Origin of the sequence: Chitinophaga sp. W3I9, assembly GCF_050434025.1 — a bacterium.
Taxonomy (GTDB): Bacteria; Bacteroidota; Bacteroidia; order Chitinophagales; family Chitinophagaceae; genus Chitinophaga.
In genome coordinates this window covers 425820-541162 of the sequence record NZ_JBNPWC010000001.1, presented here as the reverse complement: position 1 = coordinate 541162, position 115343 = coordinate 425820, and the positions used below count along the sequence as shown (strand labels likewise).

Below are 115343 nucleotides of genomic sequence, written 5' to 3'. Positions count from 1 at the left end.
CACTGGGCATCCTGTATCCTGTCGGCAATGGACTGCGCGCTGAAACCCCCGAATACTACGGAGTGAACGGCGCCGATACGGGCGCAAGCCAGGATGGCGATAGCCAGTTCCGGGATCATGCCCATGTAAATACATACACGGTCGCCTTTTTTAACGCCGTTGTTCTTGAGCACATTCGCAAACTGGCAAACCTTGTTGTATAAGTCGCGGTACGTGATAATGCGGTGGTGTTCTTCCGGGTCATTGGGTTCCCAGATGATGGCGGGAGTATTGCCCAGCGTGCCCAGGTGGCGATCCAGGCAGTTTTCTGTAATGTTCAGTTTAGCGCCGGTAAACCATTTGATTTCCGGGTCTTTGAAGTTCCAGTCCAATACCTTGTCCCATTTGCGACGCCAGTAAAAATGGTCTGCTACATTGGCCCAGAAGCCTTCCGGGTCAATCACACTCTGTTGATAAGCCTGCTGATAATCTTCGATACTCTTGATCTGGTATGGGTACGACATAGCACCGTAATTGTTTATTGGTTAAGTACAAGCATTTTCCTAACGGGCTTTAAATTTAAGAAAAACCAGATGGTTTGGTAGAGATAATCTAAAAAATCATATTAAAAGCAGATTATTTTTCAACATATGAGCGGAGGTATTTGTAAATATCTGCTTCCTGGGGATTAGCAGGGTTGCCTAGTTGCAGGTAGCGTTTATAGTAGCGGGTAGCCAGTGGTTTGTTGCGGAGATGTACCTCGTAGATGCGGCCAATACTGTATTGGTGCAGGGGTTGGTGAAAAAGGTAGTAGGCGGTATCCAGGTTGGCGACGGCTGATTTGTATTGGCGGAGGCCTTCGTAGTTCACCGACTTCCCGCTGTAGTAGCTGTTCAGGCTTTTCGAGGTAGCCATGTCGATGCAAGTTTGCAGCAGTTCATTGCTGGCCGTATAGTTTTTTAATGCGGTATAGGCAAGGGCTGCGTAATACGTAATGGTTTCAGACTGCCCTTTATTGGCCTGCACATATTCATATACGTTGATGCATTGCTGGTATTGTTTGAGTGTGTACCAGGCAGCAGAAACGATGCTGAAGGTGTTAGGCGACAGGATATTCATGCGCATCAGTTGCGTGCCGAGATCGGTACAGCGGGTATAATTTTTCAGAAACCAGGCGGACCTGATGGCGGTCATGATAACGGTGGGCTGGAGCGAGTCTGTTTTCAGAAAGGTTCGCAGAATGCTGTCTGCCAGCGGATATTGCTGCTTTTCGATCAGTTCTTCCCCGAGACGTGCGGTTACTTTTGGATCTGCCGGATTGAGCGCATATGCTTTTTGCAGGTAGAAAAATGCCGTATCCGGCTGTTGCGCTGCGAAGCAGGCGAAGCTGAGTTGTTTGTATGCCGTGGCATTGGCGGGTTGTAGGCGGACAATTTGCCGGTAGTGAAAAATGGCGGGGAGCGGGCTTTCCAGCTGCATGCTGATGCTGGCCAGGTATTGATGTGCCGGTACATTGTTGCTGTCCAGTGCCAGTACCTTTTCATAATGGGTCATGGCATCTTTTATTTTTCCCGAGAGGTAGTACGTATATGCCAGGAGGGAAAGCTGCCCGATATTATTTTCCTGTACGCGGGGCTGCAGGTAGCCGATGGCAGCATCATATTGCTGGCTCTGGAGGTATTCCATCAATTGCGTACGGTCGATAGATTCCTGTGCCAGGGCCACGGTAGTGATATTTATAAGTAGCAGCAGGCTGATAAACCACTGGGCTATCCGATATATAATCCGGTTCATAGACATTGTATTTATCTTTAAAACTAAGGATTTAGTTTTAAAAAGAAAAACTTAGTTGATCGGGAGCCAGAAGTTAAAATCCCGAAAAATATCTCAGTGAAATCAGTATAACAACGTAATCAGGCAAAAAGACAAAAATCCGCAGCTAAAAGTAAAGCCTTGTTTACCCGGGGTGGGGAACAAGGCTTTACGGAGCATGATTACTTTTACGTAAGATGTTTTTACAAACGGCGGATGAAAGGCAACAGTGGTCATTTGGAAGGTTTCCGGTATTTTGCCAGGTCATCTTCACCGGATGCAAATACTTCTTCCATAATTTCAATGATTCGTTGCTTTTCCGCATTACTGAGTGCAGGAATGATTTTTCCTTTCTCATTTGGATTCGGCTTATCTCTTCCGCGCATTTTGCGATAAAATGTGGGTGTGCTCCAGTTACATTCTTCACATACTTTCTCCCTGAACAGCACAGGAAGACTGGAAAGTTTGGTATGAATGTCAAGTAGCACATTTATTGGTTCTTTGCTCATAGTGGGTATTATTTTCAGAATGATTGGATATGGTTAACAAATGAATTGTCGGAATAGTAGAACATGTTTTAAAGTTACTTTAAGGTGTAAGCAAATATATTTATAATCATGCAATTTATAATTATAAAACTTTACTTTCTTTAAAAAAAATATGTAATGATGTAACCGTTTGCAGTAGCGCGTTTGAGAGAATTATTATGCTTTTGTTTATGATTCGTTAATCTATAAATGATGTGTATCGTTTACACAATAATCCTGTTTGTTATCATTCTGATTTCATCGTTATTAAATCGATAAATATTTCTTGTTATTTTTTTGCGTATACCCTTTATAGTTAGTACGGATATTTGTTGCCAGGGCTGGTTACGGACTTATATTTTTTTCGTTAAATTGATATTTTTATTTACAGAATGAAATATTAATTGTTAAATTATACGATAATACGACAGGTCATCCTGTATGTAGCATTATAATTTAAAATGAAAAGGGATGCAGTCGAGCCTGATACACATGGGACACCGGTTGAAACAGATCTTGAAGCAAAAAAAAATAAAGATTGTTGATTTCGCCACTATGGCCGGTTTTACAAACCAGATCGCTCATTATCACTTGCGGAAAAGTGACATGAAACGCGCTACGATGGAGCGCTTTTGCGCGCTTATTGGTATTACCCCGGAAGAATTTATGAGATGGAATGGTGCGATGCAGCTAACGAATGGTAAAAGTATACATCACGGAGAACGCTTACAGCATATCATTGCAGAGAAAGGGTTGAATAAAAGCAAACTGGCCGGCCGTTTGGATATGAGCCGCCGTACCATGTATAACTTATTTGAGAAAGAAAGCTTTTCGCCGGACGAACTGGACAGGGTGGCGAAAGGATTGGATATGAGCGTGGATGCCTTTCTTAACCCCGGTACCGTGCAGGAAGCCCGTAATACGGATAGCGAAGAAATGATGTTGCTTAGGGAAAAATATTATAAGCAGCTGGAAGAATATACGCAGTTGCTGAAAAGTCATGCTGCACTGAAAGATGAGTTGCTGCAGATAAAGAAAGAACTGGCGGCTTTCCGCAAACAAAATAGTTAAAATAGCATCCAGTTTGTTATAATGATATTTGTTGATAGTTTTAGCCAGTGTGCTTTAAAATTCAAGAGAACAACCGCTGTTTTGAGAATATAAAAGTATTATATTTGTATACACACCCCATTCTTCACCAAAACAGGAATCGTATAAATGTCAGTTCCATATTATGTTCATGCAGGCGCCAGGTTGCGGCGTATACTGAGGCAAAAGGAAATTGTGATCCTGCATTATGCTAAGAAAGTTAAATTAACCCCGCAAGGCCTGTATCGTTATTTTTCGCAGGCAGCTATTAAAAAGGAAAAGCTGGATATATTGCTGGAAGCTGTTCCCGTTACGCTGGAGGATTTTTACCACTGGAACTCACTGGAAGGAAATACCTGCCATCAGGGTGAACTGCTGCAATTATATCTTGCGAAGCAAAAAATAACAGATGAGCAACTGGCGGCTCAACTGCACATATCGTTAAATAATATGCATGAATGGCTGGATACTGCGGTATTTAGCGACAAGCAGTTGGAGCTGTTGCAGGAACATCTGCAATTATCGCCCGGTTACTTTACCGGTCCACCTGCCATAAAGCAGGAGGTTAACTGGGTAGAAGCCTACCTGGACAAATGTATGGAGGTACAACAGTACGTCCGCAAGGTAAGCACCCTCGAAAAAAGGATCAGTACCCTGGAATCCAGGTAAGCCGGGATCAATCCGGTGTTAGCTCACAGCCAGCAAATGGTTTTCATTTTTTACAGCACTCAATTCAAAATATTCAGCTACTTCTTCCCAGTTGTTTACCCGTTTGTAATCGGTAAGAGGCAAATTGTGCGGTGCTGTAAACAGGAGTGGCGTTCCTTTAAAAGCAGACAGGTTTTTATCGTGGTCGTCAATCATGTAATCCGCTTCCACAATGGTTTTGGACCCGCAGAATACTATATTTTTCCAGCTGATAAAAGGAAAATGTTCACTCAGCCATGCGTGTTTTTCCGCCAGTGACAATGGAAATTCCATGGCCGCGGATACTACAAAAACTTCGTGTTGGTCTGCCAGTGCCTTTACTACTTCCTGGCTGCCCGCCATTACCGGTATCCCCCTGAAAAATCCCGGGGAACTCAGTATTTTCATGGCTACACCTTCAGGGAATGCGCTGCCTTCGGGGATGTTGTTCAAACGCTCCGGATCTATTATTTCGCCATATTCTTTTGCGTATACATCCAGCAGATGTTGGGTAAGGTCTGCCATTACATTGTCCATGTCGATTGCTATTCTTGCCATATTTTGCTATTTTATGCAAAGTTATGCGATATTCTGCAAATTATTGCATAATCTTTCATAATATTGCATAAAATAGCACGACCCATGTTGAGAGAGGAAAGATTGGATTATATCCTCAAAAAGCTGCAAACAGATCATAAAGTGCTGCAAACAGAGCTTAGCAGCGATTTGCAGGTATCGGAAGACACCGTGCGCAGGGACCTTGAATCGCTGGCGCAAAACGGGCAGCTGATCAAAGTACGGGGAGGAGCGATCCCGCATTCACCGAATCCTTATTCTTTTAAGGAGCGTATTGTATATCATGAAGATGATAAGAAACATATTGCCACCAAAGCCCTGGCGTATCTGCATAATGGTCAAACTATTATTCTTGACGGGGGGACTTCTACTTTAATGCTGGCAAAACTGTTTCCTGCTAATCTTCATATCACCGTTATTACGAACAGTGTACCGATAGTGGCGCAACTAATAGAGCACCCCGTCATTGAGGTGATTTTCACGGGTGGGCTGATTGGTAAAGATTCTCAAACGGCAGGTGGCATGGATACGATCCGTATGCTGGAAAAAATGCGGGCGGATATCTGCTTCCTGGGCATCTGCAGTTTGCATCCGGATGCGGGTGTAACAGGCCTGGATCTTGGGGAAGCAGATGTGAAAAGTGTAATGGTGGGATCTGCCAATAAAACCATTGCACTGGCTACCAGCGATAAAATGGGTACAGCGGAACCGTTTAAAGTATGCGATATCACTGGCCTGGATACGATTATTACAGATAATCCGGACCTGCCATCACTAAAACCTTATATTAACCTGGGAATACAGGTGATCTGATCAATTCAACTTTTATCTGACCGAAGATGTTACACGATCTATCGATGGTAATGATTAATAAAAGAGCCACGCGTATTGCGGTGAGCGCCTTGTTTTTTTTAACCGGACTATGCTTTTCCAGCTGGGCTTCCCGCATTCCGGATATTCAGCTGGCATTAAAATTAAATGATGCCGGGCTGGGAAGCGTACTGCTGGCGCTGCCGGTAGGTTCCATTATTTCCCTTCCGGTGGCCGGCATACTGGTATCGAAATATGGCAGCCGCCAGGTATTGCTGATTGCGGCGGTAGCATACGCCGCAGTGCTGCCGGTGCTCGGACTGGCGCATACTTCCCTGGAGCTGAGTGCATTCCTGGTATTTTTTGGCTTTTTCGGTAACCTTGCCAACATTGCGGTGAACACACAGGCAGTAGGCGTGGAGGCCATGTATGGCCGTTCTATTATGGCTTCGTTTCACGGATTGTGGAGTGTAGCGGGTTTTACCGGGGCGGCTTTTGGTACCTGGATGACAGGTTTGCACCTGGCGCCGGTATATCACTTTTTAATTGTTACCGCGGTTTCCTGGATCCTCATCGTCATCACAATGAACCGGCTGGTGGTTCGTGTAACCAATGAAAATAATGCACCTTCTTTATTTGGCAGGCCGGATGCTTTCCTGTTTACGCTGGGAATTATCGCCATGTGCTCTATGATTTGCGAGGGCACTATGTTTGACTGGAGCGGGGTTTATTTCCGCAGGGTGATACAGGTAAGGGAGGGATGGTCCGGCGCGGGTTATGCAGCCTTTATGAGCACCATGGCATCCGGACGCTTCATAGCAGATTACCTGACTACACGGCTGGGTGTTAAAAAGATGCTGCTGATAAGCGGCGGACTTACTGCCAGTGGTTTGCTGGTAGCGGTTATCTTCCCTTACTTTGTTCCGGCCATGCTGGGCTTTATGCTGGTGGGCGCGGGCGTATCGGCAGTAGTGCCGCTGGTATACAGTGCTGCGGGCAGATCCACAAAGCTGCCGCCGGGAATGGCGCTGGCCACGGTATCTACCATTGGTTATTTTGGATTCCTGTTTGGTCCTCCGCTGATTGGGTTTGTAGCGCAGGCTACGAATCTTGGCGTGGCTTTTACGATGATTGCTGTTATGGGCGCTGCTATAGCCGTGATGTCTTCCAGGATCAAATTATAATCCTGCAACCGCCGCTGCTCCATTTTTGTGGGGCAGCGCGCGGAAAGAAAGTTCTTCTTCCCGGTGGTCGAGCATCAGCCAGTATTCACCGGTATCTTCTTCCCGTTCTGGTAGCTTCATGCCTGCAAGCGCTGTGAGCAAGGGTTCCGGCGGATGATCAAATGGCACCAGCCTGACCAGCGGATGTAAGCTTGTTTCATCGTCACCGGTTTCCATCAGTGATTCCCGCGGTAAAAATTTCAATTCATTCATGGCGAGCTCCATTACTACAATTTCCCGCAGGTAAGGATTCACCATTTCCCCGCTCAATAATTTCTGCAACAGGAATTCCCCAAAGATGTTGATTTCCCTTTTAAACTGCAGATCCGACCGGTTGTCTATGGCCCAAAACGCTTCTATTACCGGCATCAGTTGCCCGCCCAGTAAAAAACAGGTATAAGGAAGCATCGTGTAAATGGGCGTGATCCTGTTTACCCGGTACAGGGTACAACTTACCGACATGCCCTGCTGGTACACTACTGTTTGCAGCCGTCGCTGCTCACGGCCGGTAAGATCGTACCGTGATAATACTGCTGCGGCATCATTCCGCAGCTGCAGGCATAATTGCGGGGAGGCAATCAGGTCCGTCAGTGCTTTCTGAAAAGATAGAAGTGACATAATACTCAGGTATGATAAAGGTTCCAGGCTGCTTTCGCCCTGTTTAGTTCGCGGGTAACACCGTCGAATTGCAGCAGGTGAAAATAAGATTCATGAAACTCGAAGGTAATGCCGCATAAGTTGGGTACTAACGGTAACGTATAATCGAGTAGTTCCCATACTTCCGGCGGACACGGCCCTGCGTGGGAGTCAGTGTACATGCCGGCCATTTCGTTTCCGCCTGCAATATGTATTTCAATGACTTTATCCAGTTCCAGTTGTGCAATAAAAGCTTTTGCATCGAAGTGATGATTTACCGCATTCGTATATACATTGTGGATGTCCAGCAGCAAACCACAGGAAGTATCGCGCGATAACTCATTAAGGAAGGCGGTTTCGCTGAGTTCCTGTTCGGGAAGGTCGATAAAGTATACGTTATTTTCCACCAGGAAAGGTGTGCTGATGGAGCGTTTGATGGCATTGATGCGGCCACCGATCATATCCAGCACTTCATAATCGTACGGTACCGGTACAGCAAGTCCTGCATTGTGTTCTTCCTGTTCTTCGTTATGCACTTTTACAAAAGAAAGGTGATCGCTATGCCATTTAAAGCGATAGCGTTCATGCCATTCTTTCATTTTTTGCAGATAGGCTTTATCGAAGATACCTGCACTGCCGAGGGAGTAGGAGATATTGTGCGAAGTTAGAGGATATTGGGCCGCTATTTTATCCAGCACTTTCATCCAGGATTCAATTTCTTCAAACCGTTGTGGAGTATTGTTTCCGCGATCCGTCCAGAACATATCCGGGATAATCTCCACGTAATCGCAAATGCCGGGGCATGCGTCAAGGTATAGTTCCAGCGCAGGATTGTAGAGGAGGCCTACGCCCAGTTGTGGAATAGTTTGCTGATAAAGACGGCCCACCCTGGCTGTTGATAATACTTGTGACATGGTGAGGAGGTTTAAGAACCGTCCCGGCAAGGCCGGGACGGTATCCGCATTAATGTTGTTGTTTGATAGCAATGTCTTTGATGACCGCCATTTTATCCAGGTCAACTTTAATCACTTCTTCCAGCTTTTCCCGGATGTTAAAGTGAACACCGGATAAGCAGGCCTGGCATCCGCGGGGATTGATTTGTTTGATCACCATGGATTGCAGTTTGGCGATGTCTTCCATTTTGGTGCCTTTGGGAACGGCAACATCTACGTGACCATTGTCGCCGTAATGAATTTCAGCTGTGCGCATGACGTTTAATTTTTGGGGTGTTTAAATAAAAAATAAAAGAAGGATTCCCTGCGGGCAGGGCTGTCGTAGAATTTAGTGCCAGTCTTTTTGGGGTTGCAGCGCAGTATATTTTTAACTGCGGATGATAAAGTTAGGAGAATAAGATGAAATCATGATAAGTATTTATACGGGAAAATGAGGAACGGGGTAATTCCCGGAAGATCATGATCAGGGGATCATTGATTTGTGTTTCAGGGATTTCTTGCACGTTGTTTATTTCTACCAAATAACGGATTTATTCTATATAAATTCAGCTACATTCATCCATCTCCGCAAAAAATCTTCTCCCAAAACAAAATTTATTTCTGTTTATAAATTTCAAATCCCGTAACTTTGCACGATTTTTTTGTTCCCTCACACGGCGGAAAAATCAATTTGGTTTTTCATTTTCAATAGATTACACAAATGCCAAAAGACTCATCTATCAAATCTGTACTCATTATCGGTTCTGGACCCATTATTATTGGTCAGGCTTGCGAATTTGATTATTCCGGTTCCCAGGCAGCACGTTCGCTGCGGGAAGAAGGAATTAAAGTGATTTTGATTAATTCCAATCCGGCTACCATCATGACGGATCCTATGATGGCCGATAAGGTTTATTTGCTGCCGCTGACCGTGGAAAGCATTGAGCAGATTCTGGAAGAAAACCAGATAGATGCCGTATTACCCACTATGGGCGGCCAAACTGCGCTGAACCTTTGTAAAGAAGTAGACGAACTGGGAATATGGGAAAAAAATAACGTTCGCCTGATTGGAGTAGACATCAAAGCCATTGATAAGGCGGAAGATCGCGAACAGTTCCGGCAGTGGATGATCCGGCTGGGAATACCCGTAGCGCCTGCCAGAACAGCGAACTCCTACCTGGAAGGTAAAGAGTTTGCCCAGGAAATAGGATTTCCGCTGGTAATCCGTCCTTCTTTCACACTGGGTGGTACCGGTGGTGGTTTTGTGCATAGCAAAGACGACCTGGATGAAGCACTGGACCGTGGTTTAAAAGCTTCTCCGATCCATGAGGTTCTGGTGGAAAAAGCCGTACTCGGATGGAAAGAATTTGAACTGGAATTGCTGCGTGATAAGAATGATAACGTTGTTATCATTTGTACCGTGGAAAATCTTGATCCCATGGGGATCCATACCGGTGATTCCATTACAGTAGCTCCTGCAATGACCCTGAGCGATACCGCTTTCCAGGACATGCGTAACAAAGCGATGGTGATGATGCGCGACCTCGGCAACTTTGCCGGTGGTTGTAATGTGCAGTTCTCTCTCAACCCTGAAAATGAAGAGCTGATTGCCATTGAAATCAATCCGCGTGTAAGCCGCTCTTCTGCACTGGCTTCCAAAGCAACCGGTTATCCGATTGCAAAAATTGCTGCGAAACTGGCGATTGGTTATACACTGGATGAACTGGAAAACCAGATCACCAAAACTACTTCCGCATTTTTCGAGCCGGCACTGGACTATGTAATCGTTAAAATGCCGCGCTGGAACTTTGATAAATTCAAAGGAGCCGATGATACTTTAGGATTGCAGATGAAGTCAGTAGGAGAGGTAATGTCTATCGGACGTACTTTCCCCGAAGCCCTGCAGAAAGCCTGCCAGAGCCTCGAGAACGATGCGCTGGGATTGGGTTACTATGGTAAATCACTCATGAAGAGCGAGCAACTGATTGAAAAATTAAAGCGTCCAACCTGGGATCGTATCTTCCGTATAAAAGATGCTTTGATGGCGGGCGTATCGGTAAAACATATTCATCAGCTTACCTTTATTGATCGTTGGTTCCTGCACCAGATACAGGATATCGTGAACCTGGAAAAACAATTGCTGGAACTCGACCTGCAGACTGTTTCCGTTGATATGCTGAGAGACGCCAAGAAAATGGGCTTCTCTGACGCGCAACTGGCTATCCTGTTTGGCGATTGTGATGAAGATGAAGTATACGCTAAACGTAAAGAGCTGGGTATCCGCCGCACATTTAAAATGGTAGATACCTGCAGCGCAGAGTTTGAAGCAAAAACGCCTTACTTCTATTCTACTTTTGATACAGAAAACGAAAGTGTTCCTACCGATAAGAAAAAGATCATTGTACTCGGTTCCGGCCCCAACAGGATTGGACAGGGTATTGAGTTCGACTACTGCTGTACGCATGGTTTGCAAGCCATCCAGGATTGCGGATATGAGGCCATCATGGTGAATTGTAACCCTGAAACGGTATCAACCGATTTTGATATGGCGGATAAGCTGTATTTCGAGCCGGTGTTCTGGGAAAACCTTTGGGAAATAATAGAACTGGAAAAACCGGAAGGTGTGATTGTTCAGCTGGGTGGTCAAACTGCGTTGAAACTGGCGAAGCGCCTGGAAGCAAATGGCGTGAAGATCATAGGTACATCCTTTGACAACATGGATATTGCGGAAGACCGCGGCCGTTTCTCCGACATGCTGAAAGAACTTGGTATTCCTTATCCAAAGTACGGTACTGCTTACAACACGGATGACGCTATTGATGTGGCGAAAGAAGTGGGTTACCCGGTGCTGGTGCGTCCTTCCTACGTATTGGGCGGGCAGCGCATGAGGATTGTTATCAATGAAGAAGAACTGGAAGAATCTGTACTGAGCCTGCTCAGACACTTGCCAGGTAATAAAATACTGATTGATCACTTCCTGGATCGTTGTCAGGAGGCGGAAATAGATGGTATTTTTGATGGTACTGATTTCCATGTAATGGGTGTGATGGAACATATTGAACCAGCGGGTATTCACAGTGGCGACAGCCATGCGTTGCTGCCGGCCTTCAACCTGTCGCCAATTGAGGTAACCACTATGGAGTACTATGCAGAAAAGATTGCACGTGCACTTGATATCCGTGGTTTGATCAACATCCAGTTTGCCATTAAAGATGGTAATGTGTTTGTGATCGAAGCCAATCCGCGTGCATCGCGTACTACACCGTTTATTGCGAAAGCTTACCAGGTGCCTTACCTGAACATTGCCACTAAAGTGATGATAGGCGCCAATAAGCTGAAGGACTTTACCATTGTAAAGAATCTTACAGGTTTTGCTATTAAGGAGCCTGTATTTTCTTTCAATAAGTTCCCGGGTGTAAACAAGGAACTCGGACCTGAAATGAAATCTACAGGAGAAGCCATCCGCTTTATCAAGGATCTGCGTGACCCGTATTTCAGACAGCTTTTCAAAGAAAAGAGTATGTATCTGAGCAAGTAGTTTCCTGTTAAGGAACCAAATATTAAAAGCCCTTCCGTTACATCGGAAGGGCTTTTTTATGTATAAATCGTTTTATCTGAAAATGAACAGAGCCTGATAAAAATCAGGCTCCTTCTTTTCCCTCAAAATAACCATTAAAGACACGACTATTGAATCTTGATACAATTCATATAGCGTGACCGGTAATGCAGTTTACAAATAATATTATATTTAAAAGAGATGTTAACTAATCAATAACAGATGCGATAGTGTATAATATGATACTATATGATTATTAATAACTTAAAAAGAAGATGAGCTTTATTAGTTTGCCGGGATTTATTTAGGTAAAGTGAAAGTTTTCAAGATATCATATATAAATATTAGCAGTCAGAAACATCCCCTTTTAACATTTCCAAAACGCTTTTACTACTCAGAAATGCGAGGTTTGTTTACCCGATAAAGTTAACCCTGCATGGAATTTGAATCTGCATTGTTTGTTGTGAAATGGTGGAAGCGTGCACCTTTTCTGCGTATCATCGCACCATTAGTAGCTGGAATTACCCTTCAGCTGTATATACCGGTGAATCCTGTTTGGTACATTACAGCAGCCTGTTGTTGCATGGCAGGTGTATCAGCGTTTCGTTTTTTACCGCTGCAATGGCGTTTTGCCGCGGCCTGGCTACCAGGAATATTATGCTCCCTGTTGATCTGTTGTTGTGGCGGTTTGCTGTTATATAATGCCGATATCCGCCATAGCAAAGATTTTTACGATAGGTACCTGGTCGATACACCATTTTACCTGTTGCGCATAAATGAACCTCCACAGGAAAAGCCCCGTTCCTTTAAAACCACCGCACAGGTAATAGCCGTTTGCAAAGAGGATGAATGGTTGCCTGTTAAAGGCTGTTTATTGCTTTATACGGGCAAGGACAGTCTTTTACCTGCCCTTCACTACGGAGACGAATTAATTGCCAGGAAACGGCCCGAATTCATCAAATTTAGCGGTAACCCCGGGGCGTTTAACTATCAGCAATATATGGTAACACAACAGGTTTACCAGCAGGTGTATCTCGGCCAGGCAGACTTTTACCTGTTACCGTATAATCGTGGGCATCCGGTACGCAGGTTATTGCTGCAGGCAAGGGATTATTGCCTGTATAATCTGAAAAAGTATATTGGTAACGGACCGGAAGCCGGTATGGCAGAAGCATTGCTTATTGGTTACCGCCAGGACCTTGACCGGGATGTGGTGCAGAGCTACAGTAATACCGGGATTGTGCACGTGATTGCCATTTCGGGAATGCATCTTGCCTTGCTGTACAGTACACTGCTATGGTTGCTGCAATGGCTACCAGCCCATTCCTGGATGCATGTAACAAAAGCAGTGATCATCCTCGTTGTGCTGTGGGGATTTGCCTTACTCACCGGTGCATCTGCCTCCGTACTCCGGTCTGCGGTAATGTTTACAGGTATTACTGTCGGACGTTTTGTATTGCACCGGTATAGCAGCATTTACAATACTTTGGCGGCTTCCGCAACCATATTACTATGCTTTAATCCCTACCTGGTAGTGGATGCAGGGTTTCAGTTGTCGTACCTCGCCGTACTCAGCATTCTGCTTTTTTACCAACCTATTTACCGCCTGTTCGAGTGGAAACGCCGGTGGGCAGACTGGCTTTGGCAAATGACGGCGGTGTCGTTGGCGGCACAACTGATCACCACACCGGTGAGCCTATTTTACTTTCACCAGTTTCCCAATTATTTTTTACCGGCTAACCTGATCGCGGTGCCGCTGTCAACCCTAATCATTTACGGAGAAGTAATATTGTTGCTCCTGTCGCCTTTGGGAAAGCCGGCGGTTTGGCTGGGCAGTGCATTGAAATATATGATCTTCGGAATGAATAGCTGCATCAGGTGGATTGGAGAGTTGCCTGGTGCAGTGATCAGGGATATTCACTGTTCGCTGGCGCAAACCGTACTGCTTTATCTGCTGATCGCGGTACTGGCGCTGTGGCTACTGGTAAGGTTCCGGCCTGGATTGTGGATGGGACTTCTTTGTATCTGGGGGTTTCTGATCGCCCGTGTCAGTTGGGTGACCGCCTGCAAGAGACAATGCAGTATTATTATCTATAACGTGCCCGCCTATACGGCCATTGATTGTATTAAAGGTAACCTGGTACAATTTGCCGGTAATGATAGTGTGTGGCAATTACCCGTAGCACAGCAACTCCTGAACACGCGCGCAAACCTGCGCGCGCATGCCGGTACACCCGCTTCTTTTCAGCAATATGGCCGCTTTCTGAGCTTCGAGGGAAAGCGGATACTGATTATAGACAGCGCGTTGCCGGGTCTGGCGCCACCTGAAAAATTTAAGACCAATTATATTTTATTAACACGTAATCCACCAGTGAATATCAGGCAACTGTGCGATTTTTATGCGTTTGATACACTCATTTTTGCGGCTTCAAATAGTGCACGAAGGATTGAGAAATGGAAAAGTGATTGTGATACCTTGGGAATGCAATATTATTCTATTGGAGATCAGGGGGCGTTTATTTTGACATGCAGGTAAAAATGGAATGATAGGTGTCTGAATAGTACAGGAGACAGCTTGCAGTTGGATGATATCGTTTTTCGTTGACCGGCCGCCGCTCATTTTAAAGCCCGCGGCTATCAGCATAATGTATACTGGTGACCACGGGCTGTTATAGTTGAGCAATATATTAGAAGACAAAGGGAACCAGATCCCGGGCCCAAAGCAAAGTCGGCCCGACCGAGATATCATTTAGCGCGATTGTTTAATCTGGCTTTCCAGTTGATCGATTTTCTTTTGCATCCGGATCAAATGCAATGTCATTTCTTCCATTTTTTCCAGCAGCTTTCTGTTTATCTCACCCAGATCCTGGCCGTTTTCCGCAACGTCTTTAGCCGAAGGCATATCTGGTAAATGTTTATGCTCTTTCACAAACTTTTCGGTTTCGTAAAGCGGCATAATAGCATAGTTGTCACCAAACACATAATCCGGCCAGGGATTAGCCTGGGTTACTTTTACCCTTCTGGCGGCAATTGTGCCTTCCACAGCTAACTTGTTACTTTTGGGATCAACGGTACCTATACCTACGTTTCCTCCGCCAACTGCCATGATTATATCACCGGGAGAATTGGAATTTAGATATAATCTTTTATCAGAGCCGGCTGGATTAGATTCCAATACCAGATAACCTTCGCTGCTACCACGGATTCTTCCGCCAACGGCCCCGCCAAACGCAGTCCATTCGTTGTAGGCGTTACCCAGGATCGCCGCTATTTTTTGTCCGGCAATGGTATCCTTTGCTGTAGCAATAACATGTAGCGGAGCCCGGGGTGAATTCAAATTAATCCCCACGCGACCAGAGGGTTGCCATATACCATTGCCCGGTAACATTACTGTACCAGCAAATTTATTTAAATAGGTAATCTCCGTTTGGTTTAATGCACTTGGAGAAATGGCTTCGTCTACTACACTCCATCCCTGGTAGTTAACGGGAATGTCCTGTGGCATGCTCCTGGCAAAGGCCCTGATAGCAAAACGCTGGTAATAATCTTTACTGTTCATGAAAATAACCACTTTGCCCCCTTCATTTGCAAGGTACATTTGTGGCGTATAGGCGCCAAAAGAAGATGCCTGTACATTGGAGAAAGTACCGTTATAGATATAGAAGTTGATGATGAGCCCAATTGGCTGGGTAGATCCGAAATTATAACCTTCAATTATGATTGTGGGCATTTCTGCACCATTGGCATATGGTAAATTGGTTTTGATTTTGGTACCATTTACCGGTGTATTATTTCTGGCAAATGTTACAACCGTATCACAACAACCTGCGCTTTTGCGCTGCCAAGCAGGCAAACCAGGGAAAACAACAAGATAATTCTTTTCATATAGGGATTTAATTTAAGCGGGTAAACAACAGATTAACAATTCGCGAAATAATCGATTTTTATAAATTTAAATAGTTATTTAACAAGTATTTACAGTCTGTTTCGCCCAGTCAAAAACATTCGTTTTTATATTCTCAGGATTGAGAAATGGAAAAGTGATTGTTACGTGTTAACTTTGCGCTTCTTTTCGGTTCCGGACCAGGGAGCCTATGTTATTAATTTCTAATGTTTTCCATTCATGCAAAAGCAAATTAAATCAGCGCTGATCTCCGTTTTCTATAAAGATAACCTGGAGAACATTGTTAAAAAATTAGGTGAACAAGGTGTTACCATCTATTCTACCGGCGGTACCCAAAAATTTATTGAGGACCTGGGTGTGAAATGTGTAGCAGTAGAAGACCTGACTGCTTACCCGTCTATTTTGGGTGGACGTGTTAAAACCCTGCATCCTAAGGTATTTGGTGGTATTCTGGCCCGCCGTGATAATCCACAGGATCTGGAACAACTGAAGGAATACCAGATTCCGGAAATAGACCTGGTAATCGTTGACCTGTATCCGTTTGAGGAAACCGTAAAAAGCACGACGGTAGAACAAACCATCATCGAAAAAATTGATATAGGCGGGGTGTCACTGATCCGCGCAGCCGGCAAGAACTACAAAGATGTGGTGATTGTTGCTTCGAAAGATCAATACGCCGACCTCGAAAAGGTACTGACCGATAACAACGGCGCTACCACCATTGAAGATCGCAGAAGCTTTGCTGCCAAAGCGTTTGAAGTATGCGCTCACTATGATGTGGCGATCTCCCGGTATTTCCTGAATAATGAGCCCGGCGTAAATTTCCAGCTCTCTATTCCGGAAGGACAAGTGAACCGCTATGGCGAAAACCCACATCAGCGTGGTGTTTTCTATGGTAACCTGGATGAAATCTTTAACAAATTACATGGTAAGGAATTATCCTTCAACAACCTGGTGGATGTAGACGCTGCGTGCCAGCTGATCCAGGAATTTGAAGCGACTACCTTCGCTGTGATCAAGCATACGAACGTTTGCGGCATTGCTTCCCGTGGCACACTGAAAGAAGCCTGGGATGCAGCACTGGCAGGCGACAAGGAAAGCGCTTTTGGCGGCGTACTGGTAACCAACAGGGTAATCGACAAAACCACTGCCGAATCCATCAGTGAAATTTTCTTCGAAATCCTCATCGCTCCTGGTTTTGATGCCGATGCACTGACCGTGCTGCAGGCCAAAAAGAACCGCATCCTCCTGGAACAGAAACAACCGGTAAAGAGCAAATACATGTTTAAAAATGTATTGAACGGCGTTTTACTGCAGGACAGCGATAATGGTAACTACAAAGAATGGAACGAAGTAGGCGCCCGTCCTGCTACACCCGCTGAAAAATCTGACCTGGAGTTTGCCAACATCGTTTGCAAACACCTGAAATCCAATGCGATCGCATTAGTAAAAGATCAACAACTGATTGGTAAAGGATGTGGCCAAACCTCCCGTATCGATGCACTGCGCCACGCCATTGAAAAGGCCGGCCAGTTTAGTTTCGATCTGAAAGGTGCAGCAATGGCTTCCGATGCTTTCTTCCCCTTCAATGATTGTGTAAGCATTGCCCACGAACATGGCATTACAGCAGTAATCCAGCCTGGTGGCTCTATGAGGGATAACGACTCCATTGAATTCTGTAAAGAGCATGATATGGTAATGGTAATGACCGGCATGCGCCACTTCAGACACTAATCGTAATTATGGAATTTATAAGAGAAAGCACCGGAATTCCCGGTGCTTTCTTATTTTCATCTTATAATATTCAAAAAAAATAATAGTATTGTCGACTTGTAAATCAATATCATCCTAAAAGCCAAGGCCATAAGCGAATAGCTGCTACAAATGTCTTTTATTCAACAAAATATCATGCAGGATGCAGATGATGCCTGGTTGATCGGGGAGTTTAAAACCACCGGTAAACTGGATTTTCTTGCCGCCCTTTACCAGCGTTACATGAACCTGGCATATGGGGTATGCCTGAGATATTTTGATGAAGAAGCCAGCAAAGATGCCGTAATGCAGATCTTTGAGGAATTAATTATCAAGGTAAAGCAACACGAAGTCCAGAATTTTAAAAGCTGGTTGCATGTGCTTGCCCGTAATCATTGCTTAATGAAGCTGCGGGCAATGAAAAATAAGGAATCCCGGCAGGTATCTATTGATGATCACCTCGTTGTGGAAAACGGTGAAAACGGGCATCATGAAAACGGCGTATCACTGGAAGATAACCTGCAGAGTATGGAAAAATGCCTGGAAACTTTACCGGAAGAACAAAAACGCAGTGTAGACTTGTTTTACCTGAAAGAGAAGAGCTACCGGGAAGTGAGCGTTATTACAGGATATGAAATGAATAAGGTAAAAAGCTACATCCAGAACGGAAAGCGTAACCTGAAAATATGTATGGAACAACAAGATGACTGACAAGCGGCCACATATAAAACCGGAAGAACTCGCCGGGCTCATCCGCCAATACCTGGCGGGAGAGCTAGACGATAAAGCCATGCATGCCCTGGAACGCCAGGCCCTGGACGATCCGTTCCTGGCAGACGCGCTGGAAGGCTATGCACTGCATGCTCCGGAACAAACGGTCCACCAGGAAGATCTTGCCTCCAGGCTGTCGGAAAGGGTCGCGCCCAGAGGCCGCATCCGTCCCATGATTTACCGGGCCGCAGCAGCGGCAGCTATTTTATTGTTGATGTTTTCTGCAGGCTGGTTCCTTTGGAACCAACAGCGAACAGCACCTATTGCCAACGTAAGCACGCCGAAACCATCACCGGAGACGGCACCGGTATACTCCGAACATGGAGACACCGCCCCATCGGCGGTAAGTGCTGATCATCCCGCTAAAAAAATTATGCCTGCAACACCCGTTAAGCCGCTAACAGTTGAGAAGCAAGCAAAGGAAGAACAGGCAGCAGGAGCCTATAAAACAAAGCCCGACTTCAAAAGCGAAGCAGCAGATAAAACAATTTCTCTTGCAAACAAAAGAGTGTCTGACACAGCAGATATGTTTGGTGCTGTACCGGCCGCTCAGGCCGAACGCACGGACCAGCAGCGGAACTTTATTCCTCCTCCTTCTGCCGAAAAAGGGAAACAGATAATGATCAGGGGACGAAGTAAGATGCTGAATATACCGGACAGCCAGCATAACGCATTAAACGACGTAGTAGTAGTGGGTTACGGTGTGCAGAAGAGGAAAAATGTCACAGGGTCGGTGAGTGTGCTCAGACGCGACTCTGTTTTCAACTCCGGTACAGAGACTGTATTAGCCGGAAAAGTGGCTGGGGTAGAAGTCTCGTCCGATGATGCTGATAACACCGATTACCGGGAACCCGCTCCAATAACAGGAGAAACAGCCTTTGAAAACTATCTGAAAACCAAAACAGTTAACCCGGAAAATAAATACAGTGGTACAGTGCGTGTATCCTTCATCGTTATGCCGGATGGTAGCCTGCAAAACTTTAAAGTCATCCGTCATCTGAATGAGGCCTGTGATGCGGAAGCTATACGGGTAATCAAAGAAGGCCCCGCATGGACACCCGCTTCAGACGGAAAGCCCGCTAAAGTAAAGGTGAGGGTAAAGTTTACCGTGCAAAAAGATAAGTAGTTATTTCCGCTCCTTCCACTGCTGGTTAAAGGATTTAGACGCGAATACAGGCAGTTCCCTGTTATCTCCCCAGCTTTTGGCAAAGAATCTTCGCAGCAAGAAATTTTTCATTCTGCCGCTGGCCATGTTCATCATTTTACGGCTGGTACTCCCTTGTTTCCACATAAACCACGCAAATTTTTCTCCACCGGAAGTATAGTTTTCCCCTACGGCTTTCTGACGGTTATGCAGCAGCAGTTCATGCAGGTTAATGCGCACCGGGCATACTTCGGTACAGTTCCCACACAACGATGAGGCAAAACTCAGGTGCATGTAGGAATCCATCCCTTTGAGATGAGGAGTAATGACGGCGCCGATAGGGCCGCTGTAAGTGGCAGCATAAGAGTGCCCACCAATATTTTTATAAACAGGGCAGGCGTTGAGGCAGGAGCCGCAACGGATGCAGTATAAGCTTTCACGTGCAGTAGTATCCTGAAGAATGTTGGTACGGCCATTGTCCATCAGGATGACATACATTTCTTCCGGACCGTCTATTTCACCTTCCTGCCGGGGACCGCTGAAAATACTGTTGTAAGCGGTGATCTGCTGACCGGTACCATAGGTCGCCAATAAAGGCCAGAACAGGCTGAGGTCTGTAATAGAAGGAAGTACTTTTTCAATACCTACCAGTACGATATGCGTTTTGGGGAAAGCAGTGGTTAAACGTGCATTGCCCTCATTTTCCGTAACAGCAATGGAGCCGGTATCTGCTATAATGAAGTTGGCGCCGGTGATACCTATTTCGGCCTGAAGGTATTTGTGGCGAAGTTTTTCGCGGGCAACAAGGGTTAATTGTTCCGGAGTGAGACCGGGATCAGTGCCAAGTTTTTCCGCAAACAAGCGGGCCACATCTTCCTTGCTTTTGTGCATGGCCGGGGTAACGATGTGGTAGGGCGGCTCTCCGTCGAGTTGCTGTATGTATTCGCCGAGGTCAGTTTCTACACATTCGATGCCATTACTTTCCATAAAGGCATTCAGGTGTACTTCTTCGGTGGCCATCGACTTGCTTTTTACAATGCTTTTGCATTGTTTCGCCTGGCATATGGCCAGTATTTCCTGTTGTACCTGTTCCGCAGTTTCAGCCCAGATGACCTTGCCGCCGCGACGGGTAAAGTTTTGCTCAAATTCTTCCAGGTGATTATCCAGGTGCTCAATAGCTCTCCACTTGATATTCTTGGCCCTTTCCCTTGCGCCAGGTAAATCCGTAAACTGTTGTTTACCGGCCTTTACAGCTGTATTGTATTTGCCTATATTGAAGTTGATCGTCTGGCGGTGGCCGAGATCAGACGCTTTCTTTTCACTTTCTTCCAGAAAAGTAGATGCTGTTTGATGCATAAGCAAGCAATATTCCTAATTAAAGATAGTTAAATCCGAAAATGATTTACCCGTGTTCTTTTCTTGCGATGTTATCCAGCACTTCATAAAATTCCGTGCCGTATTTTCTGACCAAAGCATCTTTAAGGAAACGATACACTGGCACTTGAAGGGTTTTACCGTTCTTACACGCGGGTTTGCAAACCTCCCAGCGGTCATAATTTACTGCTTCAAATGTTTCGTACTTTTTAATACGGATAGGGTACAGGTGACAGGAAATCGGTTTTTTAAAATCAACCACACCATCATTGTATGCTTTCTCGATGCCACAACCTACTACGCCGTGATCGTCTATGGTTGCGTATGCACAAATACCTTTATTTACAATCGGGGTAACATATCCATACTCATCGTCGGTAGTATTGGTACCGGTGTGTTCAATTTCTTTGATACCATCTTCCCGCAGGTAAGATTTAATCTTCGGATAAATTTTCTTCAGGGTTTTGACTTCCGTTTTATCCAGCGGAGCCCCACAATCGCCCGCTACGCAACATGCGCCTTTACAGGCGGACAGATTGCATACGAATTGCTCCTCAATTACTTCGTCACTTATGTATTTATCGTCAATGATAATCATCTGGAATGCTCTTTTGCCTGAAATAACAGACAGACAATCTTATTTAAGACCACAAAGTTACAGCATTCAGGGCTTATCTCCAGCGCAGGGTTTCTACCATATGCCACATATCCTGTTCCAGGAACCGGTAAACGGGTGCGAGGGAATCTGCATTGGGTGTAACATCAAAATAAAGGGCGCCGCGCAGGAAGTGTTTTACGGAATCGGTAGCAAAGAATTGCTTTGAAGAGGCGGCATTACCACCTACTTCATAGAAGGTGCCGCTTACGTTATTAGCTGTATGGATCTTGTTTTCGTCGATGTATTCGGCCTTATAGGTATGCTTGTAGGTCATTTTAAAAGCATCGTCTACCAGTTTGCGGAAACTGTTGTTACCGGGGCCGATGATCTTGTAGCTCATATAAATTTTCCCGTTCAGGGAGGGGAAGTCAATATTGATCCAGTACGGGTTTTCCGGTGCTGCGCCAAAAAAGGAGGTGTCTTTGATGATATTGGCGTATGCCGGGTACTCAAATGTATAGGGGTATCCGGGCATATCGAAGGTGCGGTATTTTCTTTCCGGAAATTTCACCTGGAAATAGCCTCTGGGCTTTGGTGTGGGTACGTTTTCACAGGCGGCAAATATACACATCAGCCCCACGAGCAGGGTGAGGGCCTTTCCTTTAATCGCTGGCATTTTACGCTTATTTAGCAGGCAGTTACACTTTATCAGCTGCATCCGGCCTGATGGTTACCTGTACTTTCTGGATCCTCATTTTATTGACTTCCAGTACAGTGAAATCGAAGTTATTGTAGTTAATAACGCTGTTTTCTTCAGGAAATTTTCCGGCCAGTTCCAGTATAAGACCACCGAGAGAGTCACTTTCGCCTTTTACGGTTTCAAATGTTTCAGGGGAGATGTTCATGATGCGGCAAACGTCGTTCAGCATGGTTTTGCCTTCGAATACGTAAGTGAAGTTATCTACTTTGTTGTAGTTAAATTCTTCTTCATCAAATTCGTCTTTAATATCGCCGATTACCTCTTCCATGATATCTTCCAGGGTTACAATACCGGAGGTACCGCCAAATTCATCCACTACTACTGCAAAGTGCATTCGCCGGCTCTGGAATTCAGAAAGGAGGTCTTCGATCAGTTTATGGCCATGTACAAAGAAAGGCTGGCGCATTACTTCGTGCCAATCGAAGGTGTTGCCTTTGTCGAGGTGAGGCAGCAGGTCCTTGGTATGGATAACGCCTACGATGTTATCCAGGTTATCCTTATAAACAGGCAAGCGGGAATAATGCAGGTCGGCTACGCTTTTCACGATATCGCCGAAAGTGCTGTCATATTCCACGCCATTTACGTCCAAACGGCCGCGCATGATCTGTTTTACGGTAATATTGCCAAATTTCAGAATGCCTTTCAGGATATTTTTTTCCTCCTGGGAGGCGGTGGCGTCCACGCTCATTTCGATGGCCTCATCAATTTCGTGGTAATTAACCGGGCCGCTGCCACGGTGAAAGAAACGATCTTCAATGCTGGTGCTGAGGCCCACAAAAAAATCGCTGACCGGTTCCATGGTGGCATGTACACCGCTTACGAACCAGGCGAAATAGGTGGCAAAACGGATATTGTTTTGAGCTGCCCATACCCTGGGGAGTATCTGGCCGAAGAACAATAAGATGAGACAGATCGCGGAAATCCTTACCAGGAGGGATACTACCGGCAGTGTTTGCAGGTCTTCCATCTGGGTAACGAGGTAATTGGTGATCATAATAAAGGCGATCATGAGCAATATACCTGCAATTTGTAAGGAAGCGAGCAGTGATTTAGGTTTTTCCAGCAACCGGGTAATTAGTTTGCCGGAGGCGTTCTGGCGTGTTTTAAGCACATTCAGATCCTTGTGATTAAGGGAAAAGAAAGCTACTTCCGCACCGGAAACAATAAAGGTTAGCAGCAGCAGAATAAAAATAACAAGCAGAAATACCACCACGTTAGGGGCGCCAATTGGTGCGCTGGCTTGTAAAAAATAGGATACGTAGCTTGCCGAAAGGATGCCCAAGATGTTCAACTTTGATGTAATTAATCAAAAAATAGGGGAAAGTAATTCATGGAATTGCTTTCCCTGCACGCAAATATAAGTAATGTCCCTATATGGGATTACGTACATTCAAAACTTAATATTTTTTTGCAACTAAAAAGGCAGATCGTCTGCGGGTTCGTTCAGTGAAGGTGGTATTTCCAGTCCCGGAAAGCTTTCTCCACTGCCTGACCCTGTACTGCTATGGTGAGGTATGGGGTGATCTTGGTTGTTGAGGTCCATGCGTTTATCCAGCATAACCAGGTTATCTCCTACAACTTCGGTGGCAAATTTCTTATTGCCTTCTTTGTCTTCCCAGCTGCGGGTGCGCAAGCGGCCTTCAATATAAACAAGACTGCCTTTGTGCAGGTATTTCTGCGCCAGTTCGGCCAGTCCCCGCCATAGCACCACCGTATGCCACTCTGTTTGTGAAATGAGCTTGCCGGCTCTGTCCTTGAACGTTTCAGTGGTAGCCAGTGAAAATTTGGCTACTGCAATATTCCCTTCCAGAAACTGTACATCCGGATCTCTGCCCAAATTGCCTATCAGGATTACTTTATTAACACCTCTCATAGTTGTAGGTTTTTTTAGTCTATTGTTAAAAAGTTCTTCTTTTAATAAATAAACAACCTTCTTAAAGTTAATATTTTTTTCCAATCGATAGGGAAAAATTTCTTACTGGCAGCAGGTTAAGCCGGATTTTGTTACCAGGCACTATTCCTAAAGTGCCTTAACACTTAATGTATATTTTTATTCTCTATGCGTGTTCACTAGAATAATTGCAGGTGATTACTTTCCAGAAAAGTGGTGATGGTCTTGGGAAAGGCATAGCTATTCAGGCTGTTGCGGGGTACCAGGGTATACCCGGGGATGGCCGGCGCCTTCTTCACGGTGATGCTAATGAACTGGCTGTGAATGGTTTGATGGGTGAGTTGTTGCTTAAATGGAGCAGACACCCGGTCTATTTCGAAAGGCATTTTTCCCAGCAGCGGTTCAAAGGCTCCGGACGATTGCAGCGCGGTGATGTCCGACGGACCAGCTGTTTCAATGAGAACAAACTCATGCAGGTTTTGCCAGATATCGCTATCTGTTCTTTTGCGGATATATATACCTTCCTTATAATGAACTAGGAGATAATTGAAATATCTTTTTTTGATCAGGAGTTTTTTTGTTTTTACCGGGAGAAGTGGAACAAGTTGTTCATGCAGGGCCACGCATTTTTTGCGGAGCACACATTCCCCGCAAAGGGGCTGCTGGGGCTTGCATACCACTGCGCCAAAGTCCATGATACTCTGGTTATATTCAGCAGAGTGGCCTTGCGGCAGCAGTTCCTGGGCAAGCACATCGAACTGCTTCTTTCCCGCGGTGCTGTCGATCGGCGTTTCAATCCCGAAATAGCGGGAGAGGACCCTGAAAACGTTGCCATCCAGCACGGCGTAAGGAAGATTGAAGGCAAAAGAGGCGATGGCTGCGGCCGTATAGGGACCTATTCCTTTAAGCGCTTTAATCTGTTCATACTGGTCGGGGAACTTACCTTGATAGGTAGCCGAAATTTCCCTGGCGGCTGCCAGCATATTTTTACAGCGGGCATAATATCCCAGTCCCTGCCATAAACGGAACACTTCTTCATCCGGTGCGACAGCCAGTTTTTCAACAGTGGGGTAGTTTTGAATAAACCGCTCATAGTATGGCCAGCCTTGTTCTACGCGGGTTTGCTGGAGAATGATTTCAGATAACCAGATCCGGTAGGGATTTTTTTCACCCTTCCAGGGCATGTTGCGGGTATTCGTTTCCCGGTTCCATTCCAGTAATTTTTCGGTAAAAAATTGTCGGGGTGATATCATTTATATATTATTTTAATAAAATTATTTAGTATATTGATATGGCAAATGCTGTACAAAAACCCTATGAGGTATACCGGATACCTATTTCCGGGCCTGCAAATAAATATAATTTATCGCCAATACCAGTTATAAGAAAAAATGATAAAATTTATTTGCTTAAAATTCAGCAATTAGAATTTTTAAATTAACTTTGAGAGTAAAGTAATCCTCTCGCTTTCATATGAGAAAAGCTGATTTAATTAACAACATTGCTGAAAAAACCGGCATCCCCAAAGTTGATGTATTAGTCACACTTGAGGCCATGTTTAAAGAGGTGAAAGAAGCTCTTGCTAACGGAGAACATATTTATATCCGTGGGTTTGGAAGTTTTATCACAAAAAAACGGGCCGCCAAGATTGGGCGTAACATCAAGAAGAACGTAGCTGTGGAGATCCCCGAGCACTTTATTCCGGCATTTAAACCTTCGAAAGAATTTGTTGCTGAAGTAAAGAAGCTCAAAAGTTCTTAGTTTTGCAGCCTAATAATTTAGGCGATGCAAAAATCACAAGTTCTTCTGGTGGGTGCTGCGGTAGCACTATTGGTGATATTATTCGCCTTTGGCCGTACTGTGCCCCGGTCAGAAAAGAAACCTATGTCATCTGCCGCCCCTATGCAGGGTGGACAGGATGTAGCACCTATTGCCTTCTCCGAACTGCTGGAAACAGCTAAAGGGAAAATTCCTGCTGAAAAACTTTTACAGGTAAATACTATTGAAACAAATGTTGTCCGCGGGGATGTGAAAACCCAACAGATAGCCGCGTACCATCAATTGTACAACACCTGGGACAGCCTCAACCAGCTGCCCGTAGCCGCATATTATCTTGGCGAAGCCGCTAAGTTGGAAAATTCCGAAAAAAGCCTCACCTTTGCAGCCAATTTATTTTTGGCCCACTTGCAACATGCAGAAGATCCGCGCGTAGCAAAATGGGAAGCCCAGCAGGCAATCACTTTGTTTGACCAGGCGATACAATTGAATCCGGCAAACGATACGCTGAAAATATCACAGGCCATGGTGTACATGAACACCGGCGAACCTATGACCGGCGTAGCAAAGCTGAGAGAAGTCGTTGCAGCACACCCTGATAATATTGATGCACAGGTTACTTTAGCTAACCTGGCTATTACATCAGGTCAGTACGATAAAGCTATCGAAAGACTGGAAGGCGTTGCGAAGAACCACCCGGATAACGCAAAAGTGTTATTTGTGCTGGCAGAATCGTACAGAAGCAAGGGAGATAAAAAGAAAGCGATTGAACTGTTTGAAAAAAGCAAACAACTCATGACCGATCCGGAACTGAAGAAGGAAGTAGATAGTTATATTAAAAGTATTCAATAATATTATTTTTCAATCATTTAAAAAAGTATCAGCGTATGCCTTGCGGTAAGAAAAGAAAAAGACATAAAATTGCCACTCACAAGCGTAAAAAAAGACTGAGAAAGAACCGGCATAAAAGTAAGAAGAAATAATTACTCCAGTTTCCCGCCATTTATACTAACAAGGTATGCTCCCGGCGCGGTGGTCGGATAAAAATTTTCATATATCCTGCATGATTCTAGCATTTACTTCTTAAATTGCTATAGTCATGCAGGTTGTTTCCATAGATCCCGCAATTGAATTCTCCGGACATTACCTGCAGTGATCGCTGAACCCTTAAGCAATCCATTCATCACGAACGTGAAGAAATACGCTAACTTTATAGGTGAGCTATTGTTTTGGTATGCAGTAAGCTGTTCTTAAATAGCCGTGTGCATAGCATAAAGGTGAAGTTTTAAAGGTTAAAATTTTGGACGCTTGAATAAGGAACTTATTATAAATGCGGCTCCCACAGGGGTGGAAATTGCGTTACTGGAAGATAAGAAGCTAGTGGAGTTACATCACGAAAGTGGCAATCCTAACTTCTCAGTAGGCGATTTGTACCTGGGCAAGGTGAAAAAGCTGATACCCGGCTTAAATGCTGCATTTGTCGACGTAGGCTTTGAAAAAGATGCCTTTTTACATTACACGGATCTCAGCCCCTATATCCGCTCCATTCTTAAATTTACTTCAATGGCCATCAGCGATAAAACGCCCGATGGATTTGATTTTACCAAATTTAAAAATGAACCGGAAATAGTCAAGACCGGTAAAATTACGGATGTACTGGGCGGTAAACCCAATATCCTCGTACAAATTCTGAAAGAACCCATTTCTTCTAAAGGCCCACGCCTTAGCTGCGAAATTTCTTTACCCGGAAGATTTATAGTGTTAACACCCTTTAATGATATTGTTGCGGTTTCTAAAAAAATCCACTCCTCCGAAGAAAGAAAAAGATTGCAGAAAATCGTGGAAGCCATCAAAACGCCCAACTTTGGCGTTATTGTACGCACCGCCGCTGAAGGAAAGAAAACTGCAGAATTACACGAAGATCTGACCACCCTCGTTCAAACCTGGAAAAATATCCAGGCAAATCTCAGTGGAGGCGTAGCCCCGCAAAAGATCCTGAGCGAGCAAACCAAAACCGCCAGCATCCTCCGTGATCTGCTCAATGAGAGCTTTAACCGCATCGTTGTAAACGATAAAAATATCTACACTGACACCAAAACGTATATCCAAAAGATTGCGCCGGAAAAGTCTGATATCGTTAACTATTACAACAACGGTTCTCCCATCTTCGACAACTTCGGGATTACCCGGCAGGTGAAAGCCTCCTTCGGTAAAACCGTGAACCTCGACAGCGGCGTATATCTCATCATTGAAGCCACAGAAGCACTACACGTTGTAGACGTAAACAGCGGATACAAAAGCTCCAGCAACAACCAGGAACAAAATGCCCTCGCATCCAACCTGGAGGCAGCTGCTGAAATAGCCCGGCAATTAAGACTGCGCGATCTGGGCGGTATCATTATCATTGACTTCATTGATATGAAACTGCCGGAAAACAAGAAAGCTATCTTTGAAGCTATGGAGAAATTCATGGCCCAGGACAGAGCTAAACACACCATCCTGCCTATCTCGAAGTTTGGACTCATGCAAATTACCCGCCAACGGGTAAAACCTGAGATCACCATCTCCGTGGCAGAAGATTGCCCTACCTGCAGAGGAACCGGTAAAATCGGTGCATCCATGCTGATCCTCGAAGACATTGAAAAGAACCTGCAATACCTGCTTAATCACCAACACAAAGGCCTCACCATCCGCGTTCACCCCATACTGCATGCTTTCCTTACCAAAGGATTCCTGGCATCCAAACAATGGAAATGGTACTTCCAATATAAAAAATGGATCAAACTCAAAGCTGACTCCAATTACCATCTTACTGAATATCGCTTCTTTGACGCTAACGACGAAGAAATCAAATTATAAAAGAAAAGGTCCTGATACCATCAGGACCTTTTCTTTTTAATATCTGTAATCATCCCGGGCAGGACTGAAACTGTCGATGATCTTACAATCTTCCAACGCCCGCCCGCCATGCGGTGTATCCGGCGGAATCACCAGCGTATCATGCTGTTTCAGCGTATACTTCCGCCCGTCAAGGCTCATCTCAAAAGTACCTTCGGCTATATAAGTGATCTGCTCATGCGGATGCTGATGTACCGGCGATTCAAATCCCGCCTTTATCTCCCAGAAAGCCAATGTACTCTTACTGCCATGCACAAACCGGCCGTAATGCCCGGCAATCGTATTTTTTACAGGAATCGTATCCAGAGGAGCAGGTTTGTTCATTTCTATATCTTTTAGAGATTAAATATAACTGATACAGCAGATTTTAACAACGGTCTGAAGCGATAAGTACATATATTTCATACATTTACCACATAATACCCTTCTGATCCCAACAGTTTGATTGTCATGTTTGTTTTTAAGTAAATATTCAACATCCATTACGCTTATGACTATACGTCTCTATTCCTCATTGGCCTTACTGACACTAATTATTTTTGCTGCCTGTCAGCAGCAGAGCGGCTCCCGGAAAAGAACAAAAGCAAGAGATACTACTCACTATACCAAAGAAGAGTATATTGATCAGGCTCTCGACAGCAATTATGTAAATAATTTCCTGCAGTCACATTCATCGTATGACGCCTACGACGAATATATTCGCAACTTTTATCGCAAACGCGATTACCATTTTGCCTGGATTAATAAAGATGGTCTTACCGAACAGGCAGGCAACTTCATCAACATGATGAAGAACGATGCCGCCTATGGTATAAAAGATAGCAGCCTGATGAACCCTGACCTGCAAAGGCTCACAGATACCCTGCTGGTGAGTGATGTGGGGCTGAAACCCGGCGATACTGCTATTCCCCGCATTGAAATGCTGCTTACGGCGCAATTCTTTGCCTACGGAAATAAAGTATGGGGAGGACTCACCGCCGATTCCGCCAAGGACCTGGAATGGTTTATCCCCCGCAAAAAAATAGATATGGAGAGCCTGCTGGACTCTATGGTGAATAAAAAGAATAATGCTTTTGAAGACGACGAGCCGGTGAACAGGCACTATATCATGCTGCGTCAGCAGCTGAAAAAGCTGGCGCAGATTGAATCTTCCACCAAATGGGATTCTATTCGCACCACGCAGAAGAGCTTTAAAAAAGGAGACTCCTCCGAAGTTATCGCCGCCGTGAAAGAAAGGTTGAAAGCTTATGGCGACCTGAAAGAAGCCGATACCACCCGGCGGTTCACTGTTGCCCTGGACGCTGCAGTGCGTAATTTTCAGCTGAGAATGGGATTGAAAGAAGATGGCCTCATTAACAAAGGGGTACTGGATGCATTGAATACGCCCATACAGGACCGTATTCAAAAGATCCTGCTTAATATGGAACGTTTACGCTGGGTGCCATTAGAGCCCACTACAGATTACATCCTGGTCAATATCCCCCAGTTTAGAATGCATGTATATGATAAGGGAAAATTATCGTGGAGCTGTAACGTGGTAGTGGGCAAACCGGGCGCCAGCACGGTTATCTTCACAAAAGACCTGCGTTATGTAGTGTTCAGTCCTTACTGGAATGTACCTCCGGGTATCCTGGGCGGAGAAGTGCTGCCTGGCCTCAAACGTAGTGGCAGTGCTTATCTTGCCCGTCAGAATATGGAAATAGTGGGCGCCAGCGGTAAAGTTATTTCACCAGGCTCCATTAATTTCGCGAGGTATTCAGGCGCGAATTTCCCTTACATCGTTCGGCAAAAGCCTGGCGGTAAAAACTCACTGGGCAAAGTGAAGTTCCTTTTCCCTAATGAGTACAACATTTATCTTCATGATACGCCTGCACGTTACCTCTTCGGAGAAAACAAGCGTTCCTTCAGCCATGGCTGCATCAGGGTTGCGGAGCCTAAGCACCTCGCGGAATGGCTGCTGCGGGGAGATTCTTCCTGGACAGAAAAGAAAATTGATGAGGCCTTGAATGCAAACAAAGAGAAGTATGTGACGATAAAAGAGAAAGTGCCCGTGTTCATTGTATACTTCACCGCCTTTGTAGATAGCGATGGGCGGCTGAATTTCAGGGATGATGTGTATGGCCACGATAAGAAACTGGCCGCCTCTTTATTTGGTAAATAATAGGAAATGCAGCAGAGGGAACAACTGTTTCCTCTGCTGCATTGCTGTAAAGTTAAGCCCCTACTGCGATTACAGAGATCTCCACGTTTACGCCTTTCGGTAATCCAGACACCTCTACGGTTTCCCTGGCCGGAAAGTCGCTGGTAAAATAACTGCCATATACTTCGTTCACCTGCGGGAAATTTTTCATATCCGTTATAAAGATGGTGGTTTTTACAATGTGCTGGAATCCCAGCCCGGCTGCAGTGAGAACGGCCTGTAAATTCTTCATTACCTGGTGGGTTTCATCCACGATACCTGATTTGATCAGTTCGCCGGAAGCGGGGTCCAGGGCTATCTGACCGGATACATACAAGGTGTTACCTGCCTTCACAGATTGATTATAAGGCCCTATAGGAGCGGGCGCATTGTTGGTATTAATGATTTGCTTTTCCATGAAAACGAAAGTAAATAATAATTGAGAACGCACCAATGTATGGAAAGCAGATGTACTATAATTAATGATTCTTTATTAGGTTTGCCGAAATTTAACGCATGAATATCCTGGTAATAGCAGATGCGCAGCGCTTTGATGAATTGCAGGAGAAGGGAATGGCCAAGCATCATGATGTACAATGGAAAACAAGCCTGGAGGAAGTATTATCTCTTAAGCCTTTTGACCTGGTACTGGATCTTATTTTCGATGACCGGCCGGATCATGCGCAGGTGTATGCGAAAAATCTGGGTATCCCGGTGCTGGCAGGAATAGTGAAAACCTCCCTGACGGAAATCATTGGTCAGTATGCGTTTGAGCAGGGATTCAATATCATGGGCTGTAATTTTTTGACGGGGATGGTGAATATGCCGGTACTGGAAGTATCGGTGCTGGATGAAGGGCAAAAGGAAACATTGGATACCCTCATGTATAAGCTCGGCTGGCAGTACTTGCTGGTAGCGGATGCGGTGGGACTGGTAACACCGCGGGTGATCTGCATGATTATTAACGAGGCTTATCTCACTGCCCAGGAGGGCACTGCAACACCAGAGGATATTGATACATCCATGCGTTTGGGTACCAATTATCCTTACGGACCGTTTGAATGGAGTGAACGGATAGGCATCAAGCAGGTGTATGAAGTATTAAAAGCTATACATGATGCTACCGGAGACGACCGGTACCAGGTGGCCGCCTTACTGCAAACAGCCTACGAAGCGATTTAATTTTTCTTACATGGCACTTATACTGAATATAGATACTGCAACAACAATAGGCTCTGTGAGCCTTTCCCGCGATGGGCAGGTGGTACAAACACTGGTAAATGAAAAGCAGCAGGACCACGCCGCTACTATGATCGTGTTTGTTCAGCAGATATTGAAGGAGCAGGGAATTACTCCTGCGCAGCTGGATGCGGTAGCGGTAAGTGCCGGACCGGGTTCTTACACGGGACTACGTGTAGGCGTGGCCACTGCCAAAGGATTATGTTATGCCTGGAATAAGCCACTGCTGGCCATTTCCACGCTTCAGATGATGGCGCAGGGTTTAATCTCCGAAGTAAAAAATGAGCAGGCATTATATTGTCCTATGCTGGACGCCCGCAGGCAGGAAGTGTTTATGGGCTTGTATGATGCCCGTTTACAGGAGATCATGCCGCCACAGGCAATGATCCTGGAGCCAAACTCTCTTGATGGCCCCCTGGCGGCGCACCAGGTCTACTTTTTCGGTGACGGCAGCCCTAAGTGGCAAGTAATGGTATCTTCACACAAAAACGCTATTTTCACAGAATACGCGATAAGTGCCGCGCATATGGCGCCGCTGTCGACCCAGGCTTATGAAAAAAAGCTATTCGTTGACCTGGCTTATTTCAGTCCGTTTTACCTCAAGCCTTTTTATTCTCCTCAAAAGCCCTGACATATATCTTAGTTTTGTCATGGGAGAGTCAAATTACATCTAATTTGCAAGTATCCGGGGCATATATATGATAATTTAAGGTATGGAAATTTTTTTTATTGTGATAGATATTATATTTTTGTATAAATCGATTACCGCAGTTGTTGTCTAACTGTTTGCGAGTACTGTCCGTTGATCCCTTTCATTTCATCATTTTTTTAAAACTATTATGCGATGGAAAAAACATTATTAACTACCTCTTCTAATACTCTTATTATTTCTAGAGGTACCAATGAAAAAGACCAGATCAAATTGGATTACATTGCCGTAAAGAAGGCTGCTATGGTTTTACGTGCTATCAACCATAAGCTGCGCCAGCAGATGATTAAGCTGCTGGAAGATCACAAGAAAATGACCGTGACGGAGATTTACGTGAAATTGCGTCTGGAACAATCGGTAGCATCGCAACATCTCGCCATATTAAGGCGTGCTGGCATTGTAATTACAGAAAGAGATGGTAAGTTTATTCACTACACCATCAACAAGCAACGTATTGCTGAAGTGGCGAAGTTTGTGGAAGAACTTGTTGGTTAAAAGCATTGATCCGTGTACTACGGAAAAGTATTATATAAAAAAGTAGCCCCAGGGCTACTTTTTTATTTTGGTATAGATTTTATCCATAAGTGTACAGCCTCAGAAGTTGTAAATTTGTAAAAATCAAAAACCATGTACGTAAAACAATTGTACACCAGCTGTTTGTCGGAAGCGGCATACTTCATAGAATCCAACGGGATCGCGGTAGTGATTGACCCGTTGCGTGATATTGAAGTATACCTCGATCTGGCAAAAGAACGCAACGCCACCATTAAATACATCTTTGAAACTCATTTTCACGCTGATTTTGTTTCAGGACACCTGGAACTGGCAGAAGCTACCGGCGCCAAAATCGTATATGGCCCGGATGCAGAAACAAGCTTCGATGCTTATATAGCAAAAGATAATGAAGTATTCGACATCGGCGCAGTAACCTTTAAAGTGCTGCATACACCCGGCCATACGATGGAATCTTCCTGTTACCTGCTATCGGACGAACAGCAACAGCCGTATGCCTTATTTACAGGAGATACCTTATTTGTCGGAGACGTTGGCCGCCCGGATCTTTTCAGCGGCAACCTCACCAAAGAAGAGTTGGCCGGATACCTGTTCGATTCGCTCAACAACCGAATTAAAACACTGCCGGACACCGTAATCGTATACCCGGCACACGGCCCCGGCTCTGCCTGCGGCAAAAACCTGGGACCAAACACCTACAGCACCATTGGTGAGGAAAAAGCCACTAACTACGCGTTGCTGGCTACAGATAAAGATAAATTTATCGAAGAAGTGACCAGTGGCTTAGCTACGCCGCCATCTTACTTTCCTATCAACGCAAAAATAAACAAGGAAGGATACGATGCCCTGAAAGCCGTAATGGAAAAGGCAATGCAGCCGCTTACTCCTGCAGCATTCAAAGCAAAAGGTAAAGCCGGCGCACTGATTCTCGACACCCGTCCCGCTACTGAATTTGGCGACGGATATGTACCCGGCTCCATCAGCATTGGACTGGAAGGACGTTTCGCTGAATGGGCGGGCAGCCTCCTGCCGTTTGACCAGGACATTATCCTGGTTACCCCTGTTGGTAAAGAAGAGGAAACCGTGGTAAGAATGGCCCGCGTAGGTTTTGATAATGTGGTAGGCTACCTCGATGGTGGCTATCCTGCATGGGAAGCCGCCGGTGAAGCAAAAGACCTGATCATCACCGTAGAAGCAGATGAACTGGCAATGGACATCCCGCATGATCCCAACCTGGTGATCATCGACGTTCGTAAGCCTATTGAATTTGCGGATGGCCATATCAAAGGTGCACTCAATATTACCCTCGGTGATATGATGGACCCCGGAAAATTAGCTGACCTGGAAGATAACCACAACCTGTATGTACATTGCCAGGGTGGTTACCGCAGCATCATTGCCTGCTCTATCATGAAAAGAGAAGGCATCCACAATTTGCGTAACATAGAAGGAGGCTTCGCTAAAATGAAGGACCAGAAAGGATTACAGGTTGTGCAGGAAAAAACGGTATTGAACTAATTACCTTCATATTTTTAAACGGGACCGATAAAAAGAAGCACTGGCTTCTTCTTATCGGTCCCGTTTTCTTTTGGCGATTCCCTGCGTATTTGTTAACTTCTTGCTATAAAATTGTTTGGGCATGACGATCAAAACCCTGGCAATAGCCTCGCTGATGTTTATAAACATACTGATGTTTGGTTGTAAACCTTCAGATGAAGAACTAAAGGAAGAAGTAAATGAAAAGCTGAGTCATATTCCCGGCATCACTGCAGACGTGAAAAACGGCGTCGTGATCCTGGGTGGTGAAGTGGGCGACGAAGTGGCCAAATCGGCCGCTGAAGACGCGCTGAAAGGAGTAAAGGGAGTGAAGTCGGTACAGGATAATATCACCGTGAAAACAGCCGTGGTTGCACCGCCACCGCCATCACCCACAACAACAACGCCATCGCCTGCAGGACCTGATCCCGATGTTATTCTCAAACGCTCTCTCGACTCCGTTTACGCTGCCCGCAGGTTTACTAACGTTACCGTTACTGTTTCAGACGGGGAAGTCATCCTCAGCGGAGCCGTTAAAAGGAAAAACGTTCATAATATGCTGCAAATCGCACAAAAGTACTCCACGAAAAAAGTAACGAATAACGTACAGGTCAAGTAAGAAAGCCGGGTGAAAGCCTGAAGCAGCACAGGAGATAATCAGGTATCCATCTCCTGTAAAAAACTATTTTTTAATTCCCTTTATATTCATGTTTCCAGCGCCGGTGGCTCCATACCCACACTTCAGGTTGTTCATGAATATTTTTCTCGAGATATTTTACAAAGGCTTCTGTGATGGCGCCCTCGGGCTCCTGTTGCGGATTTTCAAAGGCCAGCTTCAGTGAAGCATGGTAATAACCTCTTTTTACTTTACGGATATCCACAAACACCACCGGGATATTACTTCTCCTGGCGCCCATTTCCGGGCCTTTGTAGAACGGCGTCATTTTATTGAGGAACGGGTACCAGTAGCAGCTGCGCGGATTACCGGGATTCTGATCTGCCACCAAAGCAATCAGGTATTGTTTGTTGGTCCATGCCCGCATGCTGTTGCCCATATCATTGGCAGGAATGAGAATAGTGCCGAATTTTTCCCTGAAATGACGGAACATCCGGTCGGCCGGCCTGCTCGTAAGCGGCATATATACTACCAGGAAAGGAAATGCCACGCCCTGCATGCAAAACAGGTTAGCCCATTCCCAGTTAAAGTTATGCCCGAGGTGCAGCTGGCAGCTTTTACCCTGTGCGTATAATTCATGCAATACCGTAAGATCGCAGCGGAAGCGTTTTTGCAGCTGCGCTTTACTCATGGTGAGCAGTTTGATGGTTTCCACCATCATATCGGTAAGGTTGTGATAATATTTTTTTGCAAGAAGGGTGAGTTCTTCCTTTGACTTATCCGGAAAGGCCTGGGTCAGGTTCTCCATCACTACTTTCCTGCGATATCCGATCACATGGTACACCAGCGCGTATAATACGTCGCTGATGAAGTAAAGCACCGGAAATGGCAATATGGAAAGGCTATAACAAAAAGCAAGCAGCAGATAATACATATTCCTGATGGTTGTAAATCCAACGCAAAGGTAATGAAAGACAGCCGTTTAGCTTACAGCACAATGTTTTGTACGAGATCGCTCTTAAACGGATAATCGGTATTGAAATGAAGTCCCCTGCTTTCTTTGCGGAAGGCGGCGCCTTTTACGATCAGGTAACCTGCAGTAATCAGGTTGCGCAGTTCACATAATTGCGGCGATACCATTGTTTTTTCGTAGAGGTCTTCCGTTTCTTCGTGCAGGATATCCATCCTGCGGAGGGCGCGTTGTAAACGTACATCGGTCCGTACAATCCCTACGTAATCGCTCATGATCTGCTTCAGCTCTTTCAGGCTTTGCGTGATCAGGATCATTTCTTTGGGGGCGCTGGTGCCGGTGGCGTCCCAGTCAGGCACATTTTCCTTAAACTCCAGCAGGTCTATTTTGCTGGTAGCATCCATAAAACAGCGGTGGGCAAATACCATTGCTTCCAGCAGCGAGTTGGAGGCAAGGCGGTTGGCGCCATGAAGGCCGGTGCTGGCGCATTCGCCGCATGCATATAAATTACGGATAGAGGTGAGTCCCCACTCATTGGTTTTAATACCGCCACAGCTGTAATGTGCGGCGGGCGATACCGGGATCATCTGATGGGCCACATCAATTCCTGCGGCTTTACAGGTTTCATAGATATTGGGGAAATGATGGATAAATTTCTCCAGGTCCATGTGCCGGCAATCGAGGTATACATGTTCTGTACCGGTGATCTTCATTTCGCTGTCGATGGCGCGGGCAACAATATCGCGCGGAGCCAGCGACAGGCGCGGATCGTATTTTTGCATAAAATCCTCTCCGTGGATATTCCGGAGAATACCGCCGTCGCCTCTTACTGCCTCGGTAATGAGGAAGGAAGGGCTTACACCCGGCTGGTAGAGGGCTGTAGGGTGAAACTGGATGAACTCCATGTTTTCGATACGGCCCTTTGCGCGGTACACCATTGCCACGCCATCGCCGGTAGCGATGTTGGGGTTGGTGGTGCTGCGGTATACCTGGCCATTGCCACCGGTAGCCAGCAGGGTTACTTTGGAAAGGATCTTTTCAATTTTATTGGTAGCGAGGTTTAATACATATACCCCGTAGCATTCTATATCAGGTGTGGATTTGGTAACCAGGTAGCCCAGGTGGTGCTGGGTGATGAGGTCTACCACAAAGCAGTGTGTGATCAGTTCTATATTCGGGCGGCGGTGGATGGCGTCCAGCAGCGCGCGTTCAATTTCTTTACCGGTAATATCCTTGTGGTGGATTACCCTGAAAACGGAGTGTCCGCCTTCGCGGCCAAGAGAAAAGTCGCCGTCGGCGTTTTTGTCGAAGTTGGCGCCCCATTCAATGATCTCATTCACTCTTTCCGGCCCTTCGGTCACCACGATCTTTACTATCTGTTCGTTACAGAGTCCGTCGCCCGCGATGAGCGTATCGTCTATATGTTTTTCGAAACTGTCATTCTCCAGGTCATTTACTACCGCTACGCCACCCTGGGCGTATTTGGTATTGGTTTCATCTTCCCGGCTTTTTGTGATGATGGTAATCTTTTTATCCGGACATTGTTGTGATACCTTGAGCGCATAAGTGAGCCCTGCAATTCCTGAACCGATGACAAGAAAGTCTGTTTGCTGCATAGTTAGACAAAAGTAAGAATTACCGGCTAATTTTTACCCGGAAGTACTCCGTACTGCCATACACCAACCCCCATTGTGCAAAACCATAGGTGAGCATCACCAGGATATCGCCGCCGGGAAACGGATGATAGAATTTGCCCACTGCGATCATGGCATCTGAAATGACGAATAGCATTGCGCCCACCAGCGCATACCAGCCCGTAGGTTGCCGCCGGAAATGAAAGGCATGCAGTACGCATTGCACCAGGAAGAAAAGGGTAATTGAATACGCGATAACGGGGATGGCTAAACCGCCCAGATAGGGTAGCAGGAAGAGAATGAACAGGATTATCACTGCAGCGTTCAGGAATATATACGGATACCGGCACAACGGTACCGGTAGGTTGCTGTATCTTATTTTCAGGAAGAAGATACAATACATCACCTGTGCAATGAAAAAGCTGCCGAGGCCCGGCAGGAAAAGATTTTCAAACAACAACAGGTCATCTCCCAGGGAAGAAAAAAATAATGCCAGCAACAAAAAAATACGGAAGGAGCGGGGCATTTTTACATTGGCATACAACACATACACGGCCAGTAAAATCATCAGCAGCGGCTTGGTGGCATACCGGTATTCCTCGCTGCCAAAGGCAATCAACAGGATATCAGCCAATAGTACAAGAAAATAAATGATCAGGTGTTTTGGGCGGAACATGGAAAGGGATTGTACCAGTAATTTACAAATATTCTGTTAAGTATTCAACAGGATATAAAACGTAGTACCGTTACCGTTAATACCCGGACTCATCACTTTTAGCTGCCCGCCATGCATTTGTATGATCTGTTGAGACAAGCTCAGGCCAATGCCGGACCCTTTCTTTTTGGTGGTAAAGAAAGGAATAAAGATTTTGTTCATGGCGTCTTTATCAATGCCAGGGCCATTGTCGGTAATTTCAATACATATCTGCTGGATGTTGTTAAGATACAGCTTCATGCTGATGGTCGCCTCAGGTGTATGTTCCAGGGCATCCATCGCATTTTTAACGAGGTTGATCAACACCATTTGCAACTGCGATATATCCGCGTGGATCTCCATATTTTCGGCGTCCGTTTCTACGGAAAACCGGATGCCTGCCTGCTTCATATCGGCCTGGAACAGGCTGCTCACGGAGTTTACCAGGGTCCTTACATTCACCGTGGTAAACTGTGGTTGCGGAAGGGTAGTATAATCGCGGTATGCATTTACAAAATTCATGATGCCTTTGCTGCGGCTTTCCACGGTTTGCAGCGCCTCGCGCAGGTCGGAAATGCCTTCCTGGTGTTGTGCGCCAGGGGCAATATCCAGGTCCACAATTTCCTGCATGGTACCAATCAGCGACACAATGGGCGTTACGGAATTCATAATTTCATGGCGCAATATTTTGGTGAGGTTTTGCCATGCTTCCAGTTCTTTTTTCTGTAGTTCCGAGTGGATATTCTGGATGGAAATAAGTTTGATGAGCCGGCCCTGTAACCGCACGGTAGCAGCGTGAATAGACAGTTGTTGTTCCTGCCTTGTTGCATACAGTGTTTTATTTCCCGACGACAATTCCATCAGTAATTCGGACAGGCCTGGATGAACCGTTTTCAGTTCGTGAATATTACGCAGCCGGTAGATGCCCATCAGGCGGAAAGCGGCGGGATTAATGAGTTCTATTTTCCCTTCTGCATCAAACGACAATACCCCGATGCTGATATGCTGCACAATGGTGTCGATATACTTCAGGTTAGCTTCTTTTTCTGCGCGGGTTTGCCGAAACGCCTCCAGTACTTCGTTGAACTGGTGATTGAGCATACTGAAGCTTTTGCCGAGCTTATTATCGGCGCTGAAGCGGATAGAAAAATCTTCATAGCGGATTGACTCGAGGAACAGGGTAAGTTTCCGGTTAATCCGGTTGAGATAATGATAAATGCCGTACAGCTGTATAAACACCAGCGGGATCAACAGGAATGTGAGTGGCTGCATACCGTGCATGAACAGCCAGATAGCGGCTGTGAGCGTGGCGGCCAGCAGGATGACCCGGAAGCTGATATTAATGCTGAAACGATTCATTGGAGCGCTTTTAGCTGTTTGGCTTTCAGTGATTATTAACCGCTGAAAGCCAACGGCTATATGTTATATTTTTCCAGTCTTCTGTAAAGTGCGGCCCTGCTAAGTCCCAGCTCTTTGGCGGCTTCGGTGATGTTGCCGTTGCATTTTTTCATGGCCTGGGAAATGATGTTGCGTTCCATTTCTTCCAGGTTATAGCCGGTGTCCATCGCCTGATCTGCGTTGTTATTGTTTTTTACAAATACATCCTTTGGCTGGAGGGTTTTTCCCTGTGATAGGATAACAGCTCTTTCCAGCGCATGTTGCAGTTCGCGGATGTTGCCGGGCCAGTCGTAGCGCTGCAGTTGCGTGATGAGTGATTCGTGCATGCTGTTTACCGGGCGTTTATATTTATCGCGGTACAGCTGCAGGAAGTGTTCTGCCAGCGGGATGATATCTTCCACACGTTCGCGCAGTGGCGGCAGGTGTACTTCAATGGTATTGATACGATAGAGCAGATCCTGTCTGAACAGGTGTTGCGAAGCCATGTGCGAAATGTTGCGATTGGTGGCGCAGATCAGTCTAACGTCGATGGGTATACTTTTATTGGAGCCTACTTTTGTAACTGACCTGTTTTGCAACACGGTAAGCAGTTTTGCCTGGAAGGGGATGGAGATGTTTCCTATTTCATCCAGGAAGATGGTGCCGCCGTTGGCTTCTTCAAAGCGGCCGGCGCGGTCTTCGCGGGCATCAGTGAAGGCGCCTTTTACGTGGCCAAACAGTTCACTTTCAAACAGTGTTTCGCTGATGGCGCCGAGGTCTACGCTTACGAAGGGTTTGCTGCTCCGGTTCGACTGTGCATGTATCTGGCGGGCCAGCATATCCTTACCGGTACCGTTTTCGCCGAGGATGAGGATATTGGCATCCGTGGCAGCTACCCTGGATACGGTATCAAATACGGCCAGCATGCCGGGGCTTTTGCCGATTACCTGGTTGCCCGGATGATGTACGGCAGCGGGAGGTTTATCCTGTTGGGCTGCACGTTTGTTATAGGCAGTTTGAATAGTGGCCAGGAGCTTTTCGTTTTCCCAGGGTTTGAGCACAAAGTCAACCGCACCGGCCTTGATGGCCCTTACCGCCATTTCCACGTCGCCATAAGCAGTGAACAATACAACGGCCGTTTCCGGTTTTATATCCAGGATCCGGTCCAGCCATTCAAAGCCTTCTTTTCCGCTGCTCAGGTCGCGGGTAAAGTTCATATCCAGCAGGATTACATCGTAATCGAAGTTGGATACGAGATAAGGGATTTTTTGCGGATTCTTCTCAAAATCAACCTGTTCGAAATGTCTTTTGAGTAACAGGCGGGCCGCACGTAAAACATCTACATCATCATCAACAATTAAAATCTTTCCTGGTTGCATGGTAGTCATATGCGAATGGTGAATAGGTGACAATATTAAACAAAGATTCTTTCAAACCCACAGCTAATTTCAGGAACTTTTAAAAGTGTCCGATTATGGACACCGCTTGTCCGGCAAAGGACGTTTTTTTAAACCATTTTTCCTTGAAAGTATTGCTGGTAAAAGGTTTTCAGCTTTGGCATGTGGATTGACTTTCTCCGGTCAGCAAACTTTTCGCTAAAGAACATGGATAGAAAATTAGAAAAGAAGTTTTGGAATAAAAAGCGCATCCTGATGATAGGTGGCGGAGCAGTAGTAGTAATGCTGCTGTTGTACACGTTGCTTTTTGCAGATCATAGGGCCACCCTGAATGTAGAAAAAGACAAGATCACTATCTCTACAGTAAAGAAAGGAACCTTTGACGTATATATTGCCGTTACCGCAGTGGTAATGCCCCTGAAAACCATCCGCCTGGATGCCATTGAAGGCGGATATGTAAGCCGCAAGTACCTGGATGGCGGTAGTATGGTAAAGGAAGGCGACTCTATCCTGCGGCTGGACAACCAGCACATGATGATGGACTTCGTAAACCATGAAACAGAGATCTACCGTTTACGCAACGAACTGCAGAATACCCGCCTGAGCATCCGCCAGCAGGAATTTACCATGCAGCAAACCATTTCAGACATTGACGCCAAGATAGCCGCTGCACAGGACCTGTACGACCGGAACAAGCAACTGGTGGAAGAAAAGATCGTGGCCCGCCAGGAATTCAACAAAAACAAGTTTGAACTGGAAGGACTCCTGCGTCAGAAAGATATCCAGCTGCAATCCCAGAAGTACCAGCAGGACAATGCCAAAATGCAGATTACCCAGCTGGAAGGCACCCTGGCCAGAACCCAGCGCAACCTGGACCTGATGCGGGAAAACCTGAACAGCCTGATTGTCCGCGCCCCGGTATCCGGGCAGCTATCTTCCATCGATGTGGAAGTTGGTTCCAGCATCACCGCCGGCCAGAATATTGGCCAGATCGATGACCTGAATGGTTTTAAACTACGCGCCGATATAGACGAACATTATGTTTCCCAGGTATTTGCCGGGTTGAAAGCCACCTTCGAATTCGATGGGAAATCTTACGAAATGCTGGTTACAAAGGTATATCCTGAAGTAAAAAGCGGCCGTTTCCAGGCCGATATGACCTTTCAAAAAGATACGCCGGAAGGTATCCGCCGTGGACAATCCTCTCCTATCCGCCTTGTATTGGGTAAGTCCGCAGAAGCTATCCTTTTACCGCTCGGCGGATTTTTCTCCGACACCGGTGGTAACTGGGTATACGTAGTAGATAAAAGCGGCAACCGCGCAGTAAAACGTAATATTTCGCTGGGCCGTAAAAATCCACTATATTTTGAAGTACTGGAGGGCCTGCAGCCAGGCGACCAGGTAATTACTTCTTCCTATGAGAATTTCGGAAACAAAGATGTTTTATCCTTTTAGTTCATCCATTTTTTTATATAAACTAGCATTTAAAATTAAAAACACATATGATACGCACTGTTAACTTACAGAAGCTGTTTACAACAGAAGAGGTAGAAACCACTGCTCTCAATGGTATTAACATGGAAGTGCAGGATGGAGAATTTGTGGCGATCATGGGGCCCTCCGGTTGCGGCAAATCCACTTTGCTGAACATATTGGGTTTGCTGGATAACCCCAGCGATGGCGAGTATCACTTCTGGGATAAGGAAGTAGCGCGTATGAGTGAAAGACAAAGGGCACAGCTCCGCAAAGGCTCTATTGGTTTCGTGTTCCAGAGCTTTAACCTGATCGATGAGCTCACCGTTTTCGAGAACGTGGAGTTACCCTTACTTTATCTGAAAGTTCCTGCCGCTGAAAGAAAGGTGAAGGTAGAAGAGGTGCTGGAACGCATGAATATTATGCACCGCCGCAACCACTTCCCGCAGCAGCTGTCCGGTGGTCAGCAACAAAGAGTAGCTATTGCCCGCGCCGTGGTGGCCAAACCTAACCTGATATTGGCAGATGAGCCTACAGGTAACCTGGACTCCACCAACGGGGAAGAAGTAATGAAGTTATTGCAGGAGTTGAATAACTCCGGCACCACCCTGATCATGGTAACACACTCCCCATATGATGCAGGGTTTGCACACCGTATTATCAACCTGTTTGATGGACGCGTGGTGACAGAGAATATCAAGGAGCAGTTTCATGTGTGATTTTTTTTCCGCCATTCTAAAACCACATCATGATGTTTCGGAACTATTTCAAAATTGCTGTTCGTCATTTACAGCGTCATAAGTTCATTACGGTGATCAATATCTCCGGGCTGGCTGTAGGCATGGCCTGCTGCATACTGATTACGCTGTATGTGCGCGATGAGCTGGGTTTTGACAGGTTCCACCATAATGCGGACCGTCTCTACCGCGTTACAACTCAAACTACCCGTCCCACAGGTAATACCGAACATGACGCGGCTACCCAGTTTCCTGTTGGCCCCAATCTGAAAAAAGATATCAGCAGCATCAAAGAAGCAGTACGTATTTACGCACCGGGAAATACCCTCTATACTGCAGGAGATAAAAGAATATGGGAAGAAAATACAGGCTTTGCCGATGAACCTTTCTTCCGGTTTTTCAATTATCCGCTGCTGGAAGGAAATCCGGCTACCGTTTTAAAAGAACCATACTCCATCGTATTAACTGCATCTGCTGCAAAAAAATACTTTGGAAATGAATCGCCCATTGGAAAACTGATAAAGGTAGGCAATGGTTACAGCTGCACGGTAACCGGTGTGGCTAAGGACTTTCCATCCAATACAGATCTCCGCATGACCATGATCATATCGTACCCCACCATGCTGAAAGAAGCATTAAAAGCGGGCACCGATATGGAAAAACAGTGGTTCATGTTTGGCAATAATGTTACTTATGTGCAGCTGGCAGACCACGCAGATCCTGCTAAACTTACCAAAGAACTGGCCACTTTTGTATCTACTCATATTGGTCGAATACTGAAAAAGCATAACATACAGTTTGCGCTGGAATTACAACCCATTCAGCATGTACATCTGCACCCGCAGGGCGATAAAGGAATAGATAATTCCCCGTTGATCTGGTTATACATTGCTATCGCGGTTTTCCTGATCCTGATTGCCTGTATCAACTTTATGAATCTCACCACTGCGCGGGCACATGAAAGAGCAAAAGAAGTGGGGCTGCGTAAAGTACTGGGCGCTGAAAGAAAAAGCCTTATCCTGCAATTTCTTACAGAATCACTGGTGATCAGTCTTATCTCTTTTATGCTGGCTATTTTGCTGGTAGGATTGGCGATGCCATTGTTTAATACTATTACCGGCAAACAATTGCTGTTGCTTTCTTCCGCAGATAGTTTTTTATATGCCGGCTTATTATTGCTGGTATTATTGGTGGGCCTGGTGGCCGGTAGCTATCCTGCGCTCTACCTGTCCGGGCTGATACCCGTACGCGTATTGAAAGGGAATTTTGTTACCTCCGGCTCCCGTGTGCTGGTACGCCGTGGATTAGTGGTGGCGCAATTTGCGGTAGCCGTGGCATTGATCATTTCCACGGTGGTGGTATTTTCCCAGCTCCGCTACTGGCAAACAAAAAACCTCGGATTCGATAAAGAACACCTCGTAAATATATACCTCTCCGGCGTGGATGGCGCCAAAGTTGCTTTCCTGAAATCCGCCTTCTTAAACCAATCGGGTGTGCAGCAGGCTTCCATGCATAATTTTTTAATGGGCAGTGGTGTGTTTAATAACAATCCGATAGTACGTGAAGGGGGAGATGATAAAGACGGCTTTGTTGCAGGAATCATTCAATCGGATTTCGACCTGCTCAAAACAACCGGCATCAAACTGGTGGCCGGACGTGATTTTGACCCTGCGCTGGCTACTGATTCTTCCGATGCCTATATCGTTAACCAGGCCGCTGCACGACAGTTAGGCTTTAAGGATGATGCAGTAGGCAAACGGATTGAGTGGCGACCCGGGTATATGGAAAGACATGGTACCATTATAGGAGTGGTAGAAGATTTCAATCTCCGCTCCCTGCAAATGCCGGTAGAGCCTATCGTTTACCTGGTAAGGCAGGATGAAGTAGCGATCATTACCCTGCGGCTTGCAGCAGGCGATCAAAAGACTATATTAAAACGTGTGGAAGCCGCATGGAACAGTATGATTCCCGATGTGCCATTTAATTTCACTTTTGTGGAAGATGATATACAGGCACAGTATGCATCTGAACGTACACTGGGCAAATTATTCGGTATCTTCTCCGGCCTCGCCATCTTTATAGCCTGTATGGGCCTCCTGGGATTGTCTATGCTCATTTCCCGGCAGCGTACAAAAGAAATCGGTATCCGCAAAGTGCTGGGTGCTTCTATTGCCAATATTTCACTGTTGTTATCTAAAGACTTTCTCAAACTGGTTTTGATAGGGATCTGTATCGCTTCTCCCATAGCCTGGTACGGAATGGAAAAATGGCTGCAAAACTTTGCTTTCAGGGTGCACGTGGAATGGTGGGTGTTTTTACTCACCGCTGGAATGGTGGTGCTGATTGCATTGTGTACCGTTAGTTTGCAATCCATAAAAGCGGCGTTAATGAACCCGGTTAAATCACTTAGATCCGAATAAACATGATTAAAAACTATTTCCAAATTGCCTGGAGGAATCTGAAAAGAAGCCAGTTTTTCGCTGCTGTGAATATTGCAGGATTGGCCTTTGGCATGGCGGTGTGCATGTTTATCCTCTGCTGGGTTTTAGACGAATATAGTATTGATAAGTTCCATTCAAATGGCAAGAATATTTACCGGCTGCAGGCGAATGTGGACTGGGGCGGTATACGCACCATGACTGTCACACCAACTGTACTGGCGGATGATCTGAAAAGTAATTTCCCGGAGATCATGGCGAATGTGAAAGTCCGGGTGACCAACAGCAATCTGCTGTTTAAAACAGCGCAGCGATCCGCGCTGGAAAAAAATTACATATTCGCTACCTCTAACCTGCTGGAAGAGATGGACTTCCCGGTAGTAGCAGGAGATAAGCATACCGCATTGACGCAGCCGGAATCTATTGTACTGACGGAATCATTTGCAAAAAAATATTACGGTACCACCGATCTTGTAGGAAAGATCATTAACGTGGAAAAGAACAAAGCGCTGCAGGTAACAGCTATCGTGAAAGATGTGCCCGCTGCATCGTCCATTCAGTTCGACTTTATACTGCCCTTTGCGCTTTCCCTGAAGCAGGATCCCTGGCTGTTGAGGCCGGGCAGCTACAGTATTTCTAATTACATGGTGGTGAAAGCCGGAACAGATATTCCCCGCCTCACCGCAAAGATGCAGCAACATTACGCTAAACTCAACCCTGGTAATAAGAATGAAGTATGGCTGCAACCTTTTGAAGATACCTATCTGCATGAAAAATATGAAAATGGAAAAGTAGCCGGTGGAAGAATTGAATATGTACGTTTGTTTTTCATCACGGCGCTTATTGTACTGGCCATTGCCTGTATCAATTTCATGAACCTTTCCACTGCACAGGCATCTAAAAGAGCCCGTGAAGTAGGCGTGCGTAAATCGATGGGCGCTTCCAGGCTTTCGCTGATGTTGCAGTTTACCGGCGAAGCAATCCTGATGTGCGCTATAGCGGCTGTTGCCGCAGCAGTAGTGGTGTACTTACTGATGCCGGTATTCAATAATTTTACCGGCAAGCATATTACGTTTACGCTGTCTGTTACTGTTAAGTACCTGGTGGGGCTGTTAGGTGTAATATTGATCACTGGCTTGCTGGCAGGCAGCTATCCTGCTTTTGTGTTATCGCGTTTCCTCCCGGTGAAGGTATTGAAAGGTGATTTGAGCAGCGGGAGCGGAGCTTCCCTGTTCCGGAAAAACCTGGTGGTATTGCAGTTTGTGCTCTCTTTCATTTTTATTGTGAGCAGCGTAGTGATCTACAACCAGATGCAGTACATCTACCACCGTAACCTGGGGGTTGACAAGGAAAATGTAATGTATGTGGAATTGGGCGAAGGCTTTGCCGCAAACCAACAGGCGATTGAGCAATCAATGTCGCAGCTGCCGCAGGTGAAGTCATTTACCTACAACAGTTTCCTGCCATTGTCTATTGGCGGCTCAAGTGCCGACCTGAGCTGGGAAGGGAAGCCGGATAAGCTGATTGTAAATACCGCGCCGCAGCAGGTAGGATACGACTATGTTTCCACCATGGGAATGACGATGAAGGAAGGCCGTGATTTCTCCCGGGACTTTGCTTCGGACTCCGCTGCCTATATCATCAATGAAACCGCCGCCCGTGTAATGGGAATGAAGGACCCTGTAGGAAAACAAATCAGTTTCTGGAAGGGGAAAGGCACCATCATCGGCGTGGTAAAAGATTATCATTTTGCCTCTATGAGGGAAAATATTTCGTCGATGGTGATGATGCTGGAGCCGAAAGATAATAATTACATGATGATCCGCCTGGCAAAAGGAGAAGTTTCCAGCCAGGTGGCCGCAGTGGAAAAAGTATTCACTACGCTGAATGCCGGCTACCCGGTAGCCTATCACTTCCTCGATGAAACTTTTGATAACATGTACAGGTCGGAAACGATGCTACGTAAACTGGCGCAGGTATTTGCGGTAGTAGCGGTAATGATTTCCTGCCTGGGGCTGTTCGGACTATCTGTTTTTACTGCGGAACAGCGCAGGAAGGAAATTGGTATCCGGAAAGTATTAGGTGCTTCCGTAATGAACGTTACCCGTTTGCTTTCAAAAGAATTCCTGACCCTGGTGATCATTGGTATCTTACTGGCCACGCCTATCAGCTGGTACATGATGAATAACTGGTTATCCGGATTTGCATATCATACAAATTTATCTGCCTGGATCTTTATCATTGCTGGCTTACTGGCAGTGGTGATAGCCCTGGCAACTGTGAGTTTCCAGTCGGTGAAAGCCGCCATGGCCAACCCTGTAAAGTCTTTAAAAGCCGAATAATTTAACGTATATGTTTAAGCGTTATATCGTCATAACATTCAGAAATCTGCAGCGGCAAAGGTTGTTTACCTTTATCAACATCGCCGGGCTGGCTGTGAGCATGACAGTATGCTTGATCGTATTGATATCTGTCAGGGAAAATTTCAGTTATGATAATTTTCATCCTGCTGCTTCGCGTACCTGGAGAATCACTACCCATGCACAAACGCCGGATGGCAGAAAATATCATATGGCCAGTGTGCCATTACCAATGGGAGCGGCATTAAAAAATAATTATGCTGCCGTTGAAAATGAGGCCACCTTATATGGTGCTTTAAATGGAGACGGGAAAATAGATAAGAAGAAGATCCATATCTATGGTGCATTTGCTACGCCTTCCTTTTTTGAGGTGTTTGGCTTTAAACTGGCTGCGGGCAATCCCCGCACCGCCCTGCTTACGCCCAACAGCATTGTGCTTACCGCAGAAACCGCCCAACGGTTTTTTGGGACCACTGATCCAATGGGAAAGGTAATCCTGTTCGATCGCTTTGGCAGCTTTATCGTTAGTGGCGTAATGGAACCTGCTCCCTCCAAATCCCATATCGATTACGAAGCCTTTGCGGCAATGTCGTCCGTGCCTTTACTGGAACAAAGCAAAGTATTGCCGGATAAGCTGAATAACTGGGACCAGGTACAGAGCAGCTACACCTATGTGGTGCTGCGCCGCGGCGAAAAGGTATCCGCCCTGGAGTCGGCGCTGAAGGACCAGGCCCATCGCTACGACGGGCTGGTGCAGAAAGGGCAGGGCAGCATGGCTTTCGAACCACAGGCACTCGGCAAAATCACACCGTCGCAGGAGCTGATGGACGATATCGGCGGTACACCGCCCTGGGGCAAATTACTCGCGGAAATAGGCGTAGCGCTGGGACTGATTATCTGCGCCTGCTTTAACTATACCAATTTATCTATTGTACGTTCCCTGCAGCGGGCTAAAGAAGTAGGCGTGCGAAAGGTAAACGGTGCCCAGCGCTGGCAGATATTCCTACAGTTTATTACAGAATCTGTGATCATGTGCATATTGTCGCTGATCATGGCGGTTTTACTGCTGATGCTGATGCAGTCCACTCATTTCAGCGGATTACCTGTTCCTGATAACAACCTCCTCGAACCCAGGCTGCTCCTGTTGTTCCTGTTATTTAGCATCGTTATTGGCATAGTAGCCGGGGCTATCCCGGCATGGGCTTTATCCGCCTTTCAGCCGGCTAAGGTGTTAAAGAACCTTATCGACATTAAACTTTTTGGCGGATTGGGATTGCGGAAAACACTTATCGTCATCCAGTTTTCCTTATCGTTAACTGCGATCATCTTCCTGGTCACCGTTTATCGTCAGTTCCATTACAAAGCCATTAAGGACATGGGCTTCTACCGTGAAGATATCCTCAATGTTCCGCTGGCAGATGTGGACTTTCAACGGATGAAGGAACGCATGATGCAATTGAAGGAAGTGACAACGGCAACAGCCAGCTCCGGAACATTAGGCATGCCAAGACATTGTAACTTCTGCGTTATCCGTACCGGCGACAGCAAAGACAGGATGGAGTTTGGCTATTATGCCGGAGATGCGGACTTCCTCAAAGTAATGCACCTGAAACTATTGGCGGGCACTACTTTCCCTGAATCCGCTTCTGCTGAAAAAGAACAATATATTATCGTCAACGAAAAGGCGGTTAGTATAATGGGTATAAAATCACCGGCAGATGCTATCGGAAGAACACTGTTCCTGTCGGATTCCCTTCCCGTAAGCATTGTTGGTGTAGTGAAAGATTTCAACTTCCAGCCGATAGAAGTAAATATCCGCCCGATGGCGATCCGTTTTGCTCCCAACGAATTCCGTCAGCTGCAATTAGCGATGCTGAAAGGAGATAAAGAGCAGCAGGTAGCGGACGTAAAAAAAGTATGGACAGCCATGCATCCCGGAGAAGTATTCACGTCGGAATGGATGGATGAACAACTCCGAAGCCGGAATGGGAGAGAAGTAATTTCCATGCTGGGTTTCCTGGTATTCATTACCACCTTGATAGCTGCATTAGGGTTGCTGGGCATTGTAGCCTACACCTCTTTTACCCGCAGAAAGGAAATTGCTATCCGCAAAGTACTGGGCGCCAGTGCAGCGGGGCTATTAATGCTGTTGTCTAAAAGCTATATAAAATTAATCGTCATAGCAGGCTGTATTGCCCTGCCACTGGGATATATAGGCAGCCTGCTTTTCCTGCAGATATTTGCTTACCGGGTAAGCACGGGCATTTTGGCAATGCTGGGAAGTTTCCTGTTCCTGGTATTCCTGGCACTGATTACCATTTTTTCACAAACCTGGAGAGCTATTGAAGTGAATCCGGCAGATAACCTGAGAAATGATTGACTATGCTGCTATTCAACTACATAAAACTTGCCTGGCGCAATCTTGCAAAAAGAAAGCTGTACAGCTTCATCAATATCGGTGGGCTGGCAGCGGGTTTGTGCGCCTGCATGCTGATTATGTTGTATGTAGTGCATGAGCTGAGCTATGATCGTTTTCATAAAGATAGTTCCAGGATTTATTCACTGTTTGAGAAGATTAAACTGGAGAAAGATACGATGCAGCTGGAGCGTTTTAACGCAACAACGGCAGCCTCTATCCAGCAACAGAACGCGGCCGTGGAGAGTTATATCCGCATGGGCAACCTCGCCAGCGAATCCATTATCATGCAGAGTGTGGCCAATCCCAATATTAAAAGCGAGGAGCGTGACACCTGGTTTACAGACGCCAACTACTTCAGCTTTTTCTCTTTCCCCTTGCTGTTCGGTGATAAGAATGAGGTATTGAAGCAGCCTTTTACAGCGGTAATTTCGGCTTCCATTGCCAGGAAATATTTTGGAAGTACAGATGTAATAGGAAAACAGCTGCGATATAATGGCAAGTACATTTTCCAGGTATCAGGAGTAATGGCCGATGCACCTTCCAATTCCAGTATCCAGGCTAATATACTGTTGTCGTATTCCAGTATGGCCGGCATCGAATCAATGAGGGAAATTATTTCCGGCGAACGTGGATTTGCCGGCGTCTTTTTTAAAGTGTTCCTAAAGCTGGATGATCCCGCTCACGCAGCCGCCGTAGTACAAAATATCGACCGGCTGATAGCTGCTCAGTTGGATCAGGGGAGAGCGGTGATGGTACCCATCACCCGGATGCATACTGATGCTAATTTCAGCCCGGGGTTTAATCTTCGATATCTGAAGTTGTTTCCCCTGGTAGCAGCGCTGATCCTGCTGATGGCATTGATTAACTATATGAGTCTTTCCACCGCCCGGGCAACGATGCGCGCCCGTGAAATAGGGGTGCGGAAATCGCTGGGCGCCGATCATAAAAGCATTGCCAAACAATTTTATGTAGAATCGGCCCTCTATGCTTTCCTGGCATTTTGCCTGGCGCTGTTGTTGTGCCAGTTATTACGCCCCTGGTTCTTCAACCTGCTGCAGCTGAAGGTGGATGTAAGCTTTCTTTACCACCCGGTAGTACTCATGATTTATGTGCTGTTATTGCTGATCACTATTTTACTGGCAGGCAGTTATCCTTCGTTTGTTCTTTCCCGTTATAATCCTGTTTACATTTTGTCGGGGAAGATGAGTCGCGTAAGCGGCGGCGCCTCCGTAAGGAAAGTATTAACGGTATTGCAGTTTGGAACCGCAGCAGTGCTCATCATTTGCAGCATTGTTATTAACCGGCAGCTGTATTTCTTCCGTCATGCTGCAACCGGCATCAATAAAGAGAACGTGGTAATGCTGCCATTTCAGGGCTCTATGGGGAATCACTACCAGGCTTACCGGCAGCAGGTGGCTGCTTTGAATGGTGTGCAGCAAACGGCTACAGCCCGTTATCCGTTGTATGGCGGTTACGATATGTGGTTTGTGATGGGAGAAGGTAACCGTCCGCCAATGGCGTTGTCTATGCTCAGCATGGATCATTCCCTGTTTGGGTTAACAGGACTGCAATGGAAATTTCCGCCGGCAGATTCCACACAGCTGGGCATGCCGGATAAAATAGTGCTGAATGAATCTGCCGTGGAAAGCTTTGGTTTTTCGGGATATCCGTTGGGGAAGTATATAAATTTAGGAGATAAGAAGGTAGAGGTGATTGGCGTAGTAAAAAACTTTCACTATAAATCATTGCATTCAGCCATCACCCCGCTGGGCATAAATGTGGAGAAGGATAATACCGCTTTATGGGGCGCTAACAGCCCAGGATGCATGTTTGTAAAAGTGGCGCCAAAACAGAATATGCCTGCCCTGATGGCGAAAATACAAAAGATATATGCTGCGTATGATATGCAGGAACCTTTTGAATATACCTTCCTGGATGAAGCATTTGGCAGGTTGTATACTGCGGAAGACCGGCTGGCCGGGATCTTTGGCTGGTTTACGGTACTCACCGTGCTGATATCGGCACTGGGATTACTGGGACTGGCAGCCTTTTCGGCTGAGCAGCGTACACGCGAAATTGGCGTGCGTAAAGTATTGGGCGCCAGTGTGGCGCAGATTACCACCTTACTGTCGAAAGAATTTATCCGGTTAGTAGTGATCGCATTAGTGATTGCCTCACCGGTGGCGTGGTACCTGATGCGGCAATGGTTACAGCAATTTGCTTTCCGCATCGATCTGCAACCCTGGATGTTTATATTGGCTGCCATTATCGCCGTAACAACAGCGTTACTGGCCATCGGCCTGCAAACCGTAAAAGCCGCCGTCGGGAACCCGGTAAACGCATTAAAAATTGAATAACAAGTGAACAGCAAATCAGAGTGTGTGTCTACACGCCCTGCTTTTATTTTTATCACTTTAAATATAACCGTATGTTAAAGAGCTATTTAAAAATTGCCTGGAGGAATTTGCGGAAACAGAAAGTGTTTGCTGCGGTTAACATCGTGGGAATGAGTACCGCATTATGTGCTGCATTGCTTTTGTCTCTTACCGCATACCGGGAATGGACCTACGATAATTTTCATAAAAATGGAGAAGATATATACCAGCTGATTGGCGTGGAAGATACCGGAGGCCAGGTAAAAACAGGCGCCAGTATGTCGAAGCCACTGGCAGTAGCTTTGCAGAAAGAAGTACCGGGAGTAAAGTATACCACTTTTATAGCCGGGTATAACGTGCCTGTAAGATATGGTACCAACCACTATTACCTGGGTGCGCAAATGGTAGACAAGGATTTTCTGAAGATGTTCACCTTTCCACTGCTAAAGGGAGATAAGAATAGCGCACTGCAGCAGCTGAACCAGGTGGTGCTCACAAAACGCGCTTCCGGCATACTGTTTAAAGATACCGATCCGGTAGGCCAAACGGTGGAACTGAACCTGGGCGGTAAATGGCAGCCTTTCATTGTAAGCGCAATAGCAGCAGATATCCCCGATAATTCTGGAATGGGCTTCGAATTACTCACACGGTTTGAGAATGAACCGGAGTATAACATCACCAAAAACGATTGGAGCGCCTCTAATTTTCCACTGTTTGTTCAGTTGGAACCTGGCGTCAGTAAAACTTCTTTCGAGAAAAATATGAGTGTGGTGGTGAACAAATATTATAAAGGGAAGATAGAAGACCTTCAAAAGAATGCGGGTGGCGTTAAAAATGTATTTTACCTGAAAGGATTGCCGCTGAAAGATTTTCACCTCAATGCAGAGAGTACTTTTTACAGTGGCCTGAATAAATTTTATCCCTGGCTGATGATCATCCTTGCTACGCTGATCATCAGTATAGCCGCTATCAATTTTATAAATCTTTCCATTGCCAGATCCTTTGCCCGCAGCGGTGAAATAGGATTGCGGAAATCGCTGGGTGCACAAAATGGTCAGCTGCTGCTGCAGTTCTGGGCAGAAGCTTTTCTCCTGTGCTGCTTTGCACTGGTACTGAGCCTTGGCCTGATGATCCTGCTGCTGCCTTATTACAACCAAGTGTTTGGGCATCATATTGCATTGGGCATCTTCCGTAATATTTGGGTGTTAGCCGGCGCCATTGCCGGTTTCTTCGTGATCACATTACTGGCAGGTGGTTATCCCGCCTGGAAAGTAGCGCGACTCAATATCCTGGAGGTGCTGAAAGGCAAGCTGGGTATGGGTAAAAGCAGCGGGGTGCGCAACGGGCTTATTATAGTACAGTTTATGGTAGCAGTGGTGCTGATCAGCTGTACCTCCATCATCTGGCAACAGCTTAATTTCATACAGTCGGCCCCGTTAGGATACAACTCATCCCAGGTGATCAGCATCCCGCTTGATAATGCTACGCCGTCTGATATCACTTCCATGAAAAACAGGCTCACAGAGCTGAGCGAAGTAAGAAGCGTGAGTGGCAGCATGTTAAACCTCGGGCTGGGAAAGGACGGGTCTTCCGGCAACTGGACCAGGGGCTTTATGTATAAAGATCGCCATGTTTCCACGCAATGCCTCGCAGTAGATTACGACTACGCCAAAACACTGGACCTGAAAATATTATCCGGCCGCGATTTCTCCCGGGAGTATGGAACAGACAGTAACGCCGTGGTGATCAATGAACTGATGGCGAAACAATTAGGCGTAACTGATCCTATAGGCGTAAGCTTCCGCATGAGCGAGGACGAGCCGCCGTTACACGTGATCGGCATGGTGAAAGATTATCACTTTGAATCATTACATAAGAAAATCAGTCCGCTGGTGATGATCATGAACGCTCCCCTGAATTATATCTTCGTTAAAGTAGAAACATCCAACCCGGTGGCATCACTGAAAAAGATCACTGCACTCTGGAAGGGAATTAATGAGCTGTCGGAAAGTGATCCTTCTTTCCTCGATGAAAATGCACAACGGCTATATACACAGGAACAACGGTTTTCAAAGATATTTATGAGCGGGGCGGTACTCGCCGTTATCATTTCCTGCATGGGATTATTTGCTATTGCAGTACTGGTGATGGCACACCGCAAAAAAGAAATCGGGATCCGTAAAGTACTGGGCGCATCAGTGAGTGGAATTGTGATGCTGTTATCGAAAGATTTTCTTCGCCTGGTACTCGTAGCCGTATTAATAGCCGCCCCGGCAGCCTGGTACTTCATGCATCAATGGCTGGAAGGCTTTGAATACCATACCACCATTCACTGGTGGGTATTCGGGGCAGCAGGGCTGATGGCGGTATGTATCGCATTCTTAACCGTGAGCCTGCAATCCGTGAAAGCCGCGCTGGCAAACCCGGTAAACAGTTTAACAAGGGATTAATATTAAAATATCACCTATGATGTGGCGTAATTATCTGAAAACAGCTTTAAGAAATCTGAAGAAACGTAAACTGTATTCGGCGATCAATATCACCGGTCTGTCTGCGGGCATTGCCTGTTTCATACTGCTGGCGCTGTATTTAAGGAATGAATGGACCTACGATAACTTCCATGCACATGCCACTGAATTATATCGTATCCGCTTCGACTATGGCGAGAAAGACCAGGAAGTAACCCACACCGCCCTCACCCCGAGCGGACTGGCGCCGGTGATGAAGGATTTTCCGGAGGTGAAATACATCTCCAGGGCCTATCCTTCAGCTACTACGGTGGCTTATGGCGACAAGGTAATGAACGAGAAGGGGTTTCTTTATGCAGATCCTGCTTTTTTCAACATGTTTTCTTTCCCGCTGATAGCAGGAAATGCAGCCACTGTTTTGAGCGGGCCCAATATGGTGGTACTATCTGAAACAATGGCCAGGAAGTATTTTGGCACCACGGATATAGTAGGTAAAACACTGAAGATTAATAACAAAAATGAATACCAGGTAACCGGTGTAGCCATAGATGCTCCTGCGAACACCCACCTGAAATTTGATTTTGTAGCCAGTTATGCCTCGCTGGGTAGGCAAGACACCTGGAATTCAGCCAATGATTACACCTACGTACAGATGGCCGGCAAAGCCACTGCCGGCGCGCTGCATGGGAGGTTACAGAACCTGATAAAAGAACAGATGGGGAGTGTTACCAGGAGTGGCGTTACGCTTGATTTTGTGCCGGAGTCCGTACCGGGAATTCATCTCCATTCTATTGCCCTTAATTCAACAGAAGCTGGCGGGGATATCCGCTATAATTATATTCTTACCATCATAGCCGCGCTATTGCTGCTGATTGCATGTATCAACTTTATGAACCTCGCCACGGCCCGTTCCGCGGAAAGAGGCCGTGAAATCGGTGTGCGGAAAGCCCTGGGCGCCGTGCGCAGGCAGCTGTTCTGGCAGTTCATTGCCGAGTCTACGCTGATCAGCTTTTGCGCTGTGGTACTGGGAATAATGATTGCGTTGGTATTATTGCCGGTATTTAACAATATGGCCGGCGTCACCCTGAAGCTCGGACTGGACAGCTATCACATCTACCTGTGGCTGGCGGGTGTCTTTCTTTGTACCACCTTTTTTGCAGGTACCTATCCGGCCTTGTTCCTGTCGGGCTTCCGGCCGGTACAGGTATTAAAGGGACGGGTTATGCACACTTCAGGTGGCAGCATCCGTAAAAGCCTCGTCGTATTCCAGTTTGCCGCTTCCGTGTTCTTTATCATCTGCACATTGGTGGTGAGCAACCAGCTAAAATATATTCAGCAAAAGAAATTAGGACTGGACAGGTCGCAGGTGTTGGTATTATCAGGAGAAAATTTTAACCGGCAGATGCTGGAAGCCTTCAAGGGCAGGCTGTTGCAACAGTCGGGTATCAAATACGTCAGCGCCTCGTACGACTCACCGGTATCGGTGGGCGGTGGCTACACTATTGGTAACCTGGAAGGAAAACCGGCGGATTACAGTATGAATATTACCGCGATCCCCGTGGAGAAAGATTACCTGCAAACAATGGGAATTTCATTGTTGGCCGGTGCAAACTTAACCGACGCGGATGTACAGGATATTTTAAAGGAAGATAAAGACCGGGTATATCATTTCCTGCTTAACGAAACCGCCATAAAGCAGTTGGGCTGGACGGCTGAAACGGCAGTTGGAAAACGCATGGTGATGAATGGCCGCGCAGGAACCATCAAAGGGGTGATGAAGGATTTCCACTTCGCCTCCATGAAAAGCAAAATTGAACCCATCGTTGTTTTCCCGGAATATGAATGGTTCGGGGAAGTGCTCATCAAAACTTCAGGAGATAACCAGCAGCAGGTGATAGCAGGGATAGAAAGGATCTGGAAGGAATACCTGCCCGCTGTGCCTTTCGGATATCATTTTATGGACGAAGACTTTAACGGATTATATAAATCGGAATTCAGAACCGGTACCATTTTATCAACCTTTTCTATTGTTATTATCCTTGTTTCCTGCCTTGGTTTACTGGGGCTGGCTGCGTTTACTGCAGAACAGCGTACCCGCGAAGTGGGTATCCGCAAGGTGTTGGGCGCTTCGGCCACCAGTGTGGTAGCGTTGCTGTCGAAAGATTTTATTAAGCTGGTGCTGATATCGCTTTGTATTGCTTCCCCGTTTGCCTGGTATGCTATGCATCAATGGCTGGAGGGCTTTGCCTATCACACCCGTTTACATGCAGGCACCTTTCTCCTGGCAGGCACTATCGCCATTGTAATCGCTTTGCTCACCGTGAGTTTGCAGTCGGTGAAGGCGGCATTAATGAACCCGGTTAAAAGCCTGAGATCAGAATAAACTAATCTGGATAACCGGAGCAGCTACTTTTAATTATATTGCTGAGCCGATATGCAGAAAATATCAACATAAATTAAAAACAAATTACCGATCATGATACAATTGCAGAAAATTTCCAGGCATTACCCGGTTGGATTCGGAAAAAATTATATCCTGAAAGATATCGACCTCACTATCAATGAAGGCGAGTTTGTATCTATTATGGGGCCTTCCGGTTCCGGGAAATCTACCTTGCTGCATATTATGGGTTTACTGGAAGAACCATCCGAAGGGCAATACCTGTTTGAAGGAGAGCGTGTGGACAGGATGAACGAGAAAAAAAGGACCCAGTTGCACCGGGGTTCCATTGGATTTGTGTTCCAGGCCTATCACCTGATTGACGAATTAACCGTGTACGAAAATATTGAAACGCCGTTACTGTACAAGAACATTCCAGCTTCAGAAAGAAAGAGCCGGGTGGCAGATGTACTGGACCGCTTTAATATGGTAGCTAAAAAAGACCTGTTTCCCAACCAGCTATCCGGCGGACAGCAGCAACTGGTAGGTATTGCCCGCGCTATTGTGGCCGAACCCCGGGTGATCCTGGCCGATGAACCCACCGGTAACCTGCACTCCGATCAGGCGAAAGTGATCATGCAGCTGTTTAAACACCTGAATGAACAAGATAAAATTACAATCGTGCAGGTAACCCACTCAGACGTGAATGCCACCTACGGCAACCGCGTTATCCAGATCCGCGATGGACATATTCAGCCATAAGAAAGGCGGATCAGTTTTAAGAATTTGTAAAAAAAAGATTATGTTGTACACTCAATTAGTGAGGTATACTGCCATACCTACTAAATTTTTGCCTTCTATCAAGAAGGGTGGAAAAGTATCATCACAATTATTATATTTTTGGAATGTTATGAGAATATCCCGAATAGCAGGAGTAATCCTGATTTTATTGTTTGCTAACATAACATCCGCTGATGCGCAGGATACGTGGAGTTTACAACGTTGTGTGGATTATGCCTTGCAAAATAACCTGACAGTTAAACAACAGGAAGTACAAAAACGCCTGGCAGATCTCACTTTACAGCAAAGCCGCCTGCAAATGATCCCCGGTTTCAGCGGGTCAGTAACAGGAGGGTATACGGATGGTAGAAGCGCCAGCCTGGGAGATAACCAGTATGTTAACCAAACCGTGTTTAACTCCAGTGGTAACCTGAATATGCAGGCGAACCTTTTTAGCTGGTTTTATCAGCAAAAAACAATTGCCGCCAACAAACTGGATGCACAGGCCAATAGCTTCCTGCTGGAAAAAGCCAGGAATGACCTCGCGTTTAACGTGGCCACTGCTTTCCTGCAGATACTGCTCAATATTCAAACAGAGAAAGTAAACGAAGAAAACGTCCGGCTGACCAATTCCAACCTGGATAATACCAAGAAACTGGTTATTGCAGGTTCCGTACCGGAAAGCAACCAGGCCGACCTGGAAGCGCAACTGGCACTGGACAGCAGTAACCTGGTAACCGCCCAGAACAACGTGACCCTGGCCATTCTCCAGATGAAGGCTTATCTCAACCTCGGATTTGAGATCCCCTTTAAACCGGATGTACCTGAAAATATTTCTTCCCTGCCATTATCTGCCTTGCAGGAAATGGCGCCGGAAATGGTGTACAGCGCCGCTTTAACCAACTATCCGCTGGTAAAATCGGATGAACTGAAGATCCAGAGCGCCGCCAAAGCATACCAGGCGGCCAAAGCGCAGTTGTATCCCAACCTGAGCATAAGCGGCGGCCTCAGTACCTACTACGCCAATAACTATTATGAGGATATTGCGCAAACAAAGGTGCTGCCGTTTCATGATCAGATCAGCAACACCTACCGGAAAAATATTGGATTAACGCTTAACATACCTATTTTTAATGGCTGGCAGCAACGTACCACTGTAGCCAGGGCTAAAATAAATGTATACAGCCAGGAACTGATCCGCGACCTGGATCACCAGAAACTCCGGCAGGATATTTATACCGCCCATGCCAATGCAATAGCGGCCTTACAGAAATATAATGCATCTGCCACAGGCGTAATGGCGGCCCAGAAAGCGTATGATTTTGCCACCAAACGCTTCAACCTCGGATTAATGAACACCATTGATTATATCACAACGCAAAGTAAATTGTATAATGCGCAGGTAAACAAGGTGCTTGCTCAATACGATTACATATTTAAAATGAAATTGCTGGAATTCTACCGGGATCAGAAAATATCACTGTAGCCGTTCCGGGAAATTAAATTGCTTTATGAAGAAGAAACAACTTTACTGGTTCATAGGCATACTTTGTTCACTCGTTATTTTGTTCCTGGTGCTTAAAGCGGCCGGGGTAATTGGTAAGGAAGAAGGACTTAAAGTTGCTGTAGACAATGCTTCTAATAGAAATATTATAGAAGTGGTTACCGCCAGCGGTAAAATTTATCCTGAAATAGAAGTAAAAGTAAGCTCCGACGTTTCCGGCGAAATCACAGACCTTCCCATCCTGGAAGGCGACTCCGTAAAAAAAGGGCAGGTACTGGCACGTATATACGCAGATATCTACGGATCGATGGTAGATAAAGCGGCGGCCTCCATGAGCCAGTCGCAGGCGCAGCTGGCCAACTCCGCTGCGGCGCTGAACTCCTTTAAGGCCCGTCTTGATCAAAACAAGGCTGCCTACAACAGGAACAAAGAACTCCTTGCCCAGAAAGTAATCTCCAAATCAGAGTTTGAAACAGCCGAAGCAACTTATCTCGCCTCCCTGGCAGATTATAACGCGGCTGTGCAACAGATCAACGGAAACAAGTTTGCCGTTGCCAGTGCGCAGGCCAACCTGAATGAAGCCAATAAAAACCTGGGTCGTACCACCATTTCCGCTCCCATGGGCGGTATCGTTTCCCTGCTGTCTGTAAAGAAAGGAGAACGCGTGGTGGGTACTGCACAAATGACCGGTACCGAAATGCTGCGTATCGCTGATATGAACACCATGGAAGTACAGGTAGACGTGGGCGAAAACGATATTCCAAAAGTAAAATACGGCGATACTGCCATTATTGAAGTGGATGCATATAACAGCCGGGAATTTAAAGGTATTGTAACACAAATTGCCAGCTCCAGCAAAGGCGCCGCCACAGCTACGGTAAGCACCGCATCCTCCGCAGAGCAGGTAACCAGCTACATTGTACATATCCGCATCCTGCAGGAAAGCTACCAGGATCTTCTTGATAAGAACAAGAAAACGTATCCCTTCCGCCCTGGTATGAGTGCCAGTGTGGATATTCAAACCAGGCATGTAAATAATGTACTGGCCATCCCAATTAACTCCGTAACTACCCGCGACGCCGATTCTACCAAAGGAAAGGACGACAAAAAGAAAGCGGCGCCGGTACAGGATAATACTACCCCCGGCTCTTCTGCCGATACCAAACCCGTGCTGAACGAGGTGGTATTTATACTGCAGAAAGATGGTACCGTTAAAATGGTACCCGTTAAAACCGGCGTACAGGACGACGCCTGGATCCAGATCACTTCCGGCCTGAAAGCCGGCGACCAGGTGATCAGCGCTCCTTATACCGCCATCTCCCGTACCCTCGAAAATGGCAAAAAAGTAAAAGTAGTACCAAAGGCCGAACTGTTTGAAGGGCAGGCAAAATAACGCAGTTACACAACTTTCATATAAAAAAAGAGGTCGTTTTTCAACAAAGAAAAACGACCTCTTTTTTGGTGTTTTCGCTGATCAGTTTTATCTTTGAAAAATGTATAAAACATTGATATACAATACGAGTTTCCTCGAAGCGCGTCTAAGCAGCACACCAAAACCCTGTGCAACAAACTGACTACCACCATCTTACCGATCAAGTCCACACCTCCACCTCAGCTCCATGTTATCTCCACATCAAAGGCATGTTCAAAGTATCTCCAAAGCATGGTAAAAGCAACTGCAAAGCATCACGTACATCATCTTCCCTCACTTCTTTAATTACCCCATCTCCAAAAGAAAAAGAATAAAAATCATGGTAATCAGCAAAATCAGCGGGAAAGACAACCTCCGCTTCAGCAAAAATGCTTTATTGCTTTTTAATTACATTGCATAAAAATTTGCATTGTGAGCAAGAGCATTGGAATTATAGGCAGTGGCAGCTGGGCTACTGCACTGGCTAAGATCCTGACAGATAACGGACATCATATACATTGGTGGATAAGGAATGAAGACACCATACGTCATATGCAGCTGCGTCATCATAATAAACATTATCTCACCTCCGTATATTTCGATACCAGCCTGCTAAGCCTCAGTAGTGATGTAAAGGCAGTAGTGGCGGCCTGCGATGAGCTGGTGCTGGCTGTGCCCAGTGCTTTTCTGGAAGATGTGTTAGGCATGTTACCCGCCGATGCACTGATCAATAAAGAGGTCATTTCTGCGATTAAAGGGCTGGTACCAAGTACCAACGACCTGATAGGAGAATATCTTCTCAAACAATTCAATTTACCGACAAGCCGGTATTTTACGATTACAGGCCCCTGCCATGCGGAAGAAGTAGCCAGCGAAAAGCTGTCTTACCTTACCTTCTCCGGCGCTCAGCTGGACACTACCCAGTCTATCGCCGATAAATTTACCGGCAGCTACCTGCAAACAATTGTAAACACCGATGTGATTGGCGTACAGCTGGCGGCAGTACTTAAAAATATTTACGCCATGGGCGCGGGTATTGCACACGGACAGGAATATGGAGATAACTTTCTCAGCGTATTTATTACTAACTGTTTCCGGGAAATGCAAAGTTTCCTCGAAAAATATGAGGAACAGAAAGCTACGGTGGCCGGAACGGAGCCGGTAGTGCATAATTACAGCGCCAGCGCTTACCTGGGCGATCTGTTGGTTACCTGCTACTCACTGCATAGCCGTAACCGTACTTTTGGCAATATGATCGGGAAAGGGTACAGCGTAAAAGCGGCCCAGCTGGAACTGAATATGATCGCAGAAGGTTATTACGCCAGCAAATGTATGCATGAAATGAACAGGAATATAGGGGCATATATGCCGGTTGCCCAGGCTGTATATGCTATCTTATGGCAGCAGGTGCATCCTTCAGAGGCATTCCTGTCCCTTGAAAAAGGGTTTATATAAAATGGCCGGCTGTTAGTCTTCCCGGGTTAACAGCCGTCTGCCAGTCGCTTAAAAATCATCGTAGTCCTCATAATTATCTTCCCCGATCTTCATAATTGCCCTCACATTCGGGAAATACTGCTTAATAAGACTGGCAATCCGGGTGAAAAGATACTCGCTTAACACCGGTCCCTCGTAATACTCAATCTCATTGGTCTCGTCCGAGATGATATATTCCGTGATATTACGGTCAATAATGGCTTGAAAGCGCCTTTGCCGTGGGAGTTTCCTCAAACTGATTTTGGTTGGAACACCATCTACATTAAATGTACATGCAATGTTTCGCATAACGGCGATTGGGTTTAAATGAGAAAATGGAATGGTTAAAATTTGCGCTTCACATGGTAGCTTGGGTGCTTACTTCAGCTAAAATAAGCTGAAATGGACAAAGAAACATTATTGATTACCAATTACGATAATAATGTTGCTATATGTATCCCGAATTACCACTATTTAGGGCAAATTGTAATACAATTATAAATAATTATGATTACATTGACTGTTAATCAAATGTAAATGGCCCGCCTTTATTTTATTCACGCCTTCTACCTGTGGATACGGGATAATATATGTAGAATTATTTCTACACTTTTTGATAGCCAAATCCCCTGAAACCTAATACAGCAGGCATTGGATTGATATTTGAAACATCCTATGTCCCGATCCGGAAAATTGAGGACCTGGTTACTTGTTAACTGCGTAGTATAAAATTTTTACCATGAAGATTAGAACCTTGCTTTTTGTTACTTCTTACCCGCCCCGGGAATGTGGAATTGCAACTTTTGCACAGGACCTGGTAAACGCAATGAATAAGAATTTTGCCGGTAATCTGAATATTGAGGTGGCAGCACTGGAAGAAGCAGGCAAACCTGCCAATATGAAAGAAATACCCGTTACTTATTCAATGAACCCGTTTGATATTGACGAGTGCATTGATTTTGCACAGAAAATAAATGAGAACGACAAAATAGATCTGGTTTGTTTTGAACACGAATTTGGCCTGTATGGTGGAGAATACGGTCATAACCTCCTGGCCATGCTTTCCTTACTGGATAAACCTTTCGTGGTACGTTTCCATACCGTGCTTCCTTATCCCGATCATAAATGCACTAAGGTAGTAAGCCTGATCAGCGCACTCGCCGCAAAAGTGATTGTAATGACACGCTCGTCTGCCACCTTACTGCAGCAGGTATATCATGTGCCGGCTGAAAAGATTGTGCATATACCACACGGTACACACGCGCATATCGTGGAAGATGTGGATGCGCTGAAGAAACAATACAATGTGGAAGGAAGGATGGTACTGAGCACATTTGGTTTGCTCAGCGAAAACAAAGGCATCGAAACAGGCATCAGGGCCATGAAGGATATTGTAAAACAATATCCCGGCGCCATTTACCTGGTGCTAGGGAAAACCCATCCCGTAGTATGCTCCCGTGAAGGAGAAAAATACCGCGAGTCACTGGAACAACTGGTACAGGAACTCGGCCTGGAAAACAATGTACGATTCGTAAATAATTATCTTTCCCTGAAAACATTACTCGATTATTTATCTCTTACAGATATTTACCTTTTTACGTCAAAAGATCCGCATCAGGCAGTAAGCGGAACTTTCGTTTACGCCATGAGCGCCGGTTGCGCGGTGATCTCCACATCATTTGTGCAGGCACGCGAAATGCTGGAAGACGGCGCCGGTTGCCTGGTAGATTTCAATAACCCGGAACAAATTGCTGCATGCGCGATACCGCTGCTCGGCAATCCGGAGAGCTACGCGCGCAGATGAGCCAGTCGGCCATTGAAAAAACACGCAACTCCATCTGGGAAAACGTGGCCATTGCACACATGAGCGTGATCAGCGAAGCACTGGCAGAAGACAAGATCCTGCCCAACCTGCCGCCGCCATACCTCGATCACATCGATCGTATGACCGACGAAATCGGTATGCTGCAGTTTTCCAAGCATGACATCCCGGACCCTGCTTTCGGATATACCCTGGACGACAACGCAAGGGCGCTTATTGCTACCTGCATGTACAGCAGCGAATTAAATTCCAGCAGCTTCGTCAACTCCCTGACCCGTAAGTACATCGACTTTATCGCTTACTGTCAGCAGCCTTCGGGGAAATTCCTTAATTATGTGGATATCGACCGTCAGTTTAATAAAATGAATGAGGAAGTAAACCTGGAAGACGCCAATGGGCGTGCTGTATGGGCGCTGGGGTATGCCCTTGCATCGCATCATCACCTGCCCTTTGATGCCGTGCAAGACGTATCCGCCATATTCAGCAAATGCTTCAACTGGATGGAATCACTGAAATCACCCAGGGCGATGGCATTCACCATCAAAGGACTGTATTATTTCCTTTCTTATAAACCCGGTGGCAAGGCAGTGGAAATTTTGCAACATCTGGCTGCAAAATTGTATGATCATTACAAACAGGAAGCAGATGAAACCTGGCATTGGTACGAATCCTATCTCACCTACGGTAACGCCGTATTGCCTGAGGCAATGATGATGGCCTACCAGGTAAGCGGGATTGATGCTTACCGCAGAACCGCGGAAAACAGCCTGACCTTCCTTTGCAGCAAAACCTTTACAGACAGTCATATGAAGGTGATCAGCAATAAAACATGGTACCACAGGAATAACACCCAGCAACAGGAAGATGGTGGCGAACAATCTATAGAAGTAGCCTATACTATGCTGGCTTTGAATACGTTTTATAACACCACAAAAAATAAATCATATTTGGAAAAGATGCGTTTGGCATTCAGTTGGTATTTAGGGAATAATCACCTGAAACAACTTGTTTATAATCCATTAACTTACGGTTGCTACGACGGACTGGAGAAAAATAATATAAACCAGAATCAGGGCGCCGAGTCAACTGTATGTTACCTGATTGCCAGATTATTAATGGAACAATGGAATAAACATAAGTATGTTACACCGAAACAAAACAGCCTGGCACCAGTCAAACTTGGCTACAACTGAGAATAACATGAAGTATCCCAGCATATTGATTATAGATGATGAGCCGGATATATGCAGATTATTGCAACTTACGCTTGTACGTCATGGATATAATGTGAAGTACGTGCATGAACTGGAGGCAGGAATGAAGTCAATTTTCAAACATCAGCCTGATCTCCTTTTTCTGGACATCCACCTGCCCGACGGATCGGGCCTTGAGGCTTTGCCGGTGATCAAGGAACGTTGTCCCACGTTACCTGTAATCACTATCAGCGCCTATGACAATGCGATGGAAAAGCAAACAGCACTGAAAGCCGGAGCCGCCTTTTTCCTGGCTAAACCTTTCAGTCTCAAAAACGTTGATGAACTGATCGACAGTATCAAGATAAAAAGCTGATAAGGCCCTCTTGGTTATAATCAGTAATTTTAACCAGCTATTCTGTTGCCAATTACCACTATATTAAAGAAGTATGAAAAATATTCTAATAATAGACGACGAAATTAATATCTGTACACTCCTGAGTAAATTTCTCGGGAAACATGGTTTTGATGTAGATACCACCATGACGGGTGGTGCTGCACTTAAAATGATGAAAGAAAAAACCTATGACCTTGTACTCTGTGATTACAGGCTGAAAGACACCGATGGTGCACAACTGCTGCAGGATATCCATCAGATCAATCCTTCAACCATTGTTATCATTATTACAGGTTACACAGATGTTAGAGTAGCTGTGGAAATGGTGAAAAATGGTGCATACGATTATCTTTCCAAACCGTTGTACCCGGATGAAATTCTCAACCTCGTACATAAGGCCTTCGCCCATAAAGAGGCGGAACAGGAAAGGCGCGCATCCAGACCAGTGGAGTCGGGCAGTGAACCCGAAGAAGTCCGGGAAACATTACTGTCCCGTAACCAGGACGACAAGAACAATAAATATGTATACGGTGAAAGCGAAGGTGCGAAGGAATTAATAAGACAAATCAAACTGGTGGCGCCCACCGATTACAGCGTCATCATTTTCGGGGAAACCGGTACCGGTAAGGAATCCGTGGCGCATCTTATTCACCATCACAGTAAAAGAAACCAGCAGCCGTTTGTTGCGCTGGATTGCGGTAGCCTCTCCAAAGAACTGGCCGCAAGTGAATTGTTCGGCCATGAAAAAGGCTCTTTTACCGGCGCTATCAATACCAAAATAGGCGCTTTTGAACAGGCACAGGGCGGCACCCTGTTCCTGGATGAAATCTCCAATTTATCGTACGATATACAGGTGGCCCTGTTACGCGTGTTACAGGAAAAGGTAATTCGCCGGGTGGGAAGCCTGAAAGAAATACCGATCGATGTACGTATCATTGTAGCCTCCAACGAAAAGCTCTCTGAATCCGTGCAGCGCGGTAAGTTCAGGGAAGACCTGTTCCATCGCCTCAATGAGTTCACCATTTATATTCCGCCTTTGAGGGAACGCCGCGAAGATCTGCCACTGTTCACTACCGCCTTTGTAGACCAGGTGGAAAGGGAACTGGATAAGTCATGCGGTAAAATTTCTTCTGAAGTATGGGACTGCTTCCAGCAATACAACTGGCCCGGTAATATCCGCGAACTGAAAAATGTGATCAGGAGAGCCTGTTTGCTTACACCTGAAACAGAAGATATTACCATGATTGCATTGCCGCTGGAAATGAAAGAATCTTTTAACCAGATCCCGGAAGAAGTACATGTTTCCGGTGAACTGGCGCTTCTTTCCAACGACAATGACCTTAAAACAGTAGCCCTCCAGGCAGAATACAATAAGATTATAAATGTGCTGAAAGAAGTGAAGTATAATAAAACAAAAGCAGCGCAGGTATTGAATATCGATCGTAAAACCCTGTATAACAAGTTACGGTTGCTGAATATAAATTATTGATCAAACAAATGTTTATTCCCTGGGAAACAGCCGTCTCCCAGGGAATAAATTATCCAATAGCAGGTATTGCAATCGTAAATACTGCTCCCTTTCCGGGCTCACTATCTACATGTATAGTTCCTTTGTGATTTAGTAAAATGTTCTGTGTGCTGGTTAAGCCAAGACCAGTGCCTTTCGACTTACTGGTATAGAAAGGGTCAAACAAACGCGCGAGCTTCTCTTCCGGTATGCCAACGCCATTGTCGCGGATCATGAGTTTTGCCTTATCCTGGTTACGCATAGTGGTAATGGTGAGTACGCCTTTCCCCGGCACCATCGCCTCAATAGCGTTGATAACAATGTTCAGTAAGGCAATCACAACTTTTTCTTCATCGGCATTAATGATCACATCCGGTGATACCAGGTTTTTTTCCACACGGATTTCATTCAGTTGTAACCGGTCGCCGGATAGCAGCAGCGCTTTCTCTATCAGGTTGTTGATCCCCACCGGTTCCATATGCAGTTCAATCATACGGGTGCTGTGCAGCAGTTCTGTAATCAGCTGGTTGATACGTGTGCAGTTGCGCTCAATGATATCTGTATACATCAGTGTATCATCGTTTGCCACCACCGCTTCTTCTTCTTTGAACTGGCTTACGGCCAGCAGTATATTGGTGAGCGGGTTTCTTACTTCATGTGCTATCACCCTGGCAATACGCCCGGTGATTACAAATTTTTCCTGGTGTTGTTTCTCCTGTTCTTCTCTCTTTTTCTCAGTAATATCCTGGATCACACAAAGGAATATCTGTGCCGCTTCGTCCAGCATTACGGCATTGATCAGCACCACCAGTTTTTTGTTGTCGGCAGTTTTGAAATCATATTCCTGTAAATTGGCAATGCCGCTGTTGCAGATGTTATTCAGAAAATTTTCACTCTGATCTTTGGAGATAAAGAGATCCCGCAGGTGCAGTTTTAGTATTTCTTCCCGGTTGTATTGAAGCGTTCTTAATGCTGCGGGATTGGCGTCGATAATATTCCGGTCGCAATCGGCCAGCACAATCAGGTCATGTGCCTTTTCGAAAATGCCATAGTATTTTTTCTCACTTTCCTCAATAGACCGGCGATGGTTGAATTCATCGAGCGCATAACGGATGGACCTTTCCAGGAGGTCGGCGGTCATTTCTCCTTTCACCAGATAATCGTAGGCGCCGGCCTGCATTGCTTCCCGGTCGATGTTATAATCGCCTTTACCCGTAAGCATAATTACCGGCGGCTGATGATGCATCTGATGCAGCCTTCGAAGGATATCAATACCCGTATTGGGCCCCAGCCGGTAATCTACCAGGAATACGTCGTGCGTATTGTCTTCTATGGCAGCCAGTCCCTTCTGATAGGTAGAAGCCCATTCAAGCACATATTGGCCGGGTGAAATATCATGCAGTAATTCTGTTACGAGAAAGAAATCGTCTTCATCATCGTCTATCATTAAAATGTGTATCGGGCGCTCGCTCATCGCAATAGATTAGGAGTTTTGCAATTTGTGACAAAATTCACAGCAATAAAGGTGCTAACCTTTATTGCTCCGCAGGTTCATCATTCCGGTTTCTCTGTCGCAGGGGCAGGATAATAACAAAAGACGCGCCTTTCCCCGGGTCTCCGTGGGCTTGTATGAAGCCATTGTGGCTGTCTACAATTTTTTTGCAGATGGCCAGTCCGATCCCTGTGCCGGAATACTCGCTGATGCCATGTAGCCGTTGGAAAATGAGAAAAATCCGGTCGGCATAAGCCTGCTCAAATCCAATACCATTGTCGTCCAGGCTGATACGGCAGTAAGAATCGTTCCACCGGCTTTCTTTTACAATGCCTAATTCCTTCCCGGTTACCACCTCGTGATGGATATTGATTTCGAGGCGCCTGTCCGGGCTGGCAAACTTAATAGAATTGGCCAGCAGGTTCTGGAACAGCTGGTGAAAAGAAGTGTCGCTGCCTTCTATTACCGGCAGCTGGTCATATTTGATCTGCACGTTCTTCTCTTCAAGAGTAACCTCCAGGTCGCTGATCACTTCCTGCAGCAGTTTGGTCATATCCACTGGAGTGATGCTTTCCGGGGTAATGCGGCCAGCCCTGGAAAAGATGAGCAGATCATTGATCAGTACCCGCATCCGGGACACGGCAGACACCATACGGTCTATCAGTTGTGTGGCATCCGGCGGCAGCTGGTCTTTATATTTCATCTGCAGCCTGTCACTGAAGGTCGATATCTTGCGTAACGGCTCCTGGAGGTCATGCGAGGCTACATAGGCAAACTGCTCCAGCTCCTGGTTGGTTTTATTCAGGAGGGAGATATTTTGTTGCAGATCACGCTGATAGGATTTCATCCGGCTTTCAATATGCAGCTGCAATTTGAATTCCCTGGTGAGGGTGATATAAGAATAGATGCCTATCAGGATGGCTACCAGCGAGGAAATAAGGATCATGGGCACCCACATCACCGCAAAGAAATGAAACAGTTCCGATTTCTCCTGTACCAGGCTTTCTTCAATCCGGATCATATCGCGCACCTTATTATCGATGAGATCCATGGACTTTTCGCCTTCTTTAACATTGGAAAGCTGTTTCGGCTGAGTGGAATTTTCTCCGCCCAGTTGCAGTTGCTGGTATTTGATGGCCAGTAACTGACGCAGGGTATCCAGGTGCCTTTGCTGAACAGGGTTATCGTTGGTTATTTGCCGGAGCAGGAGGTATTCCCGCTCGATCCTGTTGCTGCGTTCCTGCATACTGGGATCCAGGAAGGCGCTGTCTTTTGTAACGGCATATCCCCTGATGGCGGCTTCCGCCTCCTTGAGTTGCCGGGTAATTACCTCCAGCCGTTTGGAAACTTCAATGGCGTGATTAAGCCTGCCGGCATTGTCCAGCAGGTTCTTTGCCACCAGGTACGAAAATACCGAGGCCGCCACGATAACGGTAAATGCAATGAAAAACCCGAGTCGGATTTTCTTGTGTACTGAAAAATGCATCTGTATGTATGAGATCTTGAGAAAGCATTTCAAGTTACTATTTCTGCCTGAATTTCGCTACTAAAAAATATCCTTTTTCCGTGAAGGTCTTTCTGAGCAACATATTCCACAGAATGCCGGTAAATTCTACAAGCAATGTAAGCACACCTGCCTCAATGTTACCGCAGAGACGCGGATGCCTTTAAACGCCGTTCTGCAGCGGGTTTTAGGAAGTTGTTTCCGCAATGAAAATAGCCTGTTCAGTTAGTGGAATGAACTTTGGATAACTAACAATAGTTCTTCATCAATAAAATTGTGAGTTATGAATAATCCGGATAGAAATAAACAGCCGATCCCTGATCCAACTCCAGATAAACAACAGCCGGGAAAAGAAAACCCAACACCGGTTCAACCGCCGCCAGACAAGCCGGAAATTGAACCCATCCCACAGGAAATACCGGACAGGGATACACCTCATACCCCCGCTAATCCGCAGGCTATAGAGGAAAAAGAAGAAGCTTTTAGAAGGCAATCACCTGATAAACATTAACTATTCTTTCATCTAAAAAAAAATCTGTTACAATGCCTACCACTAAATCCGCCGGCAACGGCACCGCAAGAAAAGCAGGCAGTGAAAAAATGCCGGAATCCAAATTCCATGAACTGTTTATGGATGAACTGAAAGACATCTATTGGGCAGAAAAAAACCTGGTAAAAGCACTGCCCAAAATGCAGAAAGCTGCTACCTCGGAAGAATTGAGCGAATGTATCGGCAACCATTTGGAAGAAACCAAAGAACATGTAGTCCGCCTGGAACAGATATTTGAATTACTTGGTAAAAAACCACAGGCAAAAAAATGTGAGGCCATGGAAGGCCTGATAGCTGAAGGACAGGAAGTGGTAGCAGATACCGATGCCGATACTGCCGTAAGAGACGCCGGTATTATCATTGCCTCGCAGAAAATTGAACACTACGAAATTTCTGCCTATGGCAGCTTACGTACGCTGGCCAATGTAATGGGGCACTCACAGGTAGCTAAATTACTGGAGCAAACTTTAAAAGAAGAAAAGAACGCTGACAGCCTGCTCACAGAAGTAGCTGAATCTACTGTAAACGAGGAAGCTGCGGCAGAATAGGTTAACGATAACCTGTATAATTGTTAAATGAAAACTGCAGAAGTCCCTGTTTACGCAGGGACTTTTTTTAACCTGATACTATGCAAAAATCCAATCCCAAAAAACCAGTGAGGCCCGCCCGGAAACAATCCGTACAACCCGGACTGGAAGAGGTCATGAGCCCCGCACCGGTGTTCGAAAAAGACCACGTAAAAAAAGGCAAACTGTACAATAAGGTGGCCCTTATCACCGGCGGCGACAGCGGCATTGGCCGGGCAGTAGCCGTAGCTTTTGCCAAAGAAGGCGCAGATGTAGCCATTGCCTATTTTAACGAACATACAGACGCTGAAACCACCTGCGAACACATTACTCTCGCAGGCCGCGAATGCATGCTCATTGCCGGCGATATCAGCAATGAAAAGCATTGCAACGATATTATTAAGAAAGTGATAAAGAAGTTTAAGAAGATAGATATCCTGGTAAACAACGCGGCTGTACAATACCCGCAGAAAAGTATCGAAGATATCAGTGCCGCCCAGCTGCATAAAACTTTTGAAACTAACATTTATCCGCACTTTTATCTTACAAAAGCAGCGCTGCCGTATATTCCCAAAGGCGGAAGTATTATTTGCACTACTTCCGTAACGGCTTACCGCGGCAGCAGCCATCTTATCGATTACAGTTCCACCAAAGGAGCCATCGTTTCTTTTGTAAGGTCTTTATCCGCTTCCCTGTCTGAAAAAGGCATCCGGGTAAACGGCGTGGCCCCCGGCCCCATCTGGACCCCACTCATCCCCGCCACTTTTACCCCGGAGGAAGTGGCAAAGTTTGGGACAGACGTACCGCTGAAACGCGCCGGCCAACCCGTGGAAGTAGCTCCCTGCTACGTATTCCTGGCCAGCGATGACGCCAGTTATCTCACCGGTCAGATCCTGCATCCCAATGGAGGGGAGATTGTAAATGGTTAGCATAGACCTGATAACAGACCCCGTAGCCGTAGCCCGGTCAGTGAAGCTTCGGTACGTAAAAGCAGATGCACCTGGGTATTCACGCGTCCGCAAAGGGAAAGACTTCATCTACCTCGACCGAAACGGCAAAACAGTGAAAGACCCCGAAGTGCTGGATCGCATCCGGAAACTGGTGCTGCCTCCCGCCTGGGAAAACGTGTGGATCTGTACCTGGGCCAATGGCCACCTGCAGGCCACCGGCACCGATGTAAAAGGACGTAAACAGTACCGGTATCATCTCGACTGGGGCAAAGCCCGCAACGAAACCAAATACTACCGCCTCCTGCAATTTGGAGAGGCGTTACCGGGAATACGGAAACGTATAAACGAAGATCTGAAACGGCCCTCGCTGGATAAAGATAAAGTTATTGCTATTGCCCTATCCGTGATGGAGGAAACGCTGATACGGGTAGGGAACGCCTCCTATGAAAAGCTGTACGGCTCGCATGGCCTTACCACCCTGCGGGATAAGCATGTGAAGATCAATGGCAACACCGCTTTTTTCCGGTTCCGCGGAAAAAAAGGAGTGGAGCATAAAATAGAACTTCATGACGCCGCACTCGCAAAGCTGCTAAAAAAAGTGCAGGATATTCCCGGGCAGGTATTGTTTCAGTATTACGATGAAAACGGCGAACATAGAGGCCTCGACTCGGGGGAAGTAAATGAGTATATAAAACAGTGCTGCGCCGACAATGAATTTACCTGCAAAGACTTCCGTACCTGGGCAGGTACCGTAAACGCATTAAATTTGCTGGCAGACCTTACACCCTTTGAATCCATTACAGAATGCCGCCGGAACATTGTAGCGATAATAGACGGTGTGGCGGGCAAATTGGGGAATACCCGCGCCGTGTGCAAAAAATATTACATTCATCCGCAAATCCTCAACAGCTACGAAAACGGGGAACTCGAACCCTGGCTGCAACAGCTACGGACTAAACGCAATAAACCCGCCAGTGGCGGGTTACATGCGGATGAAAAGTTACTCATGCAATTTCTGAAGGAAGCCGGTAGCAGGTAAAGGCGCCTGCATAGCGGGCTACCCAAATATCAGCTGATCTTCTCTGTCTTCTACTTTGATCTTCTGGATAAATTCGTCAAAACCTGCCTCTTCGTGTGAACTGTAAGCGCCATACGCATCCAGTATATAGCCCTTATTGCCTTCCTGGTCTTCCATTACATATAAAATCGAGGAATCTGAAGGATCTGACTCTCCCTCAAAACGATAGGTTTTAATGATAGTCAGGTCTTCCGGGTTATAGATTTTCTGCTCATCCGTATTCTGCAACCTGCCATGATCACTCATCTTTAACTCGTGATCAAATCCTTTTTCATGCAGCTTCTCCAATACCCTTGATAAAGTTGTCATTTCGCCTGGCTTTTCCATAAATAAAGGTTTTAGTTAAACTTAAAAAACCAAAAGTTATGCCGCGATGTTTTAAGATCATGGTACCATTTGTGTTAACTTTTATTTAATACCAAAACTATCAATTTATGCGAGCTATATGGTCAGGATCCATAGGATTCGGGTTGGTAAACATCCCGGTAAAACTATTCAGCGCTACCCAGGACAGCCGCCTGGACCTGGACATGCTGGACAGCAAAAACGGGGCGCACATCAAATACCAGCGCATCAATGAAAATACAGGCAAAGAAGTGCCCTGGGAACAGATCGTAAAGGGCTATTTGTATAAAGATGAGTATGTTATCCTGGAAGATGAAGATTTTGAAGCAGCCAGTCCCAAGAAAAGTAAAATCATCGAAATAGAGTCTTTTGTGGAAGAAACAGAGATTGACGATATCTATTTTGAAAATCCTTATTTCATTGAACCTGCGAAAGGAGGCGAAAAAGCATACGCCCTGCTGCAACAAACCCTCGAGAAAACAGGTAAAGCAGGCATCAGCCGGTTTGTGCTGCGCAGCCAGGAACACCTGGCCGTGATCCGGCCGCGGGAAAATTACCTGCTGCTGCAACAACTCCGCTTTGCGGAAGAAATCCGTTCCGCTGAGGACCTTACCCTGCCAACGCATGTGAAACTGGCCAAGAAAGAGCTGGATATGGCCATAGAACTGGTAAAACAATACACCACCGAATTTGATATCAGCCAGTATAAAGATGAATACAAGGCCGAACTCCTGAAAATTATAAAGGCCAAGGCCGGTGGTAAGAAGACGGTAGTGAAGAAAATGCGCGTGGTACACACCAAGAGCGATAACCTGTTCGATCAGCTGAAAGCCAGCCTCGGAGGTAAACCGGCCACCAAAAAACGCGCGTCATGAGCCTATCGGAATATAAAAAGAAACGAAACTTCTCGGAAACTACTGAACCTGCTACAGGTAAGCCGGTGGCAGGGAAACACATTTTCGTGGTACAGCGGCATCATGCTTCCCGGCTGCACTATGATTTCAGGCTGGAAGTGGATGGCGTGCTAAAAAGCTGGGCAATACCAAAAGGACCATCCATGAATCCGGCAGATAAACGGCTGGCAATGGAAGTGGAAGATCATCCCTACGATTACAAGGATTTTGAAGGCACCATTCCCGCAGGGAATTACGGTGCAGGTACCGTGTACATCTGGGACAAAGGCACCTTTGAGCTGATGAATCCCGATGGGAAAAGTTTCGATAAAGAAGCCCTCCGGGAGCTGAAATCCGGCGATCTGAAAATTGTAATGAAGGGAAAGAAGCTAAAAGGAGAATTTGCACTGGTAAAGATGAAAGGCCGCGAAGAAAATGCCTGGCTGCTGATCAAACACAAAGATAAATACGCCGTTGATGAATATAACAGCGAAGACTATACGCCGGAAAGAATAAAAGCACAGGGTGAAAAAAACAAAGCTGCCACGAAGGTGGCAAAAAAAAAATCAGCAGTAGCCGGCGTTGAAGTGAAAAATAAAACACCCCGCGCCGCCCGGAAAATAAAAAAAGTATATAAACCAATGCTGACAACCCTTGTCAGTGAACCGTTTGATGGCAACGACTGGCTCTTTGAAACCAAGTGGGATGGCTACCGGGCCATTGCCAGTGTGGAAAACCATCAGGCAAATTTGTACTCCCGCAATGAGAAGTCCTTTAATGAAGACTATCCCGCGGTAGTGGCTGCCGTGGAGAAAATTTCGCATAATGTGGTGCTGGACGGAGAAATTATTGTACTGGATAATAAGGGCAAATCCCATTTTCAAACGCTGCAAAACTACAGGACTACAGGTAAGGGAAAACTGGTATATGTGGTATTCGACCTGCTTCATCTGGATGGGAACGACTTGCAGCACCTGAGCCTGCTGGAACGGAAAAGCCTGCTGAAAGATGTGATAACGGAGTTAAATGATAAAACCATCCGTTTTTCCCCGCACGTGCTTAAAAAAGGAATAAACTTTTTTGAGAAAGCCCGTACACGAGAGTGGGAGGGCATCATCGCGAAAAAAGCAGACAGTGTGTATGAAGAGGGCAGAAGAGGAATGGCATGGCTGAAAATAAAAATTGTGAACGAGCAGGAAGCCTTGATCTGCGGCTATACCGCGCCCCGCGGCAGCCGGAAACAAATAGGCGCCCTGGTGCTGGGAATGTATGAAAACAAAAAACTAAAATATATCGGGCACTGTGGAGGTGGATTAAATGAAGCCACTATCGCGCAGCTATACACGCAGCTGCAGCCGTTAATCACTAAAACGTCACCCTTCTCCGAAAAGGTGGGTACCAATATGCCCGTTACCTGGGTAAAGCCGGAACTGGTATGTGAAGTAAAATTCCAGGAATGGACCGGCGACGGACATCTGCGGCAACCGGTTTTCCTCGGCCTGCGGGAAGACAAGCCGGCAAAAGAAGTACATCCTGAAACAGCAAAAAAGATAAATATGGCTACTACTATTGAAAAAGAACGCACCCTCACGCTCAACAGCAAGAAAGTATCCCTCACCAATCAAACAAAATTATACTGGCCGGATGAGCAGATCTCAAAGGGACAACTGATCGATTACTACCTGTCGGTGGCAAAATATATTCTGCCGCACCTGAAAGACAGGCCCCTGTCGCTGCATCGTTTTCCCAACGGCATCAAGGGACCTTCTTTTTACCAGAAAGATCTCGACCTGGGGCAGGCCCCGGCATGGATAAAGAGCGTGCCGCTGCGGGCAGATTCCACCGGAAAAGATGTAGATTACCTGGTGTGTAACAACGAAGCCACGCTGGCCTATATGGTCAACCTGGGATGTATTGAAATAAACCCCTGGCTGTCGAGGCTAAGCAGCCTCGACAAGCCGGACTTTATGATACTGGACCTTGATCCGGAAGATATTGACTTTAAGTATGTAGTGGAAACGGCCTTGCATATCAAAAACATGCTGGACAGTTTCAATATCACTTCTTTTTGTAAAACCTCCGGCTCTACCGGTTTGCATATTTATGTGCCCACTTCGGCAAAGCATCCTTATGAAGCTACCCGGCTGTTTGCGGAATATATTGCACGGCATGTTAATGAGGAGTTGCCGAAAAGCACCAGTGTGGTTCGCGCCAAATCTGCCCGGAATAAAAAAGTGTATATCGACTTTTTGCAGAACAGCAAGGGACAGACTGTGGCGTCTCCTTATTCGGCCCGTCCCAAACCCGGTGCTACCGTGTCTATGCCGCTGCTGTGGGAAGAGGTGAATGAAAAGCTCCGTATCAGCGATTTTAACATCCACAACTCACTGGAACGTATAAACGAAGTTGGCGACTTGTGGCACGATATTAAAAGTGTTAAAAATGACCTGCGTAAAGTGATCCGTGAAATAGAAAGCAATGCGCACGCCTGATCATTTTGTTCATTTAAAACTGATGTCATGGAAAAGCCTTTATCTTCAAAATCATTACCGGCATATGGTTTCATTCTTGGAGCAATATGCATCGTTTTTACCCTGATCTTTTATGTAACAAAGTTATACGGTAATTTATGGATGGGATATTTTGGTAACCTTATCATGTTCCTCGGTGTGCTGATTTCCATTATCCATTACAACAGGGTGCATAAGGATAAAACATCTGCCACGTCGGCCTTTACGATGGGGTGGCGTACTACGCTTATTGCCACCATCATATATGCTGTTTTTTTGCTCATATTTCACCTGGTAGTGGGTGGTAATCCTTCGCACACGCTGGTGGAAGAAGATACGGTGAAAGGAAATTTCTGGATCTATTTCCTGGGGAATGTATTGTTTGTAAATCTTTTTGTGGGTGTGGTAGCCGCCATACTCGGCGGGCTGGTATTTAAGGCTAACCAGAAAACAGATAAATCACGGAAGCCATAGGAACTATTATCTTTGCATGGCTATGTCTAAAGGCCATATTTTAATAATCGATGATGAGGACCAGCTCCGCAAGCTTTTAAGCCGCCTGCTGGCCCTGGAAGGATATACACTTCACGAGGCGGGCAATATAAGGTCCGCCTTAAAGATCCTGGAGAAAGAAGAAGTACAGGTGATCCTGTCTGATGTAAAGCTGCCGGATGGCAACGGGGTGGAACTGGTACAGCAGATACGCACCAGGTACCCCGAAATTGAAACCATTGTGCTCACCGCTTATGGCAACATCGCCGATGGCGTACAGGCCATTAAAAACGGCGCTTTCGATTATATCACCAAAGGAGATGATAACAACCGGATCCTCCCGCTGGTGAGCAAGGCAATGGATAAAGCGCACCTGCAATTCCGCATCCGCGACCTCGAAAAGAAAATTGGCGGCAAATATAATTTCGGCAGCATCCTGGGAGAATCCCCTGAAATACACGCCGCTATTGCTTTAGCGGAAAAAGTAGCGCCATCGGATATGACGGTACTGCTGCTGGGTGAAACCGGCGCCGGTAAGGAAGTATTTGCACAGGCCATACACCAGGGAAGCCAAAGGAAACAACAACCGTTTGTTGCCGTTAACTGCAGCGCCTTTGGTAAAGAAATCCTCGAAAGCGAATTATTCGGACATGTAGCCGGCGCCTTTACCGGCGCAGTAAAAGACAAGAAAGGTTTTTTTGAAGAAGCCCGCGGGGGTACCATTTTCCTGGATGAAATAGGGGAGATGGCCATAGAGCTGCAGGCTAAAATGCTCCGCGTACTGGAAACACAGGAGTTTTATAAAGTAGGGGAAACGAAACCCACTAAAACGGATGTGCGGATCATCGCCGCTACCAACCGGCAACTGGAACAGGAAATTGCGGCGGGGCATTTCCGTTCCGATCTCTACTACCGGCTGTCTGCCTTCCAGATTTCCCTGCCCTCACTGAACGAACGGCGGAAAGATATTCCCCTGCTGGCTACCTGGTTTCTTCAGCAGATAGCGCCAAAAATGAATAAACGTATCACCGGGATGACGCCCGCCTTCCTGCATGCGCTGCAACAACACAGCTGGAAGGGAAATATCCGCGAACTGCGTAATGTAATTGAAAGAGCGGCCATCCTAACGGATACGGATATCCTGGATACGCCCGTGCTGCCGTTCGATTTCCAGCAGGGGAACGCGGAAGATGCATCTTCCCTTAAACTGGCAGATATGGAAAAAGCACATATTATCCGCGTGCTGGCCCACGCCAAAGGCAATAAAACCAGGGCGGCAGAACTGATGGGCATCGGTTTAACCACCCTTTACAACAAAATTAAGGAATACAATATCAGCGCATCATAACAGCCAGCCTAATAACAGGCACGCCAGTACGATAAAGGGCGAGGGCACCTTGGTAAGGCACAGCAGTGCCAGCGTACTGGCCATGATCAGCAGGTTGTACCAGTTGACCGGGATTACAAAGAAGAGAATAAAAGTGGCTGCCCACATAATGCCTACTACCACCGCATTGATCCCCTCCAGGGCACGGTATATCACCACGTATCTTTTCAGGTTGTTCCAGATCGGGAAGAAAAACAATACCAGCAACAGGCTGGGCAGGAAGATAGCGATAGGCGCTATAATACATCCCAGGAACTGGTATCCCATACCCAGGTTACGCATGGCCATACCGCCAACATAGGCGGAAATGGAAAAGGTAGGACCAGGGAGCGCCCGCATAATACCGGCGCCGGTAAGCAGTTCCTCCGCAGAAAGGTATTGCGATTTTGCGCGCGTTACATACTGTTCCAGCATCATGGCAATCAGGATATCGCCACCGCCAAATACGAGGCTGCCGAAACGGTAAAAGTTTTCAAAGAGGTTAAAAGGACGCCGCGTTATCCATTCATGAGTACGCGCCAGCTCAGACAGGACCCCGGCGAGTATAAACAGCGACACAAATAACCAGATATTGCCCCACTGTATTTTACGTGGTTTTTCTGCCACCCCGGGAATACGCTTGTTACTGAAGTTGGAAACAATACCGCCCAATATAATCAGCGCAGGGAAGGTCCATGGCGATTTCAGGAAGAAAGCGGTGAACATGGATACCACCATGATGGCAAATGTTGCCATACTGTTAATACTGATCCGGAAAGCACGGATGCCGCCATAAGCGAGGAAGCCTACCGCCATCGGCTGTACGTACTTAAAGATATCTGTATGCAGGGCGTTCTTGCCGAAGTATTGTAACAGGAAACTCAGGGAGCCCATGATCAAACAGGCGGGAGAAATCCATATCAGCAGGGTAATAATAGCCAGTATCGCGCCACCGCGCTTATAGCCGATTAAGGTAAGGGTTTGGGAAGAAGAAGCACCGGGAAGCAGCTGGCAGAAAGCATTGTATTCCATTAACTCCTGTTCCGTTACATCCTTCCGTTGCTGTACAAATGTTTTCATCATCATGGCCAGATGACCCTGCGGGCCTCCGTAGGCAGTGATGCTATGTAATAGCACAGCTTTAAGAAAAGGTATATGACGTAGAAGCACAGTTTATTTTAGTGTATGCCGATTGGACAGGTTATAAGGTAATCAAATATCCGGACAAAATACAACGGTGCTGCTAATATCGGAAATCCCCAAAACAATAAAGGCACAATACTTGTAATATCGGTGACTATTATAACGAATATGGCCTTTTGTCCGTTGTATCAGTTTGTCAGACAGGTTAATCACCCACCGGCATGAAAAATGTTCGGATCTAAAGAATAACCATATCAGGAAGAACCGTTAAAGAAGAAACTTGCTTATACGCAGGATATTTATAAAGTCCCGGTAAACAATTTTACCGGGACTTTGCTATGTAATAGCTTTATTTTTTCAAACCTATTTCGCGTAAGCGTTCATCCAGGTACTCACCGGCGGTGATGGGCTCATATGCCAGCGGGTGCTCTGCAGTAACGCAGCTTTCCAGGCTGTCCAGTTTCATATTGGATTTAGGATGCAAGAAGAAGGGAATCGAATAGCGGGAAGTATTCCACATTTCGCGGGGAGGATTTACCACCCGGTGTGTGGTTGATTTCAAACGGTTATTCGTTAACCGCTGCAGCATATCTCCCACATTTACTACAATCTGTTCCGGCAGCGAGGTAACCGGTACCCAGTTATCTTGTTTATCCAGGATCTGCAAGCCATCGGCAGAAGCGCCCACCAGTAAAGTGATGAGATTGATATCCTCATGTTGCTCCGCACGGATAGCCGATTTCGGCTCCTGCGTAATAGGAGGATAATGGATGGCTCTCAGGATAGAATTACCGTTATGGATTTTATCATCAAAATAGTTTTCCTCCAGTCCCAGGAACAGGGCGATGGCCTGTAACAGGTACCTGCCGGATTTCTCAAATCCCCGGTATGCTTTAAAGAAGGTAGGCGTAAACTCCGGCACTTCCGCCACCTGTACGTTGGCAGGGTATTCGGAGCTGATAGGATCGTTGTCCTCTACCGTTTGCCCAAACTGGAAAAATTCCTTCAGGTCCGGCGCGTCATAACCTTTGGCGTGTTCCTTACCAAAGGAGGTATAACCGCGTTGCCCGGCGAGCTCCGGAATTTCATACTGATGTTTGGTGTCAGCGGGGAGCTGGAAGAATTGTTGTACGTATTTGTAGAGGTCTGCAATCAGATCGTCAGGAATCCCATGATTCTTTACCGCTACAAAACCAACTTCTTCATAAGCCTTACCTAACTGCTGCACAAAGGCTGCTTTTCGCCCTGCATCTCCGGAAGTGAAGTCTGCAAGGTCCACTGAGGGGATAGAGTGGGTAGTTGCCATATTTTGAATTGTTGTTTTGGAGCGATAAAGGTAGGGAAAAATAGCTCATTTGAAGTAGCCGGCCTCTTTATCGTTAATATCCACCACGGCGTAGCGGTCTACTTTATTGATGAGCATTTCATCCATCATATCCACCACATTTTTATAGTTCGACGCCTGGTGTGCTTTGATCAGTACCATCAGTTCGTTTTTATGGAAAGCTTCATACACGGCAGCCTTCTTTGCCATGATCACCTCCCGGATACCATTGTGATTGGCATAGCTGCTATAGTGTACCTGTGGCGGCATAGCGGGATCGTCGCCAATACCTTCATACCAGGCAATACGGTTGTCCGGACCAAGGATTACTGTCAGCGCTTTTTTTGCCGGCAACGACATCGGATCCTCATCGTCTTTTGGCATAATCAAATCCATTGTTTTGGGTTTGGCCATGGTGGTGGTGAGCATAAAAAAGGTGATCAGCAGGAAGCCCAGATCTACCATAGGTGTCATATCTACACGTGTGGATTTTTTATTGCTGCGGGTTCCCCTTTTACCCTGTTGCGGAGCAGTGTTCATTTCAGCCATATATAACGGTTTAGGTTAAACGAAATTGGTTGAAAGCGCTTTCATTGTTATAGATGCGGCGGCGGCGGGTTTCCATAAATACGGGGCGCCTTCGGCGCTTTTAAATTGTCTTGGCTCAGGATTACGCTGATTATGTTGATTACACTGATTTTCCAACCATTTGTTGTAAGGTATTTCGGGGAGATAAGATCGGGTTTTGTCTTTCTCGCTGATTATACTGATTACTTTGATTTTACTTTTTGATTTTTTTAAGATGATTAATAAGATGAGAAAAATGAAGAAGGGAGACAAAAGCAGAACGCTTCTATCTCCCTTAATCATCTATAAAATCCTTTAAAAAATCAAAAAGTAAAATCAAAGTAATCAGTATAATCAGCGTAATCAGCGAGAAAGACAAAATCCGCTAGAACTCCGCACTCTTCGGGGTCCGCGGAAAGGCGATTACATCGCGGATGTTCGTCATGCCGGTAACAAACAGCATCAGGCGTTCGAAGCCTAAGCCAAAGCCTGCGTGTGGTGCGGTACCAAAACGGCGGGTATCCAGGTACCAGCTTAGTTCTTCTACTGGTACGTGCATTTCTTCCATACGTTTTACCAGTTTGTCGTAGTTCTCTTCACGCTGTGAACCGCCTACCATTTCACCGATGCCGGGGAACAGGATATCCATTGCCCGTACGGTTTTATTGTCGTCGTTGAGCTTCATGTAGAAAGACTTGATCTCTTTAGGATAATCGGTTAAGATCACCGGTTTCTTAAAGTGTTTTTCTACCAGGTAGCGTTCGTGCTCGCTCTGCAGGTCGGCGCCCCAGTCCTCGATCAGGTACTGGAACTTCTTGTTCCTGTTATGCTTGCTGTTTTTCAGGATGTCGATGGCTTCTGTGTAGGTAATACGTACAAACTCGTTATGCAGTACAAATTCGAGCTTTTCAATCAGGCCCATCTCACTGCGTTCCTGCTGTGGTTTTTGTTTATCTTCTTCGGTGAGGCGGTTAGCCAGGAAGTCGAGGTCATCACGATTGTTATCAAGTACATATCCGATAACAGACTTGATAAATGCTTCCGCCAGGTCCATATTATCTTCCAGCTCATAGAAGGCCATTTCCGGTTCAATCATCCAGAACTCCGCCAGGTGGCGGGCTGTGTTGGAATTTTCAGCACGGAAAGTTGGGCCAAAGGTGTAGATATCACCAAATGCCATAGCACCCAGTTCGCCTTCCAGTTGCCCGGAAACCGTGAGGTTGGTGGATTTACCGAAGAAATCTTCTTTGTAATCAATATCGCCGTTTTCGGTCAGGGGAGGGTTTTTCATGTCCAGCGTGGTTACACGGAACATTTCACCGGCGCCTTCTGCGTCGGAAGCGGTGATAATAGGCGTGTGCAGGTATACGAATCCGCGATCGTTAAAGAAGCGGTGTACTGCAAATGCCAGTGCATGACGTACCCGGAAGATGGCGCCGAAGGTATTGGTACGGAAACGCAGATGCGCTATTTCACGCAGGTATTCCAGGCTGGGCTTGTTCTTCAGCTGCAGCGGGTATTTTTCCGGATCACAATCGCCCAGTATTTCCAGGGTGGTAGCTTTTAATTCTACTTTCTGCCCTTTACCCAGGGATGGTATAATTTCGCCGGTGGCGCTGATAGCCGCGCCGGTAGTGATACGCTTCAGCAGCGCGGGGTCCGTATCCTCAGTATTAATTACAATTTGTAAATTATTATTGGTGGAGCCATCGTTCAAAGCTATAAACTGGTTGTTGCGGAATGAACGCACCCAACCCTTAACTGTAACTTCGTAATGCGCCTTGTCGTCTGACAAGATTTGCTTGACTTTCACCCTTTGGCTCATAATATATATAATTTTAGGACTGCAAAAATAAGTGGAAAACTTCATAGTAGGTAGTACGGGTTCCGGCCTTTTTCCGGGATGCCACTGCAAAGGAAATGTTAAAAAAGAGGGGTTAAACAGGCGCTACCCCAGTATAAACAAGGGTTTGGGCGCCCGGCTAACAGTACGATACAGCCCGGGGAAGAGCGGTTTTAGGGGCCACTTTGGGGCAATTTGCACTTAAATATTTTTGGATAATAGTAAAACTTGTTTTAATCTTGCGGTATATTCTGCCTGATTAAGTTCATTTTTCCATCTTCATCGGCAGTTCCTAAACTCAATCATTCCCTATCAAATTTAATAAGCTAATTAAATTTATTGACTCAAAAACAATTATTTGTAATTGGTGTATGTTGGTATGCAGTGGTACCCGCCTCACAACACTTCTAAAATTTGACAACACAGATGATGTACGACATCTTACAACTGAACGACATGCTCGTTCCTGAGCTGCTTGATATTGCAGAGAAACTGGACGTTCCCAACGCAAAAAAACTGAACAAACAGGACCTCATCTACAAAATTCTTGATAAACAAGCAGTATTAGCCTCAGAAGATAACCAATCCAACGGAGACGAAAAGAAAGCACGCAAACGCAAACCTGTAAAGAAAGACGAAGCAAACAACGCTGCTGAAGAACCTGCTCACGCTGAAGAAAAACCGGCTGCTAAGAAACCAGCAGCAAAAAAAGCTACCGGAACGAAATCAAAAGATAATGAGGAAGACGAGAAACCGGTATCTTCTGCCAAACCTAAAATAAAAGATTTTGAAATAGACCTGGACAGCATTCCTTCTCTCACTTTCGATGATGATGATGATATCATTATCCCTTCTTTTACAGAAGACGAAGATCCGGAAGAGGAAGAAGAAGTGGTAGTGATTCCTCCGGCAGAAGATGAGCTGGATGAAGACGACGATTTTGTAGTACCCGGAGAAATCCCGGTAGCGCCTGCAGCACAGAAGAACCGCTTCCCTAACAAGAAAGAACCAGTTTTCAATATAGAATTTGATGGTGTTATTGTAAGTGAAGGCGTACTGGAAATGATGCCCGATGGCTACGGTTTCCTCCGCTCTTCCGATTATAACTACCTCAGTTCCCCGGATGATATTTACGTATCTCCGTCGCAGATTAAACTCTTCGGCCTCAAAACCGGCGATACCGTGAAAGGCTCTGTACGTCCGCCTAAAGAAGGGGAAAAGTACTTTGCTTTGCTGAAAGTGGAAACAATTAACAACAAGTCGCCGGAAGAAGTACGCGACCGTGTACCTTTCGATTACCTGACACCACTGTTTCCTTTCGAAAAACTGAGATTAACCACTACTTCGAATAACTACTCCACGCGTATCATGGATATGTTTACGCCTATTGGTAAAGGACAACGCGGACTGATTGTAGCGCAGCCTAAAGTAGGTAAAACCATGTTACTGAAGGAAGTAGCCAACGCCATCGCTACCAACCACCCGGAAATTTACCTGATGGTGGTACTGATCGATGAGCGTCCGGAAGAGGTAACAGATATGGAGCGCAGCGTAAAGGCAGAAGTGATTGCCTCTACCTTCGATGAACCAGCTGAAAAACACGTGAAAGTATCTGCCATCGCGCTGCAAAAAGCAAAACGCCTGGTAGAATGTGGTCATGATGTAGTAATCCTCCTGGATTCCATTACCCGTCTCGCCAGAGCGCACAATACCGTGGCACCTGCTTCCGGTAAAGTACTGAGCGGTGGTGTGGAAGCTAACGCCATGCAGAAACCAAAACAGTTCTTCGGTGCGGCACGTAAAATAGAACATGGTGGTTCACTGACCATCCTGGCTACCGCATTGATCGACACCGGTTCTAAAATGGACGAGGTGATCTTCGAAGAATTTAAAGGTACCGGTAACATGGAACTGTTGCTGGATCGTAAACTGGCTAACAAACGTATCTTCCCGGCGATCGATGTTTCTGCATCTTCTACCCGTCGTGATGACCTGTTGCTGGATAAAGATTCCCTGAAACGTATCCACATCCTGCGCAACCACCTTGGTGATATGAACACAGATGAGTCTATGCACTTCATGCTGCAACATATGCGCGGAACCAAAAACAACGAAGAATTCCTGATCTCTATGAACAGCTAGAAACAGGTTATCTTATAAAAGTAAAAACCCGTTACGGACAACCGTAACGGGTTTTGCTTTTATAAGATACTGGCTATTGTTTTTTCTGCTGGCCGGGTGCAAATGGTTTGGCGGATTTAGTGCCATAGATCTTTTTTTGCTGACCGGGTGGTAGTCCATGCGGATTGCCTCCGGGATGAGTAGTTACACAGCCACTGTAAATGATGGCAGCTGCAAAAAGCGACAGTACAAGTTTTAGGTTTCGCATGACAGGTTGTTTTAAGAGAATATCCATACAAATGCAAAAATCCCGCCACAGTATTACTGCGGCGGGATTATCCAATCTATCTAACCTTATAACTATCTTACGTAAAACATCATATGATGCTTAGAATATCCAGTTTACACCAACCTGAAATTCTTTAGGGAAATCGAAGTTAAAAGTGCTGGTGTTGGTTTTAACACCTGTTGGTTCTGCTTTCTTCTGATCGTAAGCGTAGCTCAGACCACCGAATGCACCTTCCAGCATGAAATGTTTGCTTACGAAGTAAGTGATACCAGGCAATACTCTCACGGAGAAACCGTTGTAAGTAGCTGTTTTTGTATCATCAGTTTTGTCTGTACCAAAGTGGTAGCCGGCATTGGCTTCAGCGAAGAATGCAAATTTGCTTTCACCGATCATGTGGTAGTTACGAACAAAAACGCCCGGAGTGATATCGGATGATTTGGTTTTAACACCTGCAACATTTTTGTCGTTGCTGAATTCTGATCTTGCAAATACACCGATAACCCAGTTAGGAGTCAGTGCCACACCAACTTTCGGGCTGATACCGAAGGAAGTGCTGGTGGTTTTGTTGTCTGTGTCTTTTACTTTCTGTGAGCTGGTCGTAACATTCAGATTACCTCCTAAAATTACATCGCCTTTCGAAAACTGAGCCTTTGCTACTTGTGTGCCGAACAGTGCTACTGCGGCCAATACAATCAACTTTTTCATCTGTCGTTAAATTTAAATATTCATTAAAACTATTCCTGTGTTATTGGTTCTTCTACATACGTTCTAGCAACCCTGGTTGATGTTTGGTCGATATCTTAAGCCATTAAAAAAAATGGTCAGTACTTGTTTTTCACGAGCCATAAAGCATTTCAGCGCTTCCCGGTCGTGCGGATCAAAACCTGCTGCCTGCCACTTGCACCATATTACCCATAAACCGAATAATACATTTACCAGCAGCTGCGCCGTGAGCTCCGTATCCGTGTCTTTGTTGAGTTCCCCGCTGCTCACCCCTTTCGAAATGGTAGCTGAGAGAAAAGATATTTCCACCTGCTGCAGCAACTCAATCGTTTGCCGCATCCGGCTGGAAGGAACATCCTTGATCCATTCGTTTACACCAAACAGAAAATGATACTCCAGCAACATTTTTTCCTTCAATGCGAGGTAGCGATCCATGATATCCGCGGTGCATCGTGCTTCTTCCACATATGCCGACATGTCAATAAAACAATCGGCTATCATACGCTCTACCACCGCCACATAAATGGATTCTTTATCTGAAAAATAATAATACAAAGAGCCTTTTGAAATTTCCAGATCCCTGGCTATCTCCTCCATGGTGGTTTTCGACAACCCAAACCGCTTGAAGCGCTTTAACGCCGCTTCCAGAATCATCGTTCGTTTCAGGTCCTGTTCCGCCATAGTATGATGCAAACCAAAACTGACTGTTTGACTATTTCGTTTTGCGGGTCAAATGTACGACCAAAACTAAAACCACCAAATTTTTTTGTTAAGAAATTGTTACGTACCCTTCACGCAACACATTAAAACGAAAGAAAACCCATCGAAATACTTACACGTTCACAAAAACGTTGGCAAATCGTTAACTAAATCGAAAGTATGACCCCGGAAAAATTGAAATTGTATAATTACCGGGAAGGGATATACGAAGCGGAACGACTAATGATGTGCCATTTTGTGTAGCAGATCACGTTGTCTTTTTTCAGTGATATCTAATGTGGTACCGCCTTTCAGCACTACCTTCCCCGAGGGGCCATCCAGGTGACTGATGTTGGATATCTGGATCATCTGGTTGTTATTGATCTGGTAGAAGTGGAGGGACGTAAAAAGATCAGCATAGTAGCGGAACGACTGTACTGCCGTAATCAGCTTACCGGAGTTTAAACGGAATATACAGTTATCGCCTTTTACCTCCAGGTATTCGATAGCGGGAATATTAATAGTATAGGCCTCCCCGTTAGTAGCAGGGATCAACAGCTGCCAGGCTACCGGTTTGCTATTATTAAAATTTTCCAGTAATACACGGTAGCGGTCTTTGCTGCTGCCGGTGTTAATCCGTTCTGTTATGAGCGCCACTGCCTGCAACAGGCTTTCTTTGTCAATAGGCTTCAATATCAGTTCCACATCGCTGAAGCGGATCACATGGAGGAACTTTTTTTCAAATGCGGTTACAAATACTGCTTCAAAAGGAATGTCGGGTAGGGTGCCGGCCAGTACGTCGAAGCCGGTGCCATCAGGCATTTCCAGGTCAAGAAATACCAGTTCGGGGCGGTGCGCTTTAATCTTTTCGATGCCATCCGCACAGTCGGAGGCCATGTCGGCAATCGTAATTTCGGGGCAGTATTTACCGAGCATTAACGCAATGATGTCCCGGCTGTTTCTCTCGTCATCAATTATAATAGCCTTTATCATAAAAAAGTAACATTAACGGATACACTAAATTATAACTGGGGGATCAGTATTTTAACGATCGTGCCGCTGTCCGATTCATCTTCAGATGATCTGTCAATAATTTCTATATGGATTTCAGTATTATACATTTTGTTCAGCAACTCTGCACGGTTCTGGCTTATTTCCATGCCAGACGACTGATGATGCTTTGGCAGCATGCGCAATGATTTGGAACGTGCAATGCCAATTCCGTTATCTGCGATCACACATTCCAGCATATCCGACGCCACCTGGTTAAAGTAAATGGAAAGCTTTCCTGTTGGCTGTTTGGGATTAGTCATACCATGCTTTACGGCATTTTCTACATAAGGTTGCAACAGCATTGCGGGGATTTCCAGTTCGGCGGTGGCAATCACGGGGTCTACTACTATTTCATACTCCATCCGGTTTTCAAACCGCATCTTTTCTAACCCAAGATAAGTATTCAAATAGGTAATTTCATCTGCCAGCGATATAAAATTACGCCGGGAAAAGTCCAGGGTTTTACGGATCAGGTAAGAAAAATCGGAGAGATATTTCTGCGCATACTCATAATCCCGCTGCATTACAAACAATTGTATGGAATTCAGGCAGTTGAAAATGAAGTGCGGATTGATCTGGGCCCGGATGGCTTTGAGCTCAATTTCTGTAAGTTTCTTATCGTATTCTGTTTCCAGTTGCTTTTTCCGCTGCTCCTCCAGTTCCTGCTTTTTGCGCAGGATTTCTGTGGTTTGTTCTTTTACCAGCTCTTCCAGCTGCTCATTCAGCTTCCGCTGCAGCTCTTTATTTTTATTCAGTTGCTTAATCAGGAGTTCCTGTGTACGGGTTCTTTCCAGGTGTACCAGTTTATTGCGGTAACTCAGCCCCGCAAGGAAAAACATGGCCTGTAACAATACGCCGCCTATCAGCAGGATAGTGGGCGCCGCCAGTTCTCCCAGGGCGCCGAGCAGCCCCAGTGGCCGCACATGCATCAGGAAGGAGCCCAGACAGGCCAGGTATAAACATACGGATCCATACAAAAAGAATCGCACCAGCGGATGATGGCGGGAGCGCCGCGCCAGTGCCACAAATACTGCCAGCAATGGTACCAGCGTTACAAAATATACATAACTGTATATGATGGTAGGCATATGGTATTGGCCTATCCTGATGAAATACACGCATAGGATGATCAGTCCCCCTACTATTGCCGCTACCCATGTAAATGCCCGTTCCATAAAAGGATACCGCTCGGTCAGGTTAAGAAAGGCATTGCCAAATAGCAGGTACATCAGGTAAAAGCAAAACAGCAGGCCCGGAATGTCCCAATAGTATTTCAACATGGGCCAGCGGTGGAAAAAAGACAATTGGTAAGGCTTATCGTCCAGCCGTAAGGCAAAAAAGAGGATCAACCCAAGTATATAGGTCGCAAAATAGATATACGATTTGTCGGGTAACTGGATATAATTAATAATGGAAATGCTGAAAAATACCAGCAGCATACCCAGCAATACCTGGATTACCACGGCCTCCTTACGGAAGCCATCCAGTTGTTTATCCCGGAAAACGCCATAGGCTTCAGTGTTGAAGAGTGCCGGCATCAGGGCGCCTTCGTTGTACGACTTATTGATGATGTGAAGGTAAAACGTGCGAAGCGCTCCTGCCGGTACCTGTACGGCAAACGCGTAGTGGTTCCATCTTTCCACCCCCCCCTTATCCAGCATTAAACCGGTTTCCATCAATAGCCGGGGCTTATCACCCGGCGTTTGCACATACCAGTACATATAGTCGTGCCAGCCTGAAAACAGCTGATAAGAGAGTGGTTTATTGCTTTTATTTTTTACGGTAAGTCGCAGCCAGCAGTTATTAACCCGTCCGTTATTTTGGGTATTACTATGAAAGATGCTTTCCTGCCGGGTAAAAGGCATGTTGGCAGCCTGCTCCGGGCTCAGGTGCTGCTCGCCGGCTGTCAGCACGTACATATAAGGCCGCAGGTCCAGATTCGCGGGGGCGAAAGCAGTATCAGTGATCAGGGTGTCTACTGGGGTACGATCTACAGTGGCAAAGGATTCTGCAGTGTAACAATACAACAGCAGCATTAGAATAATGCGCTTCACAAAGTGTAATATAAGTTTGGTTATAGCAATTTGTCAATAGCTTTTGCCATTGCTTCATCCTTAGCGGTGATGATATCACCGGCATCATGTGTGCTCAGGAATATTTCCACTTTATTATAAACGTTGCTCCAGTTAGGATGGTGGTCCATTTTCTCTGCAATCAGTGCAACCTTGGTCATAAATGCAAATGCATCCCGAAAATCTTTGAATTCAAAAGCCCGGTAAAGCTGTTTATTTCTTTCTTCCCACATAAAAAATCAGGAATTTAAAAAGTAAAAAAACATCGGGTCTGTCATGGAATCTGGTCAAAATACTACCGCTGATGCGTTGTGCCTCTTCTAAAAAATAAGGTTCATCTTATTTTTGATATCTCTGATATCAAGTAAAGATACTAATTGTACAAGCGGAACAAGGCGTAATTCTTCTAATAATTTTTTTACATCGCCGGGTTGATAGTAATCACCCTTTATCATCCACAGAAAATTGATCTGTTTAAGTTCCGGCAGCAGGAATTCTGCCTGGCAGCGATTGTTGTAAAAATAGTGCGCTACCGAGTTGGTAGGTTCGTGAAACTCAAATACGGGAAAATGAAAGGATCTTGTTTTTTTAGACAGGGCGATTTCCAGGTTGTTATTTACCCTGAAATTGGTATGCAACTGCCGGTTAATATGCCAGCACAACTGATAATCCCGCGTGGTGGAAGCAATGCCTATTACGTAGGTACTTTCAAAGAAGTCCTCTACCAATTGGTCGTTATCCAGTTTAAGCTTGAGTATTGTCATATAGAAAAGTAGCGCTGCACCCGGGTCCGGATGTTGAATAAAAATTTATCCTTTCTTTTTACTGCCCTTTTTTAAAGGTTGTCCCGGGTCCCAAAATACGGCTTTAAAATTTTCTATTTTATCTTCTTTTACAACTACGCCTTCCTGTTCCAGTAGTTCCTGCATCAGGGTAGGGGTGGCAAAATGACTCCGGCCGCTGAGTTCTCCTTTGCTGTTTACCACACGATGCGCGGGAACAGCCGGTTTGGCGCTGCCGGCTGCATTCATTGCCCAGCCTACCATGCGGCCGGTGAGTTTTAAACCGGAAGCGTCGGCAATGGCGCCATAAGAGGTTACCCTGCCGCGCGGTATGGTACGTGCAATTTTAAAAACCGTTTCAAAAAAAGAAACCGGCTCAGCGGCTTTCTTTTCCTTCGTCCCTGCGACGGGCAAGGAGTGCTGATCTTTCGGGTTCGGGTACTTTTTCATAATTAAAAGGACAGTGCTTACAGCCATTGCCACAACAGAAGCCCCGGTCGAGGTGGGAATTTTTCGGTAAATACCATATAGCCCTGGGCATTATAGTAAAAATCAATCTTCTCCACCAACGGTTGCTTCATCGGAAGGCAGTTTAATGCTTTGCCAGTTCAACGGTGCAGCAGGCAATTGAAATTTGAGATAACGGATCGTTCTGCCATCGGCGAGGTGCATGCCTTCATAAAAGGTCTGTATCTTCAGCAACGGCGGTACTTCCGGTAATGCATATACATCAGGAATATCTTCTATCAGGGTGCATCCGGCCGCGGCAATTACTTCCTGCGTGAAAGCATACAGCTGCGGGGAGTCCGTTTTCAGGTTGATGGTGGCTCCCGGCGCCAGCAACGGCTGGAACAGCTGCAGGAATTTAGGATGCGTTAACCTTTTCTTCGACTTGGAATTGCGCAGGAAGGGGTCGGGGAAGGTAATCCAGATGTCCTTTATTTCTCCCGGCGCAAAATAATTAGGGAGCTTATCTATTTGTGTACGTAAGAAGGCCGCGTTTGGCAGTGGTTCTTCAAGTGCCGTTTTGGCGCCTCTCCAGATGCGATTGCCCTTGAGGTCCACACCCAGAAAATTCTGATCAGGAAACAGCCGGGCCATGCCCAGGGTATAATCTCCTTTGCCACAGGCCAGCTCTAATGTAACAGGGTGGCTGTTTTTGAAGAATTCATTCCATTTTCCCTGCATACCTCCCGGGTATATCAATACATTAGGGAAGGTTTCGATTTCAGCAAATCGTTGTAATTTTTTTTGTCCCATTTGCCGCAAAAGTAAGCCGAAAGAAGAAAATATAAATGGGATCAGGAGGGGAGCGGAAGAAGTTTACTTTCCCGGGAACTCTTTCAATTCGCTGAGGCCTTTATTTGCTTTTGCTAATTTATTGATAATCAGTTCATTGTAATAATGCTGCGCATTCCCCCAATAAAAAAAGCCCGTAAGCATGATAACTTACGAGCTCTTTAAACCAATTAAGCTGTAGGAGGAGGAGTCGAACCTCCACGGGGCAGTTAGCTGTAGCACAAGTAAGATTAGTGGTCAACCCAATTATACTACGTTTATCCTGTGATCCCCACCCTCGAGACAAGAGGGCATGTCTGCCAATTTCATCATCCCACAATGTGTTTGAATCGTTACCAGCTGTTGCTTTCCGTGAGCCGTTTTCGTAATGATTATGATGCAAATCTAAAGAGAAGGTGACTTTCTTGCAAATTTTTTAAGAAGAATTTTGGAATTTTCGATATTTTTTAAATATTTGCATATAACTTTAAAACAATCAAAAACAAATTGTAAAAATGAGCCACAATTTGAATATTGACAAACTAGATTTGCAGATTATCAGCGAGATGATGTCTAATGCTGAGATCTCCTACGCCGACCTGGGGAAGAAATTGTTCGTTTCCGGCGGGACTATCCACGTGAGAATGAAGAAATTACAAGAACTGGGTGTAGTTAAAGGTACTAAATTACATGTAGATTTAAAAATGATCGGCTATGATGTGATCGCTTTTATCGGCATTTATCTGGAAAAAAGCTCCATGTACGACACGGTAGCCAAGGAATTAAGGAAAATACCCGAAATGGTACGCCTTAACTATACAACGGGCAGTTACAGCATGTTTGCAGAAATTATCTGTAAAGATATCACCCAGCTCCGCCGTATCCTCCACGATGAACTGCAGAAAATTAAAGGCATTGAGAGAACTGAAACCCTGATTTCCCTGGAAGAAAGCTTTTACAGAACAATTAACGTGGTAGAATAATTAGTTTTTAAGTATGAAAGGCTTACCCTGTTGCTATTTCATTCTTAATTATTAATTTTCGCCATGGTTACAACAGAAATCGCCGAAAAAATTCAACGGCTGGAAGAAAAGTATGCCGCCATGGGCCAGAACCTGTCATCCTACCTGGATGGCCTTCTGTACGCGGACTACCTCACTTATTGGGATTATATTCAGCTTGATGTATTGCTTAATCTGCAACATCCACGCACACCAATTCCTGATGAAAGAATATTCATCATCTATCACCAGATCACGGAATTGTATTTGAAATTATCGTTGCAGGCAATCGAACAAATCAGCCTTGCACCTGTACTGTCAGCTGAGATATTTAAAACCCAGCTTAAAAGGATCAACAACTATTTCCACAGTCTTATCAGCTCATTTGAAATAATGGTAGATGGGATGGACAAGGAACAGTTCCTGCAATTCCGCATGGCGCTGTTACCTGCCAGTGGCTTTCAGAGCGGACAATTCCGCATGATCGAGATCTGCTCTACCCGGCTAAACAACCTGGTATACGAACCCCAGCGCCCGGAAGTGGAAGGCCAGGAACTGAAAGACGTGCTGGACAAAATCTACTGGAGAAGCGGCGCCACCGAACTGGCTACAGGTAAAAAAACACTTACCCTCCGCCAGTTTGAACTGAAATATATGGATACCTTCCTGAAACTGGCCACTGAGTACAAAGACAGTAACCTGCTGGCCAGCTATAAAAAGCTCTCCCCCGCGGAACAAACGGAATTAATCCCCCTGTTAAAGGAGTACGATCTCAATGTAAACGTACGCTGGCCGCTGATGCACTACAAATCCGCGGTAAGATACCTGCATAAAAGGCCGGAAGACATTGCCGCCACCGGAGGCACCAACTGGCAGCAATTCCTGCCTCCAAAAAATAAACGCATCGTTTTCTTCCCCGAACTATGGACGGAAGAAGAACTCAACAACTGGGGTAAAATTGCTATGGGCGAGTAAAACGCCGTCAGATATCCTGCGTGGTAAATCTTCTTAAATAATAAGCCAGTAACGGTACATCCGCTTTTTCCAGTGGATGTGCCGTATCCGGCATCACCGTTAACTGCGCCAGCGGAAGGCCACTGTACACCTCAATGGTTTCATGGAAAGACACCATGTTGTCCCGGTCACCCATCATCAGCATACAAGGGGTTACTACCCGGGCATAATCGGCTGGCTTCAGCAGCGACTGATGCCCCAGTTCCTCTATCAGCTGTGCCGTGCGCGTCACCACGGTTTTCCAGTCGCTGGCAGTATGCCGGGCTTCCAGCACCCTGGCAAAAGCCGGCACCTTCTCTTCAATTAAATCCGGATTCAGCTGCCGTATCTCTTTTCCGGCAGTAGCCTCGTTCCAGTTAAACTTGGTGGCCAGCGTAATCACGCGCCCGGTCTTTTCCGGGTAATGCCGCGCCAGGTACATGGCTACATAACCACCCATGCTGTATCCGAAAATGTGTACAAAGTCGAGTTGATGGGTTTCAAGATAGGATAATACTTCCGCCGCAAATACCTGGATGCTGAACCCCTGCTCCGAAAAAGGCACATCGCCGTGCCCGCTGAAATTAATCAGGTGCACATCGTAATGGTCAGACATTTCCTTAGCCAGCGGTTCAAATTGGGAAGAGGCGCCCAGTGCGCCATGTAAAAAAAGTATGGGGAGTTTATGTGTTTGCATTGACTAAAACTAGCAAACATTTTGGATTTGCCTGTTTGATTATTTGAATTTTTCAGGGAGACAGCTATTTTTTATCTCCCTGAAATACCCAAAAAACAACATAACCAAATCATCTGGCCAGGTATGCTCCATCGATGGGATAGTAGCTGCCGGTTACGAAAGAGGATTGCGGAGAACTGAGCCATAATACCAGTTCTGCAACCTCTTCCGGCTTGCCCAGCCGCCCTATGGGATGCAAACCCACAAGTGCCTGCATCTCCTGCTGGCTCAGATGTTTGGTTAATAATGGGGTTTCAATAAATCCCGGCCCTACCGCATTTACCCGGACGCCTTTGGCGGAATATTCCACTGCCGCCGCCTGGGTAAGCCCTACCACGCCATGTTTGGCCGCCACATAAGCACAGGACCCTGCGAAACCTACCGCTCCAAGTATGGAGGCCATGTTCACAATTACACCGCTACCGGCCTTTTCCATCACTGGCAACTGATAGCGCATGCCATAAAAAACGCCATTGAGATTTATGTTAATAACTTTTTGCCACTCCTCCAGCTTATACTCACCCGTGGGCGCTGCTGCTCCGCCAATACCGGCATTATTACAGGCAATATCCAGCTGTTTGAACTCCGCCAGGGTTTTGGACACCAGTTGCTCACAGTCGGCCGGGCTACTGCTATCCGATTTTACAAAGATGGCCCTGCCTCCTTTGCTGCTGATCCCGTCTGCCACGGCTTTTCCACCCTTTTCATCAATATCACTGATCACCACAGCCGCGCCATTGGCGGCATACAGCTCCGCTACACATTTACCAATGCCGGAACCCGCGCCAGTAACCAGCGCTACCTTGTTTTTCAATTGGTCCATAACAATGTTTTTGCTCTAATAAACAATACAGCCCAATGAAATGTTCCTCATATTTTTTTATTATGTTTGCATAGATGTTGCCGATTAATTTTCTTCACTTAAGATGTCCCATCATCAAATCATGTTTTTTTAAATACTAGTAATGGAATACAATACCACGCGCAATTACCTGATAATGAAGGAATATGGCAGGAATATCCAGAAAATGGTGGAGTACCTGGTAACCATAGAAGACGACGAAGAGCGCCAGCGTAATGCTATGGCTGTAATAGAGCTGATGGGTACGCTGAACCCGCATTTACGCAATGTGGAAGACTTCAGGCATAAATTATGGGATCATATTTTTAATATCTCCGGCTTTAACCTGAAGGTGGAATCACCCTATCCAATCCCCACTATTGAAAAGCTCAGAGCCAAACCCGACAGACTTCCTTATCCAAAAAAATATCCCAGGAACCGTCACTTCGGTAAAAACCTGGAAATGATCATTGACAAAGCCGTACACGAAGATAATCCCGAAAAAAAGGAAGGGTTTACCCAATGCATCGGTAACTATATGAAACTGGCCTACAGTAACTGGCACAAGGAAAGTGTACACGATGATGCCATCAAGGCAGAATTACTGGCTATTACAGACAACCAGCTGGAATTCCACCCGGGCCATACTGCCCATATTCCAGCCCCTGTAAGCTTTGTACCAAGCGGCAACGTAGCAGGCGCAGCCGACCAGTTCCGCTCCAGTAAACGCAAAAACTTCCAGCAAAACAAGTTCAAAAGCAGCAATAGCGGCAGTGGCGGCAGCAAAAGCCGGGATAATAACAATAAGCACAATAACAAATACAACAAAAACAGGAACAAGTGAGTAGTGCTTTTGAAGTAAGAGGCGGCAACCGCTTAAAGGGAGAAATTATACCCCAGGGTGCCAAAAACGAAGCTTTACAAATCATCAGTGCTGTGATGCTAACCCCCGAAAAGGTTACTATCACCAATATTCCGGATATAGTAGATGTAAATCTGCTGATAGAGCTGTTAGGAGATGCTGGCGTAAAATTGAATCGTATCAGCAGGGATACCTGCGAGTTTCAGGCAGATGCAGTAGACCTGAAATACCTGGAAAGCCCTGAGTTTAAAAAGAAATCCGGCCGTCTCCGTGGCTCGGTGATGATTGCAGGTCCGCTGCTGGCAAGGTTCGGACGCGCCTTCATCCCAAAACCCGGTGGTGATAAAATAGGCCGCCGCAGACTGGATACTCATATCATCGGGTTCGAGAAACTGGGAGCCAGGTTTGTATATGATGCGGATGATAACTACTTCCGCCTGGAATCTTCCGGAGGGCTCAAAGGCACTTATATGCTGCTGGATGAGCCAAGCGTTACCGGTACTGCCAATATTGTAATGGCAGCGGTAATGGCCGAAGGAACCACCACTATTTACAACGCTGCCTGCGAACCATATCTCCAGCAGCTGTGTAAAATGCTGAACCGAATGGGCGCCCGCATCAGCGGAGTAGGCTCCAACCTCCTCACCATTGAAGGCGTGAAATATCTTGGCGGCTGCGAACACAGCATGCTCCCGGATATGATCGAAATAGGCTCCTTCATTGGCCTGGCCGCCATGACGCAAAGCGAAATCACTATTAAGAATGCAGGTGTAGATAACCTGGGTATCATCCCGGAAAAATTCCGTCAGTTAGGTATCCAACTGGAAATCAGGGGAAACGATATTTATATTCCTTCGCAGGACTCCTACGAAATCCAGACATTTCTCGATGGCTCCATTCTTACCATTTCTGATCATCCCTGGCCGGGGTTTACGCCGGACCTGCTCAGTATTGTGCTGGTAGTTGCTACACAGGCAAAAGGCAGCGTGATGATCCATCAGAAGATGTTTGAAAGCCGCCTGTTTTTCGTGGATAAACTGATAGACATGGGCGCACAGATCGTATTATGCGATCCGCACCGTGCAGTGGTAATCGGTTTGGGCCGCCAGCACAACCTGCGCGGAATCACCATGTCATCTCCCGATATCCGCGCCGGGGTATCCCTGCTGATCGCTGCACTCAGCGCAGAAGGAAAGAGCACCATTCAGAACATTGACCAGATAGACCGTGGCTACCAATACATCGACGAAAGGTTGAGAAAGCTGGGAGCAGACATAAAGAGAGTATAAACAGTTGTTGATACTTCATCAAACCCAAATACCAGCAAAACATTTTACTGGTTTTTGGGTTTTGCATTTGAAGTAACCGCTACCTTGATTGTAATTAATAATGGAAAGAAAGATCATCATCGTTACCGCTCCTTCAGGCGCCGGTAAAACCACCATCGTGAAAAAACTGCTGGCTAACATGCCGGTACTGTCCTTTTCTATTTCCGCCAGCACCCGCACCCCGCGTGCCAGCGAAGTACACGGAAAGGACTACTACTTCCTGTCCTCCGATGAATTTCATCAGCGGATTGAAGAAAACGCCTTCGCAGAATATGAAATGGTGTATGCCGGTAAATATTACGGAACCCTGAAAAGTGAACTGGAGCGTATCTGGAACAACAACCAGATCCCGATGGTGGACATCGATGTAAAGGGCGCATTATCTATCAAAGAAAAATATCACGACAACGCACTCACTATTTTCATACAGCCCCCCTCGTTAGATGCCTTGCGCGTCCGGCTCAGTGAAAGAGGAACGGAATCACAGTCCTCACTGGACGAACGGCTCGCCAAAGCACGCTATGAGCTGTCGTTTTCCCATGAATTTGACCAGATTGTGGTGAACGACGAACTGGAGCACGCCTATGAAGAAGTAAAAAAACTGGTGACAGATTTTTTAAATATAAAATAGCGACGTGATCGTTGGTTTTCCTAATTCGTTATTTTTGTTAGGATGGACGGATACACAATAATTATTTTGGTTTTCCTGGTATTGCTGGCAGGCTTCTTTTCAGGTATCGAAGCTGCCTTTGCCAATGTTAACAAACTTAGCATTGAGCTCAAAAAAAAGCAAGGCAGGGCTACTGGCAAAATACTGGCCAGTCTGAATGAAAACCCCAGTCGCTTCCTGGCTACCAGCCTGGTAGGATTCACGATCACCATAGTTGTTTATGGGATCCTCGTGGCAGGCGTATTTCAGCCGGCGCTGGACACTATTATGCGGACGCCTGATTCCGCCAGCATTCAACCCTTTATTATTTTCGTTGAAATAATACTGGCCACCCTGCTGGTATTATTCCTTGGCTTTTTTATTCCACGGGCAATTTTCCGGTCAAGACCCGAAGCACTGCTCAGTTTCTTTGCACTGCCCGTTTCCTTAGTGGCCAAACCATTGTATGTGATCGGTAATGTACTCGCTTCGATCTCCGAATGGATGCTGAAATATTTGTTCAACGTCCGTATCGTGGAAAATGGTGAATCCTTCACCCGCGTGGATGTAGAACATTTTATCCGGCAGTCGCAACAGCACTTCGGGGAAAATAACCAGGAGCTGAATACAGAGCTGTTTGAAAATGCTTTGTCACTTGCACATGTAAAAATCCGTGGCTGCCTGATTCCCCGCAAGGAAATAGAAGCGCTCGAAATACACCGGCCACTCAGTGATGCCCGGAGTAAATTTATGGACACCAAACTATCTAAGATCATTATTTACGAAGGTTCCATTGATAACATCCTGGGCTACATCCACCAGTTGGATATGTTTAAGAGCCCGCCTGATATTAAAAGCATCATTCATCCCATATTGGCGGTACCGGAAACAATGAGCGCTATTGACCTGCTCAGTAAGTTCAACAAAGAACGTAAGAGTATTGCCTGGGTAGTAGATGAGTTCGGAGGAACGGCAGGTATCGTAACCATTGAAGATGTACTGGAAGAAATTTTCGGAGAAATCAAGGATGAACACGATGAAGAAGAATTTGTAGAAAAGCAGATCGCTGAAAAAGAATATATTTTTTCCGGAAGATTAGAGCTTGATTACTTGAATGAGAGATATGGACTGGACTTTCCGGAAGATGAAAGTGAAACATTGTCCGGATACATTATCAACCATCACGAAACCATTCCAAAGATCAAGGAACGCATTATAATCGATGATTATGAGTTTGATATTCTGAATGTTACGGATACCAGGATCGAAATGGTGAAGATGAAGATGTTAGTATAAGGGTTACCGTTAAATCGGTTGACTTATCTGATATTAATATGATATAATTATTTCCGTAATGTAATGGTTAACGATACAATAACAATTTTGCTAAAACGTTTTTAAAAAAAGTAGTAGGAATTTAACACGGATTGTATACATTTGCTCCAGATGATGTAACACAATGATTTGATTTTTGTTAAAAGGTTGTAAAAAAAGTGTTCCAACATTGATAATAAAATAATTCTTGTTATTTTTGTATTACAATATAAAACGCAACCAGGGATTCTTACTTATTCTGAACGCTTGCCATCAATTAGGTAAGTAGCATAACTGGAAGCTAAAGACATTCTCGAATTCAACTTTTTTGGGGTTAACAAACAATGGATGAAAGGCCGGCTCTTGATTCTTCTCGGGCTGGCTCTTTTTTTTCTCCCAACTGCTCCTACGCTTTTCTTCTTTTTCTTCTTCCTGATTTTTTCTTTTTACGTACATGCCATTGGCATAGTCACCACCTTCGATTAAAGCAATATTAAAATAGGGCACTTTATGGCTGCACACTGTAATTTGTAGTATGCAACAGCTATATTTGTGATCCTTAATAAGAAACTGTATTCAACATCGTTCGACCGTATAAAGTATGTTAAAGAAATTATTCGCAAGCAATGAGGATAAGGCAGAGATGTCTTTTTTCGACCACCTCGAAGATCTCCGGTGGCACCTTGTCAGATCGGCCCTGGCACTTGTTGCATTCAGCGTATTCGGCTTTTTATATACAGAGGAAATTCTGGACAACGTAATTTTTGGACCTACCAACGCCGACTTCCCTTCTTACGTGATACTATGTAAAATCAGCCATTGGATAGGCATGGGCGACCGGCTCTGTATTACACCTGTAAAGGTCCAGTTTTTGAATTATAAGATGGTGGGGCAGATTATGCTGCAATTTAAACTGGCGTTCATGATCGGCTTTATTTGCGCCTTTCCGTACATTTTCTGGGAGTTCTGGCGCTTCGTAAAACCAGCGCTGAAAGAAAGAGAACTGAAAGGAGCAAGAGGCGTGATCTTCTGGGTATCTTTTCAGTTTTTCCTCGGTATCGGATTCGCCTATTTCCTGATGGCGCCCTTCACCATCAACTTCCTCGCTTCCTATACGGTTACGGCAAAAGCTGTAAACCAGTTTTTTATAGATGATTACTTTGATCTGATGACACAGATCGTACTGGGTATGGGGATCCTCTTTGAATTGCCTATCCTCGTATTTTTCCTCACCAAACTGGGCATCCTCACACCGGATTTCCTCAAAGCTTACAGGCGTCATGCCATCGTGGTGATCCTGATCCTGGCTGCAGTAATTACGCCGCCGGATCTGATAGATCAGCTGATCGTATTTGTACCCTTATACTGTCTGTATGAAATCAGTATCTTTATATCGAAAAAGGCGCTGAAAGATCGTGAAGACAAGATGGCTAAAACAGATGTGGAAGAGTGGTCTTAATTATCTCTAACAGTTAATAAGATATTGAAAATGGAAAATATATTTAACCTGACATTGCCCGTGGCTATCGGTTCTGATCATGCAGGATATGAATATAAAGAAGAAGTAATTTCTTTCCTGGAGTCGAAAGGCCTGCAGGTAAAGGATTACGGCACCCACTCGAAAGATTCTGTGGATTATCCTGATTATGCGCACCCGGTGTCTACAGCAGTAGAAAGGGAACAAGCGGCCTTCGGTATTCTTATTTGCGGCAGCGCCAACGGGGTGGCTATTACCGCCAACAAACACCAGGGTATCCGTGCTGCCATCTGCTGGGGAGAAGAACTGGCGCGGCTGGCACGTTCACACAACAACGCAAATGTGTTGTGTATCCCTGCCCGTTTTGTGGATATTCCTGCAGCCAATCAAATGGTGGAAGTGTTTATGGGTACGCCGTTTGAAGGTGGCCGCCACCAGGACCGCGTACGTAAAATGGTTTGCCTGTAACGGTTTAAAGCCATATATCATTTTTTACTGTAACGAATACACGAAATTGTAGTAATATTAAAGAGCCGGCTTCCAACCGGCTCTTTTTATTTAATATTCATGTGAATCTGACTATAAAAAATTACTCCATGAGAGTTCTGTTTGCTGTCGCCTTACTGTTGCTGATGAATATTGCGCAGGCACAAACCAATAACGGGGTGGCTGCAGAATATGGTGAAACCATTACCGCCGCCGGTCTTAGCCGGCAACTGCACATTATAGCAGGCCCGGAAATGGAAGGAAGGGAAACCGCCACAAGAGGACAGGAGAGGGCTGCGGCCTATATCATCAGCCAGTTCTCAGCCGCAGGACTTCAGCCCGGCGCCCATGGGAAATGGGAACAATATTATCCCATCTATTCAGATAGTTTGCTCAAAAGCACTATCACCGTAGGTAATAAAACATATTTATTTGCACAGGACTTTCTCGCGGATCTCCGCTCCGGCAACAAACAGGATCTACGCGTATCCCGCGTATTTTATGCAGATGCAGGTGTAGTTACGGCAGATCACAATGATTATGAAAACATGGACGTAAAAGGCCAGGTAGTGATGATCAGGGATGATGTCAGGAAAGGATTGCAACGGGACCGCCGCAGCCTCGACGAGAGGATCAGCACCGCGAAAAATAAAGGCGTGGCTGCCTTACTGATCATCAGCCCCGCTGCCGGCAGATACCGCTCCCTGGAGCAGAAAAAGCTCCATACCACCGGACTTTACTGGCAAAAAGATACCTCCTGGAATCCAAATATTTATTATATCACCCCGGCTCTGGCCGCCGATATACTCCGTACCGATAAAGGCGATAATCTCCTCGAAGAAATAAACAGGGGCTGGAAGCCATCGCCGGTTACGCAAATACCGGTTCATCTTGTTTTTGATAAAGCAGCTACCGTTTTGCAACCCTCCAATGTACTGGCTTACCTGGAAGGCACCGATAAAAAAGAGGAAGTTGTTTTTGTGACTGCCCACTATGATCATCTTGGTAAAAAAGACGACGAAATTTTTTATGGCGCAGACGACGACGGATCAGGTACCAGCGCTGTGATAGAAATTGCTGCTGCTTTTGCACGCGCCAAAAAAGCCGGCAACGGTCCGCGGAGAAGTATGGTATTTATGACCGTGTCTGGCGAAGAAAAGGGATTGCTGGGCTCCCAATATTATACCGAGCATCCTGTTTACCCGTTGGCCAACACCGTAACCGATCTGAACATTGACATGATAGGACGCATTGATCCTGCACATGAAAAGGATACCAATTATGTGTATATAATCGGCGATAACAAACTCAGCTCTGAATTGCGGCCGGTTAATGAGAAAGCCAATGACACCTATACTCATCTTAAACTGGACTATAAATATAACGATCCCAACGATCCGGAAGGATTCTACTACCGCTCAGATCACTATATGTTTGCACAACATGGCATTCCCATCATTTTTTATTTTAATGGCACACATGCTGATTATCATGCCCCAACAGATACTGTAGAGAAGATCAGCTACGACCTCCTGGCGAAAAGAGCCCGCCTGGTTTTCTACACCGCCTGGGAAATTGCCAACCGCGAGCAGAAACTGGTGGTTGACCGGCACGAAAAATAACCAATAAGCTTAAATCTTCCAAAAAATCCCTGATTCCGGTATGGATGTACCGGCTAAATCCTTTTTGTTTTTTTTAACAAATTTTTTTAAATTGTGTATAGAGTCTCTTTTTAAAAAAAATGAACAGGTGAATCAAGTTACAAGTAGTTGAGGCGATTATTTACCATATAAACTTACCAGTATGGAAACACCTGCCACCTTTTTCTGTTTTAGATAAAATGCTATCCCACAAGGCGAGCACCCTTGTGCCCCTGATTGTTTACGACGGAAACACCTGGTTAATGCATTGAAGTATTTGTAGCTAATAATCCTGGTTGTTCAGAATGTTGAGAAACGGAAATGCTCATAGCGCGCAATGGTACACCCTGCCATAATACAGCACTCGTAGTGGAAACCTAAAACTGAGAATGCATGCCTGATTTTTATAACGCTTACTGGTGGCTCTTTTTATTAAGAGGAACTTTCGCCCTCGTATTGGGAGTACTGGCCGTAGGTTGGCCTGGTGTTACTTTTACCACATTGATCGTTTTCTTAGGCGCATATCTTTTTATTGCCGGCCTTTTTGCTGTGGCAGGTGCAATAGCAGCCAGGAAAACGAACGAGAACTGGGGTATTTTCCTGCTTTCGGGCCTGCTGGGCGTTATATTAGGTATCCTCACTTTTTACAATCCTTTTGCTACCGGCGCTGCACTCATTTACCTGGTTGCTTTCTGGGCTGCGCTGGCAGGCCTGTTTGAGCTGATCATTGCCATCAGGTTAAGGAAAGTGATAACAGGTGAGGGCTGGTATATTGCGGGCGGTTTGCTGACCATTATCTTTGGAATTCTCCTCGTCGCAAACCCCGTGGCTGCCGCCGCTACACTTACCTGGATCTTTGGGATATACGCAATTTTCACAGGAATCATGCTCATTTTACTATCATTCAGACTGCGAAGCATTAAACGATAGCTATATAATTGAAGGATACAATACCCTGATTTACTATTTTTTAAAGCACCCCATTATGCAAGCTTATTCTTTAACTAAAACCGTTCTTTATGATTGTCACAACACCTGACTAGGGCACCTGTTGCTGCCGTTTGTCAGGGTGTTGATACCTCCCTTTTAAATTAGCGTGGCAGGTGCCGGCAGTATCCGCCGGAAGGAGACCCGCGGTACCCCAGATGCTATTTCTCCCGGCCCATTTACAGGCTGTTGTTCTAGCTAATTGTGAATACTTTAAAGTTAACCGTTATGTCATCCACCGAATTTAATAACTTATTACTCGGAAATGCCGATTTCCTGCGGCCATATGCTGTAACATTGACTAAAGACTCTGAATCCGCAAAAGATCTTTACCAGGAAACCTTATTCAGAGCACTGTCTAATCGTGATAAATATCTCGCCGGCACTAACATCCGCGCCTGGCTATATACGATCATGAGAAATATCTTCATTAATAACTATCGTCGCGGTAACCGCCAATACCGGTTGCTGGATAATGCAGTAGGAGATTACCTGTTGAGCCACCAGCCTTCTGCCATCGGAAACTTTGCAGAATCAGACCTGCGGGTGAAAGACGTGCAGATGGCAGTGTATAATCTGCCGGTTATTTTTAAGCAACCATTCCTGTTGTATTTTGAAGGCTATAAGTATTATGAAATTGCAGCTATACTCAATGAACCATTGGGTACGGTAAAAAGCCGTATCCACTTTGCCCGGAAAATGCTGAAGACGCGTATCACAAGGCATTAGCCGCTCGTTAATCTTACAATAGTATCATCAGACTCTGGATAACAGAAGTCTGCAAACCCTCAGTGTGACCATTGAAGACGCTGCTAATACCTCGTAGCAGGTGTTGTTGTTTGTGTGTTTTATTGTCTGCTCCGGCAGATAACCGGTTATTGCTGTATACCTGTTTGTGAACTTCTGTTATCCCCATTTTTCCTCCGATTGTCATCCCGCTGCTTCTAATCCCCTCTATAAGCACAAATCTTTGTTAAATAACCATTTATTATCGGGGGAAATATATAAAAACCGGTTTAAAAGCCGTTTATTAGCGTAGACTTTTCAATTTTTTTCCGGTTTCTCTACAACTAAACTGTACGCCCGGCAACAACAATGCTTATTTTTTTATGCCTAAAGTAACTTTCAACAACAAGAATGCCTTATTCTTTCCAGCACTCAAATCCGCTGTAGAGGACTATTTTAAATCAAACAACATTCAGAAAACAGGTAACTGGAAACTATATATAAAAACCGCTGTCCTTATTCCGGTGGCGGTGGGGCTGTACCTTTCGGTATTATTTATATCGATGCCGGCCATGCTCTCGGTAACTTTATGCGCTTTGCTGGGGTTTGTACTGGCAAGTATCGGGTTTAATGTAATGCATGACGCATGTCATGGCAGTTATTCTACCAACAGCAAAGTAAACGATACCCTTGGTCTTACCCTTAACGCATTGGGCGGCAACGCTTTCATCTGGAAACAGAAACACAATATCATTCACCATACTTACACCAACGTAGACGGCCTGGATGACGATATCGCCAAAAGCCCGCTCATGAGACAGTGCAGCTCCCAGAAATGGGTGCCCATGCACCGGATCCAGCACATTTACGTAGTACTGGTATACGCTATCTCTTCTTTCGCATGGGTATTTATCATGGATTTTGTGAAATACCTGAGCCGGAAAGTATATACTACCCCGCTGCAACCCATGAAATTAACCGATCACATGGTGTTCTGGGGAAGCAAGGTATTATACCTGGCGTTTTATATCGCTTTACCCATCGTATTGGTAGGCTGGCAGGCCTGGGCCATCGGCTTCGCCGTAATGCACGTGGTAATGGGCTTCACCCTCGCCATCGTATTCCAACTGGCTCACGTAGTAGAAGAAACCGAATTTGAAGCAGTAGGCGAGGATGCCAAACTGATCGAAAACGAATGGGCTATTCACCAGATCAAAACCACCGCCAACTTCGCACCGGGGCATAAAGTCATTTCCTGGTTTGTAGGTGGTCTGAATTACCAGGTAGAACATCACCTGTTCCCAAGGATCAGCCATGTGCATTACCCGGCCCTCAGCAAGATTGTGGCCGCCAAATGCGCAGAGCATAACCTTACTTACAATTCCATCCCTACTATGCAGGGAGCAGTAGTATCGCACTTCCGCTTCATGAAAGCGCTCGGAGCGAAACCATAGCGCGGATTTTGTCTTTCCCGCTGATTACGCTGATTATACTGATTTTTACTTTCTGATTTTTTTTGATTAATATAATTAAGGGAGATAAAAGCGAATTATCCGCTTCTATCTCCCTTAATCCTTTATAAAATCCAAAAGATAAAATCAAACTAATCAGTATAATCAGCGTAATCAGCGAGAAAGACAAAATACGCATCACCGGAGGCGATTCTATTCTCCGCCTTTTTCGTACTTTTACACCCTTCAGAAATACTATATCTTTTCTACATATAAAATATAAACAGCAGTCGTGATGAAGGCAAATTATTTAGACGAGCTTAACGAACAACAGCGGGAAGCAGTAATACATATCAACGGCCCTTTGATGATTGTAGCGGGCGCCGGTTCGGGAAAAACGAAGGTGCTCACCACCCGTATCGCACACCTGATGCGGAATGGCGTGGATGCGTTTAATATTTTATCCCTCACCTTTACCAATAAGGCTGCCCGGGAAATGAAGGAACGTGTGGAAAAGATCCTCGGCGGCAGCGAAGCCCGTAACCTTTACATCGGTACCTTCCACTCCGTATTTGCCCGCCTCCTGCGTGCAGAAGCACACCGGCTCGGCTATCCCAACGACTTTACCATCTACGATACCGACGACGCCAAAAGCGTTATCAAAACCATTATCAACGAGCTAAATCTCGATGATAAACACTATAAGCCCAACTTCGTTTATAACCGCATCTCAGCTGCCAAAAACAGCCTCATGGGACCGGACGAATACCAGTTGGATAACCTGGTACAACAGGAAGATATGCGCGCCAACAGGCCGCTGATCGGCAAAATTTACGACATGTACGCCAAACGCACGTTTAAAAACGGCGCAATGGACTTCGACGACCTGTTGTTTAAAATGTATATCCTCCTCAAAACATTCCCGGAAGTACTACATAAATACCAGCACAAGTTCAAATACATCATGATCGATGAGTACCAGGATACCAACCCTGCCCAGTACGAAATCATCAAATTACTCGGCGCTGTTAATGAAAATATTTGCGTAGTGGGAGATGATGCCCAGAGTATCTATTCCTTCCGCGGCGCTACCATCGAAAATATCCTCCAGTTTGAAAAGGATTATGATGATGTGAAAGTGGTAAAACTGGAACAAAACTACCGCAGTACCAAGTCCATCCTCAATGTAGCCAATGAAGTAATTGCACATAACAAAGGACAGATAGAAAAAAACCTCTGGACAGATAACACCGAAGGCGATACCATCAAACTGGTACGCACCATGACCGACAACGAAGAAGGTAAATTTGTTGCGGATACTATTTCGGAACAGAAACTGCGGAATCATTATGATAACCGCGACTTCGTTATCCTGTACCGCACCAACGCCCAGAGCCGCTCCTTTGAAGAAAGCCTTCGCCGTAAAGCCATTCCATACCGCATCTTTGGGGGCCTGTCTTTCTACCAGCGTAAGGAAATCAAAGACTACGTGGCTTACCTGCGCATTACCATGAATACCCGCGATGAAGAAAGCCTGAAAAGGATCATCAATTACCCCGTTCGCGGTATTGGTAAAACCACCATCGAAAAAACCATTGTGCTCAGCAATGAACACAATATCACCATGTGGGAAGTACTGGAAAGGGCCAGGGAGTTCGGCTTTAAAGGCGGTACCGTAGAAGCCATAGAAGCATTTGTGATCATGATCAAAAGCTTCCAGGCAATGCTCACCTCGCACAACGCCTATGATGTGGCTGTTGCGGTGGGTAAATCTACCAACATTGTAAAAGAACTGTTTAACGATAAAACTACGGAGGGGCTTGCCCGTTATGAAAACGTGCAGGAACTCTTAAACTCCATCAAAGAGTTTACAGAAACCCCCGATGAAGAAGGAGAACTGCTTGATAAAAGCATGGGTTCTTATCTTCAGCAAATCACCCTCCTCACAGATGCCGACCAGGGCAGCGATGAAAACAGCGATGTGGTGAAACTGATGACCATCCACGCCGCAAAAGGACTGGAATTCCCGGTGGTATTCACCGTGGGGCTGGAAGAAACATTGTTCCCCAGTGGCATGTCTATCAACACCCGGGAAGAACTGGAAGAGGAAAGAAGACTGTTTTATGTAGCCATTACCCGCGCAAAGGCACGCTTATGGCTCACATACGCCAACAGCCGTTACCGCTTTGGTAACCTGGTGCAGAATGAACCGAGCCGGTTCCTTGAAGAAATGCCGGAGAAATTCATTGACCGCAGCTATGCCGGCGGAGGCAGCGTACGCAACGCTTTCGGCAGTGGCAGCACTTCCGGATGGAGCAACAGCAATAATATGTTCGACCGGAAAAAGGCGCCGTCGCAACCGTCGCAGCCGGTGGCACAGAAGCCCGCTGCCAAACCCACCTTTTCTCCCGCCACTACCCACCTACCTTCCGCTGATTTTGCCCCGGACGATCCGGCCGGCATGGAGCCCGGCATGCAGGTAGAGCATCAGAAATTTGGATTTGGTATCATCGCAGCAATGGAAGGAGCGCCTAACAACAGGATTGCCACCATCAACTTCCCTAAAGGCGGCGGTGAAAAGAAAATTATGCTGAACTACGCCAAGCTGAGAATAGTAAGATAAGTGACATGAAAACCGCGATGTTAAAACTCCGGCAGTTTTGTGCCTACCAGGAACGGAGCCACCAGGAAACAAAATACAAATGCCTGGAGCTGGGCCTGAGGGGAGAGGAAGTAGACGAAGCCATTGCTGAGCTCATCGCTGAAAATTTTCTCAACGAGGAAAGGTTTGCCAAAGCCTACGCCGGCGGCAAATTCCGGATCAAGCAATGGGGGCGCAAAAAAATTATGATGGAGCTGAAGCAGAAACAGGTATCTGCCTACTGCATCAAAAAAGGAATGGAGGAAATTGATGACGATGATTACATCGCAGTACTTCACAAGCTGGCAGAGAAAAAATACCAGTCGCTCAAAGGAGAAACAGCCATGAAGCGCAGGTATAAGGCCATGCAATATCTCCTTCAAAGAGGTTTTGAACCAGACCTCATCAACGAAGCACTTGAACAAATTGCAAAGAACGAGGCTTAAGCGGGCAATAATTTGAAAAGTTTCTAACCCGTCAGGCCGTAATTTTGTGATCACAATAACCGATAATGTCAGATCTGATAGTAACACTCATACAAGCCCAATTGCATTGGGAAGACAAGGAAGCCAACCTGCGTATGTTTGATGAGAAAATCAACAGCATAAAGGAGAGGACCGAAGTGGTATTTTTACCCGAAATGTTCAGCACCGGCTTCAGTATGCAGTCAGCGCAGCTGGCTGAAACAATGGATGGAACCGCGGTACAGTGGATGAAGAAGAAGGCGGCGGAGAAGAATATCATCATCACCGGCAGCCTGATTATCGAGGAAAACGGAGAGTATCTGAACCGCCTGGTCTGGATGCTGCCCAATGGCACTTACGGCACTTATGATAAGCGCCACCTGTTTGGTTATGCAGGTGAACACGAACACTACACGCCCGGAGATAAGCGCCTTATTGCGCAGGTGAAGGGCTGGAAAATAAATCTGAACATCTGTTTTGATATGCGTTTCCCGGTATGGTCGCGCAATACCATCCAGCCGGATACTAACGAACCAGCTTACGATCTGCTGGTGTATGTAGCCAACTGGCCGGAAAGACGTAAAACTGCCTGGACTACCCTGTTGCAGGCCCGCGCTATTGAAAACCAGGCTTTTGCCATCGGTGTAAACCGGGTAGGCAACGACGGCAACAATATTTATCACAGCGGGGAAACCAGTTTGATTGATCCAATGGGAGAAATCATTTACCGCAAATCGCACGATGAAGACATATTTACGTATACCCTTAAACGTGAGCGGCTGGAAGAAGTGAGGAAGAACATTCCTTTCCTGAAAGATGCCGACGCATTTACTATTCTCCCAAAAGGATAATAGCAACGTTCTAACTAAAGATATTTTTATATGTTGTTACAGGCAGTCCATCACATCGCGGTTATTTGTGCAGATTACTCCCGGAGTAAAACATTTTATACCGATGTGCTGGGCCTGCAGGTAATACGCGAAGTATACCGGGAAGAACGGGATTCCTGGAAGCTGGACCTGGCACTGGGCAACCAGTACATTATTGAGCTGTTTTCTTTCCCGGACCCGCCGCCACGGCCAAGCCACCCGGAGGCATGCGGGCTTCGCCACCTCGCTTTCGCAGTGGCCGACATCGAAGCCGCCGTTGCACAACTGCAGCAGAAAGGCGTGACTACCGAACCACTACGCATTGATCCGCATACCCAACAACGATTCACCTTTTTTGCAGACCCCGACGGTTTGCCTTTAGAGTTATACGAAGTCATTTAACACCCGTAAAATTTTATTGCTATGTCTGTTGCCTACATCAATGCCCGGATCTTTACCGGGGAAGAGATATTGGATGATCATGCAGTGATTACACAAGGAGGGAAAATTACCAGCATTGTTCCTGCTTCAGAATGGAAAACAACCGGCAGCGAAACAGACCTGAAAGGAGGCCTGCTGGCTCCGGCTTTTATAGATCTGCAGATCTACGGAGGCAACAGCCACGTGTTTTCCATGTATCCTTCGGTTACCTCCCTGGCGGCCACTGTGGCTTACAGCAAAGGTGGCGGCGCCGCCTGGATCATGCCCACCGTGGCAACCATCAGCCCCGAAATTATGCTGGAGGCCATGAATGCAGTGAAGGCGTATTGGGAGCAGGGCGGGCAAGGCGTGCTGGGACTGCACCTGGAAGGACCTTTTATCAACCCGAAGAAAAAAGGCGCGCACCTCGAACAATATATTCATTCCCCTACCCAGGAAGATATTAACTGGATCCTGGAAAACGGCCGTGATGTGGTGAAGATCATGACCCTGGCGCCGGAATGCTGTGATCCCGAACTGGTAAGGCAGCTGGAGGCAGCCGGTATCGTGATATTTGCCGGGCATAGTAACGCTACTTACGTGCAGGCCTATACGTCGTTTGACAGCGGTATTCATCATGCTACGCATCTTTTTAATGCCATGTCGCCGCTGGAAAGCCGTGCTCCCGGCCTGGTGGGCGCCATTTATGATCACCCGCAGGTATCCGCCAGCATCGTCGCAGACGGTGTGCATGTGGACTTTGCCTCCATCAGGATCAGCAAAAAGATCATGAAAGAACGCCTGTTCCTGATTACAGATGCAGTGGAGGAGAATAAAGAAGGCGGGTATGTATATATTAAGGAGACGGATCGCTATGTAAGCGCCTCGGGTGTTTTGTCCGGCTCACGGCTCACCATGACCAAAGCTGTCCGCAATTGTGTGGAACAGGTGGGCATTCCGCTGGAGGAAGCTTTACGCATGGCATCACTGTATCCGGCCCGCGCAATTGGCCGTGAACAAGCATTGGGCCGTATTGCGGTAGGCTATGACGCGGCATTGGTAGCCATCGACTCTAACTGGGAAACTACAGTATACTGTTAATAGCCCTATCTTCGCAGGATTAATAATACTGTATATCCGCATGAGCGCACTAACTCGCTTTCTGAAAAAAGACCGGTATAAAAATTTGTTCCTGCTCTCCTGGCTGGTACTGGGCCTGTTACAGGCCTGCTTTTCTGAGCTGTGGGATGATGAAGCCTATTACTGGGTGTATTCACGCCACATGGACTGGGGCTACTTTGATCATCCGCCTATGATTGCGCTGCTGATCAAAATCGGGTACGGGATCTTTCATAATGAACTGGGAGTGAGGCTGCTCATTGTTGTGGTAAACACACTCACCCTCTGGATTACCGCCAAACTGATTGCTTCAAAAGACAATAAACTCTTTTACCTGCTCATCGGATCTATGGGCGCCATGCAGATCGGCGGCATACTGGCAGTGCCGGATGTTCCCCTGATCTTTTTTGCCGCAGTATTTTTCTGGGTATACCGCAATTTTGTAAATGAGCAAACCTGGAGAAACACCCTGCTGCTGGGCATTTCCATGACACTGATGTTTTACAGTAAATACCACGGCATCCTGCTGGTGTTCTTCACTGTTTTATCCAACGTAAACCTGTTAAAAGTATTCAAGTTTTATGTGGCCTGCGTGCTCACCACGGTGTTGTTCCTGCCGCATATTTACTGGCAATATACCCACGGTTTCCCTTCGCTGCAATATCACCTGGTAGACAGGAACGCATCTTCCTATGATATTAGTTACTCGCTCGATTATCTCGGCGGGCAACTCTTATTATTCGGTCCTTTACTGGGCTGGCTTATACTGTATTATGCCTTCCGCAGCCCCATCACCAACTCCTTCGAACGCGCCCTGAAATTTTGCGTGATCGGCGTATTGTCCTTTTTCCTGCTCAGCACCTTCAAAGGCAGGGTGGAAGCCAACTGGACGGTGATGCTCTTTACCCCGGTAGTAATACTAGCGCATCAGGCCATTGTACGGAAAGGCTGGTCGCAGAAATGGTTGTTGTATACTTTGCCGGTTACGTTGCTGCTGGTACTCGTGGTGCGGGTATACATGGTCTGGGATTTTATGCCGGGAGTGGAGATAAGACCTGAAATCCATCATAACAAGGAATGGACGGCACAGGTAGCCGCCCGCGCACAAGGTAGACCAGTGGTTTTTGTGAACAGCTACCAGCGCCCGTCGAAGTACATGTTTTATACCGGGCAGCTTTCCTACAGCCTAAACAGCCGCTATGCCCGCAGGAGCCAGTATAATTTCTGGGACACTGAAACACAACTATGGGGTAAGCCCGTAATGGTGGTATCTGATCCCGGCACAGGAATTCCAATCACAGATAGCCTTAAAACTATTCATGGCACCTGGGACTACTACATTCAATCTGATTATTATTCTTACTCACTGATACAGTTGAAACCCGCACTAAAAAGTATCCGGG

102 protein-coding genes (2 of these 102 cut by a window edge) are annotated in these 115343 nt (G+C 46.0%); 61 read left to right on the top strand and 41 right to left on the bottom strand.

Going from position 1 to position 115343, the window contains the following annotated elements:
* From acs to QFZ51_RS02380, 3 genes are all read right to left on the bottom strand, one after another.
* Window positions 1–503: the start of an acetate--CoA ligase gene (gene acs / locus QFZ51_RS02390; RefSeq protein WP_429042791.1), read on the bottom strand. The gene continues 1411 nt to the left of window position 1, outside the view; the window shows 503 of its 1914 coding nt (coding positions 1–503); its start codon is at window positions 501–503; the stop codon falls past the left edge of the window.
* 112 nt (window positions 504–615) lie between these two features.
* Window positions 616–1773: a hypothetical protein gene (locus tag QFZ51_RS02385; protein WP_429042789.1), complete on the bottom strand. Its 1158-nt coding sequence runs from the start codon at window positions 1771–1773 to the stop codon at window positions 616–618.
* A 251-nt stretch (window positions 1774–2024) separates the two neighbouring features.
* Window positions 2025–2300: a hypothetical protein gene (locus QFZ51_RS02380; RefSeq protein ID WP_370908701.1), complete on the bottom strand. Its 276-nt coding sequence runs from the start codon at window positions 2298–2300 to the stop codon at window positions 2025–2027.
* A gap of 489 nt (window positions 2301–2789) precedes the next feature.
* Here QFZ51_RS02380 and QFZ51_RS02375 point away from each other — a divergent pair, with 489 nt between their 5' ends.
* Together QFZ51_RS02375 and QFZ51_RS02370 are read left to right on the top strand one after the other, a co-directional pair.
* Window positions 2790–3389 carry a helix-turn-helix domain-containing protein gene (locus QFZ51_RS02375; protein ID WP_370908700.1) on the top strand — a complete coding sequence of 200 codons (600 nt, stop codon included), beginning with the start codon at window positions 2790–2792 and terminating at the stop codon, window positions 3387–3389.
* Between the two features lie 147 nt (window positions 3390–3536).
* Complete coding sequence (locus QFZ51_RS02370) at window positions 3537–4076, top strand: hypothetical protein (protein WP_429042786.1); 540 nt, start codon at window positions 3537–3539, stop codon at window positions 4074–4076.
* 18 nt (window positions 4077–4094) lie between these two features.
* Here QFZ51_RS02370 and QFZ51_RS02365 read toward each other — a convergent pair whose 3' ends face one another.
* Window positions 4095–4652, bottom strand: coding sequence for a 5' nucleotidase, NT5C type (locus tag QFZ51_RS02365; RefSeq protein WP_429042783.1), 558 nt, complete (start codon window positions 4650–4652; stop codon window positions 4095–4097).
* A gap of 84 nt (window positions 4653–4736) precedes the next feature.
* Here QFZ51_RS02365 and QFZ51_RS02360 point away from each other — a divergent pair, with 84 nt between their 5' ends.
* Together QFZ51_RS02360 and QFZ51_RS02355 are read left to right on the top strand one after the other, a co-directional pair.
* Window positions 4737–5483: a DeoR/GlpR family DNA-binding transcription regulator gene (locus QFZ51_RS02360; protein WP_370908697.1), complete on the top strand. Its 747-nt coding sequence runs from the start codon at window positions 4737–4739 to the stop codon at window positions 5481–5483.
* A gap of 26 nt (window positions 5484–5509) precedes the next feature.
* Window positions 5510–6664, top strand: a complete 1155-nt coding sequence (locus QFZ51_RS02355; protein ID WP_429042780.1) for an MFS transporter — start codon at window positions 5510–5512, stop codon at window positions 6662–6664.
* On the opposite strand, the gene QFZ51_RS02350 is transcribed toward QFZ51_RS02355, so the two are convergent.
* From QFZ51_RS02350 to QFZ51_RS02340, 3 genes are read right to left on the bottom strand one after another with little or no spacing between them, the layout of a single operon-like run.
* Window positions 6659–7321: a hypothetical protein gene (locus QFZ51_RS02350; RefSeq protein WP_429042777.1), complete on the bottom strand. Its 663-nt coding sequence runs from the start codon at window positions 7319–7321 to the stop codon at window positions 6659–6661. The two genes, QFZ51_RS02355 and QFZ51_RS02350, sit on opposite strands and share 6 nt — an antisense overlap.
* 5 nt (window positions 7322–7326) lie before the next feature.
* Complete coding sequence (locus QFZ51_RS02345) at window positions 7327–8253, bottom strand: DUF692 domain-containing protein (RefSeq protein WP_370908694.1); 927 nt, start codon at window positions 8251–8253, stop codon at window positions 7327–7329.
* A 49-nt stretch (window positions 8254–8302) separates the two neighbouring features.
* Window positions 8303–8548 carry a hypothetical protein gene (locus QFZ51_RS02340; protein WP_370908693.1) on the bottom strand — a complete coding sequence of 82 codons (246 nt, stop codon included), beginning with the start codon at window positions 8546–8548 and terminating at the stop codon, window positions 8303–8305.
* Between the two features lie 444 nt (window positions 8549–8992).
* On the opposite strand from QFZ51_RS02340, the gene carB reads away from it, so the two are divergent.
* On the top strand, window positions 8993–11809 hold the full coding sequence (carB, locus tag QFZ51_RS02335; RefSeq protein WP_370908691.1) for a carbamoyl-phosphate synthase large subunit: 2817 nt from the start codon (window positions 8993–8995) through the stop codon (window positions 11807–11809).
* Between the two features lie 454 nt (window positions 11810–12263).
* Complete coding sequence (locus QFZ51_RS02330) at window positions 12264–14363, top strand: ComEC/Rec2 family competence protein (RefSeq protein WP_429042773.1); 2100 nt, start codon at window positions 12264–12266, stop codon at window positions 14361–14363.
* Between the two features lie 213 nt (window positions 14364–14576).
* Here QFZ51_RS02330 and QFZ51_RS02325 read toward each other — a convergent pair whose 3' ends face one another.
* Entirely contained in the window at window positions 14577–15557 is a 981-nt protein-coding gene (locus tag QFZ51_RS02325; RefSeq protein ID WP_429042771.1) for a hypothetical protein, read from the bottom strand.
* A 393-nt stretch (window positions 15558–15950) separates the two neighbouring features.
* Here QFZ51_RS02325 and purH point away from each other — a divergent pair, with 393 nt between their 5' ends.
* From purH to QFZ51_RS02310, 3 genes are all read left to right on the top strand, one after another.
* Entirely contained in the window at window positions 15951–17465 is a 1515-nt protein-coding gene (gene purH / locus QFZ51_RS02320; protein WP_429042768.1) for a bifunctional phosphoribosylaminoimidazolecarboxamide formyltransferase/IMP cyclohydrolase, read from the top strand.
* Window positions 17466–17615: 150 nt separating this feature from the next.
* Window positions 17616–18194, top strand: coding sequence for an RNA polymerase sigma factor (locus QFZ51_RS02315; protein WP_429042765.1), 579 nt, complete (start codon window positions 17616–17618; stop codon window positions 18192–18194).
* The gene (locus QFZ51_RS02310; protein ID WP_429042762.1) at window positions 18187–19380 is read left to right on the top strand and encodes a TonB family protein; all 1194 of its coding nucleotides are present in this window, start codon (window positions 18187–18189) and stop codon (window positions 19378–19380) included. Before QFZ51_RS02315 ends, QFZ51_RS02310 begins: the two co-directional genes overlap by 8 nt.
* On the opposite strand, the gene QFZ51_RS02305 is transcribed toward QFZ51_RS02310, so the two are convergent.
* The 6 genes from QFZ51_RS02305 to mutY all read right to left on the bottom strand — a co-directional run bounded on the left by QFZ51_RS02305 (window position 19381) and on the right by mutY (window position 25274).
* Entirely contained in the window at window positions 19381–20754 is a 1374-nt protein-coding gene (locus QFZ51_RS02305) for a LutB/LldF family L-lactate oxidation iron-sulfur protein (RefSeq protein ID WP_429042761.1), read from the bottom strand.
* Between the two features lie 46 nt (window positions 20755–20800).
* Window positions 20801–21370: a DUF3109 family protein gene (locus QFZ51_RS02300; RefSeq protein WP_370908685.1), complete on the bottom strand. Its 570-nt coding sequence runs from the start codon at window positions 21368–21370 to the stop codon at window positions 20801–20803.
* A 73-nt stretch (window positions 21371–21443) separates the two neighbouring features.
* Complete coding sequence (locus QFZ51_RS02295) at window positions 21444–22046, bottom strand: hypothetical protein (RefSeq protein ID WP_429042759.1); 603 nt, start codon at window positions 22044–22046, stop codon at window positions 21444–21446.
* A 22-nt stretch (window positions 22047–22068) separates the two neighbouring features.
* On the bottom strand, window positions 22069–23421 hold the full coding sequence (gene gldE / locus QFZ51_RS02290) for a gliding motility-associated protein GldE (RefSeq protein WP_370908683.1): 1353 nt from the start codon (window positions 23419–23421) through the stop codon (window positions 22069–22071).
* A 123-nt stretch (window positions 23422–23544) separates the two neighbouring features.
* Window positions 23545–24003, bottom strand: a complete 459-nt coding sequence (locus tag QFZ51_RS02285; protein WP_079471287.1) for a single-stranded DNA-binding protein — start codon at window positions 24001–24003, stop codon at window positions 23545–23547.
* Between the two features lie 197 nt (window positions 24004–24200).
* Entirely contained in the window at window positions 24201–25274 is a 1074-nt protein-coding gene (gene mutY, locus QFZ51_RS02280) for an A/G-specific adenine glycosylase (protein WP_429042755.1), read from the bottom strand.
* Window positions 25275–25494: 220 nt separating this feature from the next.
* On the opposite strand from mutY, the gene QFZ51_RS02275 reads away from it, so the two are divergent.
* From QFZ51_RS02275 to QFZ51_RS02265, 3 genes are all read left to right on the top strand, one after another.
* The gene (locus QFZ51_RS02275) at window positions 25495–25782 is read left to right on the top strand and encodes an HU family DNA-binding protein (RefSeq protein ID WP_073084475.1); all 288 of its coding nucleotides are present in this window, start codon (window positions 25495–25497) and stop codon (window positions 25780–25782) included.
* Between the two features lie 24 nt (window positions 25783–25806).
* Window positions 25807–26649, top strand: a complete 843-nt coding sequence (locus tag QFZ51_RS02270; protein ID WP_079471284.1) for a tetratricopeptide repeat protein — start codon at window positions 25807–25809, stop codon at window positions 26647–26649.
* A gap of 456 nt (window positions 26650–27105) precedes the next feature.
* A complete protein-coding gene (locus QFZ51_RS02265; protein ID WP_079471283.1) occupies window positions 27106–28656 on the top strand; it encodes an Rne/Rng family ribonuclease in 1551 nt (516 codons plus the stop codon).
* 36 nt (window positions 28657–28692) lie between these two features.
* Here the strand turns inward: QFZ51_RS02265 and QFZ51_RS02260 are convergent, their stop codons facing one another.
* Window positions 28693–29019, bottom strand: coding sequence for a cupin domain-containing protein (locus QFZ51_RS02260; RefSeq protein ID WP_370908680.1), 327 nt, complete (start codon window positions 29017–29019; stop codon window positions 28693–28695).
* Window positions 29020–29185: 166 nt separating this feature from the next.
* Here QFZ51_RS02260 and QFZ51_RS02255 point away from each other — a divergent pair, with 166 nt between their 5' ends.
* Window positions 29186–30856: a L,D-transpeptidase family protein gene (locus tag QFZ51_RS02255; RefSeq protein WP_429042749.1), complete on the top strand. Its 1671-nt coding sequence runs from the start codon at window positions 29186–29188 to the stop codon at window positions 30854–30856.
* 52 nt (window positions 30857–30908) lie between these two features.
* On the opposite strand, the gene QFZ51_RS02250 is transcribed toward QFZ51_RS02255, so the two are convergent.
* Window positions 30909–31292 carry a RidA family protein gene (locus QFZ51_RS02250; RefSeq protein WP_370908678.1) on the bottom strand — a complete coding sequence of 128 codons (384 nt, stop codon included), beginning with the start codon at window positions 31290–31292 and terminating at the stop codon, window positions 30909–30911.
* Between the two features lie 98 nt (window positions 31293–31390).
* Here QFZ51_RS02250 and QFZ51_RS02245 point away from each other — a divergent pair, with 98 nt between their 5' ends.
* From QFZ51_RS02245 to QFZ51_RS02225, 5 genes are all read left to right on the top strand, one after another.
* Window positions 31391–32056, top strand: coding sequence for a 3-hydroxyacyl-CoA dehydrogenase family protein (locus tag QFZ51_RS02245; protein WP_429042746.1), 666 nt, complete (start codon window positions 31391–31393; stop codon window positions 32054–32056).
* 10 nt (window positions 32057–32066) lie between these two features.
* Complete coding sequence (gene tsaB / locus QFZ51_RS02240; RefSeq protein ID WP_429042744.1) at window positions 32067–32744, top strand: tRNA (adenosine(37)-N6)-threonylcarbamoyltransferase complex dimerization subunit type 1 TsaB; 678 nt, start codon at window positions 32067–32069, stop codon at window positions 32742–32744.
* A 213-nt stretch (window positions 32745–32957) separates the two neighbouring features.
* Window positions 32958–33317, top strand: coding sequence for an ArsR/SmtB family transcription factor (locus QFZ51_RS02235; protein ID WP_012788619.1), 360 nt, complete (start codon window positions 32958–32960; stop codon window positions 33315–33317).
* A gap of 132 nt (window positions 33318–33449) precedes the next feature.
* On the top strand, window positions 33450–34853 hold the full coding sequence (locus tag QFZ51_RS02230; protein ID WP_429042741.1) for an MBL fold metallo-hydrolase: 1404 nt from the start codon (window positions 33450–33452) through the stop codon (window positions 34851–34853).
* A gap of 121 nt (window positions 34854–34974) precedes the next feature.
* Window positions 34975–35490, top strand: coding sequence for a BON domain-containing protein (locus tag QFZ51_RS02225; RefSeq protein WP_429042738.1), 516 nt, complete (start codon window positions 34975–34977; stop codon window positions 35488–35490).
* 70 nt (window positions 35491–35560) lie between these two features.
* Here QFZ51_RS02225 and QFZ51_RS02220 read toward each other — a convergent pair whose 3' ends face one another.
* The 5 genes from QFZ51_RS02220 to QFZ51_RS02200 are packed head-to-tail and all read right to left on the bottom strand — an operon-like array spanning window position 35561 to window position 41550.
* The gene (locus tag QFZ51_RS02220) at window positions 35561–36421 is read right to left on the bottom strand and encodes a lysophospholipid acyltransferase family protein (RefSeq protein WP_429042735.1); all 861 of its coding nucleotides are present in this window, start codon (window positions 36419–36421) and stop codon (window positions 35561–35563) included.
* Between the two features lie 53 nt (window positions 36422–36474).
* The gene (gene nadB, locus QFZ51_RS02215; RefSeq protein WP_429042732.1) at window positions 36475–38073 is read right to left on the bottom strand and encodes an L-aspartate oxidase; all 1599 of its coding nucleotides are present in this window, start codon (window positions 38071–38073) and stop codon (window positions 36475–36477) included.
* Window positions 38074–38092: 19 nt separating this feature from the next.
* Window positions 38093–38767: a lysoplasmalogenase gene (locus QFZ51_RS02210; protein ID WP_429042730.1), complete on the bottom strand. Its 675-nt coding sequence runs from the start codon at window positions 38765–38767 to the stop codon at window positions 38093–38095.
* A gap of 36 nt (window positions 38768–38803) precedes the next feature.
* Window positions 38804–40144: a sensor histidine kinase gene (locus QFZ51_RS02205; RefSeq protein WP_429042727.1), complete on the bottom strand. Its 1341-nt coding sequence runs from the start codon at window positions 40142–40144 to the stop codon at window positions 38804–38806.
* A gap of 56 nt (window positions 40145–40200) precedes the next feature.
* Complete coding sequence (locus QFZ51_RS02200) at window positions 40201–41550, bottom strand: sigma-54-dependent transcriptional regulator (protein ID WP_429042725.1); 1350 nt, start codon at window positions 41548–41550, stop codon at window positions 40201–40203.
* Window positions 41551–41766: 216 nt separating this feature from the next.
* Between QFZ51_RS02200 and QFZ51_RS02195 the strand changes: the two genes are divergently transcribed.
* From QFZ51_RS02195 to QFZ51_RS02140, 12 genes are all read left to right on the top strand, one after another.
* Window positions 41767–43014: an efflux RND transporter periplasmic adaptor subunit gene (locus tag QFZ51_RS02195; protein WP_429042722.1), complete on the top strand. Its 1248-nt coding sequence runs from the start codon at window positions 41767–41769 to the stop codon at window positions 43012–43014.
* 47 nt (window positions 43015–43061) lie between these two features.
* Window positions 43062–43751, top strand: a complete 690-nt coding sequence (locus QFZ51_RS02190; protein WP_079471266.1) for an ABC transporter ATP-binding protein — start codon at window positions 43062–43064, stop codon at window positions 43749–43751.
* Between the two features lie 29 nt (window positions 43752–43780).
* The gene (locus QFZ51_RS02185; protein ID WP_429042719.1) at window positions 43781–46189 is read left to right on the top strand and encodes an ABC transporter permease; all 2409 of its coding nucleotides are present in this window, start codon (window positions 43781–43783) and stop codon (window positions 46187–46189) included.
* A 2-nt stretch (window positions 46190–46191) separates the two neighbouring features.
* A complete protein-coding gene (locus QFZ51_RS02180; RefSeq protein ID WP_429042717.1) occupies window positions 46192–48549 on the top strand; it encodes an FtsX-like permease family protein in 2358 nt (785 codons plus the stop codon).
* A gap of 10 nt (window positions 48550–48559) precedes the next feature.
* Complete coding sequence (locus QFZ51_RS02175) at window positions 48560–50947, top strand: ABC transporter permease (RefSeq protein WP_429042714.1); 2388 nt, start codon at window positions 48560–48562, stop codon at window positions 50945–50947.
* A gap of 2 nt (window positions 50948–50949) precedes the next feature.
* Window positions 50950–53343, top strand: a complete 2394-nt coding sequence (locus tag QFZ51_RS02170) for an ABC transporter permease (protein ID WP_429042711.1) — start codon at window positions 50950–50952, stop codon at window positions 53341–53343.
* A gap of 71 nt (window positions 53344–53414) precedes the next feature.
* A complete protein-coding gene (locus tag QFZ51_RS02165; protein ID WP_429042709.1) occupies window positions 53415–55811 on the top strand; it encodes an ABC transporter permease in 2397 nt (798 codons plus the stop codon).
* Window positions 55812–55827: 16 nt separating this feature from the next.
* Window positions 55828–58212 carry an ABC transporter permease gene (locus tag QFZ51_RS02160; RefSeq protein WP_429042706.1) on the top strand — a complete coding sequence of 795 codons (2385 nt, stop codon included), beginning with the start codon at window positions 55828–55830 and terminating at the stop codon, window positions 58210–58212.
* Between the two features lie 93 nt (window positions 58213–58305).
* Window positions 58306–58971 carry an ABC transporter ATP-binding protein gene (locus QFZ51_RS02155; protein ID WP_429042704.1) on the top strand — a complete coding sequence of 222 codons (666 nt, stop codon included), beginning with the start codon at window positions 58306–58308 and terminating at the stop codon, window positions 58969–58971.
* Between the two features lie 148 nt (window positions 58972–59119).
* Window positions 59120–60475, top strand: coding sequence for a TolC family protein (locus tag QFZ51_RS02150; RefSeq protein WP_429042701.1), 1356 nt, complete (start codon window positions 59120–59122; stop codon window positions 60473–60475).
* A 25-nt stretch (window positions 60476–60500) separates the two neighbouring features.
* Entirely contained in the window at window positions 60501–61886 is a 1386-nt protein-coding gene (locus QFZ51_RS02145) for an efflux RND transporter periplasmic adaptor subunit (RefSeq protein ID WP_370908658.1), read from the top strand.
* A gap of 450 nt (window positions 61887–62336) precedes the next feature.
* Window positions 62337–63359, top strand: a complete 1023-nt coding sequence (locus tag QFZ51_RS02140; RefSeq protein ID WP_429042698.1) for an NAD(P)H-dependent glycerol-3-phosphate dehydrogenase — start codon at window positions 62337–62339, stop codon at window positions 63357–63359.
* Window positions 63360–63407: 48 nt separating this feature from the next.
* Here the strand turns inward: QFZ51_RS02140 and QFZ51_RS02135 are convergent, their stop codons facing one another.
* Window positions 63408–63686: a hypothetical protein gene (locus QFZ51_RS02135; RefSeq protein ID WP_079471254.1), complete on the bottom strand. Its 279-nt coding sequence runs from the start codon at window positions 63684–63686 to the stop codon at window positions 63408–63410.
* Between the two features lie 430 nt (window positions 63687–64116).
* Between QFZ51_RS02135 and QFZ51_RS02130 the strand changes: the two genes are divergently transcribed.
* The 4 genes from QFZ51_RS02130 to QFZ51_RS02115 all read left to right on the top strand — a co-directional run bounded on the left by QFZ51_RS02130 (window position 64117) and on the right by QFZ51_RS02115 (window position 68278).
* Window positions 64117–65181: a glycosyltransferase gene (locus QFZ51_RS02130; protein WP_429042695.1), complete on the top strand. Its 1065-nt coding sequence runs from the start codon at window positions 64117–64119 to the stop codon at window positions 65179–65181.
* Window positions 65133–66392 carry a hypothetical protein gene (locus tag QFZ51_RS02125; RefSeq protein WP_429042693.1) on the top strand — a complete coding sequence of 420 codons (1260 nt, stop codon included), beginning with the start codon at window positions 65133–65135 and terminating at the stop codon, window positions 66390–66392. Before QFZ51_RS02130 ends, QFZ51_RS02125 begins: the two co-directional genes overlap by 49 nt.
* Before the next feature lie 7 nt (window positions 66393–66399).
* Window positions 66400–66768 (top strand): response regulator, encoded by a 369-nt coding sequence (locus tag QFZ51_RS02120; RefSeq protein ID WP_370908655.1) that lies wholly within the window; start codon window positions 66400–66402, stop codon window positions 66766–66768.
* Between the two features lie 73 nt (window positions 66769–66841).
* The gene (locus tag QFZ51_RS02115) at window positions 66842–68278 is read left to right on the top strand and encodes a sigma-54-dependent transcriptional regulator (protein WP_429042690.1); all 1437 of its coding nucleotides are present in this window, start codon (window positions 66842–66844) and stop codon (window positions 68276–68278) included.
* 49 nt (window positions 68279–68327) lie between these two features.
* Here QFZ51_RS02115 and QFZ51_RS02110 read toward each other — a convergent pair whose 3' ends face one another.
* Complete coding sequence (locus QFZ51_RS02110) at window positions 68328–69770, bottom strand: ATP-binding protein (RefSeq protein WP_429042687.1); 1443 nt, start codon at window positions 69768–69770, stop codon at window positions 68328–68330.
* Window positions 69771–69831: 61 nt separating this feature from the next.
* A complete protein-coding gene (locus tag QFZ51_RS02105) occupies window positions 69832–71274 on the bottom strand; it encodes a sensor histidine kinase (RefSeq protein ID WP_429042685.1) in 1443 nt (480 codons plus the stop codon).
* A gap of 301 nt (window positions 71275–71575) precedes the next feature.
* Between QFZ51_RS02105 and QFZ51_RS02100 the strand changes: the two genes are divergently transcribed.
* The 4 genes from QFZ51_RS02100 (at window position 71576) to QFZ51_RS02085 (ending at window position 74397) form a co-directional block, all read left to right on the top strand.
* Window positions 71576–71803, top strand: a complete 228-nt coding sequence (locus QFZ51_RS02100; RefSeq protein ID WP_429042682.1) for a hypothetical protein — start codon at window positions 71576–71578, stop codon at window positions 71801–71803.
* A 32-nt stretch (window positions 71804–71835) separates the two neighbouring features.
* The gene (locus QFZ51_RS02095; protein WP_429042679.1) at window positions 71836–72390 is read left to right on the top strand and encodes a ferritin-like domain-containing protein; all 555 of its coding nucleotides are present in this window, start codon (window positions 71836–71838) and stop codon (window positions 72388–72390) included.
* An 80-nt stretch (window positions 72391–72470) separates the two neighbouring features.
* On the top strand, window positions 72471–73337 hold the full coding sequence (locus QFZ51_RS02090) for an SDR family oxidoreductase (RefSeq protein ID WP_429042676.1): 867 nt from the start codon (window positions 72471–72473) through the stop codon (window positions 73335–73337).
* Window positions 73330–74397, top strand: coding sequence for a DNA topoisomerase IB (locus QFZ51_RS02085; RefSeq protein WP_429042673.1), 1068 nt, complete (start codon window positions 73330–73332; stop codon window positions 74395–74397). Before QFZ51_RS02090 ends, QFZ51_RS02085 begins: the two co-directional genes overlap by 8 nt.
* Window positions 74398–74415: 18 nt before the next feature.
* On the opposite strand, the gene QFZ51_RS02080 is transcribed toward QFZ51_RS02085, so the two are convergent.
* Window positions 74416–74763 (bottom strand): hypothetical protein, encoded by a 348-nt coding sequence (locus QFZ51_RS02080; RefSeq protein ID WP_370908647.1) that lies wholly within the window; start codon window positions 74761–74763, stop codon window positions 74416–74418.
* Between the two features lie 107 nt (window positions 74764–74870).
* On the opposite strand from QFZ51_RS02080, the gene QFZ51_RS02075 reads away from it, so the two are divergent.
* The 4 genes from QFZ51_RS02075 to QFZ51_RS02060 are packed head-to-tail and all read left to right on the top strand — an operon-like array spanning window position 74871 to window position 80024.
* Window positions 74871–75656 (top strand): Ku protein, encoded by a 786-nt coding sequence (locus QFZ51_RS02075; RefSeq protein WP_429042670.1) that lies wholly within the window; start codon window positions 74871–74873, stop codon window positions 75654–75656.
* On the top strand, window positions 75653–78166 hold the full coding sequence (gene ligD, locus QFZ51_RS02070) for a DNA ligase D (RefSeq protein ID WP_429042668.1): 2514 nt from the start codon (window positions 75653–75655) through the stop codon (window positions 78164–78166). The genes QFZ51_RS02075 and ligD overlap by 4 nt, the downstream gene beginning before the upstream one ends.
* Window positions 78167–78193: 27 nt before the next feature.
* Entirely contained in the window at window positions 78194–78658 is a 465-nt protein-coding gene (locus QFZ51_RS02065; RefSeq protein WP_429042665.1) for a DUF4199 domain-containing protein, read from the top strand.
* Between the two features lie 16 nt (window positions 78659–78674).
* Window positions 78675–80024 (top strand): sigma-54-dependent transcriptional regulator, encoded by a 1350-nt coding sequence (locus QFZ51_RS02060; RefSeq protein ID WP_429042663.1) that lies wholly within the window; start codon window positions 78675–78677, stop codon window positions 80022–80024.
* Here QFZ51_RS02060 and chrA read toward each other — a convergent pair.
* From chrA to asnS, 4 genes are all read right to left on the bottom strand, one after another.
* On the bottom strand, window positions 80019–81179 hold the full coding sequence (gene chrA / locus QFZ51_RS02055; protein WP_370908642.1) for a chromate efflux transporter: 1161 nt from the start codon (window positions 81177–81179) through the stop codon (window positions 80019–80021). The genes QFZ51_RS02060 and chrA overlap by 6 nt on opposite strands.
* Before the next feature lie 355 nt (window positions 81180–81534).
* Window positions 81535–82491, bottom strand: coding sequence for an isopenicillin N synthase family dioxygenase (locus tag QFZ51_RS02050; RefSeq protein ID WP_429042659.1), 957 nt, complete (start codon window positions 82489–82491; stop codon window positions 81535–81537).
* 45 nt (window positions 82492–82536) lie between these two features.
* Window positions 82537–83058: an ExbD/TolR family protein gene (locus QFZ51_RS02045; protein WP_429042657.1), complete on the bottom strand. Its 522-nt coding sequence runs from the start codon at window positions 83056–83058 to the stop codon at window positions 82537–82539.
* A 403-nt stretch (window positions 83059–83461) separates the two neighbouring features.
* Window positions 83462–84901 (bottom strand): asparagine--tRNA ligase, encoded by a 1440-nt coding sequence (gene asnS / locus QFZ51_RS02040; RefSeq protein WP_429042654.1) that lies wholly within the window; start codon window positions 84899–84901, stop codon window positions 83462–83464.
* A gap of 447 nt (window positions 84902–85348) precedes the next feature.
* On the opposite strand from asnS, the gene rho reads away from it, so the two are divergent.
* Window positions 85349–87061: a transcription termination factor Rho gene (gene rho / locus QFZ51_RS02035; RefSeq protein WP_429051561.1), complete on the top strand. Its 1713-nt coding sequence runs from the start codon at window positions 85349–85351 to the stop codon at window positions 87059–87061.
* 73 nt (window positions 87062–87134) lie between these two features.
* Here the strand turns inward: rho and QFZ51_RS02030 are convergent, their stop codons facing one another.
* The 10 genes from QFZ51_RS02030 to trmB form a co-directional block, all read right to left on the bottom strand.
* Window positions 87135–87308, bottom strand: coding sequence for a hypothetical protein (locus tag QFZ51_RS02030; RefSeq protein ID WP_370908637.1), 174 nt, complete (start codon window positions 87306–87308; stop codon window positions 87135–87137).
* 120 nt (window positions 87309–87428) lie between these two features.
* Window positions 87429–88034, bottom strand: coding sequence for an outer membrane beta-barrel protein (locus QFZ51_RS02025; protein ID WP_429042651.1), 606 nt, complete (start codon window positions 88032–88034; stop codon window positions 87429–87431).
* A gap of 63 nt (window positions 88035–88097) precedes the next feature.
* A complete protein-coding gene (locus tag QFZ51_RS02020) occupies window positions 88098–88745 on the bottom strand; it encodes a TetR/AcrR family transcriptional regulator (RefSeq protein WP_429042649.1) in 648 nt (215 codons plus the stop codon).
* Between the two features lie 246 nt (window positions 88746–88991).
* Entirely contained in the window at window positions 88992–89744 is a 753-nt protein-coding gene (locus tag QFZ51_RS02015; protein WP_370908634.1) for a LytR/AlgR family response regulator transcription factor, read from the bottom strand.
* Between the two features lie 29 nt (window positions 89745–89773).
* Window positions 89774–91858 carry a histidine kinase gene (locus QFZ51_RS02010; RefSeq protein WP_429042647.1) on the bottom strand — a complete coding sequence of 695 codons (2085 nt, stop codon included), beginning with the start codon at window positions 91856–91858 and terminating at the stop codon, window positions 89774–89776.
* A 20-nt stretch (window positions 91859–91878) separates the two neighbouring features.
* Window positions 91879–92109, bottom strand: coding sequence for a 4a-hydroxytetrahydrobiopterin dehydratase (locus QFZ51_RS02005; protein WP_370908632.1), 231 nt, complete (start codon window positions 92107–92109; stop codon window positions 91879–91881).
* An 87-nt stretch (window positions 92110–92196) separates the two neighbouring features.
* A complete protein-coding gene (locus QFZ51_RS02000) occupies window positions 92197–92640 on the bottom strand; it encodes an IPExxxVDY family protein (RefSeq protein WP_429042644.1) in 444 nt (147 codons plus the stop codon).
* A 45-nt stretch (window positions 92641–92685) separates the two neighbouring features.
* Entirely contained in the window at window positions 92686–93108 is a 423-nt protein-coding gene (locus QFZ51_RS01995; RefSeq protein ID WP_429042641.1) for an MGMT family protein, read from the bottom strand.
* Window positions 93035–93199 (bottom strand): DUF5522 domain-containing protein, encoded by a 165-nt coding sequence (locus QFZ51_RS01990; protein WP_429042638.1) that lies wholly within the window; start codon window positions 93197–93199, stop codon window positions 93035–93037. The genes QFZ51_RS01995 and QFZ51_RS01990 overlap by 74 nt, the downstream gene beginning before the upstream one ends.
* 11 nt (window positions 93200–93210) lie before the next feature.
* A complete protein-coding gene (trmB, locus tag QFZ51_RS01985) occupies window positions 93211–93918 on the bottom strand; it encodes a tRNA (guanosine(46)-N7)-methyltransferase TrmB (protein ID WP_429042636.1) in 708 nt (235 codons plus the stop codon).
* Between the two features lie 533 nt (window positions 93919–94451).
* On the opposite strand from trmB, the gene QFZ51_RS01980 reads away from it, so the two are divergent.
* Both QFZ51_RS01980 and QFZ51_RS01975 read left to right on the top strand, forming a co-directional pair.
* A complete protein-coding gene (locus tag QFZ51_RS01980; protein ID WP_079471223.1) occupies window positions 94452–94919 on the top strand; it encodes an Lrp/AsnC ligand binding domain-containing protein in 468 nt (155 codons plus the stop codon).
* Window positions 94920–94982: 63 nt separating this feature from the next.
* Complete coding sequence (locus QFZ51_RS01975; RefSeq protein WP_429042634.1) at window positions 94983–95912, top strand: tryptophan 2,3-dioxygenase family protein; 930 nt, start codon at window positions 94983–94985, stop codon at window positions 95910–95912.
* Between the two features lie 7 nt (window positions 95913–95919).
* Here the strand turns inward: QFZ51_RS01975 and QFZ51_RS01970 are convergent, their stop codons facing one another.
* Together QFZ51_RS01970 and QFZ51_RS01965 are read right to left on the bottom strand one after the other, a co-directional pair.
* Window positions 95920–96627: an alpha/beta fold hydrolase gene (locus QFZ51_RS01970; RefSeq protein ID WP_429042632.1), complete on the bottom strand. Its 708-nt coding sequence runs from the start codon at window positions 96625–96627 to the stop codon at window positions 95920–95922.
* 109 nt (window positions 96628–96736) lie between these two features.
* The gene (locus QFZ51_RS01965; protein ID WP_429042629.1) at window positions 96737–97489 is read right to left on the bottom strand and encodes an SDR family NAD(P)-dependent oxidoreductase; all 753 of its coding nucleotides are present in this window, start codon (window positions 97487–97489) and stop codon (window positions 96737–96739) included.
* Between the two features lie 142 nt (window positions 97490–97631).
* On the opposite strand from QFZ51_RS01965, the gene QFZ51_RS01960 reads away from it, so the two are divergent.
* From QFZ51_RS01960 to QFZ51_RS01885, 16 genes are all read left to right on the top strand, one after another.
* Complete coding sequence (locus QFZ51_RS01960; RefSeq protein ID WP_429042627.1) at window positions 97632–98351, top strand: DUF4290 domain-containing protein; 720 nt, start codon at window positions 97632–97634, stop codon at window positions 98349–98351.
* On the top strand, window positions 98348–99658 hold the full coding sequence (murA, locus tag QFZ51_RS01955) for a UDP-N-acetylglucosamine 1-carboxyvinyltransferase (protein ID WP_079471218.1): 1311 nt from the start codon (window positions 98348–98350) through the stop codon (window positions 99656–99658). The genes QFZ51_RS01960 and murA overlap by 4 nt, the downstream gene beginning before the upstream one ends.
* 100 nt (window positions 99659–99758) lie before the next feature.
* Complete coding sequence (gene gmk / locus QFZ51_RS01950) at window positions 99759–100328, top strand: guanylate kinase (RefSeq protein WP_370908623.1); 570 nt, start codon at window positions 99759–99761, stop codon at window positions 100326–100328.
* A gap of 42 nt (window positions 100329–100370) precedes the next feature.
* On the top strand, window positions 100371–101642 hold the full coding sequence (locus tag QFZ51_RS01945; protein ID WP_370908622.1) for a hemolysin family protein: 1272 nt from the start codon (window positions 100371–100373) through the stop codon (window positions 101640–101642).
* A gap of 619 nt (window positions 101643–102261) precedes the next feature.
* Window positions 102262–103119 (top strand): twin-arginine translocase subunit TatC, encoded by an 858-nt coding sequence (tatC, locus tag QFZ51_RS01940; RefSeq protein ID WP_370908621.1) that lies wholly within the window; start codon window positions 102262–102264, stop codon window positions 103117–103119.
* A gap of 30 nt (window positions 103120–103149) precedes the next feature.
* Complete coding sequence (rpiB, locus tag QFZ51_RS01935) at window positions 103150–103605, top strand: ribose 5-phosphate isomerase B (protein ID WP_370908620.1); 456 nt, start codon at window positions 103150–103152, stop codon at window positions 103603–103605.
* Between the two features lie 128 nt (window positions 103606–103733).
* On the top strand, window positions 103734–105245 hold the full coding sequence (locus QFZ51_RS01930; RefSeq protein WP_429042625.1) for a M28 family peptidase: 1512 nt from the start codon (window positions 103734–103736) through the stop codon (window positions 105243–105245).
* A gap of 411 nt (window positions 105246–105656) precedes the next feature.
* On the top strand, window positions 105657–106193 hold the full coding sequence (locus QFZ51_RS01925; protein WP_429042623.1) for an HdeD family acid-resistance protein: 537 nt from the start codon (window positions 105657–105659) through the stop codon (window positions 106191–106193).
* A gap of 285 nt (window positions 106194–106478) precedes the next feature.
* Window positions 106479–106979 carry an RNA polymerase sigma factor gene (locus tag QFZ51_RS01920; RefSeq protein WP_079471211.1) on the top strand — a complete coding sequence of 167 codons (501 nt, stop codon included), beginning with the start codon at window positions 106479–106481 and terminating at the stop codon, window positions 106977–106979.
* Between the two features lie 380 nt (window positions 106980–107359).
* On the top strand, window positions 107360–108430 hold the full coding sequence (locus QFZ51_RS01915; protein ID WP_429042620.1) for a fatty acid desaturase family protein: 1071 nt from the start codon (window positions 107360–107362) through the stop codon (window positions 108428–108430).
* Between the two features lie 292 nt (window positions 108431–108722).
* Entirely contained in the window at window positions 108723–111050 is a 2328-nt protein-coding gene (locus QFZ51_RS01910; RefSeq protein ID WP_429042618.1) for an ATP-dependent helicase, read from the top strand.
* Window positions 111051–111055: 5 nt separating this feature from the next.
* Window positions 111056–111514 carry a regulatory protein RecX gene (locus QFZ51_RS01905; RefSeq protein ID WP_429042615.1) on the top strand — a complete coding sequence of 153 codons (459 nt, stop codon included), beginning with the start codon at window positions 111056–111058 and terminating at the stop codon, window positions 111512–111514.
* Window positions 111515–111579: 65 nt separating this feature from the next.
* A complete protein-coding gene (locus tag QFZ51_RS01900; RefSeq protein WP_429042613.1) occupies window positions 111580–112383 on the top strand; it encodes an amidohydrolase in 804 nt (267 codons plus the stop codon).
* Between the two features lie 30 nt (window positions 112384–112413).
* A complete protein-coding gene (locus tag QFZ51_RS01895; protein ID WP_370908612.1) occupies window positions 112414–112803 on the top strand; it encodes a VOC family protein in 390 nt (129 codons plus the stop codon).
* 21 nt (window positions 112804–112824) lie between these two features.
* A complete protein-coding gene (gene nagA, locus QFZ51_RS01890; protein WP_429042611.1) occupies window positions 112825–113922 on the top strand; it encodes an N-acetylglucosamine-6-phosphate deacetylase in 1098 nt (365 codons plus the stop codon).
* 40 nt (window positions 113923–113962) lie between these two features.
* On the top strand, window positions 113963–115343 hold the 5' portion of the coding sequence (locus tag QFZ51_RS01885; RefSeq protein WP_429042608.1) for an ArnT family glycosyltransferase. 299 nt of this gene lie beyond the right edge of the window; only the first 1381 of its 1680 coding nucleotides appear in the window; it begins with the start codon at window positions 113963–113965; its stop codon lies off the right edge, out of view.

Excerpts from the sequence above, each read along its gene's own strand:
- QFZ51_RS02230 (WP_429042741.1), top strand. The coding sequence starts at position 33,450 with ATGTACGTAAAACAATTGTACACCAGCTGTTTGTCGGAAGCGGCATAC.
- QFZ51_RS02060 (WP_429042663.1), top strand. The coding sequence starts at position 78,675 with ATGGCTATGTCTAAAGGCCATATTTTAATAATCGATGATGAGGACCAG.
- tatC (WP_370908621.1), top strand. The coding sequence starts at position 102,262 with ATGTTAAAGAAATTATTCGCAAGCAATGAGGATAAGGCAGAGATGTCT.
- QFZ51_RS01975 (WP_429042634.1), top strand. The coding sequence starts at position 94,983 with ATGGTTACAACAGAAATCGCCGAAAAAATTCAACGGCTGGAAGAAAAG.
- QFZ51_RS02305 (WP_429042761.1), bottom strand. The coding sequence starts at position 20,754 with ATGCATCAAACAGCATCTACTTTTCTGGAAGAAAGTGAAAAGAAAGCG.
- QFZ51_RS02200 (WP_429042725.1), bottom strand. The coding sequence starts at position 41,550 with ATGACTACCATGCAACCAGGAAAGATTTTAATTGTTGATGATGATGTA.
- QFZ51_RS01915 (WP_429042620.1), top strand. The coding sequence starts at position 107,360 with ATGCCTAAAGTAACTTTCAACAACAAGAATGCCTTATTCTTTCCAGCA.
- QFZ51_RS02165 (WP_429042709.1), top strand. The coding sequence starts at position 53,415 with ATGTTAAAGAGCTATTTAAAAATTGCCTGGAGGAATTTGCGGAAACAG.
- QFZ51_RS02355 (WP_429042780.1), top strand. The coding sequence starts at position 5,510 with ATGTTACACGATCTATCGATGGTAATGATTAATAAAAGAGCCACGCGT.
- QFZ51_RS02375 (WP_370908700.1), top strand. The coding sequence starts at position 2,790 with ATGCAGTCGAGCCTGATACACATGGGACACCGGTTGAAACAGATCTTG.
- QFZ51_RS02325 (WP_429042771.1), bottom strand. The coding sequence starts at position 15,557 with ATGCCCACAATCATAATTGAAGGTTATAATTTCGGATCTACCCAGCCA.
- QFZ51_RS01895 (WP_370908612.1), top strand. The coding sequence starts at position 112,414 with ATGTTGTTACAGGCAGTCCATCACATCGCGGTTATTTGTGCAGATTAC.
- QFZ51_RS02190 (WP_079471266.1), top strand. The coding sequence starts at position 43,062 with ATGATACGCACTGTTAACTTACAGAAGCTGTTTACAACAGAAGAGGTA.
- nadB (WP_429042732.1), bottom strand. The coding sequence starts at position 38,073 with ATGCAGCAAACAGACTTTCTTGTCATCGGTTCAGGAATTGCAGGGCTC.
- QFZ51_RS02350 (WP_429042777.1), bottom strand. The coding sequence starts at position 7,321 with ATGTCACTTCTATCTTTTCAGAAAGCACTGACGGACCTGATTGCCTCC.
- QFZ51_RS02235 (WP_012788619.1), top strand. The coding sequence starts at position 32,958 with ATGGAAAAAACATTATTAACTACCTCTTCTAATACTCTTATTATTTCT.
- QFZ51_RS02360 (WP_370908697.1), top strand. The coding sequence starts at position 4,737 with ATGTTGAGAGAGGAAAGATTGGATTATATCCTCAAAAAGCTGCAAACA.
- QFZ51_RS02065 (WP_429042665.1), top strand. The coding sequence starts at position 78,194 with ATGGAAAAGCCTTTATCTTCAAAATCATTACCGGCATATGGTTTCATT.
- QFZ51_RS02210 (WP_429042730.1), bottom strand. The coding sequence starts at position 38,767 with ATGTTCCGCCCAAAACACCTGATCATTTATTTTCTTGTACTATTGGCT.
- QFZ51_RS02220 (WP_429042735.1), bottom strand. The coding sequence starts at position 36,421 with ATGTATTATCTGCTGCTTGCTTTTTGTTATAGCCTTTCCATATTGCCA.
- QFZ51_RS01905 (WP_429042615.1), top strand. The coding sequence starts at position 111,056 with ATGAAAACCGCGATGTTAAAACTCCGGCAGTTTTGTGCCTACCAGGAA.
- QFZ51_RS02345 (WP_370908694.1), bottom strand. The coding sequence starts at position 8,253 with ATGTCACAAGTATTATCAACAGCCAGGGTGGGCCGTCTTTATCAGCAA.
- QFZ51_RS02115 (WP_429042690.1), top strand. The coding sequence starts at position 66,842 with ATGAAAAATATTCTAATAATAGACGACGAAATTAATATCTGTACACTC.
- QFZ51_RS02170 (WP_429042711.1), top strand. The coding sequence starts at position 50,950 with ATGCTGCTATTCAACTACATAAAACTTGCCTGGCGCAATCTTGCAAAA.
- QFZ51_RS02245 (WP_429042746.1), top strand. The coding sequence starts at position 31,391 with ATGAATATCCTGGTAATAGCAGATGCGCAGCGCTTTGATGAATTGCAG.
- QFZ51_RS02130 (WP_429042695.1), top strand. The coding sequence starts at position 64,117 with ATGAAGATTAGAACCTTGCTTTTTGTTACTTCTTACCCGCCCCGGGAA.
- QFZ51_RS02000 (WP_429042644.1), bottom strand. The coding sequence starts at position 92,640 with ATGACAATACTCAAGCTTAAACTGGATAACGACCAATTGGTAGAGGAC.
- QFZ51_RS01900 (WP_429042613.1), top strand. The coding sequence starts at position 111,580 with ATGTCAGATCTGATAGTAACACTCATACAAGCCCAATTGCATTGGGAA.
- QFZ51_RS02260 (WP_370908680.1), bottom strand. The coding sequence starts at position 29,019 with ATGAACAAACCTGCTCCTCTGGATACGATTCCTGTAAAAAATACGATT.
- trmB (WP_429042636.1), bottom strand. The coding sequence starts at position 93,918 with ATGGGACAAAAAAAATTACAACGATTTGCTGAAATCGAAACCTTCCCT.
- QFZ51_RS02050 (WP_429042659.1), bottom strand. The coding sequence starts at position 82,491 with ATGGCAACTACCCACTCTATCCCCTCAGTGGACCTTGCAGACTTCACT.
- QFZ51_RS02310 (WP_429042762.1), top strand. The coding sequence starts at position 18,187 with ATGACTGACAAGCGGCCACATATAAAACCGGAAGAACTCGCCGGGCTC.
- ligD (WP_429042668.1), top strand. The coding sequence starts at position 75,653 with ATGAGCCTATCGGAATATAAAAAGAAACGAAACTTCTCGGAAACTACT.
- QFZ51_RS02250 (WP_370908678.1), bottom strand. The coding sequence starts at position 31,292 with ATGGAAAAGCAAATCATTAATACCAACAATGCGCCCGCTCCTATAGGG.
- QFZ51_RS01910 (WP_429042618.1), top strand. The coding sequence starts at position 108,723 with ATGAAGGCAAATTATTTAGACGAGCTTAACGAACAACAGCGGGAAGCA.
- QFZ51_RS02380 (WP_370908701.1), bottom strand. The coding sequence starts at position 2,300 with ATGAGCAAAGAACCAATAAATGTGCTACTTGACATTCATACCAAACTT.
- QFZ51_RS02255 (WP_429042749.1), top strand. The coding sequence starts at position 29,186 with ATGACTATACGTCTCTATTCCTCATTGGCCTTACTGACACTAATTATT.
- QFZ51_RS02135 (WP_079471254.1), bottom strand. The coding sequence starts at position 63,686 with ATGCGAAACATTGCATGTACATTTAATGTAGATGGTGTTCCAACCAAA.
- mutY (WP_429042755.1), bottom strand. The coding sequence starts at position 25,274 with ATGATATCACCCCGACAATTTTTTACCGAAAAATTACTGGAATGGAAC.
- QFZ51_RS02145 (WP_370908658.1), top strand. The coding sequence starts at position 60,501 with ATGAAGAAGAAACAACTTTACTGGTTCATAGGCATACTTTGTTCACTC.
- QFZ51_RS02150 (WP_429042701.1), top strand. The coding sequence starts at position 59,120 with ATGAGAATATCCCGAATAGCAGGAGTAATCCTGATTTTATTGTTTGCT.
- QFZ51_RS02045 (WP_429042657.1), bottom strand. The coding sequence starts at position 83,058 with ATGGCTGAAATGAACACTGCTCCGCAACAGGGTAAAAGGGGAACCCGC.
- QFZ51_RS02105 (WP_429042685.1), bottom strand. The coding sequence starts at position 71,274 with ATGCATTTTTCAGTACACAAGAAAATCCGACTCGGGTTTTTCATTGCA.
- QFZ51_RS02185 (WP_429042719.1), top strand. The coding sequence starts at position 43,781 with ATGATGTTTCGGAACTATTTCAAAATTGCTGTTCGTCATTTACAGCGT.
- QFZ51_RS02385 (WP_429042789.1), bottom strand. The coding sequence starts at position 1,773 with ATGAACCGGATTATATATCGGATAGCCCAGTGGTTTATCAGCCTGCTG.
- QFZ51_RS02100 (WP_429042682.1), top strand. The coding sequence starts at position 71,576 with ATGAATAATCCGGATAGAAATAAACAGCCGATCCCTGATCCAACTCCA.
- QFZ51_RS02285 (WP_079471287.1), bottom strand. The coding sequence starts at position 24,003 with ATGAGAGGTGTTAATAAAGTAATCCTGATAGGCAATTTGGGCAGAGAT.
- QFZ51_RS02090 (WP_429042676.1), top strand. The coding sequence starts at position 72,471 with ATGCAAAAATCCAATCCCAAAAAACCAGTGAGGCCCGCCCGGAAACAA.
- QFZ51_RS02315 (WP_429042765.1), top strand. The coding sequence starts at position 17,616 with ATGTCTTTTATTCAACAAAATATCATGCAGGATGCAGATGATGCCTGG.
- carB (WP_370908691.1), top strand. The coding sequence starts at position 8,993 with ATGCCAAAAGACTCATCTATCAAATCTGTACTCATTATCGGTTCTGGA.
- QFZ51_RS01930 (WP_429042625.1), top strand. The coding sequence starts at position 103,734 with ATGAGAGTTCTGTTTGCTGTCGCCTTACTGTTGCTGATGAATATTGCG.
- QFZ51_RS02025 (WP_429042651.1), bottom strand. The coding sequence starts at position 88,034 with ATGAAAAAGTTGATTGTATTGGCCGCAGTAGCACTGTTCGGCACACAA.
- QFZ51_RS02205 (WP_429042727.1), bottom strand. The coding sequence starts at position 40,144 with ATGAATCGTTTCAGCATTAATATCAGCTTCCGGGTCATCCTGCTGGCC.
- nagA (WP_429042611.1), top strand. The coding sequence starts at position 112,825 with ATGTCTGTTGCCTACATCAATGCCCGGATCTTTACCGGGGAAGAGATA.
- QFZ51_RS01925 (WP_429042623.1), top strand. The coding sequence starts at position 105,657 with ATGCCTGATTTTTATAACGCTTACTGGTGGCTCTTTTTATTAAGAGGA.
- QFZ51_RS02275 (WP_073084475.1), top strand. The coding sequence starts at position 25,495 with ATGAGAAAAGCTGATTTAATTAACAACATTGCTGAAAAAACCGGCATC.
- QFZ51_RS01960 (WP_429042627.1), top strand. The coding sequence starts at position 97,632 with ATGGAATACAATACCACGCGCAATTACCTGATAATGAAGGAATATGGC.
- QFZ51_RS02075 (WP_429042670.1), top strand. The coding sequence starts at position 74,871 with ATGCGAGCTATATGGTCAGGATCCATAGGATTCGGGTTGGTAAACATC.
- QFZ51_RS01945 (WP_370908622.1), top strand. The coding sequence starts at position 100,371 with ATGGACGGATACACAATAATTATTTTGGTTTTCCTGGTATTGCTGGCA.
- QFZ51_RS02110 (WP_429042687.1), bottom strand. The coding sequence starts at position 69,770 with ATGAGCGAGCGCCCGATACACATTTTAATGATAGACGATGATGAAGAC.
- QFZ51_RS01980 (WP_079471223.1), top strand. The coding sequence starts at position 94,452 with ATGAGCCACAATTTGAATATTGACAAACTAGATTTGCAGATTATCAGC.
- gmk (WP_370908623.1), top strand. The coding sequence starts at position 99,759 with ATGGAAAGAAAGATCATCATCGTTACCGCTCCTTCAGGCGCCGGTAAA.
- QFZ51_RS02270 (WP_079471284.1), top strand. The coding sequence starts at position 25,807 with ATGCAAAAATCACAAGTTCTTCTGGTGGGTGCTGCGGTAGCACTATTG.
- QFZ51_RS02180 (WP_429042717.1), top strand. The coding sequence starts at position 46,192 with ATGATTAAAAACTATTTCCAAATTGCCTGGAGGAATCTGAAAAGAAGC.
- QFZ51_RS02005 (WP_370908632.1), bottom strand. The coding sequence starts at position 92,109 with ATGTGGGAAGAAAGAAATAAACAGCTTTACCGGGCTTTTGAATTCAAA.
- QFZ51_RS02155 (WP_429042704.1), top strand. The coding sequence starts at position 58,306 with ATGATACAATTGCAGAAAATTTCCAGGCATTACCCGGTTGGATTCGGA.
- QFZ51_RS02030 (WP_370908637.1), bottom strand. The coding sequence starts at position 87,308 with ATGCGAAACCTAAAACTTGTACTGTCGCTTTTTGCAGCTGCCATCATT.
- QFZ51_RS02095 (WP_429042679.1), top strand. The coding sequence starts at position 71,836 with ATGCCTACCACTAAATCCGCCGGCAACGGCACCGCAAGAAAAGCAGGC.
- QFZ51_RS02295 (WP_429042759.1), bottom strand. The coding sequence starts at position 22,046 with ATGCCAGCGATTAAAGGAAAGGCCCTCACCCTGCTCGTGGGGCTGATG.
- purH (WP_429042768.1), top strand. The coding sequence starts at position 15,951 with ATGCAAAAGCAAATTAAATCAGCGCTGATCTCCGTTTTCTATAAAGAT.
- QFZ51_RS02225 (WP_429042738.1), top strand. The coding sequence starts at position 34,975 with ATGACGATCAAAACCCTGGCAATAGCCTCGCTGATGTTTATAAACATA.
- QFZ51_RS01965 (WP_429042629.1), bottom strand. The coding sequence starts at position 97,489 with ATGGACCAATTGAAAAACAAGGTAGCGCTGGTTACTGGCGCGGGTTCC.
- rho (WP_429051561.1), top strand. The coding sequence starts at position 85,349 with ATGTACGACATCTTACAACTGAACGACATGCTCGTTCCTGAGCTGCTT.
- QFZ51_RS02340 (WP_370908693.1), bottom strand. The coding sequence starts at position 8,548 with ATGCGCACAGCTGAAATTCATTACGGCGACAATGGTCACGTAGATGTT.
- QFZ51_RS01990 (WP_429042638.1), bottom strand. The coding sequence starts at position 93,199 with ATGCCCAGGGCTATATGGTATTTACCGAAAAATTCCCACCTCGACCGG.
- QFZ51_RS02175 (WP_429042714.1), top strand. The coding sequence starts at position 48,560 with ATGTTTAAGCGTTATATCGTCATAACATTCAGAAATCTGCAGCGGCAA.
- QFZ51_RS02160 (WP_429042706.1), top strand. The coding sequence starts at position 55,828 with ATGATGTGGCGTAATTATCTGAAAACAGCTTTAAGAAATCTGAAGAAA.
- QFZ51_RS01920 (WP_079471211.1), top strand. The coding sequence starts at position 106,479 with ATGTCATCCACCGAATTTAATAACTTATTACTCGGAAATGCCGATTTC.
- QFZ51_RS01995 (WP_429042641.1), bottom strand. The coding sequence starts at position 93,108 with ATGAAAAAGTACCCGAACCCGAAAGATCAGCACTCCTTGCCCGTCGCA.
- QFZ51_RS01970 (WP_429042632.1), bottom strand. The coding sequence starts at position 96,627 with ATGCAAACACATAAACTCCCCATACTTTTTTTACATGGCGCACTGGGC.
- QFZ51_RS02080 (WP_370908647.1), bottom strand. The coding sequence starts at position 74,763 with ATGGAAAAGCCAGGCGAAATGACAACTTTATCAAGGGTATTGGAGAAG.
- QFZ51_RS02125 (WP_429042693.1), top strand. The coding sequence starts at position 65,133 with ATGCGCGATACCGCTGCTCGGCAATCCGGAGAGCTACGCGCGCAGATG.
- QFZ51_RS02300 (WP_370908685.1), bottom strand. The coding sequence starts at position 21,370 with ATGATTATCATTGACGATAAATACATAAGTGACGAAGTAATTGAGGAG.
- QFZ51_RS02370 (WP_429042786.1), top strand. The coding sequence starts at position 3,537 with ATGTCAGTTCCATATTATGTTCATGCAGGCGCCAGGTTGCGGCGTATA.
- asnS (WP_429042654.1), bottom strand. The coding sequence starts at position 84,901 with ATGAGCCAAAGGGTGAAAGTCAAGCAAATCTTGTCAGACGACAAGGCG.
- QFZ51_RS02365 (WP_429042783.1), bottom strand. The coding sequence starts at position 4,652 with ATGGCAAGAATAGCAATCGACATGGACAATGTAATGGCAGACCTTACC.
- QFZ51_RS02330 (WP_429042773.1), top strand. The coding sequence starts at position 12,264 with ATGGAATTTGAATCTGCATTGTTTGTTGTGAAATGGTGGAAGCGTGCA.
- QFZ51_RS02120 (WP_370908655.1), top strand. The coding sequence starts at position 66,400 with ATGAAGTATCCCAGCATATTGATTATAGATGATGAGCCGGATATATGC.
- QFZ51_RS02195 (WP_429042722.1), top strand. The coding sequence starts at position 41,767 with ATGGATAGAAAATTAGAAAAGAAGTTTTGGAATAAAAAGCGCATCCTG.
- QFZ51_RS02015 (WP_370908634.1), bottom strand. The coding sequence starts at position 89,744 with ATGATAAAGGCTATTATAATTGATGACGAGAGAAACAGCCGGGACATC.
- QFZ51_RS02085 (WP_429042673.1), top strand. The coding sequence starts at position 73,330 with ATGGTTAGCATAGACCTGATAACAGACCCCGTAGCCGTAGCCCGGTCA.
- tsaB (WP_429042744.1), top strand. The coding sequence starts at position 32,067 with ATGGCACTTATACTGAATATAGATACTGCAACAACAATAGGCTCTGTG.
- rpiB (WP_370908620.1), top strand. The coding sequence starts at position 103,150 with ATGGAAAATATATTTAACCTGACATTGCCCGTGGCTATCGGTTCTGAT.